Consider the following 115,343-nt stretch of genomic DNA (forward strand, 5'->3'; position numbering starts at 1 on the left):
ATATTTCGGTGGAGAGCATCGCGCAGACCAAACAACTCTACGAAACCACCGACCTGCGCAGCAAGCTCAGCCGCTATCACGCGGACGTCGATTCCGCGTTCTATGGCTGGAACGACATCTGGTTGAATCCGGCTTTCAGGCAGTGGTCCATTGCCCGGGAACTGACGTCTATCCGCAAGCCCTTGCTCGCGGTCCAAGGCCATGACGACAACTACGGCACGATGGCGCAGATCGACACGATCGCCGCACACGTGCCGCATGCGCAACTGGTCAAACTCGACGCTTGCGGCCACTCGCCGCATCGCGATGCGCCAAGGCCGTTGAACGAAGCCATTGCGGCATTCGTTCTGACGCAGCGCTAAGCCACCTTCCCGACGTCGAACAGCGCATATCTATTGGCTGGCCTAGATGTAATCGCCCGCCGCCCAATTCTCAACAAATACCCAAATTTCCACATCTTCACAAAAGTTACACAGGTAAGCGACTATTCTTGCGCATCGCTGACCTGGGCACATGGATGCCCTGGCGCAACTTCCCCGTGCCGGAGACATTGCCATGTCTGTTGTGTCGCAGCCGTCTATTGCCTTCCATCGCAAACGTTTGGCGGGCGCACTGGCCGCCGTGTCGCTCTGCATGCTGCTCGGCGCTTGCGGCAACGACGACGACAAATCCCCGGACACACGCGCCCTTAGTTCGACCGAGAGTTCCGCCGGCGACAGCAGCGCCGCCACGGTTCTGTCGGCGAATCCATCTTCCGCTTCACCCGCGCCCCCAGCACTGACGATTCAAACCCCTGCACTACCCGCATCAAGCGCCGATCCGGCATTGTCCGCCGCCGCGTCGACGCCGCTCGCCACACCTGTGATCCACACCGTCGACTGAGTTTTGCGTGGCACGCGACGCGCGGGCGAGGCTCGCGCGCCACGTGTCTCGTTCCTCCACCGAAGATCAAAAGCCAATACCATGACCTCAAAAAATCGCCGTGATTTTCTGCGCTCCGCCGCGCATGCAGCCGGTTCCGCCACCGCGTTGAGCATGCTGCCGCTGGGCATTCGCAACGCGCTCGCCATTCCTGCCAACAACAAGACCGGCACGATCCGCGACGTCGAGCACATCGTCGTGCTGATGCAGGAAAACCGCTCGTTCGACCATTACTTCGGCACACTCAAGGGCGTGCGCGGTTTCGGCGATACGCGCGCGATCAATCTGCCGAACGGCAAGCCCGTGTGGTATCAGCCGCTCGCGGCGGACGTCGGCTACGTGCTGCCGTTCCGCCCCACCGCGCCCAATCTGGGTCTGCAATTCCTGCAGGATCTCGCGCACGACTGGACCAGCACGCATGCGGCATGGAACGGCGGCCGCTACGATCAATGGGTGCCCGCCAAGAGCGCCACGACAATGGCCTATTTCACGCGCGAGGACATTCCGTTTCACTATCAGCTCGCCGACGCGTTCACGATCTGCGACGCGTACCACTGCTCGCTGATGGGACCGACGGACCCGAACCGCTACTACATGTGGAGCGGCTGGGTGGGCAACGACGGCAGCGGCGGCGGTCCGGTGATCGACAACTCCGAGCTCGGCTACGGCTGGTCCACGTATCCCGAAGTGCTGCAAAACGCGGGCATCTCGTGGAAGATCTATCAGGACATCGGCACCGGTCTCGACGCGAACGGCGCGTGGGGCTGGACGCAGAACCCGTACATCGGCAACTTCGGCGACAACTCGCTGCTCTACTTCAATCAGTACCGCAACGCGCAGCCCGGCAATCCGCTTTACGACAACGCACGCACCGGCACGAACGCCGCGAAGGGCGACGGCTATTTCGATATCCTCAAGCGCGACGTGCAGAATAATGCTTTGCCGCAAGTGTCGTGGATCGTCGCGCCCGAAGCCTATTCCGAGCACCCGAACTGGCCGACGAATTACGGCGCGTGGTACATCGACCAGGTCTTGCAGATTCTCACGTCGAATCCCGAGGTATGGAGCAAGACGGTGTTGCTGATCAATTACGACGAGAACGACGGCTTCTTCGACCACGTGTCGCCGCCGTTCGCACCGTCGTCGAATGCGAACGGTTTGTCCACCGTCGACACCAGCAACGAAATCTATCCCGGCGATGCGAAGATTCCCGCCGCCCCGTACGGACTCGGACCGCGCGTGCCGATGCTCGTGGTGTCGCCTTGGTCGAAAGGCGGCTACGTGTGCTCGGAACTGTTCGACCACACGTCGGTGATCCGTTTCATCGAAAAGCGTTTCGGTCATGAGCGCAATCTTGGCGAATCCAACATCACACCGTGGCGCCGCGCGGTATGCGGCGACCTGCTGTCGGCCTTCAACTTCAGCAATCCGAACGACGCCTTCCCGACGCTGCCGGGCACGAGCGGCTACATGCCGCCCGATCAGAACCGCCATCCGGATTATGTGCCGCTGCCACCGGCCATCCAGGCGGTGCCGAAACAGGAACCCGGCGTGCGCCCCGCTCGCGCGGTGCCGTACGAGTTGTTCGTGCGCGTGCACGGCGAAGGCGCGACGAACCAGCTCACGATGCGTTTCGTCAATACGGGCCGCGCCGGCGCGGTGTTTCTCGTCTACGCCGCTCACGGTCTCGACGCGCCGCGCACGTATACGGTCGAAGCCGGCAAGCGTCTGCAAGATCAGCTTCCGTTGAACGCCGACGGCAGCTATGACTTCACCGTGTACGGCCCGAATGGCTTTCTGCGCCGCTTTGCGGGCAAGCCGGTCTCGCGCAGCTGGTGGAACGGCTCCGACATCGCGCGGCCTGAAGTCGAGGAAGGTTATGACGTCGCGAACGGCAATCTGCAATTGCGCCTGGAGAACGTGGGCAGCGCGCCTTCCCAGTTCAAGATCATCAACGCGTACGGCCCGACCAACGTGATCAGGCGTACGGTGCGCGGCGGCGATACCGACCAGCTCTACCTCGATCTGCGCAACGCCCACGGTTGGTACGACCTGGCCATTACGGTCAATACTGATCCGCTGTTCGCGCGGCGCTTTGCCGGACACGTCGAGACCGGCAAGAGCAGCATGAGCGATCCGGCGCTGGGTAGTTAAGCCTTAGCCGACAGCTTCGGTGAAATACAACGGCCGCTGCGATGTAGAACGCAGCGGCCGTTTTTTTGCTCCATCCTTGGCACTTGCGCCTGGCAACGTCACGCGGCGACGGCGGCCGATAAGGACGCGCGCTCGCGTGCCTTCTCGCGAATCGCGTGCACGATGAACTCCGCATCGCGCGCGACGCCGGAGAAACGCCCCGAGCCCCACGTATGCAGCCACGGCAAGCCGACGAAATACAAGCCGTCGATCGGCGTGATGCCGCGCGTATGCGCTGGATAACCGCGACCGTTGAACACCGGGGCGTCGAGCCAGCTGAAGTCCGGCGTAAAGCCGATACACCAGATGATCGCGGCAATCCCGCTCGCTTCCACATCGAGCCTAGTGCGCTCTTGCGCCGGACGCCAGACCGGTTCGTACGCGCCACCCTGCGGCGCGTCGATACCGTGCTTCTCGATGAAGCCGTCGATGCTCACGTTGATCCGGTTATACGTATCGTCCGCCGCATCGAGATTGGCCGCGAGCGTGGGCGAGAAATGGAATTGCCCGTCGCGCAGATCGTCGAGGCGGCCGTACAACTCCATGCCTTCGGCGGCGAACTTGCGCAGATCGATATCGCGGCCACCGTCGCGGCCCGTCACGTAATGATTGGTGTTGTCGCGCACGCCTTCGCGCAACGGATGCTTTTCGACCGGCATGTCGTAGTACTGCATGTCGGCGAGCCAGTCGACCACGTCGCGGCCTCGATAGAAACGCGCGCAACGCGGCGCCTCGCCGACTGCGAGTACGACCTTGCGGCCGGCCAGATGCAAATCTTCTGCGATCTGCGCGCCGGACTGCCCCGTGCCGACCACCATCACCGCGCCATCAGGCAGAGCCTGCGGATTGCGATACGCCGACGACTGCAGTTGTACGATCCGCGCGGGCAAGCGCTCGGCAAGGCGCGGCACGATCGGCGTGTGATAACCGCCCGAGGCCACCACCACCTGATCTGCGGTGAAATCGCCCTGCGTCGTGATGATCGAATAGACGCCGTCGTCGCGCTGCTTGACGCGCTTGACTTCACTGCGCTCCATCAGCGGCGCATCGACGTGTTCAATGAAACCGTCGAGATACGCAACGATCTCATCCTTTTTCATGAAGCCGTGTGGATCGTCGCCACGATACGGATAACCGGGCAGCGCGCATTGCCAGTTTGGCGTCACCAGGCAGAACGCGTCCCAACGCTGCTCACGCCACGTGTGCGTCACGGTGTTCTTCTCCACGACCAGATGGTCGATGCCGGCCTGCTTGAGGTAATAGCTGACCGACAGACCCGCCTGCCCGCCGCCGATGACGAGCACGCTGTAATGGCCCTCGGCGCGCGCGCGATGTGCTGGATTCGACATGATGCGTCCTCTGAAAGAATAAGCGCCTAGCTGAATTCGATGACCTTGACGGTCGCCTCCGGACGATCGCGAAAGCGCGCCGCGTCGCGCTCGATCTGCGCAAGCTGGTCCATCGCCGCCGAGCAGGCAAAGCCGTATTTCTCGCGCACACGCTCGGACGCGATACCCAGCGCCTGCCGCGATCGCGCGACGAAATCTTCCAACGCGTAGGCCTCGCCCGGTGTGAAAAAGTCGCCGATCACGAGCGAAGGCGAATAACAGTTCGCTTCGTCGCCATCAGGCCATTGAATGCGAAAGTGCATGACAGGCATTGCTAATCCTCGAATCAATGAGTAAGCAGAGCGCGCTTCGCGAGGAAACGGCGGTAGGCGTCTACGTGATGCTGCGCGCTCGCGGCCCAGCTAAAGCGCGCGAGCAACGCAGGCACGGCGTGCTCGAAGTCGAGACAACTCTCGCTCAACGCTCGCGTTAATGCCGCAGCGATCGAGGCCACGTCGAGTGGATCGGCCCAGTAGCAAGTGGTTTCGTCGAGATACTCGGTGAATGGCGCAATCGACGAGGCCACCACCGGCGTCCCGCTCGCGAGCGCCTCCAACACGACGAGACCGAAACCTTCTCGCAACGACACCATTGAGAGAACATCGGCGCATCGAAACAACGCGGGCATGGCAGCGTCTTCGAGCGGACCGGTCACTACGACGCTTTCATGCGGGCCGATGGACAGACCCAACTCGCCTGCGCGTTGCAGCAAGCGGCGGGTATAGGCATCGTGATCAAGCAGACTCGCACCGCCCGCGATAACCAGCTGCGCTTGAGGCACATTGCGGCGCATGGATGCGAACGCTTCGAGCAGCGCCAGTGTGTTCTTGCGTGCTTCGATGCCCCCCACTGCCAGCACGATAGGTCCACCGTCGATGCCGAAACGCTGCCCGATTTGCGCGTCGTGTTGGTCCCGCTGCGAAGAAAAACGCTTCATGTCCACGCCGTTCGGCACAGTGATGGCATTGATGCCATACATGGATTGCATTTCACGCGTCCATGTATCACTCACGCACAACACCTGATCCGCGTCCTGATACGCGCGCCGTTGCCAGGCTGCCAACTTGAGATCGTTGAAATGATCCAGGTGGTGAACCGTACGCATGAAGCCGTGAATGAAACCCTCCGCTTTCAACTCGGCGAGTGCATTGCCGCTGACGCTGTCCTGCGCGTGCAGCACGTCGAACCCGCTTGCGTCCTGTTCGATGAGTGCTCGCCGGAACGCATCGATCCGCGCTTCGACCATCGCAACGGTATCGGCCTGAGCCAATAAGATAGGTGCATACACCACGCGGCACGCCGGCAGACGAAACAGCGTCTCGCCAGGCGCGGCCGGCACGAACACCGTCACGTCGTGCCCAAGCATCGTCAAAGCCGCCGCCAGTTCCAGCGTATGCACGACGCCGCCGCGCGGATTGACCGAGTGCGTCAGCAAGGCGATACGCAACGCGTTCATTTCGTATCACCCTTCCCGACGATGAACGGCTCGAGCTGAAAGTCCCATAGCGTTGCAACATCGTCCCGCCGATGCAGAACAACCTCGCTCGTTGCATCAACGGAACCGATCACCGCACACGCGAGGGCACGCGCGTCGAATTGCCCCTGCACGGCATCGACATGCTCCGGCCGCACGGAAAGCAAATAGCCGAAACTCGGAAAGGCAGTCACCCAGCGCTCCAGCGTCACACCGTCAGGCTTGGGAATGCACGCGAGATCGATCCGCGCTCCCATCTTCGAACATTCGAGCAACATCAGCGCAGTGCCGAGCGTGCCCGCCATGCTGATATCTTTCGCGGCGTCGCACAGACCACTTTCCGCCAGTTGAGGCAACAGTTCGAGATCGCCGTGCAGACGCTCGGGCGGTGCGTTCACGGAAGCATTCCAGAACGGATACGGTTCTTCGAAACGGCCGCGTAGATCGACTGCCATCATCAGACTGTCGCCCGGTTTCGCGTTGAAGCTCGACAGCAACGCCTTGGCGCGGCCGATAATCGACACCGCCAGTTGCGCCGCGTCGCTGCGCGTATTCGTATGGCCGCCGACAATCGGCACGCCATACGCGACAGAGGCCGCCGCCATGCCCGCCAGCACCTGGTCGGCCGCGCCGATGCCCGGACTCCACAGCGCGTCCACCACCGCCAACGGCCGCCCGCCCATTGCATAGATATCGCTGACGTTGACCATCACGCTGCTGTAGCCGGCGAACCACGGCATGGTGCTCACGAAATCGCTGACCATGCCTTCGATCGCAAAGAGCAGATAGCCGTCGCCATCGGCGAGCGCGGCACAGTCGTCGCCGAGCGCCACGGCTTGCGCGAGATCGTGCGTGCCGCGAGGCAAACGCTTCGCCAGAGAGTCGACCACGTCGACGATATCGGTCTTGTGCCGGAACCCGCGGCTTTCGCGCAAGCCGGCGACGAGATCGGCGACGTTCATACCGCACTCCGCGCGGGCTCAGGACGACGTGAATACGCCGGCGCTTGCGTGCGCGTGACAAAGCCGCTATTAGGCGTCACGCACGGCGGATAGCGGTCCAATTGCGCCTGCATCAGATGATGCGGTCTGCCGAGCAGGGTTTCCTCCGCGAGCACGTCCCAATACATCGCGCGAAAGAGCGGCACATTCTGGCTCTGCACATGCGCCAGGAACGTCTCACAGCCGAGCGCATGCGCGCTGCTCACCGCGAGACGAATCAGCGTCGCACCGATCTTTCCATGTCGGCGAAACGCCGCATGCACGGCGAGGCGCGAACCGAACCACACGTTGTCGTGATCGCAATGAATGCGTACGGTGCCGACCACCTGCTCCGGCATGCCGCCGAGGCAACTGACGGCGACCAGTTGCTGTGCGTGCTGATCGATATCGTCGCGATCGTCCCCGACGAAAATGCCCTGCTCGACGCAGAACACAGCGCGCCGCAATTTGAACGCCTCTTCGGCTTCCCAATTCAACGTGGTCCACTTGATACGGAATTCGCCCGGTGCATATGGCGCGAAAACGATGTCACCATCCAGCGCCTCGCCTGCAATCGCTTCACCGAACATGATCACTCCTCGTACGATGACAGCGACGAACACGCGCCGCATTTGCCACAACCGGCCTTGATATCGCTCGAGCGCATGGCAGCGGCATTGAGCATGCCGCCAAGCGGCTGCAACACCGACTTCATGAATTCAGGCGTGGGCGCCGGATGATCTTCGAGCGGCGTGCCGCTGATCGGCACGAACGGCACGACGAACGGATAGACGCCGAGCTCGATTAGCTCGCGCGACATCGTCAGGATGGCTTCCGCGCTATCGCCGAGCCCGGCGAGAATGTAGGTACTGACCTGCCCGCGCCCGAATACGGCCACGGCGGACTCGAACGCTTCCATGTAGCGCGACAGCGGCACGCTCGCCTTGCCCGGCATGATCCGTTCGCGCAAAGCGGGCGTCACGACTTCGAGATGCATGCCGAGCGTGTCGATGCCGCTTGCTTTCATGCGCGCGAACCAGCGATCGTCGTCGGGCGGCTCGCATTGCGCCTGGATCGGCAGATCGACCGCGGCCTTGATCGCGAATGCGCTCTCGCACAGAATCTGCGCGCCACGATCCGGCGTGGGCGGCGTGCCAGTGGTCAACACCATATGCTTCACGCCGTCGAGCAATACGGCCGCGCGCGCCACTTCCGCGAGTTGCTCCGGTGTCTTGCGCGCAATCGTGCGGCCCGCCGCGAGCGACTGCCCAATCGCGCAGAACTTGCAGCTTTTGCGCCGGCTCTCGTATCGAATGCAGGTTTGCAACACGGTGGTCGCGAGCACGTCCGCACTGTGCAGTGCGGCGATATGCGAGTACGGCACGCCGTCTAGCGTCTGCATGGCGTAAAAACGCGGCGCTTTCGGAAAGCTGATGTTGGCGATCGGAATCGTGCCGCGCAGCAGCGCGCTCGAACCACTCGCATCGGGCGTCTGCGCGACGAAGGGCGAGTGCCACGCGGTGCTCGTATGCACGGGCACCATGATCGTCACGCCGTCCACCGTCACCGCCTTGTGGTCAGACGGTCCCGCGCCGCCGCGCCGGCTCGCCGCGCCCGCATCCGGCGACACGAGCCGCAGACCGGTCGACTGCAATTCAGTCATCAATTGCCGGCTCTGCGCCGACAGCGACTCGCTGGCGTTCATCGCATCCTCCTTCGGTTGAATTCAAATCGGCGCTCGCGGCGGCAGGCCACGCCGGCATTGGCGCCACGGTTTCCGCGGGACGCCGGTTGATCGCGAGGCTCAGCAACTCGGGGCGCGCGTAATGGCCGACCGAATCCATCATGCGTTTGCGCTTGGTGATCAGCGCCATATCGAGGTCGGCTATCACCATGCCTTCGCCTTCGCGCAGCGGCTCGGCGAGATGCTGGCCTTCCGGCGACACGATCGCGGTATTGCAGCCGCCGCGCAGCGCCTTCTGCAAATTCGGATCCGGCGTCACGGACGCGATCTGCGCTTCGGTGAGCCACCCCGTCGCATTCACGACAAAGCAACCGGACTCCAACGCGTGATGCCGGATCGTCACCTCGATCTGATCGGCGAAAATCGGCCCCACCAGCGAACCGGGGAATTGACTGCAATGAATCTCTTCGTGTTGCGCCATCAACGCATAACGCGCGAGCGGGTTGTAGTGCTCCCAGCAGGCAAGCGCACCGACTCGCCCCACCGCCGTATTCGCCACCGTCAAACCCGCTGCGTCGCCCTGTCCCCAGATCATCCGTTCATGAAACGTCGGCGTGATCTTGCGGCGCTTGAGGACGATCCGGCCATCCACGTCGAAGATCAACTGCGTGTTGTAAAGGCTGCCGTGATCGCGCTCGTTGACGCCGAGCACCACCACCATCCGACGCAAACGCGCCTGCTCGGCCACCGCCTGCGTCACCGGGCCCGGCACGATCACGGCCTCTTCGTAGAGTTTCATGTGATCGGCGCCGGACGCAACGGGCGGCCGCACGAAAGAGAAGTAGGGGTAATACGGCACGAAGGTTTCGGGAAACACGACTAGTTGCACGCCATCGCGTGCCGCTTTTTCGATTGCCTCGCAGACCTTTTCGAGCGTGCCGCCGCTGCGCTCGAAGTCGGGCGCGATCTGAACCGCTGCGGCGCGCACGACGCGCTTGCCCGTCGATTTTTCGGACATGGTGGTCACTCGCCTTTCGTCAAACCGTCCACGTATGGATGATCAACGCGTTGTCCTTGCGGTGAAGCAACTGGATGTCGAGCACGTCGAGCGGGCTGATCGGCCGGATGCCTTCGATCAGCGAGGCTTCCCCGTGGCCATACAGTGCCTGCAGCGCGAAGCGGCACGCGTAGACTTTGCCGCCCTCTTCCATGAACTTCATCAGTTGCTTGTTGAAGTTCAGATGGCCGGGAAACGCTTCGTCGCCGAGCGTGGGAAAGCCGCGTTGCAGACCGAGCGTGACGCCCGGTCCATACAGCAGCACCGAGGTTTCGAAGCCCTTGCGTTGCAGGCGCGTCGCCTGCAGCAGATTGACGAAACCGATCGAGCCTTCGAACGCGACTGTGTGAAACGTGACGAGCGCCTTCTCGCCCGGCTCGGCTTTCACGTCTTCGAAGACTTTCTCCTCGTAGTCGACAAGGTAATCGCCTTTCTGATGCAGCGGTTTGTTGACGGCTGGCATGACACTCTCCGATCAGGTTTGCTAAGTAAAAGAGGGCGCGCGTTCAAGCTGTGCGCGCTTCTTCCAATGCAACGGCCGTGCCATTGATCGGCCGCGCGAATGCGATCAATCAGCAATCAATTCCGTCTCGATTCGAAGTGCGACTCGAAAAAATTTTTGGCGCGAAGGTTGCATACGACTCAGACATGCCGCGCTAACACCGTTGGCGCAGCCTTACCGCACCACCCATGTGCGATTCGCGCATAACGACGTGTCGGCATGGTGCAGTCATTCACCACGGTCGATCAATCCGATCATTGATCGCATGCGGATGCGATCAACTTCTTTCAACGTGAATAGAGACCCGAAGGCAATGAGCAGCCCGACACATCACTGGATCAAACGCCTCGCCGACATTCGCAAGCCGGCTTATCTGGCGATTCCCGATCTGATCGAAGAAGATCTCGCCACCGGGCGGCTGCGTCCGCGCGACCGCTTGCCGGGATTGCGCGATCTCGCCCTGGAACTCGCGCTGAACTACACGACGGTGGCGCGCGCCTACGCCGAAGCACGCAAACGTGGCCTGCTCGATTCGCGCGCCGGCAGCGGCACGTTCGTGCGCGGCCGTACGGCCACGTTGCCGCTCGCAGGCGGCAGCAGCATCGAAATGTCGATGAACACGCCGCCCGAGCCGCCCGATTACGTGATCCGCCTGCGCGAATCCGCCGCGCGGCAGATGGCCGATAGCGATCCTTATCAGTTGCTCCGTTATCAGGACTTCGGCGGCTCGGCGGCCGACAAGGACGCGGGTGCCGAATGGCTGAGGCGCCGCGTGCCGCATTGCGACGCGCAGAACGTGCTGGTGTGCCCCGGCATCCATAGCGCGCTGGTGGCGCTCGTCTCCCAACTCGCGCGGCCCGGCGGCACCATCTGTCTCGATGCACTTGCCTACCCCGGCATCAAGGCGATCGCCGCGCAACTCGGCGTGCGTCTGCAAGCGTTGCCACGCGACGACGAAGGGCCGCTCGCTCACGCCTTCGAAGCGCTCTGCAAGACGGACAAGCCGAGCGCGTTCTATTGCAATCCGACGCTGCAGAATCCGAGCACGCTGACGCTCACGCACAAACGGCGCGAGGCGCTCGCCGACGTGGCGCTGCGCTACAGCGTGCCGATCATCGAAGACGATGCGTACGCGATGCTGCCGCAGAGCGCGCCCGATGCGCTCGCGAGTTTCGCGCCCGAGCTGACCTATTACGTGACCGGTTTGTCGAAGAGCTTCGGCGCCGGTTTACGCGTCGCGCATCTGCATGCGCCGACGCTGCGGCAAACACAACGGCTAGCCGGCGCATTACGCGCCACCACCGTGATGGCGAGTCCGTTCACAGTCACGCTCGCGACGCAGTGGATCGCGGACGGCACCGCCGCGGACATGCTCAACGCGATCCGCAACGAGTCGCGCGCTCGCCAGGCAATTGCCTCGCGCATGCTCGAAGCGTGGCCTTACGAAGCGCATCAGGATGGCTTTCATTTGTGGTTGCCGGTGCCGATGGAAAGCGGCTGGAGCGCGTCCGAACTCGCCTTGCAATTGCGCAATCAGGGGATCGCCGCCGTGGCGGGCGCCGCATTTTCCACCGATGGCAATCCGCCCAACGCCATGCGCGTCTGTCTCGGCGGATCGAAAACGCGCGATGAATGCGAGGAAGCGCTGCGCATCGTGGCGGAGACACTCGACCATCCGCATCATTTGCATTCTCCAGTCATGTAAGCCGATCGGCGTTATTGTCATACGAATACAGCGCATCACCGGCCGCTTACCAGCGTGCAGCGAAACGCTGCTTCCGCACGCATTGAAAACGCCAACTCGCAAGAAATATTTCGCGGGCAGTCGACACGCCGCCCCGCACGGCTCTCCCGCCATTGGCGAGCAATTGAAAGCATTCGCCGCTCAAGTCCCACTTGTTGAAGCCGTATACAGCGTGTGAGGCCCCCGCCTCACCGACTCCGGTTCACCGCTCACTCCGAAAGACCTCCGCTATGTTCACCTCCATTCGCGCGCGCATCGTCGCCCTGTGCGTCGCTATCGTTGTGGTCGCGCTCGCCGCCAACGCGGTTCTCAACTATGTCGTCGCCAACTCGTACAACGCCGATGCGATCGACAGCAGCCTGACCGCGGTCGAAAGCGGTCACGCGGACGGCATCAGCGACTGGGTCGCCGCCAACAGCCAGATGATCAATTCGTTGCAGGACGCAGTGCTGCAAGCCGATCCGTCCGCCGCGCTGAAGCAGATCGCCGCGGCCGGCAAGTTCACGAACGTGTATGTCGGCTACGCGGACAAGACCGCGAAGTTCTCCGATCCGACCGGCATTCCGCCCGACTACGATCCGACCGGCCGTCCCTGGTACAAGCAGGCCGCCGCGGCAGGCAAGCCGGTGGTGACGCCGCCGTACGTGGACGTGGGCACGGGCAAACTGGTGGTAGCGTTCGCCGCGCCCGTGGTGCGCGACGGCGCGGTGAAAGGCGTGGTCTCCGGCGACGTCGCGATGGACAGCGTGATCGCCAACGTCAAGTCGATTCATCCGACGCCGGCGAGCTTCGGCATGTTGATCGATGCGAGCGGCCATATCGTCGCGCATCCCGACGCGAAACTAACCCTGAAGCCGGTCTCCGACGTGGCGCCGGCCCTGACGAGCGACAAGCTCGCCGCCCTCTTCAGTACCGACCGTCCGCTGGAAATGGACGTGAACGGCAGCACGAAGCTGATGCGTGCCCAAGCGATTCCCAGCACGGATTGGTACGCGGTCGTCGCGCTCGACAAAGCCGAAGCGACGGCCGGCATGCGTTCGCTGCTGACCGCTTCGGTGATCGCGCTGATCGTGATCGCCGGCATCGCCGCCGCGGTCGTGGCGGCGGTCACGGCTGTTTCGTTTCAGCGTCTGTCGAAAGTGCGCGACGCCATGGACGCCATCGGCTCCGGCGAAGGCGACCTCACACAACGCCTGCCGGCCGCCGGCAACGACGAAGTCGCGCAGATCGCGCGTTCGTTCAACACCTTCATCGACAAACTCAGCCACGTGATGCGCCAGATTCGCGACGCCAGCGAATCGGTGCGCGTGGCCGCGAACGAAATCGCGGCGGGCAACGTCGATCTGTCGGGCCGCACGGAATCGGCCGCGGCGAGCTTGCAGCAAACCGCCGCGTCGATGGAGGAAATCACCTCGACCGTCACGCAATCGGCCAGCGCCGCGAAGCAGGCCGACGATACCGCCGTGTCCGCCTCGCAGGTCGCCTCGCGCGGCGGCGTGGTGATCTCCGAAGTGATTGCGACGATGGGCGAGATCCAGCATGCGTCGGTGAAGATCTCCGACATCATCGGCGTGATCGACGGCATTGCGTTCCAGACCAACATCCTCGCGTTGAACGCCGCGGTGGAAGCCGCGCGCGCGGGCGAACAGGGCCGCGGTTTCGCGGTCGTGGCCGGCGAAGTGCGCAGCCTCGCGCAACGCAGCGCGCAGGCGGCGAAGGAAATCAAGGCGCTGATCGAATCGACCGTGGCCAGCGTCACGTCGGGTTCCGGTCAGGTGCGCCACGCCGGCGAGACGATGACGGAGATCGTCAGCAACGTCGCCAACGTGACGACCATCATTTCCGAAATCACTCAGGCCGCCAACGAGCAGACGCGCGGCATTCAGGAAGTGAACCGCGCGGTCAGCCAGCTCGACGAGATGGTTCAACAGAACGCCGCGCTGGTCGAGGAATCCACGGCGGCCGCCGCCGCGCTGCAAAGCCAGGCCGTGAGCCTCGCAAGCGCGGTGACGCAATTCAAGCTCGATTAAACGCCTTACCTGGGACATCGCAGTGACGTTCTATAGAAATCTGAAGATCGCCATTAAATTGGCGTTGCTCGGCGCGGTGTTGTTAGCCGCGACGATGATCGTGGGTCTGGAAGGCTGGCACGCGTTGTTGAAAACGCATGAGCTGCAAATCCAGTCGGCGCAATCGCTCAGTCAATACGCGCAAGCCGCCGACACGGCGCGCGTCGCGCAGGTCGAGTTCAAGAAGCAGGTGCAGGAATGGAAGGACCTGTTGTTGCGCGGCGCCGATCCGGCTGCGTTCGCCAAGTACCGTGATGCCTTCGGCAAGGAAAGCGGCACGACGCACGCCGCCCTGCTGCGCCTGAAGGATCAGTTGAGTGCGTTGGGTGCGAACGTGGACGGTGTCGACAAGGCGCTCGCCACGCATGCTTCGTTGCAGGACAGCTACCTCGATGCGCTCAAGCATTACGATGCCGCCGATCCGAACACGGCGCACGTAGTGGACGGTCTCGTGAAGGGCATCGACCGCGCGCCGACCGCCGCGATCGACGACATCGTCGCCACGGTGATGCAGCAGGCGCAAGACTCCAATGTGCGCACGAGCGAAGCGGCGGAACGCTCCTATACGCTTGCCACGGCGCTGTTGCTGTCGGTCGTGATCGGTTCGCTCGGCGTCGGTGCATTCGCGGTCTGGTTTCTCAGCCGCAGCATCACGCTGCCGGTCAGGCAGGCGGTCGGCGTCGCGCAGGCGGTCGCAGCGGGCGATTTGCGCGCGGACGTGGCGGTGATGAGCCGCGACGAAACCGGCCAGTTGCTCATCGCGCTCAACGACATGAACCAGCGCTTGCGGCATATCGTCAGCGAGATTCGTGAAGGCGCGACGACGATTTCGTCCGCCACGCAGGAGATCGCGGCGGGCAACCTCGACCTGTCCGCGCGCACCGAACAGCAAGCGGCCTCGCTCGAAGAAACCGCTGCGTCGATGCAGCACTTCACCGACTCGGTCCAGCGCAACGCCGCCAATGCGCGCGAGGCCACGACGCTCGCGCAAACCGCCGCGCAAGCCGCGCGCGAAGGCGGCGCCGTCATGAGCGACGCGGTGCGCACGATGGGCCAGATCGACGCGGCGTCCAAGCGCATCGTCGATATCATCGCGGTGGTGGAAGCAATCGCGGCGCAGACGAATATCCTCGCGCTCAACGCCGCGGTCGAAGCGGCTCGCGCCGGCACGCAAGGGCGCGGCTTCGCAGTGGTGGCGAGCGAAGTGCGCAGTCTCGCGCAACGTTCCTCCGATGCCGCGCACGAAATCAAGGCGTTGATTCGCGAGTCGGTCGCCACGATCGACGCCGGCACGCAACTGATCAATCACGCGAGCAATACGGTGGACGGCGTGGTGGAAAGCGCCGGCAGCGTGACGCGTATCGTCGAATCGATCGCGACGGCGAGCGTCGATCAGGCAGCGGGTATCGCCGAAGTGAACGATGCCGTCACGCAGATGGACCAGGTGACGCAAAGCAACGCGGCGCTCGTCGAGCAGGCAGCCGCCGCGGCCGATGCGGTGCAAAGCAAGGCATCGGGGCTGGTGCAAAGCGTGAGTTTCTTCAGGCTGGGCGCCGCGGCTTGAGGGATCGGCACCGCGCGGCGACTGTTGTCGTGTGAGGACGAAGCGGCGCGCAATGCGCCGCTTACGACTCGAAGTCGAGTCCGCCGATCAAAACCAGAGGATCGGCCTGCGTATGCGAGAGAAAATCCAGTTCGCGCGCATGATCCCAGCCTGCAAGCTTGCGCGGCAACGCGGCCAGGTAGCCGGCGAAACGCGACGGCCCTTCCTCGCCCATCAGTCTCTCGATCTCGTCGCTGTCCCAGGTCAGATACAGATTCAACGGATACGGGTAATGTCCCATGTCTTCGATGGGCGCTGCATGAATTCGCACGCGTGTGGGACGTCCATGGCCGCCGTACGGCAGCACTTCGGTATGCACCGTGGTGGCGAAACAGGCGGCAATCGCCTCGGCGATGCGAGGCGCGAATTGTTCATCGAAACGGGCGGCGCTCTCGGGACGCATTTGTGTCTCCGACTTTTGTGCGTGATGAGCTAGACATCGTAGCACGCGCGGAGGCGCGCGCCGGTTGTGGATCCGCCGCGGCGGCATCAGGGCAATCGCACAAGACTCATAAGTCGCTCAGACTGGCGCGATATCGATCGTCCGTGCAAGCCTTGAGACAGCGGCTCTTCAGTCCTACCCATGAGGAGGTATCGCGTTCGAGCGGATTCAGGGCAATACGACGCAGCATCGCGAAGTTCCGAGCCGCGCCCCTTTGAGCAGCAATGCATCGACCAACTCCGGCATCGCCGTGATTGACCGAGCCTATGTCTTCGTCGGCAACCGGACTTCACTATGCCGCATTTCCATTGCATCGCCGGATATTTCAAGTTTTCCATCCGACGCCAGCATCTCGATCCTTCGCGCATAAAAGACATCGGGGACCCCTTTAAGGTGGCCCTTGTTTTGAATCATCGCCATTCCCGCGACCATCGCCACCTTCCGCCAGTCGTGCGTAACATTTTGCAGAATCGCCTCGTCAATCTGAAATAACTGCTTCGAATCCAGGTTGTCCACTAATTGCGCTTGAATCGAAGTTATCGAAGGCGTCTTTTCTTGTTTTCGGTCTTTCATTCCAGAAGTCTGCCTTAAAACGGAATAGAGCGTGTTTTTCAAATAGGCGGCCCGGATGATGCAAGAGCCCGCCTGCTCCTAAGTGAACGTTTGCTGTGTCGGTGCGCGGTTGTATTGCCTCAATTACCCCCGCATCGAGCGGGGATGCAACCCATCATACATCTGCGCATTGAGCCGCCCCAGATGTTGCGCATGTCGGGATCATAACGCGCTGTAGAACATAAAGTCCTGCACGCTGCCTTCTCCGCCGCACAGCCGTCAGTGCACTTAGCCGCAGCAAGGATTTTCTTCGGCGTACTGGGCAGATTTGGTCCCGTGTCATGCGGGTTTGCCCACCGATTGGACTCTCCGTAGTAGAGCCGCTGGGCGACTGGATCGGCCGCTCTCAGATAGCATAGTACACACAAGGGTTCAGTCTGGTTCGCTGCCCCGAGCATACTTTTTGCCGCCCCTACATGATTCGGTGGCGGCCCAGCGGGCGTAATGCCCCTCTCGTAATTGCTGAGCCACGTGTCAATCTCATCACTTGTTATCGCAACGTCAGGCCCTCGGTTGGTTGAAACGGTCGCGGTCCGTGATGACACATCCCCGCTCGCTGTGTAGGCGAAATTGACCTTCAATGTGCGCGATACATTTCCGTTGAGCACGCCGGCTTGTTCGCTGTACCAGAAGATAGTCACTCGTCCGCGTGAGTCATAAGCGATACTTGCGGTGAAGCCCGGACCATTGATCTGTGCGGCTCTATGCGCTTGATCCCGAATCGATATTATTTGAGAGGAAAGATTGATACGATTTGTGCTCTGACGGAGGCTACCGTACGCGTCCACCACATATGACCATTCTCCCGTTTTTATTCCGTTCTCGTACATCTGAGCGAACAGCAGTAGATTCGTTGGGTCGTATGCCATCCCATAGGTGCGCGTTTGACCTCCGGCCGTTGACGCATCGAAACCTTTGACACCCGTCGGATCGTCCGTAGACAGTTCGCTAATCCCCGTTGTGTTGCCGTTCGTGTCATAGACGTAAGAACGCATCCATCCAGGGGATGCGATCAACGAGGGCAATAGACTCGTTGCGTCGGCATACCTTATCGAGGTTATGGCAGTGCCAGACGTCGTCGTTCTCACCGATTTTGTCGGACGCCCAGCATCATCGTATGTATAGGTGGCGCTATCTCCATTGCCCGACGTCTGAGTTAGCAAACGCCCGGAACTGTCCCACGTCACTGTGCCATTACCCAACGTCGAATTCACTACGGTTGGTCGCTGCATACCAGCGATCAGCGACGACGCCAGAAACGTATATCCTTTGCCGTCTGTAAGTGTGGTCGAACCACCGCCATAGGATAGTTGCACGTTCTTTGTCGTGTCGGGATGGCTTACAGCAACAACTCGGCCTTGCTCATCGTATGCCCACGTCGCTGCGCGCGAGCCGCCCTCATCAATGATTCCAGTGAGAACCGCAAGAAATCGCTTATCGTCATAGACGTAGCGGCGTACATTGCCGTCCGGCAACGTAGCGGAAACGAGATTGTTGTGCGTGTCATACCCGTACCGTGTAACAGCACCGGTAGGGTCGGTCATTTGAATGATGCGCTGTTGCGAATCGTAGGCGAGTTGAATCCTCAGATCGATGTTCGGATTGGAACCCGCGGCGTGCTGCCTAATGGATATGAGGAGCCCCGATGCCGGTGCAATGCTCGTCGGCGTACTGGAGTCACTATAGGTGAGACTGGTGGTCATGTTCGTCCGGGTACTGACGGACTGTAGGACGCCCTGAGCCGAATACGTTTCCGTTTCGTCGGTAAGCAGGTCTTTCAGCGTCCACGACGACGACTGCTGCGTGAGGCTCAGCGGCGAACCATCCACGACTCGCCATGCGTCGCCGGACTTCGCAAAGACGACTCGACCTCCCTCCGGTCGGTACGCGCTAACTTGCGGTGGATTTCCGCCCACATTTGCCAGCCCGAGCTGTCTTTGCCAATTATGGAACCAGCTGACACCAATACCCGCGTCGGTCCTGATGAACGGTGATGACCGATATGAGCGAATGAACTTTAAAGGTGTATCGTCGCCGCTTGCAAAATCAGTTTCCGTTAAGGTGGTCACCCCATTTGCCGGAAGGACCGGATCGGCGGCCGCACAATTTTTGTCGGGATCGGCCGGAGAGGGGGTCCCGCACCAGCTCTCGATGAGAGGTCGATTGTTTGGGCAGTTATAGCTACCCATCCCGACTGGGGTATTTGACGTAACGGTTAGAACACACGCAGGCGTACCCGGTGAAGCGCCGGATTTGCCGTAGAGGCCGAGACAAAGCGAGTCGCCACCGTCTGCACTCACATGAGCGCTCATGATCAAGCAAGCAAGTGCGGTGGCTGTCCGAGCTAGTATTCTTGTTGCCCCGTTAAAACATTCTTCGTAGTTCATCAAGCTCCCAAACCCCAATGCGTGTTAGAAATTGATATTGCCGCCAACACTTCACTAGGTTGAAGCCACCAAGATAATAGGAGGAATCCTAAATTGCACCTCCGATCAGTTTCCCATTTGCGCACAATCGCATAAGGCGCATAGGCCGAGCAGGCTGGCGTGATATTGACCGACGCCGACTATCCGCTCGCTCTCATGGAAGCCGCGCCTTTGCACCGCTAGCTTGCGCCGGTCCTGCTTCTGAAGAAGGTGGGCGCCGTGGCGCCGATGGGTTCGTACAGCGGCCCGGCCACGGAAATCCTGATGCCGGGACGGCAGTCGGTGGGACCGGTGTAATACACTGCGGACGATGGCAAAAGCGGCGCGCCGATGCTCGCCGGAACCGGCGAGGCGGACTGGAAAATTGTGCCCGCGCGTCAAGGCGGCGCCGATGAAATCCGACAGCTATCAGGCGCGATGCAGAAGAAACCGTAACTGCAGCTTCGCGCTGCCCTCTCGCATCAAACCGTCTTCAGAATCCGCGGCCTCGTTTCGTTCAACACGCTTGCCGGCTCAGGCACCGCATCGGGCGCACTGTCGCCCTTCTCCGTGCGCATCGACAGATAGCGCAAACAGCACACCCGCAAAAACGATGCGAAGTTAGTCGGCATTTCGCCGCGCAGCGCTATCAGTTCGTCGTAGAGCTTCACGGCGAACTGGCTGGTCGTCATGCTCTCGCGCGCGGCGATTTCGTGCAGCACGTCCCAGAACAGATTCTCCAGCCGGACCGTGGTAATCACGCCGTGAATGCGCAATGAGCGCGTGCGCGATTCATACAGGATCGGATCGGCGTTAATGTATATCCCACACATAACGTTCACTCCCGGTTTCCAGGCGCGCGCGCCGTGGCGCTTTTCATGCAGCCACGGCGCGCCGCCCGCCTTCGTCAACATACGCGGGCATCCAGCACTCGACAATCGCATCGAACCCGAACGCCGCTCCTGCCCCGTCGAACCGCTTTACACCGCCCGTTTGTTCATCTGCCCCGCGATGTGATCCGCCTGGCGAATCGCCAGCGTGACGATCGTCAAGGTCGGATTTTCCGCCGCTCCGGTGGTGAACTGGCTGCCATCCGAAATGAACAGGTTCGACACCTCGTGCGTCTGGCCGAAGCGGTTGCACACGCCGTCTTCTGCGCGCGCGCTCATGCGGGCGGTGCCGAGGTTGTGCGTGGACGGATACGGCGGCACGCGATATACCGTCTTCGCGCCCGCCGCTTCGTACACCGCGGTGCCCTGCTTGTATGCGTGCTCGCGCATCGCTTCGTCGTTCGGATGATCGTCGAAGTGCACGTTGGCGACCGGCTGGCCGTATTGGTCCTTCACGTCCGTATTCAAGGTCACGCGATTGCTCTCGCGCGGCATATCCTCACCGACGATCCACATGCCGGCCGTGTACGCGTATTGATCCATCGCCTGGGCAAATGTCGGACCCCACGCGCCCGGATTGAGAAAGGCCGCGTAAAACGGCAGACCGAGCGAAACGGTCTCCATGTGGTACCCGCCCGCGAAGCCGCGCTGCGGATTGAACACCGCTTCGTCCTCGATGATGCCGGCCATCGTGGTGCCCTTGAACATATCCACCTTGTCGTTGAACACCGCATACACCGAGCCCGTGGTGTGACGCATGTAGTTGCGGCCCACCTGCCCCGAGCCGTTCGCTAGCCCCTGCGGGAATTTGCTCGAATGCGAGTTCAACAGAAGCCGCGGGGTCTCGATCGAATTGCCGGCCACCGCGACGATACGCGCCTTCTGCCGCTGCAATTTACCCTTCTCATCGTAGTAGAGCACCTCCTTCGCCTTGCCGCGCGCATCGGTTTCGATGCGCACCACGTGGGCCTGCGTGCGCAACTCGAGATGACCAGTCGCCTGCCCGCGCGGCAACTCGGTATAGAGCGTCGACCACTTCGCGCCCGTGCGGCAGCCCTGAAAACAGAAGCCGCGCTGGAAGCAATGCGCGCGGTCGTCGCGCACCACGCTATTGATCGCCATGTGGCCGGTATTGCATTCCTTGTAGCCGACCTTCATCGCGCCGGCCGACATCACCTTGAAGTTGTTGTTGCCCGGCAGGCCCGGCAGACCGTTGGTGCGCGTCACGCCCATTTTCTGCGACGCGCGGTCGTAGTACGGATCGAGTTCTTCGCGCGTGAGCGGCCAGTCGAGCAGGTTGGCGTCCTTGATATTGCCGTAGGTCGTCTTCACCTTGAACTCGTACGGCTGGATGCGCAGGCTCGCGCCGGCCCAGTGCGCGGTGGTGCCGCCCACAGTCTTGCAGATCCACGCGGGCAGATTCGGAAAGTCCTTGGCGATGCGCCAGGAGCCCGACGTGGTGCGTTTGTCGAGCCATGACAGCATCTGGAACGCGCCCCATTCGTCAGTCGTGAAATCGGCCTGCGTATGCAGCTTGCCCGCTTCCAGCACCACGACGTTGATGCCCTTCTGTGCCAGTTCGTTGGCGAGCGTGCCGCCGCCCGCACCCGAACCGATGATCACGACGACCTTGTCGTCGTTGTGCGAAAAACGCACCTTGTTGTTGTCCTGATTCATGTCTTGTCTCCGCTGTCGACCAGAGTTGGCGCTTTAGCGCCTTACTCTGGTCCCATGCACAATGTTTGCCGTCGTGGCGATTAGCTATCCGTTGGAATCGGGCCGCTGGCGGCTGCCGGCGGATTGGGCAGCCACGAGAGACTGTTGAATCCTTTGTTCAGATAACCGGCGTCGCCTTCCGAAGCGCCGTACCCGAAGTGCGCATACGCCATGGTGTTGGCATACAGCGAGACCACCGCGGTGCTGCGTATCGTGTTGAAGAAGGGCGTGCCCGCGAGCGACGCGACGTCTTTCGCCTGGTCGGAAGGCGTGCGCTTGAGCCAGTCCGAGCCGGCTTGCGCGTCGAGCTGTTTGACGCCGTCCGCGAGTTGCTGGCGCACCGCCGGATCGGCTTTCGCTTTCGCGTCGAGGTCCTTGACCACCAGCGCATAGACCGCGTTGTCGAGCGTGGGGTGCGGATAGAGCTGCCGCGTGAAGGCCAGAATCACTTCGCCCTGGTGCGTGTCCAGCCCTTGCAGCTCGAGCGCCCAGGCGCGGCTCGGTGCGAGCGTCGACAACACCGACGAGAACGCCAGCGTGCCCATCAGCACCCCCGTGCCTCTCAATAGCTCGCGCCGCGTGAGCGGAATCCGCAACGCGGCCGCGGCCGCCTTCGCCGCGCGACGTTCGTCGCCGGTTTCATGGGAATGTTCATGGGGATGCGCATGCTCATGACCAAGCGCATGACGTGCGTGATCGGACGTGACGATCGGGATGATCGTTGTCTTCATGTCTGTCTCCTTTGTCGACCAGAGTTGGCGCTTTAGTGCCTACTCGGGTCCCATGCAAGGTTGCTTGTGGGGTATTGCAACTATGCGCGGCGGCCGCCTGGATTGCTTTTACTATTGATAGTGGCCGTAGCGTTCCAGCACTTCGATCTTGTAACCGTCCGGGTCCTGAATGAAAAAGTAACGCGCCAGCAACTCGCCGTTGTCGTTGTGAAACTCGCGCAGATCGTTGGGCGCCATGCCGAGATCGAGCAGACGCTGCCGTTCGCTTTTCGCATCGTCCACGCAAAACGCGACGTGACCGTAGCCGTCGCCATGCGAATACGGTTCCTCGCGGCCTTTGTTCCAGGTGAGTTCTATTTCGGCGTCCGCTTCTGCGTTGCGCAAATAGACGAGCGCGAAGTCCGGAAAGTCGAGCCGGTGCGATACGTCGAAATTGAAAGCCTTTTGATAGAACTGCAGCGAGCGCGGCAGATCGTGTACACGGATCATCGTGTGAATGAGTTTGGCCATCGGTGTCTCCTCGTGTTTGAATCAAGTTTAGGAGGCCGCCCACGCGAGTGGTAATGCACGGCTAAATCACGCCAGGGACTTGCCCTATGTTGCGAGAGCGTCGTTTGCGGGGTTTTCGTTCGCGCGTCGACGACGCAAACAGCGACGGACAGGGCGCCGCGTCAGGTTGCATTGCAGCACACCTAGCGGTTCAAGCGAGCACGCGCCGAATGGCATTAGGCAAAACCCGACCTCGACGTTGTGCTAACGCGTATCCGGTGAAGCCCATTCGTTTTTGCCTCGTGGCCATGCACACGCGCCTCGAGTTTCCCTAAGATTCGGTTGGTGTCTTCTTGATTGCTGTGGAGCGTAGTGCGTTATGGAATTCGATACGAAAGTCGCGATCATCGTGCTCGACGATCTCGCTGTCTGGCAAAAGCTCAATGTGACCGCGTTTCTCGCGACGGGAATCGCCGGCGCCGCACCGGAGGCGATGGGCGAGCCGTACGAGGACGCGGCGGGCCGCCGGCACGCGCGTCTGCTCGGCCAGCCGATGATGGTGTATCAGGCGGACAACGCGGGTTTGCTGCGCGCGTTTCGCCAGGGCATCGAACGCGAATTGACGCGCGCCGTGTATGTGCGCGCGATGTTTGCGACCGGCCACGATCAGGCGAACCGCGAGGTGTTCCGTGCCGAACCCGCCGATGCGCCCGACCTCGTCGGCATTGCCGTGCGCGGGCCGAAGAAGGCGGTCGATAAAGCCGTAAAAGGTCTCTCACTGCATGCGTGACACGCCGTGCCGCTGTCGCGTTCAGAGTTCAGGACTCGGGCCGCGCTCCAGATAGGTGGTCAGCGCGATGTAGCTGCGCGTGCCGGTAAAGCCTTCGATCGCATGAATGCGCGCGAGCAGTTGTTCGAGCGATTGCGTATCGCGCGTACGGACCTTGAGCAGCATGGCGCTCTCGCCTGTCACGGTGTGAATCTCCTCGACGTCCGATAGCTCCTGCAGTGCCAGCAGTTGCCGCGTCACCGCCCAGCTCGTGGTAACGACATGTACGAACGCGAGCAATGGACGGTTGAGCCTCGCGGCGTCGAGCGCGGCGACGGTGGCCTTGATCACGCCATCCTTCTTCAACCGCCGGGCGCGTTCGTGGACCGCGGGCGCCGACAGAAACAGCAGCTTGCCCAGTTCGGCGTAAGTCCGCGTGGCGTCTTCGGCGAGCAGCGCGAGCAGCTTGCGGTCGGTGTCGTCGAGCGAGGCCGGGCCCGGTTGGGTGCCCGGCGTCCGGAGCGCCTTGCCGCTGCGAGTCGAGGGTGGACGTGGGCCGGTGCTCATCGTTTTGCGGTGGGATTGTCCCCGTCTTCTCCGAGTCCCTCGCGCAACGCTTTGCGGATCACCTTGCCGGTCGCCGTCAACGGCAGGCTGTCGACAAAGCGGATCTCGCGCGGATATTCATGCGCGGCGAGACGCGTTTTGACATGCTGCTGGATCTCGCGCACGAGCGCCTCGTCGCCGACAAAGCCGGCGTTCAGCACCACGAACGCCATCACGATCTCCGTGCGTTCGCGATCCGGCGCGCCGATCACGGCCGCCATCGAAACAGCCGGATGACGCAGCAACGAATCTTCGATCGAAGCCGGCCCGATTCGATAACCGGCGCTCGTGATCACGTCGTCGCCACGACCGACGAAGCGGATGAAGCCGTCCGCGTCGCGCGTGCCGAGGTCGCCGGTCACCAGAAACTTGCCGCGGAATTTCTCGCGCGTCGCCGCCTCGTTGCCCCAGTAGCCGAGGAACATGACCGGATCGGGCGCGGCCACCGCGATATCGCCGATTGCGCCTGGCGGCAGTTCGTTGCCGTCCATATCGACGATCGCGACATGATGCCCCGGCACCGCGCGGCCAATCGCGCCGAAGCACGGCTCGAACAGCGCCGCGCACGACGACAGCACGACGTTGCATTCCGTCTGCCCATAGAACTCGTTGATCGTCACGCCCAGCGCCGTGCGGCCCCAGCCGATCAACTCCTCGCCGAGCGATTCGCCGCCGCTTGCCACCGAGCGCAACGCGAGGTTCCAGCGTTCGGGATGTTCGACGCCGCGCATCATCTTCAGCGCGGTCGGCGGCAAGAACGTGTGCGAGACCGCATGCCGCGCCATCAGATCGAACGCGGACTGACCGTCGAATTTCGCAAAGCGGCGCGCCAACACCGCGACGCCGTGATGCCATGAAGGCAGCAGCACGTCGAACAGGCCGCCGATCCACGCCCAATCAGCCGGCGTCCACATCAGCGTGGCGTGCGCGGGAAAGCCCTGCTGCGACATCTCGACACCCGGCAGATGACCCAGCAACACGCGATGCCCGTGCAGCGCGCCCTTCGGTTTGCCGGTCGTCCCCGATGTATAGATGATGACCGCCGGATCGTCGGCGCCGGTGTCGGCGGGCGTGAAGCTGGCCGATGCGCTGTTCAGCGCCTGCCAGAATGAACGCACGGCTACTTGCGGATCGCCGCTGTCCTGATCGATATCCACGCTGAAGACACTGCGCAATGCCGGCAACGCCGCGCGGATTTCATCGACCTTCTGCACGCCGCCTCGATCAGTAATCAACGCTACAGCACCGCTATCGCCTAGCCGGTGTTCGATCGCGTCGACGCCGAATAGCGCGAAGAGCGGCACGGCCACCATGCCGGCCTTGTAGGCGGCGAGATGCGCGATCGCCGTTTCGATCGATTGCGAGAGGAAGATGCCGACGCGGTCGCCGCGTTGCGCGCCCGCTGCGAGCAACGCATTGGCGAAGCGGTCGGACAGCGCCTTCAACTGGTCGAACGTATAGCGTGTGGCGTTGCCCTCGGCGTCTTCGTAGATCAGCGCGAGGCGGCCCGAACCGTCGGCCCATTTGTCGCATACGTCGACGCCGATGTTGTAGCGCGCCGGGATGTGCCACGCGAAGTTTGCCGCGAGCGTTTCGTAGGTCTGGCCGTCGAGATTCATCGTGTCTGCTCCTGCAAGCCCGTCGGCGGTTGATAGCGCGGGAAGCCGTTATATTCGATCGTACGCTGCGCTTCAGCGAGCGGCCATGAATGGCGCGCGTTCGGCACACCGCCGTCGACACGGATCACCGTGCCGTTGATGAACGCGGACGCCTCCGACAACAGAAAGACCGCCGCGCTGGCGAGTTCGGATTCGGTGCCGAAGCGCTGCAGCGGAACCTTGTGTTTCAGCGTGCGCAGCAACGCCTGATACTCGTCGTTGTAGCTGTCCATGCCCGCGGACGCAATCCAGCCGGGCGCGACCGCGTTGACTCTGACGCCCGCGTGGCCCCATTCGCATGCGGCCGTTTCCGTGAAGTTCCATACGCCGGCGCGCGCCGCGCCTGAATGCCCCATGCCCGGCATGCCGCCCCAGATGTCGGCCAGCATGTTGACGATCGCGCCGCCGTGGTTTTGCATCCATTGGGTATAGCACTCGCGGGACATCAAAAACGTGCCGTGCAGATTGTTGCGCACGACCGCGTCCCAGCCGTTCAAGGAGATCTTTTCGAGCTTGGCGGGGAATTGGCCGCCTGCACAATTGAAGAGACCATCCACGCGGCTTAAATCCTTGATGATCGAAGCGATCGTTTCACGGACCTGTTGCTCGTTGCGGATGTCGCAGGAGTAAAGCTTGTGGCCGTTGGCGGAGGACGGATGATCCTCGGCCAGTTCGGCTTGCACTGCTTTCAGCTTGTCCTCGCTTCGGCCGACCAGCGCCAGGGTCGCCCCTAAGGACGCGAGTTCGTGAGCCGTGCATCGGCCGAGTCCGCTGCCCGCACCGGTGACGATGATCACCTTGCCGGCGAAAAGACCTTCGCGGAAAACTGAACGGTAGCCGTTTGACGGCGGTGAGGTACTCGACGAAGCTGCGGGCATTCGGGTGTCTCCTCCATGTGCTGCGCTTTCGATGTTTTCTGAGTTTAGCTCAAGTTTTATCCGCATGTTGCGCACGTTTGCAATTTTTGTTTCCTCTACCACGCCATTAGCATTGAAACAATCTTTGAGCCAGACTCAATTCGCCCTCAATGGCCCGCCGATCCCTTTCGATGAACGTCTCCTCCGTCTCCCGTCGCGTGCCCGTGGAGGCGCACTCCGAACAACGACTCGAGGCGATTCTGGACGCGCCCCGGCTCGTGTTTTCCGAAGTCGGCTTTGAATCGGCCACATGACGGAGATGGCCGGGCACGTCGGCGTGTCGCAGGCGACGATCTTCACGTACTTCGCCGGCACGCACGATCTCTGCGTTCGCGTGCTCGGCAATTGATACGACGAGATCATCAGTCAGGTTGAAAAACGAATTGCCGCTGATCGCGGGCACGCGCAACAGGTTCGCGCATTTGGTGCGGACGCACCTCTACCGGCTGACCGTCGACGGCACCGGTTTATGCGCGCTCATTCTTTGCGAAGGGCGCGAGAAGCGCAGGAGGCCGCGTTGCGGCAGTTGCGCAACGAAGTCATCGGGGCGGTGAAGCGGTTCGAGGCGGCGGGTTGGAAGTGAGCGGGCGGCGCTTACGGGTCGACATGATGAATGCACGAGCGGCTAGGACTGCAGAAAGGGAAAGACGCGTTCGAGCAGCAACTCGGGGGCTTCCTCGGGAATGTAGTGACCGCACGGCAGCGCTGCGCCGCTCACATGGCCAGCCCATTGCCGCCATTCGGCGAGCGGCTCGAAGCATTGCTCAATCACGCCTTGCGCGCCCCACAACGCCAGGAAATCGCATTCGATCTTCCGCCCTTCAGCGAGCGACGCGCGGTCATGATCGAGGTCGATTGTGATGCTCGCGCGGTAGTCCTCGCAGATGCCATGCGCGGTGCCGGGGTCGCTCAGACAGCGCAGATACTCGGCGTAGGCCGCGTCGGTGAACGGCGCGAGGCCGGCGCTGCGCGCGCCGATGGTCTGCTTCAGATAGAGATCGGGGTCCGCGCGAATCAGCGTCTCGGGAAACGGCGCGGGACGCACGAGAAAGAACCAGTGCCAGTAAGCGCGCGCGAAGTCGAACGAGGTTTGTTCGTACATCGCGAGTGTCGGCGCGACGTCGAGCGTCACGAGTCGCGTTACCGTCTGCGGATGATCGAGCGCCATGCGAGCGGCCACGCGCCCGCCGCGATCGTGCCCGATCACGGCGAAACGGTCGAAACCTTGCGCGCGCATCAGCGCGACCTGATCGGCGGCCATGCGGCGCTTCGAATAGTTGCCGTGGTCGTGCGTGCCCTGCGGTTTGCCGCTGTCGCCGTAGCCGCGCAAATCCGCGGCGATCACCGTGAAGTGCTGCGCCAGCGTCGGCGCGACCTTGTGCCAGATCGCGTGGGTCTGCGGATGACCATGCAACAGCAGCAAAGCCGGCCCGTTGCCGCCGCGAATCGCGTTGATGCGGATGCCGTCGACCTCCGCCGACGCGTCTGTGAAATCTGCAAACATCGTTGCCTCCCATGTTTGGATGAAGTCTAATTGATGCCTGCTGCGATATGGTTTCGCCTAAGGCAATCCGGAATTAACTTTTTGGAACGAATCGATGGACGGCTTTTCCGACCTGAATCTGTTCGCGCTGGTGGCTCGCCACCGCAACCTCGCCGCGGCCGCGCGCGAACTCGGCGTCACGCCGCCGTCCATCAGCAAGCGGCTCGCGCAGATCGAACAGCGCCTCGGCGTGCGGCTCGTGAACCGCACGACGCGGCGCGTGAGTCTGACGGCGGAGGGTGAAATTTATCTGACGAATGGCTCGCGCATCCTCGACGACCTTGCCGAACTCGAACAACTGGTCACGCAAAGCCGCGCCGAGCCGGCCGGTCTATTGCGCGTGAATGCGTCGTTCGGCTTCGGACGCGCGCATATCGCCCCGGCGATTTCGCGTTTCAGCGAGCGTTTCCCGTCGATGAAGGTTCAATTGCATCTGACGGACCGGCCGATCAGCTTGCAGGAAGAAGGCTTCGATCTCGGGATTCGTTTCGGCGAAGTGCCGGATGCGCGCATCAACGCGCGTCTGCTGCTGAAGAATCAGCGTGTCGTGTGCGCGTCGCCGGTTTATGTGAAACGGCACGGCGCACCGCTGATGCCGCACGATCTCACGCGCCATGCCTGCCTCGTCTTACGCGAAAACGAATCGGCGTATGGCACGTGGCATCTTTCGCGCGGCAAGAAATCAGAGACGGTGAAGGTGGACGGTCCGTTGAGCAGCAACGACGGCAGCGCGGTGCTGAAGTGGGCGCTCGACGGCCGCGGCGTCGCCGTGCGTTCGGCGTGGGAGATCGCCGGACATCTACGGCGCGGCGAACTGGTGCCGCTCTTGACCGAGTGGACGCTGCCGAACGCGGATATTCACGCCATCTATCTGGAGCGGCACCGTCTGTCGGCCAAACTGAGAACGTTTATCGACTTTCTCGGTGACGAGTTGCGCGAGAGTGTTCAGGCCATCTAGCGTGACGTGGCTTGAAATGGCACGTTCGACTCACCCTGCCCGTTTGCTCCGCTGTTGCGCCCGGCTGGCCCGCCAGCGCAAGAGAACGCTGACGAGCGCGACAAAGGCGGCGGTCGCCGCATAACCGGCGAGGCGAATCGCGTCTTCACTCGGCAAGCGGGAGATCAACAGAACGACTACGGCGAGTGCCAGCACGGCTAGAAGTCCGATGATCCATTTCATCTCTTGTCTCCGCGACCACGGTTGTGAAGTGAAGCGCCGCTGTTTTGCGTAGCATACCTGCGCGAAACACAAGATGAACGTCGTCGTTTACGTGGGCAAACCTCTGCCTGTGCCGTGCGCCTGCTGCAAAATGAAATCGATGAATGTCGATGCTGCGCGCGTGTGATGCCGGTTCGGCATATACAGCATGTACATATGCGTGCCGAAGATGCTCAAGCGCCATTCATCGAGCGCGGTCACCACGTCGCCACGGCGCAGATCGTCCTGCACCACATAGTCCGGCACGAGGCCCACGCCGAGGCCGGCGAGCACCGCCTGGCGCAAGAACAGAAAGTTCTCGGAGATGAGGCTCGGCTCCAGCAGCACTTCATGCCGTTCGTCGCGCAAATAAGCGGCCACGCGCAACTGCCTGCCGACCACCGCCGCCGTAATCAGCGGCGCCGTGCCGAGGTCGTCAAGGCGCTGCGGCATGCCATGCCGTTCCGCAAAGTCCGGCGACGCGCACGCCACATACCGCACCGGCCCCATGTCGCGCGCGACGAGGTTTTGCGGCGGCTCGGACATCACGCGCACGGCGATATCGACTTCATCGCGCATCAGGTCTTCGACGCGGTTCTCGAACATCACATCCAGCACGATGCCCGGATACAGCCGTTTGAACGCGATCAACCAGTCCGACATGACGAGTTGCCCGTAACCGCTCGGCACGCTCAGCCGCACGCGCCCTTGCAGGCTTTGCCCGAGCGTGGTGACGGATTCACGCGCGGCAAGCAGCGCGTTCTGGATCGTGCGGCCATGCTCGTAGAGCTGCAGGCCGATCTCGGTCGGCTCGACGCGGCGCGTGGTGCGCCTCACCAGTTGCAGCCCGATGGAGCGCTCCAGCTGGTTCAGGTGGTAGCTCACATTCGCGCGGCTCATTTTCAGCCGGCGCGCGGCTTCGCTGAGATTGCCCGCGTCAAGAATGTCCACCAGCAAGGTCAGGGAATTGACGTCCATGGCGGCACCTTTGTCAAAGAAATTTTGACAGTCTGTCAACCGTCCATGTAATTGTCAATAAACCTTGACCGACCCACAATCGGAACATTTGCCAGACCCGGCATGCTTCGCCACGCAGCCGATCACAATCAGGAGACGACACATGACCCCCACCCCTTCGGCCGATGTTGTGACGCGCGAATTGCGAGGCAAGGTGCTGCTCGTAACGATCGACCACGCGCCGGTGAACGCGCTTTCAGCCGACGTGCGGCGCGGCCTGCTCGCCGCCGTCGAAGCCGCGGACGCCGACAAGGCCGTGGAAGCCGTGCTGATCGTCGGCGCGGGACGCAATTTCATCGCCGGCGCGGACATTCGCGAGTTCGGCAAGCCGCCGGTGCCGCCCTCGTTGCCGGACGTGTGCAATCGCATTGAAGCGTGCACGAAGCCGGTGGTCGCCGCGATTCACGGCGCGGCGCTCGGCGGCGGCCTGGAGGTGGCGCTCGCGGCGCATTACCGGATTGCCGTCGACGGCGCGAAGCTCGGCTTGCCCGAAGTGCAACTCGGCCTGTTGCCGGGCGCGGGCGGCACGCAGCGCACGCCGCGTTTGATCGGCGCGCAGGCCGCGCTCGATCTGATCCTGAGCGGCCGTCACGCTGGCGCGAAGGAAGCGCTGTCGATCGGTCTGATCGACCGCGTCGGCAGCAGCGACGACATCCTCGCCGAAGGTCTCGCCTACGTGCACGAGTTGCTGGCCGCCCACGCGCCGGCGCGCCGCACACGCGACGCCGCGGCACTCGGCGATCACGCTGCGAGCCTCGCCGCCGTCGCCACGGCGCGTGCGGAAACCGCGAAGAAATCGCGCGGCCTGTTCTCGCCGCTGAAAATCGTCGACGCCGTCGAGGCCGCCATCGAACAGCCTTTCGACGAAGGTCTGCGGTTCGAACGCAAGCTGTTCCTCGAATGCATCGACAGCCCGCAGCGCGCCGGTCTGATTCACGCGTTTTTTGCCGAGCGCGAAGTGCTCAAGGCGCCGGAAACGCGCGACGCCAAACCGCGCGCGCTGAACACGATCGGCGTGGTGGGCGGCGGCACGATGGGCGCCGGCATCGCCGTGGCGGCGCTCGACGCCGGCCTGCCGGTGACGATGATCGAACGCGACGACGTGTCGCTCGCGCGTGGCCGCGCGCACATCGAGAAAGTCTATGACGGGCTGATCGCCAAAGGCCGCATGAGCGCGGAGAAGAAGGCCGCGCTCATGGCGCGCTGGAGCGGCAGCACATCGTACGATGCGCTCGCCGGCGCCGACCTCGTAATCGAAGCCGTGTTCGAAGACCTCGCGGTCAAACAGGCCGTGTTCGCCGAACTCGATCGCGTCTGTAAAGCGGGCGCGGTGCTCGCGACCAACACGTCGTATCTCGACATCGACGCGATTGCGGCGAGCATTTCGCGTCCCGCCGATGTGATCGGCCTGCACTTCTTCTCGCCCGCCAACATCATGAAGCTGCTGGAAGTGGTGGTGCCGAAACAGGTCAGCGCCGACGTGGTCGCCACCGCGTTCGAGCTGGCCAAGAAGCTGCGCAAGACACCGGTGCGCGCGGGCGTGTGCGACGGCTTCATCGGCAACCGTGTGCTGGCCGTGTATCGCAGCGCCGCGGACGCCATGATGGAAGACGGCGCCTCGCCCTATCAGATCGACGCGGCCGTGCGCGCCTTCGGTTTTCCGATGGGACCGTTCCAGGTGGTGGATCTGGCAGGCGGCGACATCGGCTGGGCGGCACGCAAGCGGCGCGCGGCCACGCGCAATCCCGCGACACGTTATGTGCAAATCTCCGATCGGTTGTGCGAGCGCGGCTGGTTCGGCCAGAAGACCGGGCGCGGGTTCTATCTGTATCCCGAAGGATCGCGCAGCGGCACGCCCGATCCGGAAGTCGAGTCGATCATCGACGCCGAGCGCGCACGCGCCGGAATCACGCCGCGCAGCTTCACCGATGAAGAGATCATGCGCCGCTACATGGCCGCGATGATCAACGAGGGCGCCAACGTCGTGCATGAGCGCATCGCACTGCGGCCGTTGGACGTCGACGTGACGTTCCTGTACGGCTACGGCTTTCCGCGCTATCGCGGCGGTCCGATGAAGTACGCGGACATGGTCGGCCTGCCGAAAATCCTCGCCGACATCCGTGAGTTCGCCAAGGAAGATCCGCTCTTCTGGCAACCTTCGCCGCTGCTCGTCGAACTGGTGGAACGCGGCGCCGATTTCGCGAGCCTGAACCAGAGCGTCTGAAACGGCGCATCATCATCGACGTGCATCATGATGACCGGCGGCCACGCGCGCCGGTCGCTCTACCCTATCCGGACGAACCCGCCATGGATCCGAACTTCACTCCCGAGGAAGAAGCCTTCCGCGCCGACGTGCAGGCCTTTCTGCGCGACAAACTCCCGCAGCGTCTCGCCGACAAGGTGCACGGCGGGCGCCGTCTCACGCGCGACGACATGGCCGAGTGGCACGCGATTCTCAACGCGCGAGGCTGGCTCGCCAATCACTGGCCAAAAGAGTATGGCGGCCCGGGTTGGAACTCGGTGCAGAAATTCATCTTCGAAAACGAATGCGCGCTGGCCGGCGCGCCGCGCGTGGTGCCGTTCGGCGTCAATATGCTCGGCCCGGTGCTGATCAAATACGGCAGCGAAGCGCAAAAGCGCCATTGGCTGCCGCGCATTCTCGATGGCTCTGACTGGTGGTGCCAGGGCTATTCGGAACCGGGCGCCGGCTCGGATCTCGCCTCGGTCAAAACCACCGCCGTGCGCGGCATGGATGCGCAAGGCGAGCACTACATCGTCAATGGACAGAAGACGTGGACCACGCTCGGCCACTTCGCGAACATGATCTTCTGCCTCGTGCGCAGCGCCACGGACGTGCGCAAGCAGGAAGGCATCAGCTTCCTGCTGATCGACATGAATACGCCGGGTGTCGAAGTGCGCCCGATCATCACGCTCGACGGCGAGCACGAAGTCAATGAAGTGTTCTTCACCGACGTGCGCGTGCCGGTCGAGAACCTGGTCGGTGAAGAGAACAAGGGCTGGACCTACGCCAAGTATCTGCTCACGTACGAGCGCACCAATATCGCGGGCGTCGGCTTCTCGGTGGCCGCGTTCAACCGCCTGCGCAAGATCGCCGCGAAACAGCGGCGCAACGGCCGGCCGCTCGCGGAAGATCCCGCGTTCGCGGCGCGCATGGCGCGTGTCGAGATCGATCTGGAGAACATGAAGACCACCAACCTGCGCGTGATCGCGGCGGTGGCGGGCGGCGGCGTGCCCGGCGCCGAGAGTTCGATGCTGAAGATTCGCGGCACCGAGATCCGTCAGGAAATCTCGTCGCTCACGCGTCGCGCGATGGGTCCGTACGCGCAGCCGTTCGTCGAGGAAGCCTTGCACGACGGCTTCGAAGGCACGCCGGTCGGCCCCGACGAAGCGGCGAGCGCCGCCTCGCTGTACTTCAACAATCGCAAGCTGTCGATCTTCGGCGGTTCGAACGAAATCCAGAAGAACATCATTTCCAAAATGATCCTTGGACTGTAAGAGGCGCACGTCATGAATTTCCAGCACACCGAAGACCGCCGCATGCTGGCGGATACGCTCAACCGTTTTGTCAGCGAGCAATACGGCTTCGCGACGCGCGACCGGGTCGCGCAATCGGCGGAAGGTTTCAGCCGCGAGTTGTGGAGCCGCTTTGCGGAGCTCGGCACTATCGGCGCACTGTTCGATGAAGCGGACGGCGGTTACGGTGGTGGCGGCTTCGATATCGCCGTGGTGTTCGAGAGCCTCGGACGCGGGCTCGTGGTCGAACCGTTTCTCGATACGCTGATTGTCGGCCGCGCCGTTACGCGGAGCGGCAGCGAGGCGCAAAAGGCCGCGCTTGGGGAATTGATCGACGGCTCGCGCATCGTCGCACTCGCGCACGGCGAGCCGGACAGTCACTATGAACTGTCCCGCGTGACGACGCGCGCGCAGCGCAGCGGCGATACGTGGCAACTGAATGGCGCGAAAGCGGTGGTTCAGCACGGCGAGCACGCTTCGCTCTTTCTGGTCTCGGCGCGCACGAGTGGTGACGACGATAGCGAAGCAGGCGTGACGCTCTTTCTCGTGCCGCGCGAGGCGGCCGGTGTCAGCGTGCGCGGCTATCGCAAGATCGACGGCGGACGCGCGGCCGAAGTGACATTCGACAACGTCACGCTCGGCGACGACGCGTTGCTCGGCACGGCGGACGCGGGCTTCGCGACGCTCGAATACGCGATTGGCTGCGGCGTATTGGCTCTGTGTTCCGAAGCCGTCGGCGCGATGGATGTCGCCAAGGACTACACGCTCGACTATCTGCGCACGCGCAAGCAGTTCGGCGTGCCGATCGGCAGCTTCCAGGCGTTGCAGCATCGCATGGCTGATCTGCTGCTGGAGATCGAGCAGGCGCGCTCGGCGGTGATCAACGCGGCGGCGGCGCTCGGCGCCGAACGCAAGGTGCGGGAGCGCGCCGTGTCGGCGGCCAAGTACAGCATCGGGCGGATCGGCGCGCTAGTGGCGGAAGAATGCATTCAGCTGCATGGCGGGATCGGCATGACGTGGGAACTGCCGCTCGCCCATTACGCGAAGCGCCTCGTGATGATCGATCATCAGCTCGGCGACGAGGACCATCATCTCGAGCGGTTCGTCGCGCTGGAGCGCGAATGAGCGGGAGGCGCGAGGTAGTGAAACGCCATCAATGAATCGGGTAGATGTTTGCTGGAGTATGTCGATCGCGTCGGCCTGTTTCTGTGCAACCAGGCCCGCGACCGTCCGTGATGATCACGGGTACAGCGCGCGCACGCTCTGTTGCGCGTCGAGTAGGACGGCAGACATCGAACAACCCCTTTTGTATCGAACGTCTTACATACCAAGCATTCGCATCTAAAACTCGATCGGCATCTTCCCGCCACGAAATAAGGCGCATGGAGTGTCTACGGCGTTGACGGCGGCCCGAGAAGGCCGCGTTTGATGATTCTCAGGCGATCGCGGAAGTGGAAGTAAAACAACACGCAAACCTGGCCGATGCCGCCTGGCGCGCAAAAATGGGCGCCTTACGCTCGGACCAGCGCGCCAGCGTTCAGGTCATCCGTAGGCCGCTTGCTAAAGCGACCTCACTCCGGCGAATCCATTCCCGACTGCAGATAGTTCTGGATGCCGACCTTGTCGATCAACTCCAGATTGGTCTCGAGCCAATCGATATGTTCTTCGGTGTCGTCGAGGATATGGGTCAGTATCTCGCGCGAGATGAAGTCGCGAACCGATTCGCAATAAACGATAGCCTCCTTGCAGGTGGCCTGCGACATCTGTTCCAGCTTCAGATCGCACTCCATGATCTCTTTGGTTTCTTCGCCGATCAGCAGTTTGTGGAGGTCTTGCAGATTAGGCAGGCCGTTCAGCATGAAGATGCGCTCGATCAGCAGATCGGCGTGCTTCATCTCGCCGATAGATTCGTCATATTCATGCTTGCCGAGCTTGTCGAGCCCCCAGTGGCCGTACATGCGCGCGTGCAGGAAATACTGATTGATCGCGGTGAGTTCGTTTTTCAGTTGCGAGTTCAGGTATTCCAGGACCTTTGGGTCGCCTTGCATATTACCTCCCTGTTTCGTGTGCGCAGACCCCGGTGCCGCCGAAGGATTGATTGGTCGGGGCAGGTTCTTCGGCGGCGTTGCACCAACACGGAACCGGCCTCACGTCTTATGTTTTCTGCCGTCTATCCCAGCATAGCGCATCGAAACGGCAAGGCAAAAAATGAGAATCGTTATCAACGACCTAGGTAAAGGTTACGTCAGCGCTGAGAACGCGCCGCCGGCTTGCGTGCGCAAGCGGCATGCCACCTGGCGCGCTGGCTTTAGCAACAGCGACTGCAGTTGAGATTCGGGCACTGCGGAACCGACGCGCCGGCATCGTTCTAGTTCGTACCGACGAGCCCAAATGAAAAGGCGGCACGACACTAGATAGCGTGCTTGGCTCCATTCGACAAATGACTAGTATGGTTTGGTGACCAATCGCCTCCGACGCTGTGGCGCACAACATGGATTGCGACTTACCTGTTGCTTAGGCGGCGGATGAAACGATGCCTGTCTGACGAAGGAGCGACAAAATGAACGCGAGTCTTCAGGCGATGCGACCGCGCTCTCCAGACACGGTCGTGATTGCTCGCACGAAAGAACTCGAAGACAGTCGCGTCAAGGCGGTGAACATCGACGGAATCGATTTGATCGTACTCAGGCACGCCAACGCCATTTCGATTTTTCAGGGCCGCTGTCCGCATGAAGGCACCCTCCTTTCCGAAGGAACGATAAAAGACGGCCTTTTAACTTGCCGGGCGCACGATTGGCAGTTCAATTGCTCGTCAGGCTGCAAACAAGGACTGGGTGTATCGAATCTGAAGAGATTCGAAGCGATCGTCGAAGACGGCGACGTGAAAGTCGATCGCAATGAGGTGCGCGCATGGAATGCAAAGCGCTCTGCCCCAGACCATAAGACGCCGCTCCGCGCTTCTCCCGTCAGATCGCTTTCCCAGCTTCCTGGCCCAAAGCGAATTCCGTTTCGTGGCACTGCATTGCATCTACAACCCGAGAGGCTGCATCTCGTACTCGAACAGTGGTCCCGGGAATTCGGCCCTGTGTACACGTTCAGGTTGATCGGCCGCCCCTTCGTCGCGATCGCCGATCCGATTCTCATCCATCAGGTCTTGCGCGATCGACCCGGTGCTTATCGCCGCTGGAACACGATCGAAACGGTCGCGCGGGAACTGGGTATCAACGGCGTCTTCTCCACGGAAGGCGACGCCTGGCGAAGGCAGCGACAACTCGTCGCAAAGGCGCTGGATCCCCTGCATCTGCGTGCTCTCTTCCCGTCGCTGTGCGAGATGACAAGGCGATTGCTGCAGCGATGGGAGAGCGCGACTCTCGCTCAGCAAGCCATCGATATTCAGAAGGACTTGATGCGTTATACGCTGGACGTCACGACGAATCTTGCCCTTGGATATGACATGGGCACCATCGACGGCCAAGGCAAAGGCGACGTGATCCAGCGGCATCTCGAAGTCATGTTCCCGGCGATCAACCAGCGAATCAATGCGCCCTTCCCCGCTTGGCGTGACACGAGGCGACCGGCCGACAAAGCGCTGGATCGCGCCTTGATCGCCGTTCAGGCGCTCACGAAGGAACTCATCGCCGCCAACCGTGCGCGGCTCGCGCAACGCTCGGCAGCAGACACGATTCCCGCGAACCTGCTCGAGGCACTGCTCATGGCCCAACAGGAGGGAGAGGCGCCGCTGACAGACGACGAAGTGCTGGCCAACGTGTTCACCATCCTGCTAGCCGGGCAGGACACAACGGCGAGCACCATCGCCTGGGTTGCGTATTTCATGGCCTCTCACCCAGAGGTTCAGCGCAAAATGCAGGAAGAAGTCGACGCCGTTATCGCGCCTGCAGCCATGCTCGAAGATTTCGACGCGGGCGATGCACTCCTCTATCTGAACGCCGTAATCAACGAAGCCATGCGGCTCAAATCCGTTACGCCAGTTCTCGCAGTCGAGCCGAATTACGACGTCCAGGTCGGCGACATCGCGATTCCAAAGGGGGCAGTACTGTCGTTATTGACGCGCGAGGCAGGACTGCAGCAAGGCGGCAACTCGGCGGTCGACGTATTCGATCCGGACCGCTGGCTCACTGGCGCGAGCGCCGCCAGTCATCATCGAGCGGGCTTCATGCCGTTCGGCTCAGGACCGCGCCTGTGCCCGGGACGCAGCCTCGCTTTGATGGAAGTGAGATCGGCAGTGGCCATGCTGTGCCGCAACTTCGACCTGTTGCAGGTCAAAGATGCGCCCGAGGTAGAGGAAGTGTTCGCGTTTTCGATGGTGCCGCGGAACCTGCGCGTCGAACTGCGTCGGCGGGGCTAGTCGATCCATCGACACAAGTCAGGCTCCCTTCTGTGCGCGACAATCGTGCCGACGCGAAGCTGCACAGCGCACTCACGACAGCGCGTCGAGCAACGCATACCATGCCACTCCCGCGCTGATATAAAACCGCTGCAACGCATGCAACGGTATCGGTTCGATCGAAGTCGGCGGAAACGGCAGGCCTCTCGTCGTCCCGGCGATAAACGCGGCCAGATGCTTTCCCAATGTAGTCGCCATTGCGATGCCACGTCCGTTGTAGCCGAGCGCGATCGTCACGCCTTCCGCCGGCACATGCACGTGCGGCAAGAAGTTGCGCGTAATGGCGATGCGGCCCGCCCAGCGGAATTCGTACTCGGTGCCCTTCAGCTGTGGAAACATCAACTGCGCGGCACGCTCGAGATGCGCCCAATCCCCTGCGTTGCGAGGTTCGCGAAATGGTCCTCGACCGCCCATCAGCAAGCGTCCATCCGCGTCCTTGCGAAAGTACAGCAGCAGGCGCCGCGAATCGGAAGCCACTTCGCCGCCCGGCAGAATCGTTGCGCCGACTTCGCCCCGCAGCGGCTTCGTCGCGACAATGAAGCTGTTTGCCGCGATTACCGATTGCGCAAGACGTGGCCAAAGCCCGTCGGTATAGCCGTTGGTGGCGAGCAGCACCTGTTTCGCTTCGATGACCGGACCATGCGCCGTGCGAATCCGCCATCCGTTCACGCCACGCTCGACACTCGCGGCTCGGGTTCCGCCGTGAATCGCCGCGCCCGCCGCTTGCGCCGCGCGCGCTAGGCCGCGCGCGTAGCTCAGCGGTTGCACGCTGCCCGCGCGCCGATCGACCCAGCCGCCGACGAACGCATCCGTGCCGAGCCGCTCCGATACTTGCGCGCGGTCGAGCAGTTCGACCGGCGCGCCGCGCGATTCCCATTGCCGCGCCCGCGCGTGCAGCGTGTCCAGCAGCTTGTGCGAATGGGTCGGCTGAATCCAGCCCGCGCGTGTGGCATTGCAGCGAATACCGTGGCGCGCGATCAGATCGAAGACCGTATCCGCGGCGCCGCCCGCCATTTGCACGAGCGCGTCGCCGTCGCGCGGACCGTAACGCCGGATGAGTTCATCGGGATCGTATTTCAGGCCGGGAATGACCTGCCCTCCATTGCGGCCGGACGCTCCCCAACCGGGTTCGTTGGCGTCGATCACGCAGACGCGCACGCCCTGCTCCGCCAGATGCAACGCCGCCGACAAACCAGTATAGCCGGCGCCGACGATCGCCACGTCGACCGTAATCGAATCGTCGAGCGGAGGCGTCTCGATTGCGGGTTCCGCCGTCGCTGCCCAGAGAGACGGGGGCAACGGTTTTGCAACTTCAACCTGACTCATGATGGTATTCAAATCCGATGGGCTTCGGTCAGCGCCGGCATCTTGCCGAGAAACTCGCGCGTGCGCGCATGGCGCGGATGGTCGAACAACTCCCGCGCGCTGCCTTCTTCATGGATCGCACCGTCATGAAGAAAACACACACGGTCGGCCACTTCGCGCGCAAAGGCCATTTCGTGCGTGACGACGATCATCGTCATGCCGTCGTCGGCAAGCTGGCGCATCACACCGAGCACTTCGCCGACCAGTTCCGGATCGAGCGCCGAGGTGGGTTCGTCGAAGAGAATCGCTTTCGGCTCCATGGCCAGCGCGCGTGCAATCGCCACACGCTGCTGCTGACCGCCCGACATTTCCGCGGGATAAGCATTCATCCGATGCGCGAGACCAACCTTGTCGAGCAGATGCCGCGCCCGCTCGCGTGCCTGAGCGCGCACTTCTTTCTTGACGAACACCGGCCCCTCGGCCACGTTTTCCAGCGCCGTGCGATGGGGAAACAGATTGAAGCGCTGGAACACCATGCCGACCTGCGCACGCAGTTCGTGAATCTGCTTCGATTTCGCATCGACGGCACAACCTTCGACAGTAATCGCGCCGGCGTCATGCCGCTCCAGTCCGTTGATGCAGCGTAACAGCGTGGATTTGCCCGAGCCCGACGGACCGATCAGACACACGACCTGGCCGCGTTCGACACTCAGACTGACGCCCTTCAGCACGTGCTGATCGTGAAAGCGCTTGTGAATCGAGTCGACCTTGATCATCGTTTTCCCTTCAGTCCGAGGCGGCGTTCGAGCCGCCGCAGTCCATAGACGAGCGGCAGGCTGAGTCCGAGATAAAGCAGCGCGACCAGCGTGAACACCGTCATGTTCTGAAACGTCGACGATGCAATGAGCTGCCCGGCACGCGTCATTTCGGCGACCGTGATCGTCGAGGCGAGCGACGAATCCTTGAGCATCATCACGAGCGTATTGCCGTACGGCGGCAGTGCGATCCTGAACGCCTGCGGCAGCACCACGCGCCGCATGATCATCGCGCCGCGCATGCCGATGGACTGCGCCGCTTCGATCTGCCCGTGATCGATCGCCTGAATGCCCGCGCGGAAGTTCTCCGCCTGATACACCGAGTACGCGATACCGAGCCCGATGAAGCCGGCCTGGAAGGCCGACAACTGCACGCCGAGATCGGGCAGCACGAAGTAGATATAAAAGAGCTGAACGATGATCGGCAGTCCGCGAATCACGTTGATAAACGTGGCGGCCGCGTTCGACACGATGCGGTTGTCGGACACGCGCATCAGCGCGAGCACCAGACCGAGCACGGTGCTCAGAATGAACGAGCAGAAGGTGATCTCGATCGTGACGACCGCGCCTTTCAGCAGGATCGGCAGGAATTCGACGGCGTTCTGGAAGAACATGGCGGGCAGTCCTTATTCTGAAGACGGCGTCATTCCACCTGCCACTTCTTGACGATCTGCGTCAGCGTGCCGTCGGCCTTGATCTTCTTGATGCCGGCGTTCAACTGCTCCAGCGTGGCCGTGTCGCCCTTGCGCACGACGAAACACAATTGACCTTTTACCGACGGCTGATATCCGCTGACGAGGCGCAGTTGCGGATTCGGATTGTGCTGAAGCTGATACGCAATGATCGGATGGTCGCCGAAGCCCGCCTTGATGCGGCCCAACGCGACGTCGCGCATGATGTCGGCGACCGAATCGTAGGTGCGCACTTCCTTGAAGATGCCCTTCTTGTTCAAGGCGTCGACGAAAGCGGTGCCGACCTGCGCGCCGACGATCTCGCCCTTGAGATCGTCCATTGACGTGTACTGGCCTTTGTCATCAGCGCGTACGATCAGGCCTTCGCCATACGAATAGACCGTGTCGGAGAAATCGACGACCTGCTCGCGCGCCGGCGTCTTCAGCATGGCCGCCGAAATGATGTCGATCTTTTTGGTGGTCAGCGACGGAATCAGCGACGAAAACGTGGTCTGCTCGATCTTCACATCGAAGCCTGCCGCCTTGCCGGTCGCGGTGATCGCATCGACGAGCAGCCCCTGGATCGAATTGCTCTTCACGTCGAGAAAGGTAAAGGGCACCCCGGTGGCCGTCGAGCCGACCTCGTAGGTGGTGGCGGCCGCCGCCCAGGCCGGGGCACCGGCGAGCAGCAATCCTGTTGCAAAGACACTAGCGAAGCGTTTGGCAAACTGGAACATGAGTCTCTCCACGGGGTTGTTGAGGGCCGACGGAAATATCGGCAACCATCGGTTAGGACATGATATTCGAATCAAAAATATCGTTTATCGTAAATTGCGTATCGATATTCGATATGCTAGTCTCGATCACGCACCTAAACAATTGGGTAATTCCATGACACGCAAGACGCCCGACGCGCAGCGGCAAGCGCCTCAGGAGCCGGATGAGACGCCGGACGCACTGTTCAATCAGTCGCTGGAGAAGGGAATCGCGGTGCTGCGCGCGTTCAGTGCGCAGCGCAGATCGATGACGCTGCCGGAAGTCGCGGAGGCGACGTCCATCACCAAGAGTTCTGCGCAGCGCATGATCTACACGCTGGAGAAGCTCGGCTATGTGAGAAAGCATCCGCGTACGAAGCGGTATCAGCTCGCGCCGCGCGTGATGCAAATCGGTTTCAACTATCTTGCGGCCGACACGCTGATCGACGTCGCCAACCCGTTTCTCTCCGAGCTCACCAACGTCACTGGGGAGACGACCAATCTGACCGAGCCGGACGGTGTCGACATGGTCTACGTCGCGCGCTTCGTCTGCATGAAGTTCGTGCCGATTCATATGCCGATCGGCAGCCGTATTCCGATGTACTGCACGGCGTCGGGGCGGGCGTATCTCGCTGCGCTGCCGGAAGACGAGTCACGCGCGCTGCTGGTGGCCAGCGATCGTGTAACGCACACGCAGTACACCGTCACGGATCTCGAGGAGATCGGGACGCGTCTCGCGCTTGGGCGGCGCAATGGCTACGCGTCGAACCGCGAGGAGTTGTTCATCGGCGATATGACGATTGCGGCGGCCGTGCTCGACGGAGAGCGCCGGCCTGTCGGTGCGGTTCATGTCGTCGCGCCGACGAGCCGCTGGACGCTCGCGGAAGCGGAAGCGCGGCTGGCGCCGGCGGTGATCGATTGCGCGCGTGGTATCAGCAGTTCGATCAGGACGCTGGTCTGAAATGGCGTTTCGTGCGGGCTCGTGGAACCGCGCAACAGACTGCTTACCGTCGTGTGACGGTCTTCGTCTCCGGGCTCGAAGTAGAAGAGGACGGAAACGCCATCCCGCCTTCGGCTTCGCTCCAGCGCGCGACCCATTCGGGCAGCGCCGGCGATGGTTGCGTCACGCCGGACAGTTGCAGTAACTCGGCCGTCGTGACGACACCGCCGCTTCGCTTCAGGAAGCGCGCTCGCACGACGGCCAACGCGACTTGCGCATCGTCGCGCATGAACCCTTGCTCGATGAAGATGTGCTTGTCATCCCAGCCGATCACACGGGTCCGGACGTCATAACGGTTACCGAGTTCGAGCGAGCGGTGAAAACGCATCGTTTCCAGCGTGACGACCGGATACCAGCGTTGCGCCTTCAATTGGCGCCACAAGCCGCTGCGCATCATCAGATCGACTCGCGCCAGATCGAGGATCGTGAAATAACGGCCGTTGTTCATGTGGAGCAAGACGTCGAGGTCATTCAACCAGACGCGAAAAGGCGTGACGCACGTATCGAGCACATGCAGCCGGCTGCGGCGCCGGCTGGTGAGTATCAGAAGCAACAAACGAAGTAGCAGACTCATGCGTAAACCTGGTGGTAGCGACGCGCCGGACGCGGCGGCGAAACTTGCATGGTAGTCGCGTGGAGATGATCCGGATCGAGGTGACGGGCAAATCCGTAGAGCGCTTGCTCGAAAACGAGTGACGTGGTCGATATTGGCAGGACTGTGCCGTCGAGGTTTAAATATTATTATGGATTCTTAAGCGCTTTTTTTCGAGGCGCATACATGTCCGGAAAAACGGGCGGAGAATCACGCCGCCGTTTGCTTCGCATTCGTTCTTGCACTGTCCGCCGCTGTCGAAAACAGTACGCGATCTTCGAGAATTGATAGGCGCTCGAGGTATTGATCGGGTTGTGTAACCCGCCTTGCCGCCGAAGTTGGGTTGCCTTGAGCACGTGCCCAGCGCGGGGAGCGTCGGCGAATAGTTGAACGGACTGACCAAATAGCCACCCGTTATCGGCGACAGATTGAGGCGGACGATCCAGTAACCAGATGGTAATCAACGCCGGAATAGAAAAAGGCCTTACAAGCATTGCTTGTAAGGCCTTGATTTCTTTGGTCGGGGCGAGAGGATTTGAACCTCCGACCACCTGCACCCCATGCAGGTACGCTACCAGGCTGCGCTACGCCCCGAACAGCACAAAATTATAACAGACACTTCATTCGATTAGAACCGCCTTCTGCTAACAAAGGCGACTAGTGCCCCAACAAATCGATCACGTGCAGCAATTCCTTGCGCAACTGCTCGACGTCCACCGTGGCAGCGGCCGTGGTTGCCGCCGGCATTGCTGCGCCCTCGCCTTCCTCGACCATATCGCCCGGCGCACCGTGCTCCCCGCCGCCATGTGAATCGAGCCGGTTGCGCGCGCCGTTGATCGTGAAGCCCTGCTCATACAATAGTTCGCGAATCCGCCGGATCAACAGCACCTCGTGATGCTGGTAATACCGGCGATTGCCACGTCGCTTGACCGGCCTCAACTGCGTGAACTCCTGTTCCCAGTAGCGCAAGACATGCGGTTTCACGCCGCATAGTTCGCTGACCTCACCAATCGTGAAGTAGCGCTTCGCCGGAATCGGAGGCAAGACGACTTTTTCGATCGTCGCTGTCATCGTCAGTTAGCCGTCGTGGTGGGTTGCGCAGGAACGCGCCAGTCGATCAGCGCGTGAAGCTTGCTTCAGCGCCGTTCTCGACCAGCGCCTTCAGCTTTTGACTCGCATGGAACGTCACAACGCGGCGCGCGGCGATCGGAATCGCCTCGCCCGTCTTTGGGTTTCTACCGGGACGCTGGGGTTTGTCGCGCAACTGGAAGTTGCCGAACCCCGACAGCTTCACGCTGTCGCCACTCTCCAGCGCGTCGCGGATCACCTCGAAAAACGCTTCGACCATGTCTTTCGCTTCCCGCTTGTTGAGCCCGACATTGTCGAACAGCAACTCAGCAAGTTCCGCCTTGGTAAGCGTCGGCGTTTCAGTGGAAACGACGGCGGGTGATGTCGGAATTTCGCGAATCATGGCGCTGCGTTGCGCCGTAAGAAGGGCTTCGAAATCACTCGAGTTCATTTCATTCATATCTATCAAATGGCGCGCCAAGCAGAAAACAATGGATGCGGAAACAGCCGTGCAATTGTTAAATGCGGGTTATCCGCGCAACCGTGCGCCATATACTCGAGCCAGACGTTCCACCAGAGTTTGAATGGCCAGATCGACCGTTTCATCCTGAAGGGTTCCGCCAGTATCTTGCAAGGTCACACGGAACGCAAGGCTTTTCTCGTGAGCGGCCAGACCACCGGAAGTGTTTGATTTTGGACGGAATTCGTCGAAAAGCGCAACCTTCTGAACAGTCTTGCAGGCGGGTTCGGACTGGGCCTTCTGAAGCTCGTCCAGCAGTGCCTGAACCTCGATTTTTTGATCGACGACCACGGCAATATCACGACGCACCGGCTGGAATTTAGACACTTCCGACGGAGTGGGCAATACGCGCTGCATTAATGCTTCCGCTTCGATTTCAAACAGAATCGGCGCATGCGGTAAATCATATTTTTGCATCCAGCGCGGATGCAATTCGCCAATCCAGCCGACTGCGCGGCCATTCAGTTCGATACGCGCGCTGCGTCCCGGATGCAGCGCCGGATGTTCCGCTTTCACGAAGCGCGCGACCGCCGGTGCCAGCACGGCTTCCAGATCGCCCTTCACGTCGAAGAAGTCGACCGTGCGCGTCGCCGCGCCCCACTGCTCTTCGAGCGCGGGACCGTACGCGAGGCCGCCGATCATCTTCGGCTGCGCGAAACCTTCGACCGTCAGCTCACCGGCCTTGATCGACGGATCGTGCAGGAACACGCGGCCGGCTTCGAACACGCGTACGCGATCCGCCGCGCGGCGGTTCAGGTTCGTACGCAGCACGTGGATCAGGCTGCCGAACAGCGTCGTACGCATCACCGACAACTGACTTGCAATCGGATTCAGCAGACGTACCGGCTTGTCGTTGCCGGCGAAGTCCTGCTCCCACTCGGCATCGACGAAACTGAAGTTCACCGTTTCCGCGAAGTCGCGCGCCGCGAGCGCGTGACGGATCACGTGGATCGAACGCTGCGTTTCGTTGGTCGCGCGCATCTCGCTGGTCGCGACCGGCGGACGTGCGGGAATTTTCTCGAAGCCGTAAATACGCGCGACTTCTTCGATCAGGTCTTCTTCGATTTCGATATCGAAGCGATACGACGGCGGTATCACCGAGAACGTATCTTCATCACGCTCGAACGACAGGCCGAGGCGCGTGAAAATCTGCGCGATTTCCTCCGCGTCGATCTTGATGCCGATGATGCGATTCGCACGGGAGACACGCATCTTCACGGGCTCGCGCTTCGGCACGTTGACGACCTGATCGTCGACCGGGCCGGCTTCGCCGCCGCAGATGTCGAGGATCAGTTGCGTGATGCGTTCGATATGATCGACGGTGGTCGCGTAGTCGACGCCGCGCTCGAAGCGATGGCCGGCGTCGGTCGAGAAGTTGTATTTGCGCGAGCGGCCGCGAATGCTGTCGGGCCACCAGAACGCGGCTTCGAGATAGATGTTGGTCGTGTCGAGCGTGACCGCCGTGCTGTCGCCGCCCATGATGCCCGCGAGGCTTTCGATGTGCTGCTCGTCGGCGATCACGCCAACGGTTTCATCGAGCTCGACCGTGTTGCCGTTCAGCAGCTTGAGCGTCTCGCCCTTGCGGCCCCAGCGCACGTCCATGCCGCCGTGGATCTTGTCGAGATCGAACACGTGCGACGGACGACCCAATTCGAGCATCACATAGTTCGAGATATCGACGAGCGCGGAGATGCTGCGCTGGCCCGAACGCTCCAGACGCTCGACCATCCAGTGCGGCGACTTGGCGCGCGCATTCACGCCGCGAATCACACGGCCCGAGAAACGGCCGCACAGATCGGGCGCCGAGATTTTGACGGGCAGCGTCTCGTTGAGCTTCACTTCGACCGGCTTGATCTCGAGCGGGCGCAGCGGCGCGCCGGTGATCGCCGAAGTCTCGCGCGCTACGCCGAACACCGACAGGCAGTCCGCCTTGTTCGGCGTCAGCTTGATCTCGAAAACGGTGTCGTCGAGATTGAGCGTTTCGCGGATGTCCTGGCCGATCGGTGTATCCTCCGGCAGGATCATCAGGCCGCTATGATCTTCGGAGAGCTTCAGTTCGCGTGCCGAGCACAGCATGCCCTGGCTTTCCACGCCGCGCAGCTTGGAGAGCTTGATCGCGAACGGCGTACCGCCTTCTTCGGCCGGCGGCAGTTGCGCGCCAACCAGCGCGACCGGCACCTTGATGCCGGGCGCCACGTTCGGCGCACCGCACACGATGTTCAGCGTCGCGCCCGTGCCGGCGTCGACCTGACACACGTTGAGCTTGTCCGCGTCCGGGTGCTTGACGACTTCCAGCACCTGGCCGACGACGATCTTCGAAGTCGGCGGCGCGGCCGGCCGCAGGTCTTCGACTTCGAGACCCGCCATCGTCAACGCGTGCGACAGTTCATCGGTCGTCAGTTGCGGATCGACAAAAGTTCTCAGCCAGGATTCCGGGAATTGCATGGTTCTGTGTACGTTCTGATCAGGTTAGGTCCACGTCCGGCAGTGCCTGGCGTGACTCGGTGTTCGTGAGAATCGCCGGTCACTGCCGGGGACGCTGTGGCGGCATGCACTGCGTGCCTTGCCGCGCTCAATGCTTGACGCGTTCGTACGCGCCGGTTCAGGCGAATTGACGCAGGAACCGCAGGTCGTTTTCGAAGAACAGACGCAGGTCTTGCACGCCGTAACGCAACATGGTGAGCCGCTCGAGGCCGCTGCCGAAAGCAAAACCGATGTAACGCTCCGGGTCGAGGCCCATGTTGCGGATCACCGTGGGGTGAACCTGGCCCGAGCCGGAAATTTCGAGCCACTTGCCGGCGTTCTTGCCCGTTTCGAACAGCATGTCGATCTCGGCCGACGGTTCGGTGAACGGAAAATACGACGGACGGAAGCGCACGAGAATGTCGTCGCGCTCGAAGAATTTCTTGAGGAAGTCGGTGTAGACGCCCTTCAGATCCGCGAAGCTGATGTTCTCGTCGATCCACAGGCCTTCGACCTGGTTGAACATCGGCGAATGCGTCGCGTCGCTGTCCACACGGTAGGTGCGGCCCGGCACGATCACCTTGATAGGCGGCGTATTGGTGCGCGCGTAGCGAACCTGCATCGGGCTGGTATGCGTGCGCAGCAGCAGTTGGCGGCCGTCGGCATCTTTGCCGTCGACGTAGAAGGTGTCCTGCATGGAACGCGCCGGATGATTTTCCGGGCTGTTCAGCGAGGTGAAGTTGTACCAGTCGGTTTCGATTTCGGGGCCGTCGGCCACGTCGAATCCGATCGTGCGGAAAATCTGTTCGACGCGCTCCCACGTGCGCATCACCGGGTGCAGACTGCCTGCGCCGGTGCCGCGGCCCGGCAGCGTGACGTCGATGGCTTCAGCGGCGAGGCGTTGATTCAGCAGCGCGTCGGCGAGCGCCTGACGGCGGGCCGTCAACGCGGCTTCCACTTGTTGCTTGACGAGGTTGATCCGTGCGCCTTCGGTCTTGCGCGTTTCGGGATCGAGTTTGCCAAGGCCCTTCAATAGCTCGGTCAGCGCACCCGATTTGCCGAGAAAGCGTGCTTTCTCGTTCTCGAGGGTGGTGACGTCGGAGGCTTCTGCGAAGGCTTTTTGCGCGTCGGCGACAATCTGGTCCAGATCCATTGATCCCATCATTTCAACGTCAGTGTTCAATCGAAGCAAACTGGTTCTACCAACAAAAACGGGGCTCGGTGAGGAGCCCCGTTTTTGCTGCAACGTCACCGAGACTACCGGATCTTCGCTGCAACGAACCACGCAGTGTTAATTGCCAAAAGCGCAATCAGGCTGCAACGGCGGCTTTCACCTGCTGAACGATCGCAGCAAAAGCAGCCTTGTCGAACACAGCCATGTCGGCCAGCACCTTGCGGTCGAGTTCGATCGAAGCCTTCTTCAGGCCGTTGATGAACACGCTGTACGTCATGTCGTGCTGACGCACCGCCGCGTTGATACGCGTGATCCACAATGCACGGAACACACGCTTCTTGTTGCGGCGATCGCGGTAGGCGTATTGGCCTGCGCGCATGACCGCCTGCTTGGCGATGCGATAGACGTTATTGCGACGGCCGCGGTAACCCTTGGCCAGCTTGATGATCTTCTTGTGACGGGCCCGTGCGGTAACCCCACGTTTTACTCGAGGCATGTTTCGCTCCTATGAGTTTCGGTTAAGGGTTAAGCGAACGGCAGCATTGCGCGCACGGAGTTCATATCTGCTTCATGAACTGCCGTCGAACCGCGCAAATGGCGTTTGTTCTTGGTGGTCTTCTTGGTAAGAATGTGGCGCTTGAAGGCTTGACCGCGCTTGACGGTACCGCCCGGACGCACCACGAAGCGCTTTGCAGCACTCTTCTTGGTCTTCATCTTCGGCATGACAACTCCATTATTTGATGGATATGGGTGTGCGGTCGGCCAGTTGGCCATTTACCCGCCCTTCGAAACCCACTCCACTTGGTATGCAGACCGCCTGAACCGCCGGCAGCCGCTTTTCGGGAAACGACGCGCATTGTACACACGTCGTTCCGAAACCTGCTGACACCGCACCGGACACCCGGCGCCGCATCATTTTCAATCTTTCACAACCGGAGCGCGCACCACATGGCGCGCCACCGCTCCAGCCGGTTACTTCTTTTTCTTCGGAGCGAGCACCATGATCATCTGGCGCCCTTCCATTTTCGGCATCTGCTCGACCTGACCGACTTCGTCGAGATCCGTGCGCAGGCGCTCGAGCATGCGCATACCGATTTCCTGGTGAGCCATTTCGCGGCCGCGGAAACGCAACGTGATTTTCGTCTTGTCGCCGTCGTCGAGGAAGCGGATGAGGTTGCGCAGCTTGACGTTGTAGTCGCCGTCGTCCGTGCCCGGGCGGAATTTGACTTCCTTGACCTGGACGATCTTCTGCTTCAGCTTGGCCTCGTGTTGCTTCTTCGCTTCCGAGTACTTGAACTTGCCGTAATCCATCAAGCGGCAAACCGGCGGAACCGCTTGCGGAGCGATTTCGACCAGATCCACGTCTTGCTGTTCCGACATGCGGAACGCATCAGCGAGTTTCACGATGCCGAGTGGTTCGTTCTCGACGCCGACCAGACGCACCTCGGGTGCCGTAATTTCACCGTTGATGCGGTGCGCAGACTTATCAGTAGCGATGTTACGTTTCCTCTAAAAATTAAAAAACGAGCCGGGCTGCCAAGTGGCTCAATTGAACGACTGCACGTCCTGGCGCAGACGCTCAATGAAAGTGTCGGGAGGCATTACACCCAGATCGACACCACCACGGGCACGCACGGCTACCGTTTGGGCTTCACGCTCTTTGTCGCCGACCACAAGCAGGTACGGCACCTTTTCCAGCGTGTGCTCGCGTATTTTATAGCTAATCTTCTCGTTGCGCAAATCGGCCTCTACTCTAACCCCTTGTTTTTGCAACGATTGGGCTAAAGATTTCGCATATTCGGCCTGATTTTCCGCGATATTCATCACGACGACCTGCATCGGCGCAAGCCATGCGGGCATTGCACCGGCGTGGTGCTCGATCAGAATACCGAGGAATCGCTCCATTGATCCGACGATTGCCCGATGCAGCATGATGGGGCGGCGGCGGCTGTTGTCTTCGGCGACGTATTCGGCGCCCAGACGCTCCGGGAGCACCATATCAAGCTGCAACGTGCCGCATTGCCACGAGCGGCCAAGCGCGTCCTTGATGTGGTATTCGACCTTCGGGCCATAGAACGCCCCCTCGCCCGCCAACTCTTCCCACGTCACGCCGCAGGCCGTCAGCGCCTCGCGCAGACCCTGCTCCGCGCGATCCCACGTCTCGTCCGTACCGGCGCGCGCGTCCGGGCGCAGCGACAGTTTGATCTCCACATTGTCGAAGCCGAAGTCCTTATAGACGCTCATCGCCAGCGTATTGAATGCGATCGATTCGCTGATGAACTGGTCTTCGGTACAGAAAATGTGCGCGTCGTCCTGCACGAAACCGCGCACGCGCATCAGTCCATGCAACGCACCCGACGATTCATTGCGGTGGCACGAGCCGAATTCAGCGTAGCGCAGCGGCAAATCGCGATACGAGCGCAGACCGTGATTGAACACCTGCACGTGACCCGGGCAGTTCATCGGCTTGATCGCGTAGTCGCGCTTTTCCGATTCCGTCGTGAACATGTTTTCACGATAGTTCTGCCAGTGGCCCGACGCTTCCCAGAGCGAACGGTCCATGATCATCGGCGTCTTGATTTCGAGGTAGCCCGCGTCGTTCACGCGACGGCGCATATATTGCTCGACCTGCTGCCACAGCGTCCAGCCGCGCGGATGCCAGAACACCATGCCCGGCGACTCGTCCTGCATGTGGAACAGATCGAGTTGCTTGCCGAGCTTGCGGTGGTCGCGCTTCTCCGCCTCTTCGAGCATGTGCAGATACGCTTCCTGGTCTTCCTTCTTCGTCCAGGCCGTACCGTAGATGCGCTGCAATTGTTCGTTCTTCGAATCGCCGCGCCAGTACGCGCCCGCGACCTTCATCAGCTTGAAGACCTTCAGCTTGCCGGTGGACGGCACGTGCGGGCCGCGGCACAGATCCGTGAAGCCGCCGTGCGAGTACAGCTTGATTTCGTCGGTGGCGGGAATCGATTCGATGATCTCGGCCTTGTACTTTTCGCCGATGCTCTTGAAGTAGTCCACCGCTTCGTCGCGCGACACCACGCGGCGCGAAACCGGCTCGTCTTTCTTCGCGAGTTCCTGCATGCGCTTTTCGATCTTCTCGAGATCTTCCGGCGTGAAGGGACGGTTATACGCGAAGTCGTAGTAAAAACCGTTGTCGATGACCGGGCCGATCGTGACCTGCGCTTCCGGGTACAGATCCTTCACCGCGTACGCGAGCAAGTGAGCCGTGGAGTGGCGGATGATATCGAGACCGTCTGCGTCTTTCTCGGTGACGATGGCGAGCGCCACGTCGCGGTCGATCAGCGCGGACGTATCGACCAGCTCACCATCGATCTTGCCGCCGAGGGCGGCTTTCGCGAGGCCGGGGCCGATCGAGGCGGCCACTTCGGCGACCGTCACCGGATGCTCGTACTGTCGAACAGAACCGTCAGGCAGACGTATCGAAACCATTGCGTTCTCCGTGGTGCCGACCGGCGGCGGCACATACAACCATCAAATAAGCCAAAAAAAATGCGGCCCCACTTTCGAGGGGCCGCATTCACATTTCCTGCAAACTACATTGGCGAAAGTGGTCCTCGACTAGCGTCGCTCCGAAATGGTTTCGGTCAACGTTCGCGGTGTCATAACCGTATTCGCCTTTTGCGCCAAAGGCGCTTGCTGCAGCTTGCGAAACCCCGGTAAAACCGGAATTTCTCTTTCGTTGGTAGGCTCGATTGGACTCGAACCAACGACCCCCACCATGTCAAGGTGGTGCTCTAACCAGCTGAGCTACGAGCCTGAAGAAACGAGATTATATGGAGCCCCACACTGCTTGGCAAGTACTTTTATGCACCGACTTTAAATTTCTACTCACGTCCAGCAGATACGTCGACGGGCCATGCGCGCGCCGCACACGCATCAACTCTTGCGTGAAGCGCGCACCACCCCTGTGACCTCGCCGAGCAACGTGCACGCGCGCTGAATCTGCGCCGCGCTCGACACCTCGACGGTAAATTGCATGAACGCAGCGTTACGGCGCGTCTGCGTCTTCACGCCGATCACATTCATCTTTTCGCGCGCAAACACTTCGGAAATATCGCGCAACAAACCCTGCCGATCCGTTGCGTCGATCGAAAGATCGACGGGATAAACCGACTGGCCGCGGCCGCTCATCACTTCCGCCGACCAAGCCGTTTGCAACACGCGCTCCGGCGCCCGGTCGGCCATGCGCTGGAACGTCGGACAATCGCTGCGGTGAATCGACATGCCCTTGCCGCGCGTGACAAAGCCGCAGATATCGTCGGGCGGCGCAGGCCGGCAACAGCGCGCGAGTTGCGTGAGCAACGCATCGACACCGACCACCAGCACGCCCGTGGACGCGCCGCGCGCCACGCTCGCGCCGCTGCTGCGCTTCTCGAATTGCTCCGGCGCTTCGACCACGGGTTCCGGCGGCGGCGCATCGTGCAGCGCCTGCTCGACGAGCCGCAAACTGAATTCTTCCTTGCCCACTACCGAGAAAAGATCGTCGGTAGTCTTGAAGCCGAGCTTGGCCGCAAGCTGATCGAGATTGACCGAGGTCTTGCCTTCGCGCTGCAAGGTCTTTTCGACCATCGCGCGGCCGCTCGCGATATGTTCCTGCACTTCGACCGCGTTGAACCACGCGCGCACCTTCTGCCGCGCGCGCGGACTTTGCAGATAGCCGAGTTGCGGGTTGAGCCAGTCGCGCGACGGCCCACCCTCCTTCACCGCGACGATCTCGACTGTCTGACCGTTTTGCAAAGGCGTGTTGAGCGGCACCATCGCGCCGTCGACGCGCGCGCCACGGCAACGGTGTCCCAACTCGCTGTGCAGGTGATAAGCAAAATCCACGGGCGTCGCGCCATGCGGCAACGGAATCACCCGTGCCTGCGGCGTCAACACATAGATGTGGTCGTCGTCGAGTGTGGCCTGGCGCAGTTGCTCCCACGGCTGCGCCGCGCGCTTCTCGCCATGCTCGCCCTCGGAGACTTCGTCTTTCCACGCGAGCAGTTGACGCAGCCACGCGATTTTCTCGTCGTACTTCTCGTTGGCGGCGAACTGGCCGCCGTAACCACGCGTGCCGGCTTCCTTGTAGCGCCAATGCGCAGCCACGCCGTATTCGGCGAACTGATGCATTTCCTGCGTACGGATCTGCACTTCGAACGCGCGGCCGTCGTCGCCGATCACCACCGTGTGCAGCGACTTGTAGCCATTCGGCTTCGGCCGCGAGATGTAATCGTCGAACTCTTTCGGCACCGGCTGCCACAGGTTGTGCACGATGCCGAGCACCGTGTAGCAATCCTTGATGTCCGGCACGATCACCCGAAATGCACGCACGTCGTAGAGCTCGGCGAAGTCCAGCTCCTTGCCGCGCATCTTGCGCCAGATGCTGTAGATGTGTTTCGGCCGGCCACTCACTTCCGCGCGAATATGCGCCGCGGCCAATTCCTTTTGCAAGCGTTCGATAGCCTGCGCGACATAGCTCTCGCGCTCGACGCGTTTCTCGTCGAGCAGCTTGGCAATGCGCTTATAAGTAACCGGCTCTTCGAAGCGCAGCGCGAGGTCCTCGAGCTCCCACTTCAACTGCCAGATGCCCAGACGGTTGGCGAGCGGCGCATAGATATCGAGCGTCTCGCGCGCCACGTCCGGTGAAGGCGTGATTTTCGCCGCCGCATAGTAACGCAGCGATTGCAGACGCGACGCAAGCCGGATCAGCACCACCCGAATATCCTGCGCGAAGGCGAGCAGCATCTTGCGCAGCGCCTCGACCTGCGCGCGGCGCGCGGCTTGCGCATCGCGGCCGGCCTCGGGCATGGCGTTCTGCGCGGCACGCAAGCTCACGGTGCCGAGACGCAGCAACTTGCGCACGTCGCCGACCAGTTGCGCGACTTCTTCGCCGAAGTTGTCGGCGATCACGCGCTCCGGGTCCTGCAGATGCGGCGTCAACGCAAACAACGCCGCCGCCAGTACCGCCGGCGGATCGACGTTGAGCGTGCGCATGATCGACGCCGTACCCGCCGCGTGATCCGCCAGCATTTCGCCCGACGACAGCCGCACCTCGCCCGCATGTTCGCGCACGAACGCCATCGCTTCATCGAAAGAAGGAAGGGGGTTCGGCGTGCTCGTAACAGTTTCGGTATTCATGGTGCGACGGCCCACCGGGCCAGACGATTCAACGGAATTTCAACAACACGTGCCCGCTTAGCTGCGCTGTGCAGCGACCACGCAGATTTCGACCAGGCACTTCGGATTGGCGAGCTTCGCTTCGACGGTAGCGCGCGGCGGCGTGGCGCCTTGCGCGACCCACTCGTCCCACACGGCGTTCATGTCGGCGAAATGCACCATGTCCGCGATGTAGATCTGCACCGACAGCAAATGCGACTTGTCGCTGTTCACTTCGCCCAGCAGACGGTCGATGTGGCCGAGCACTTCGCGCGTCTGACCCGTGATGTCCTGATCCGCGTCTTCGGCGATCTGGCCCGCGAGGTACACGGTGCCGTTGTGCACGGCGATTTCCGAGAGGCGCTTGCCGACGTGGTGACGAATGACTGCCATGACGAATCCTGAGTTGGTTTGAAAATTGATCGGAGATGCGTTCCGCATCGGGCCCCGTCAAGGACGCGGCGCGGAACTGTATATTATGACGCGTCGGCGGCCGGTCCGATAAAGAACTGCCTGGCGATGTCGATCTGATCGGCCGACAAAAACGCCGGCGCATGCCCAACGCCTGGGATTTCCGCACTCGACACGGCGCGCCCGGTCTCGACCATCTTCGCGACGGTTTCACGCGAGAGCAGATCGGATAGCTCGCCGCGCACCACCAGCACCGGCCCCTGGAACGACGCCAGCGAATGCCACAGCGCGGCCTCGCCGAGTTTGGACGCTTCCTCGGTGGCCGCGGTAAAGGGCTGCGCGATACGCGGGTCGTAACGGAACAGCCACTTGCCGCCCTGCTCGTGCAGAAGCGGCGTGTTGATCTCGCGCCACTCGTCCGGCGTGAGCGGGCCGAAAGTCTGTGCGAGCAAGGCCGCGTAGTCGATGCCTTGCTGCAGTGTTTCAAACTGCACCGGCTTGCCGAGATAGTCGCCGATGCGCTGCACCGCGGCCGGCTCCAGATGCGGACCGACATCGTTCAACAACATCTTGCGGATCGGCGTTTCCGGCAGACCGGCGAGCCCAAGCCCAATCAGGCCGCCCATCGACGTGCCGAACCAGTCGACTGTTTCGACATTCAGCCGCGCAATCAGCGTGACCATGTCGGCGACGTATTGCGGCACCATATACAAGTTGGGGTTGGCCAGCCACGATGACAAGCCCCGCCCCGCGACATCCGGACACACCACGCGGTAAGTGCCGGCAAATTCCTCCGCGAGGCGGTCGAAATCGCGCCCTGAGCGAGTCAAGCCGTGCACGCACAGCAGCACGCGCGGATTGGCCGGGTCGCCCCACTCGGTGTAGGCGATGCGGTGCAAGCCACCGGCGCTCGCGCACTGCACGTAGCGTTGACGCGGCGCGAGCCGCCCGGCGGTGGAAGCCGACGTGATTTCGGTCATCTGGGTTCCTTGCAAAAGCGCTGCGGATTTGGCTTGGACACAGCAGGGATCGATATGCGTCCAATCTTCAAACGATTGTAAACCGCTTTGCCGCGCGGCAAGAGTCGGCCGAAAGGCATAGGACGCATCTGAACGAAGTGCTCCGCAGAAAACAAAACGGGCGAGACTCACGCCTCGCCCGCCTCGGAACCGCCTTGCGGCCGCCTTCCGCTCACACCAGCCGGATCGGCCACACACCGGCCTCAACCAGCCTCAAACCGCTTCAGACGGCCTCATTGCACGCCATTTAACTCACCGCGCTCACATCGAGCGGCGCGCCCGTCTTCGCCTTGATTTCGTCGACGCTCACGCCAGGCGCCAATTCGGTCACCTTCAGCCCGTCGTCCGTGACGTCGATCACGCCGAGATCCGTAATGATCTGATCGACCACGCCCACGCCCGTAAGCGGCAGCGTGCATTCTTCGAGGATCTTGTGCTGGTCGCCCTTCGCGACGTGCTCCATCAGCACGACCACGCGTTTGACGCCCGCGACCAGATCCATCGCGCCGCCCATGCCCTTGATCATCTTGCCCGGGATCATCCAGTTGGCCAGATCGCCCTTCTTGCTGATCTGCATCGCGCCGAGAATCGCCAGGTTGATGTGGCCGCCGCGAATCATCGCGAACGAATCCGCCGACGAAAAAATCGACGAGCCCGGCAGCGTGGTCACCGTCTGCTTGCCGGCGTTGATGAGGTCGGCGTCCACTTCCTCTTCGGTCGGTGACGGGCCGATGCCGAGCAGGCCGTTTTCCGACTGCAGCCACACTTCGACGCCCGGCGGCACGTGATTGGCCACCAGCGTCGGCAGGCCGATGCCGAGGTTCACATAAAAGCCGTCCTGCAATTCCTTCGCCGCGCGCGCGGCCATTTCGTCACGAGTCCATGCCATGATCAGTCTCCTTTCGCGCGGACGACGCGTTGTTCGATGCGTTTTTCCGGATGCGCATTCAACACGATGCGCTGCACGAAGATGCCAGGCGTATGGATCGCGTCCGGATCGAGTTCGCCCACTTCGACAATTTCCTCGACCTCGGCCACGGTGATCTTGCCGGCCATCGCGCACATCGGGTTGAAGTTGCGCGCGGTGCGGCGATAGATCAGGTTGCCCGATTTGTCGGCCTTCCACGCCTTCACCAAAGCGACGTCGGCCGTCAGCGAGTGTTCGAGCACGTAGTGGTTTTCGCCGAACTGGCGGGTTTCCTTACCTTCGGCAATCAGCGTGCCGTAGCCGGTATTGGTGAAAAACGCCGGAATGCCCGAACCGCCCGCGCGCAGCTTCTCGGCGAGCGTGCCTTGCGGCGTGAATTCGAGTTCGAGTTCACCGGCCAGATACTGGCGCTCGAACTCCTTGTTCTCGCCGACATACGACGAGATCATCTTCTTGACCTGGCGCGTTTCGAGCAGCAGACCAAGGCCGAAGCCGTCGACGCCCGCATTGTTGCTGATGCAGGTGATGCCCTGCACCTTCGAATCGCGCAGTGCGCCGATCAGCGCCTCCGGAATGCCGCACAGCCCGAAGCCGCCGACGGCAAACGTCTGCCCGTCCTTGACGATGTCTTTCAGCGCCTCGGCGGCGCCTGGATAGACCTTGTTCATCAGTATGTCCCTTCCTTTATGGAAACCCGAATTCGGATCGTTGCGGCTGGTACGACGTTGCGCGAGCCTGAGCCCGACACGTCATTCTAGTCATCCCCGGCGGGCTGTGCGCCCAGGTTTCCCTGCGCATCGTGCAAATGCCCGCCGCGGACAGCTTCGCCGCGTTGTCATGTGCTCGAAAGAGTACGCTGGGCGCGCCATGCGGCACAATACGCAAAAATACATAAGTACTTGCCGCCAGCCCATGCCCGCACTGGATTACCAAACCGCGTTCCACCTCGCTCCGATCGGACTCGTGCTGTCGCGCGAACGGATTATCGAAGACTGCAATGACGAGCTCGCGTCGATTTTCGGCTGCACGCGCGAATCGCTGCTCGGCCAGTCGTTCCAGGTGCTGTATCCGTCGACGGACGAATTCGAGCGGATCGGCGCGCGGATTCCGCCGATCATGACGGCGCAAGGCAGCTACGCGGACGACCGCATCATGAAGCGGGCCAACGGGGAATTGTTCTGGTGCCACGTGACGGGCCGCGCGCAGGAACGCGCCGACCCGCACGCCGCGGGCGTCTGGACCTTCGAGGACTTGAGCGCGACGCGCCGCGTGGCGGTCGAACTGACGCCTCGCGAACGCGAAATCGCCGCGCAACTGGTAACGGGGAAAACCAGCAAGCAGATTGGCCGCGTGCTGGATATCAGCCCGCGCACGGTCGATGTCTACCGGGCGCGGCTGATGCGCAAATACGATACGGGGAACGCGACGGAGCTATTGCAGCGCCTGCTCGGGCATTGAAGGCGCCGCCAGGCAAGCGCGCGGGACTCGTCTATCTATCGCCGCTCAGGCCGCCTTGACCAGCGCGGCACGCTCGATGGTTTCGCGCAGCATGTCCGGCACGGGGACCGACTTGCCGGCCGCGTAATCGATCCATACGCAGCGCGCGGCGCCGCGAGCATAGACGGTGTTGGGATCGTCGGCGCGCACCAGCTCGAAACCCGTGTCGAAGCTGCTGCGGCCGGGCGTGGCCACCGTCATCCGGCCGATCACGTCGCCGGGATAATGCAGTTGCTTGAGAAACTCCATCGACGCATTGACGATCACCGGCCCTTGGCCGTCGGCGTTGCTGCCGGCCAGCCCCAGCTGTTCGAACCAGGAAATCCGCACCTGCTCCATGTAGCGGAAATAGACCGTGTTGTTCACATGGCCGAAGGCGTCCATGTCGCCCCAGCGGATCGGCATCGACATCTCGAAAACTGCGTGAAAATCGCTCATCGTACTTCTTTATCGGATTGAAACCAGGTTGAAGCCGGCGCGTGACCCGGCGTAGAGACAAACATCAACATAGCGCGCGCCTTCAGGCGCAGGAAAGGCCGGAGCGCGTAAAACAGTTTCTTCGAACAGACGCTAATCCGGCGGGCAAGACCTGAAACGCGTGCGCCGGCTGCGCCGTCTTGCGCTCAGGAGAGCCCGAATCCGTCGTCGGCGGCAATCACCGAGCCGTTGATGAACTGCGATTCGTCGGCGGCCAGCAGCAGCAGGAGTCCGTCCAGATCTTCCGGTTTGCCGACTCGGTGACGCGGCAGCATCGACACGAGCTTCTGCCCTTGCTCCGTCGACCAATGGTGGTGGTTGATCTCCGTGTCGATATAGCCCGGGCAGATCGCGTTCACGTTGATGCCGTGTTTGCCCCACTCCAGCGCCATGGCTTTCGTCATATGCACGACAGCCGCCTTGCTGATCGAATACAGGCCGATCTGCGGCAGCACGCGCAAGCCGGCCATCGACGCGATATTGATGATCCGGTACGACGGTTTCTGCGCGTTGTTGCCGCGCATGATCATGCGTTTGGCGACTTCCTGGGCGACGAAGAACGCGCCGCGCGTGTTGGTATCGAACACGTATTCGAAGTCGGCGGGGGTGACCTCCGAGAGCTTCTGCGTGGTCGACACGCCCGAATTGTTCACAAGGATGTCGATCGTGCCGGCCTCGGTTTCCGCATGGGCGACGGCCGACTTGATGCTCTGGTAGTCGGTCACGTCGAGCGAAACGACGTGCGCCGCGCCGCCGGACGCCTCGATCTCGGCGCGCAATTCCTTCAGACGCTCGGTCCGTCGGCTCGCCAGCACGACCTTGGCGCCCGCCTGCGACAACACTTGAGCAAAGCGCTTTCCCAACCCGCTCGAGGCGCCGGTGATCAGCGCGACCTTGCCTTCCAGATTGATCGAACGGCCCATTGTCGTTCCTTGTTCGGTTGTTGTTACAGATGCGGTTGACGGGTGCGGTAAGACCGTCACTACGGGTCATACCGTATCATAAAAATAGAACGATCGTGCTAATCTGTGCTCATCTGGTTGCAGTGTGGGTGTGCATCGCCCACAATACGAACCCGAAAAAAGCATTCTAACGGTAAGAGGAGCATCAATGACCCCCGCAAGTCTCATTGAGCAATACGGTCCACGCGAGTCGATGGAATACGACGTCGTGATCGTCGGCGGCGGCCCGGCTGGCCTGTCCGCGGCGATCCGCCTGAAGCAGCTGGCGGCGGAAAAAGGCGTCGAGCTTGGCGTGTGCGTACTGGAAAAAGGCTCGGAGATCGGGGCGCATATCCTGTCGGGTGCGGTGATGGATCCGCGCGCTTTGAACGAGCTGGTCCCTGACTGGAAGGAAAAAGGCGCGCCGCTGACGGTGGACGTGACCGAGGACAAATTCCTGTTCCTGACGGAAACCGGTTCGAAGAGCGTGCCGACCTGGGCGCTGCCGGACAATTTCAAGAATCACGGCAACTATGTGATCAGTCTCGCGAACGTCACGCGCTGGCTGGGTCAGCAGGCTGAAGCGCTGGGTGTCGAGATTTTCCCGGGCTTTCCTGCTGCTGAGATCCTCTACAACGATGACGGTTCGGTTAAGGGCGTCGCGACTGGCAATCTCGGTATCGGCAAGGACGGCAAGCCGACCGAGAACTTCCAGCTCGGCATGGAACTGCACGCGAAGTACACGCTGTTCTGCGAAGGCGCGCGTGGGCACCTCGGCCGCCAGCTGAACGACAAATTCAAGCTGCGCGAAGGCGCCGATCCGCAGGTCTACGGGATCGGCATCAAGGAACTGTGGGAAATCGATCCTTCGAAGCACAAGCCGGGTCTGGTGATGCACACCGCCGGCTGGCCGCTGGAAAACGACACGTACGGTGGCTCGTTCCTCTATCACATGGACAACAACCAGGTGGTGGTGGGTTTCGTGGTGGGCCTCGGCTACACGAACCCGTACCTGTCACCGTTCGAGGAATTCCAGCGCTACAAGACGCATCCGGCGATTCGTGCGGTGCTCGAAGGTGGCAAGCGTGTGTCATATGGCGCGCGGGCGATTACCGCCGGCGGCCTGATGTCGCTGCCGAAACTGGTGTTTCCGGGTGGCGCGCTGGTCGGCGACGATGCGGGCTTCCTGAACGCATCGCGGATCAAGGGTTCGCATGCGGCGATCAAGACCGGCATGCTGGCCGCTGAAGCGGCGTTCGACGCTGTGCAGGCTGGACGTCAGAACGATGAACTGACGGCGTATCCGGAGAGTTTCAAGACCTCGTGGCTGCACACCGAACTGCATCGCGCGCGCAACTTCAAGCAGTGGATGAGCAAGGGCCTGTACCTCGGCACGCTGATGGTCGGCATCGAGCAGAAGCTGCTGGGCGGCAATGTGCCGTGGACGCTGCATCACCAGCATTCAGATCACGAAATGCTGAAGCCCGCATCGCAGTGCAAGCCAATCACGTATCCGAAGCCGGATGGCAAGCTCACGTTCGACCGGTTGTCCTCGGTGTTCATCTCGAACACGAATCACGAGGAAAACCAGCCCGCTCACCTGACGCTGAAAGATCCGTCGGTGCCGGTGAATGTGAACTGGCAGACCTATGCCGGTCCGGAATCGCGTTATTGCCCGGCGGCCGTGTACGAGTTCGTCAAGAACGACGACGGCAGCGAGCGCCTCGTGATCAACGCGCAGAACTGCGTGCACTGCAAGACCTGCGATATCAAGGACCCGACGCAGAACATCGTGTGGGTCACGCCTGAAGGTGGCGGCGGTCCGAACTATCCGAACATGTGATCGATGCTTCACTTGCCTTCGCAGCGCCTGCTTCTGAATGCTCGCGCTGTGAAGGCAAAAAACTCAACGCCGCCCCACCGCTTCAATCCGCTCGCGCACCTTCGCCACGACGGGCGCCCAGTCGCCGACGCGCGGCTGTCGAACCAGTTCAACCGAGTCGTACCACGCCGTCTCCGGCGAGCCATCGCCCCAGAACCAGGCGGACACGTGATCGATCATCAAGCAGGTCGGCACGCCGAGCGCTCCCGCCAGATGCACGGGCCCGCTGTCGATCGTGACCACCATATCCAGATTCGTCAGCAACGCCGCGACATCGTCGAAGCCGAACTGAAAATGATGCGTCAGATCCACGACGTCGAGCCCCTTGGCGCGCCACTGCGCAACCGTCTCCCCGCGCCCCGGCGACAACGCAAAATAGCTCACGCCAGGTACGTTCAACAGCGGTTCGATTTGCTCGACGGGCACCGAACGCCGCATGTCGCGAACATGGTCCGGATTGCCGTTCCACACCAGCCCGACCTTGCGATTGCCTCGCTTGCCGGCCGTGTGCGCTTCGACTCGTTCGCGCCATGTCTGCTCAAGCGCTGGATCAGCGCTTAAGTACGGCGCGCCCCATCCCGTTGCGCCGAAAATCCCGAGCCGCAGCGGCAGGCTCATCAGCCCGCAGTGAAAATCCGGCTGTGTCTCCAGGCTCGTTTCGAGAGGCAAATCGGCGGGCAGCATCCGTTCGAATAAATGCCGCAAGGGTCCGTCATGGCCGAAAATCACCCGGCCGCCCTCGCGCCGCGCCCGCTCGGCCAGCAGCGACAGAAAGCGCACCGCCCAGAGGCAATCGCCATTGCCTTGCTCGCCGTAGACCACCAACGTTTTGCCCGCAAGCGATTCGCCCTGCCAATGCGCGCTGATCGCCGCGAGCGCCTGCTGCGCGTTATTCAATTCGCCCGCTGCAAACGCGATACGCGACTCGTAATGCGCCCAGCCATCGGCAAAACGTCCGCTGCGAATCTCGAGTTCCGACAGATCGAACAATGCATGGGCGTTATCCGGCGAGAGCGTCAGGACTTGCCGCAGCAACGCCTCGGCCTCGCCGAACCGCGCCTGCTCCTTGATGCACAACGCCAGCTTGTGAAGCGCCACCGGATTGCCGGGAACGACACGCACCGCTTCACGCAACAGCGCCTCGGCCGCGGCGAAGTCGTCGCGTTGCTGAACGGCCGCCGCGCGCCAGATCAGCGCGTTGGCGTCTTCGGCATCGCGCGAGAGCAGCAGGCCGGTGGCCGAGTCGACCAGCGCCCAGTCGCGCAGCACGAAGGCCGTTTGCGCAATCGTATGCAGCAGCGTGGGTTCGCAGGAAGGATCGAGTTGATAGGCGCGCACCAGTGCAGCAAGTGCCTCGCGCTGGTTCGCCTTGTCACGGCCGGCGTGTTGCAACAGCGCCTGACCGAACGCCAGGCAATCGCCGGCGGCGTCATCGGGCGCGGCGGCACGCGCACGCAGGCCCGCGAGGTGGCTCGCCGACGGCCCGGAATTGAGATCGGTCATAGAGACGGCACTGCTCACCAGAACGGGTACAGAGGCGCCTGAAACAGGCCCGTTAAGGCGCGCTCGCTGCGATCTTCGGCGTGCTGACGGCGACGTCGCCGCATTGCGCGCGATGGCGCAGCGCATGGTCGATCAGCACCAGCGCGAGCATGGATTCGGCGATCGGCGTGGCGCGAATGCCGACGCACGGGTCATGCCGTCCGAACGTTTCGACGATGACCGGTTGCCCCGCCTTATCGATCGAGCGACGCGGCGTGCGAATGCTCGACGTAGGTTTGATCGCGATCGACACCGTCACGTCCTGTCCCGTCGAAATACCGCCGAGCACACCGCCTGCGTGATTGCCGACGAAGCCCTCCGGCGTCAATTCGTCGCCATGCACCGAACCGCGCTGCGCGACGCTGGCGAAGCCCGCGCCAATCTCGACGCCCTTCACCGCGTTGATGCCCATCATGGCGTGCGCAATGTCCGCGTCGAGACGATCGAACAGCGGCTCGCCGAGGCCGACCGGCACGCCGGACGCCACAACGTTGATGCGCGCGCCGATCGAGTCGCCTTCCTTGCGCAGCGCGTCCATATACGCTTCGAGTTGCGGCACGATCTGCGCGTTGGGCGCAAAAAACGGGTTCTCGCGCACGTGCACCCAGTCGACGAACGGCACGTCGATCTCGCCGAGCGCAGCCATATAACCGCGAATCTCGGTGCCGAACTTCTCGCGCAGCCACTTCTTGGCGACCGCGCCCGCGGCCACCGTCGGCGCCGTGAGACGTGCCGATGAACGGCCGCCGCCACGATAGTCGCGGATGCCGTATTTCTGCCAGTAGGTGTAGTCGGCATGGCCCGGGCGGAACGTGTCGGCGATATTGCCGTAGTCTTTGCTGCGCTGGTCCGTGTTGCGGATCATGAGCGCGATCGGCGCGCCGGTGGTCTGACCTTCGAACACGCCCGACAGGATCTCGACCTTGTCTTCTTCCTGGCGCTGCGTGACGTGGCGCGACGTGCCGGGCTTGCGGCGGTCGAGTTCGAACTGGATGTCGGCTTCGTTGAGCGCCATGCCCGGCGGGCAGCCGTCGATCACGCAGCCGATAGCGGGGCCGTGCGATTCGCCGAAGGTCGTGACTGTGAAAAGCGTACCGAGCGTGTTGCCGGACATGGGCGTCGTCCAAAGAAATGCGGGGAAAGCAGTATTATGCCAGCCTCGTGGCGGCTGGACCGCGCCGCGCGGTCGTTTTGGCCGATCGGCCAGGGTGTGCATGCGCGGCCGCTTCCTGACGGATCACCCGGCTTGTCAGGACATACGCTGTGTCGGGTAGGAATAGTCGCCCAAGACGCTTGCGTCGCCTGTTGCCTGGTCAGTCACGCAGCTGGCGGGGGCGCAAAACATCGCAAGGCGGGAACTTCCGCGCCGATATTGCGCACCGCCTGCCCTAGCCGCGCGGTCATGCCGCCACCTTTCGCAAGCTCTCTCTGCCCGTGCGGTCACGTTTTCGGTTCCCGTGGTGCCGCTACCGAGCTTCAGCACCCCGCCCGCGCTACTTCCGCGCCCCGCGCAACTCGGTGACGATCTCCTGCAGCTTTTCAGGCGTCGCCAACGCCGGCTCGATCGGCTCCCCTACCGCGAGCGTCAGACGGCTCATGACGCCCTTATGAATCGGCCGCGGCCAGCGCGCGTCGTTGGCGCGCGAAAATACGCTGCCCCACAGGCCGCGCAGCGCCATCGGAATGACCGGCGCCGGCGTGCGCCGGATGATCTCGGTCACGCCGTGACGGAACGGATTCATGTCGCCGGTTCGGGTGAGCTTGCCTTCCGGAAAGATGCAGACCAGTTCGCCCTCGGCAAGCGCCTGCGCGCAGCGCTCATAGGCGCGCGTCAGCATCTGCGCATCCTGATGCGCCGGCGCGATCGGAATCGCCTTCGCGTGACGGAACACCCAGCCGGCGAACGGCGTCTTGAAGATCTGGTGGTCCATCACGAAACGGATCGGCCGCGGGCTCTCGGCCATGATGACGATCGCGTCCACGAAACTCACGTGGTTGCACACGAGCACGGCCGCGCCCTCTTCCGGAATCCGCTCGGCATGCACGAGGCGAATCCGGTAGAACGTGTGCACCAGCACCCAGGCGATAAAGCGCAGCAGAAATTCCGGCACGAGCGAGTAGATGTAGGTCGCCACGACGATATTGAGCAGCGCGGTGACGAGGAAAATCGCCGGAATGCTGAAGCCCGCCGAGGTCAGGGCGACGGCCATCAGCGACGAAACGATCATGAACAGCGAGTTCAGAATATTGTTCGCCGCGATGATCCGCGCACGGTGGCTCGGCTGGCTGCGGCTCTGGATCAGCGCATACAACGGCACGCTGTAGAGGCCGCCGAACATGGCGAGCAGGAACAGATCGGCCAGCACGCGCCAGTGGGCTGGCCGCACGATGAACTCGCCGACGCTCAGCAGATGCCCCGGCAGCGGCAGCGCGTGGCTCGCGAAAAACAGATCGATCGCGAACACGCTCATGCCGATCGAGCCGAGCGGCACGAGGCCGATTTCGATGCGCCGCTTCGAGAGCTTTTCGCACATCAGCGAGCCAAGGCCGATGCCGATCGAGAAGGTGCCGAGCAGGACGGTCACGACGTCCGGATCGGCGGACAGCACATTTTTCGCGAAGCTGAAAAACGACGACAGGAAGATCGCGCCGACGAACCACAGCCAGGAAATGCCGAGCAGACTCAGAAACACGGTGCGGTTTTCGTGCGCCAGCTTGAGGTTGCGCCACGTTTCGCTGACCGGATTCCAGTTGATCCGCAGATCGGCCTGCGGCGCCGGCGTGAGCGGCACGAAGCTCGACACCGCGCGCCCTACAACCGCGATCGCGACGCACGCGCAGGCGAGCACCACTGCGCCGTGTTCGACGAAACCAGCGCCCACGCCGCCGACAATCGTGCCGATCAGGATCGCCACGAAGGTGCCCATTTCGACCATGCCGTTACCGCCGACCAGTTCCGCCTTCGACAGATGCTGCGGCAGGTACGAGTATTTGACCGGTCCGAACACGGTGGAATGGACGCCCATCAGAAACGTGCACAGGTACAAAAGCGGTGCGCTATGCAGCCAGAAACCCGCGCCGCCGATCAGCATCACCACGATTTCGAAGCTCTTGACGAAGCGCGTGAGCATCGCCTTGTCGTACTTGTCGGCGATCTGGCCTGAGGTAGCCGACAGCAGCACGAACGGCAGAATGAAGATGGCCGAGATCAGGAACGCTGCCGTTTTCGGATCGACTCCGGAAAAGCGCGCCGCCTGATACGTGACGAGCGACGTGAAGCCGATCTTGAACACGTTGTCGTTCATCGCGCCGAGGAACTGGGTCCAGAAAAACGGCGCGAAGCGACGCTGGCCGAGCAGCCGGAACTGGGATTCGTGCGCTTCTTGTTGACGGGCGGCGCGGCGGGCGGCAGGTAACGGACGATCGCTCATGAAGTTCCGTGAACAGGCTAGAAGAACGACAAAGAAGTAAGCTCCATGCGCGGTGTCGCGCGCGGGCGTGTCAGCGGGCGGCACGCGGCGCCGGACTGCAAAGCGATCACGCGAGTTCGCACCGGCCTTGGCATCAAGCCAGCCCAAGGACCGGATACAAAGCAGGACATGAGGCCAAACCCAGCGCCGGACACAAAAAAAGCGCACGCTTTCGCGCGCGCCTTGACTGCCTCTTCGCGCTCACAGCAACGGCTAGCGCGTCGCAGTGAATCGCCGCGCATTAACGCGCCGGCTGCTGGTCCTGCTGTTCTTCCGGCCAGTCGCGGATATATGCCTTGAGCATGCGGTTTTCGAAACCCTGCTCTTCGACCACCGCCTTGGCGACGTCGTAGAACGAGATCACACCCATCAGCGTGCGGCTTTCCATCACCGGGAGATAACGCACGTGATGTTCGAGCATCATGCGGCGGACTTCGTTGACATCCGTTTCCGGCGTGCAGGTGAGCGGATGGTCGTCCATGACCTTGCGGATCGTGGAGGTGCCGACGCTGCCGCCGTTCTCGCTCAGCGTCAGAATGATTTCGCGGAACGTCAGCATACCGACGAGGTCGCCATATTCCATCACCACCAGCGAGCCGATGTCGTGCTCGGCCATGGCATTGACTGCGTCGTGCAGCGTGGTATCCGGCGTGACCGTGAATAGGGTGTTGCCTTTGACTTTGAGGATGTCGCTGACTCGCATGATTTGTCTCCCGTAATGCCCGCTAAGCTGGTAATGCATCGATGTTTTTCGATCCTAGCGGAAAGACCCATAAAAGGAAAGCGGCCCGCCCACCAAGGCGCAGCGGGCGTTCGCAGGTTCGAACCCGTAATTCCGAGCGTACGCGCATCGGGAAAACCGCGCTTGAAGCGCCGCATGCCGGTGATAGGATGGCCGCCACTTTCACCTTTCGCGAGGCCGTCCGTGGCCCCGCCGCCCAGCATGTCCGCGAACCGTTTCGACACGCTTGCGCTGCACGCCGGCGCTGCTCCCGACCCGACAACCGGCGCGCGCGCCACGCCGATTTACCAGACTACCTCGTTTTCGTTCCGCGACTCGGACCACGCCGCGGCGCTCTTCAATATGGAGCGCGCCGGTCACGTCTATTCACGCATCTCGAACCCGACCGTGGCCGTGTTCGAGGAACGCGTCGCCGCGCTGGAAAACGGCGCGGGCGCGATCGGCACGGCGAGCGGCCAGGCGGCCTTGCATCTGGCCATCGCCACGCTAATGGGCGCGGGCTCGCATATCGTTGCCTCCAGCGCACTGTACGGCGGCTCGCACAATCTGCTGCACTACACCTTGCGGCGCTTCGGTATCGAGACGACCTTCGTCAAGCCCGGCGACCTCGACGCGTGGCGCGCCGCGCTGCGCCCGAACACGCGGCTGCTGTTCGGCGAGACGCTCGGCAATCCGGGCCTCGACGTGCTCGATATCGCCGCCGTGGCGCAGATCGCGCATGAGTACCGTGTGCCTCTGCTAGTCGACTCGACCTTCACCACGCCTTATCTGCTCAAACCGTTCGAACACGGCGCGGACTTCGTCTATCACTCGGCCACCAAATTTCTCGGCGGCCACGGCACGACGATCGGCGGCGTGCTGGTGGACGGCGGCACCTTCGACTTCGAAGCCTCCGGGCGCTTCCCCGAATTCACCGAGCCCTACGACGGCTTTCACGGCATGGTGTTCAGCGAGGAAAGCACCGTCGCGCCGTTCCTCCTGCGAGCGCGCCGCGAAGGCCTGCGCGACTTCGGCGCATGCCTGCATCCGCAGGCCGCGTGGCAACTGCTGCAAGGCATCGAGACGCTGCCTTTGCGGATGGAGCGGCACGTCGCCAATACGCGCCGCGTGGTCGAATTTCTCGCCGGTCACGCGGCGGTCGAATCCGTCGCCTACCCGGAGTTGCCGACGCACCCGGACCACGCGCTCGCGAAACGCTTGCTGCCGCGCGGCGCCGGCGCGGTGTTCAGCTTCGATCTGCGCGGCGACCGCGCCGCCGGACGCAGCTTCATCGAAGCGCTCGCGCTGTTCTCGCATCTCGCGAACGTGGGCGACGCGCGCTCGCTGGTGATTCATCCCGCATCGACCACGCACTTTCGCATGGACGCCGCCGCACTCGCCGCGGCCGGCATTGCGGAAGGCACGATCCGCCTCTCGATCGGCCTCGAAGATCCCGACGATCTGATCGACGACCTCAAGCGCGCGCTGAAGGCCGCGCAGAAAGCGAGCGGTTCGGGCGCGCCGCGCGGCGGCGCACCCGGTGTATCCGGTGCATCCGGCACGGCTGCCCAACCTCGCCCGGAGTCCGCATGATCCTCACTGTTCAAGGCAAACCCGCCTACGCCTACACCGGCGGCAAACTGTTCGATGCGAGCCTGCCGACCGCTGTCTTCATCCACGGCGCCGAGCACGATCACAGCGTGTGGGCGCTGCAAACCCGCTACTTCGCGCATCACGGCTTTAGCGTGCTGGCCGTGGATCTGCCCGGCCACTGCCGCAGCGCGGGCCCCGCTCTGACCACGGTGCCCGCCATGGCCGACTGGCTCGCCGCGCTGCTCGACGCCGCCGGCGTGCAACGCGCTTTCGTGGCCGGCCACAGCATGGGCTCGCTGATCGCGCTTGACTTCGCCGGCCGCTATCCGGAGCGGGCAACCCACCTCGCCCTGCTCGCCACGGCGATTCCGATGGCCGTCTCCGACGCCTTGCTCGACGCCGCCTTGCACCGTGAGCCCGAAGCGATCGGCATGGTCAACGAGTGGTCGCATTCGACCTTCGCAGCCAAACCCTCCTGCCCCGGCCCCGGCTTCTGGCTGCACGGCATGAACCAGCGCTTGATGGAGCGTGTGTCGGCAAGCGGCGAGCCGAACCTGTTCCACACCGACTTCGCCGCCTGCAACAGCTACGCGGACGGCCTCACCCGCGCTGCGCAGGTGCGCTGTGCGGCACGCCTGATCGTCGGCCGGCGCGATGCGATGACACCGCCGCGCGCGGCCAAAGCGCTTGCTGGCGCCTTGGCGCAAGCCGGTGTGCCGGTCGACACGGTCACGCTCGAAGCAGGCCACGCGCTCATGACCGAGCAACCGGACGCCACGCTCGACGCCCTCTTCAGCTTCGCTTCCGGTGCGCCTCGCGAGATCCGATAAACGTTGCGAGTCGTCACGATAGCCGCGTGAGAAGCGGCGCGCCATCGGCCGAACGGCCAGGTTGCGCGCGTCGCCCGATAGCCGCACAATGGATCAAGCCTGTCCTGCTTCGAGCGCGTGTGTCTGGCCTGTTGGCGCGCACGCTGAAGCATCGAGAAGCGTCGCAATCGGAGGCCGTGATGGCTCAAACCGCGCACACCGATCACTTCGCGAGTTTCGCGGAGTTCTATCCGTACTACCTGAGCGAGCATCGCAACACGGTCTCGCGGCGGCTGCATTTCGTGGGATCGCTCGGCGTGATCGGCTGTCTCGCCATGGCGCTCGCCACCGGCGACTGGCTATGGCTGCCCGCTGCCGTGATCTGCGGATACGGCTTTGCCTGGGTCGGGCATTTCTTCTTCGAGAAGAACCGGCCGGCTACCTTCCGGCATCCGCTTTATAGCCTGATGGGCGACTGGGTGATGTTCAAAGACATCTGCGTCGGGAAGATTTCGTTGTAGCGATGCGGTAGCTTCAGCGCCGACCAGTGCGCACTCCGCGCGGCTCAAGCCGCCTGATGCGGCATGGAAGGCGTACCGGATTCGCTCTGCTCGGCACGCGCCCCACGAGCGGCCGCGCGCGCCGTCAGCAACGCGGCGAGTGTGACTTTCAGCTTGTCGTTTTCCAGCGCCGCCAGCAACATCTGCCCATCCACGCGGGTGGACGCCAGTTGGAGCTGATACTCGAGTTCCGCGCGGTCGATCACGAACAGCGCGAACAGGCGCTCCACCGTGATTTGCGCCGGATTCGCCAGCAGGAGGAAATGCGGACGCATGCCATCCTCCTGCAAGCGCGCGATCCACTCGATCTCTTCGAGCTTTTGCAGCAGGTTGATCGTGGTGTCCATATCGCGACGAAGCATCCGCGAAAGTTCGGGTACGGTATAGCCGCGCTTGCCTGCTTCACGCGCTTCCGAGAGCCGTGCGAGCAGTTCGAGCGAGTCGAACAGATTGCTGCCCTCGAAAGTGGGCCGGTGAAACTGGCCGATACGAATGGCCGGCAACGCGGACGCGATCATCGCGCCCGCGAGCGTAATGAACCAGCACAGGTACATCCACACCAGGAACAGCGGCACGGCCGCGAATGCGCCGTACACCGCGGTGTAGGTCGGAATGCGCCGTACGTAGTACCCGAAGCCGCGCTTCGCCAGTTCGAAGGCGATCGCCGCGGTCACGCCGCCAATCACCGCGTCGCGCCACTCCACCCGGCAATTCGGCAGGTAGACGTAGAGAATCGTGAAGGCGAGCGCCGTGAGCGGCAGCGCGGCGCCGGTGAGCGCCCACTCGATGACCGGCGTCATGCGTTGCGCCGCCGTGAAGGTCATGGATTGCGTGAACAGGTACGATGAAATCGACAAACTCACGCCGATCAGAATCGGCCCGAGCGTGATGATCGCCCAATACACCAGAATGCGCTGCGCGATCGGCCGCGCCTTGCGCACGCGCCAGATCACGTTAAAGGCGGACTCGACCGTCATCATCGTCATCACGGCGGTGACGAACAGAAAAATCATACCGATGGTCGTGAGGCCCTTCGCCTTCGAAGCAAACTGGTTCAGATAGTTGAAGATCTGACTGTTGAGCTGCGCGGGCATCAGATGGTCGGCAAGAAAAATCTGCAGCGACATCTGGAACGAAGCAAAGATCGGAAACGCGGTGAACAGCGCGAACGCGACTGTGGCGAGCGGCACGAGCGAGAGCATGGTGGTGAACGTGAGGCTGCCGGCCACCTGCGGAATGCGGTCTTCGCTGCTGCGCTGCGCGGCAAATTGCGCGAGCCGTTTGAGCGTGTCGAGATCGAAACGCACCCTGGACAACAAACCCCACCTCCTTGCTTCGTGTACCGGTGTTTCAGGACCGCGCGCGAGACCTGGCCGAACGGCTATGGGTGGCCTGTGGAGCGGACCCAGCCCCTATAATACCCGTTCACCGATGAGGCCTATGAAAGACATTCTCGTGCTCTATTACAGCCGTCACGGCGCCACGCGCGAGCTCGCGCTGGCGATCGCGCACGGCGTCGACAGCGTCCCCGGCATGCAGGCGCGCGTGCGTACCGTGCCGGCGGTGTCCACCGTCTGCGAAGCGACCCAGCCCGATATTCCCGCCGAGGGCCCGCCCTACGTCGAACTGCGCGACCTCGAGGAATGCGCCGGTCTGGCGCTCGGTTCGCCTACCCGCTTCGGCAACATGGCCGCGTCGCTCAAATACTTTCTCGACGGCACCACGCCGCAGTGGCTTTCCGGCGCGCTCTCCGGCAAACCCGCTTGCGTGTTCACGTCCACCGGCAGTTTGCACGGCGGCCAGGAATCGACGCTGCTTTCCATGATGCTGCCGCTTCTGCATCACGGCATGCTGATCGTCGGCATTCCGTACACGGAGAGCGCGCTGAGCACCACGCAAACCGGTGGCACTCCGTACGGCGCGTCGCATTTCGCGCGCGCGGGCAGCGCCGAACAAGGCATTTCGGCGGACGAGAAGACGCTCGCCATCGCGCTCGGTGCACGCGTCGCGCGCACGGCGGCATCCATGAGCGATAGGCCGTGAGCGAGCCGCACGCCCAACCGGCCGCCGCGTCTGACGCCGATACCACAACGCAGGCGCCCGTGACCACCACCGCCATGCCCGTGCCGCGAAATCGCGCTGCCGCGTTCGGCGCCACCACTGCCCTGGTGACGCTGATCGCCCTGTCCGTCGCGTGGGAATGGTGGCTCGCGCCGCTGCGTCCCGGCGGTTCGTCGCTCGTGCTCAAGGCTGTGCCGCTGCTGCTCGCGCTGCCCGGCGTCTGGCGGCGCCAGCTTTATACGCTGCAATGGGCGTCGATGCTGATCCTGCTGTATTTTGCCGAAGGCATTGTGCGCGGCTGGAGCGACCGCGGGCTGAGCGCCGGTCTCGGCTGGCTGGAAGCCGCACTCTCCGTGGTCTTTTTCGTCTGCACGCTGGCCTACGTCGCGCCGTTCAAACGCGCGGCGAAGCGGTCTGCAAAACAGGCCGCCAACCAGCCCGCAAAGCGGCCCAACACCACCGGCTGACGAAAACGCCGCGCCTCACCTGACATTTCCGCCCGAATACGCTGACCGACCAACATGACCCAAACCGCTTTCCTCACCGCCTGCCGCGTCGCCATCGGCGCCGCGCAGGTGCTGACCGCTCCGCACGACACCGCCCCGTACCTGACCGACTGGCGCCGCCGCTACACCGGCGCGGCGTGCGCGGTGCTCTGCCCGGCCACGCCTGACGAAGTCGCGGCGCTCGTGAAGCTCGCCGTCGAACATCGCATCGCGCTGGTTCCGCAAGGCGGCAACACGGGACTCGCCGGCGGCGCCACGCCGGACGCAAGCGGCGCGCAGGCGGTCATCAGCTTGCGGCGTCTGAACCGGGTGCGCGACATCGATCCGCACAACAATACGATCACGGTCGAAGCCGGCGTCATGCTCGCCGAAGTGCAGAAGCACGCCGACGAGGCCGGCCGCCTCTTTCCCTTGAGCCTCGCCGCCGAAGGCAGCTGCACGATCGGCGGCAATCTCGCCACCAACGCGGGCGGCACCGGCGTGCTCCGCTACGGCAATGCGCGCGAGTTGTGCCTCGGCCTCGAAGTGGTCACGCCGCAAGGCGAACTGTGGGACGGCCTGCGCGGACTGCGCAAGGACAATACCGGCTACGATCTGCGCGACCTGTTCATCGGCGCGGAAGGCACGCTCGGCATCATTACCGCGGCCGTGCTCAAGTTGCATCCGCAACCGGCTGCGCGCGTCACGGCGCTCGCCGCGCTCGCTTCGCCGTACGCCGCGCTCGACTTTTTGTCGCTCACACAGCGCATCGCCGGGCCGCTCCTGACCGGCTTCGAATTGATGTCGGACTTCTGCCTGCGCCTCGTCGGCCGACATTTCGAGCAGATGCGCTATCCGTTCGCCGAGCCGCACGCGCAAGTCGTGCTGCTCGAACTGTCGGACAGCGAAAGCGAGGAGCACGCACGCGGCCTGTTCGAGCGTCTGATGGAAACGGCGCTCGAAGACGGTCTGGTGCAAGACGCGGTGGTCGCGGAAAATCTCAGCCAGTCGCGCGCGTTCTGGAATCTGCGCGAACACATTCCGCTCGCCCAGGCCGAGGAAGGCCTGAACATCAAGCACGATATCGCGGTGCCGATCTCGCGCATCGGCCACTTCATCGAGGAAACCGACGCGGCGATCGCGCAGGCCGTGCCCGGCGCGCGCATGGTGACGTTCGGCCATCTCGGCGACGGCAATCTGCATTACAACGTGCAGGCGCCCGAGGGCGGCGACGCTAAAACGTTCCTCGAGCAATACCAGAGCCCGATCAACCAGATCGTCTACGACAGCGTGCACCGGCATCGCGGCAGCATCAGCGCGGAACACGGGCTCGGCCAGTTGAAGATCGACGAGGCGATGCACTACAAGCAGGACGTCGAAGTGCAATTGATGCGCGCCGTCAAACGCGCGCTCGATCCGCTGAATCTGATGAATCCTGGCAAGGTGCTACGCTAGAGTCTGATGCTCCGCGCTCCCTTGCGGAGCCACTTGCAGGAGTCGTGGTCGTGAAGATTCGAGTGCTGTCCGATCTGCATCTGGAGAACGACGAGCCCGAGCTGATCCCGCATGCGCAGGCGGATCTGATCGTGCTGGCCGGCGACATCCACAATCACGCGGCCGGACCGCGCTGGGCCGCGCAGACTTTCGACGGCGCCGTGCCGGTGGTCTACGTGCCCGGCAATCACGAGTACTACGACGGCGAGTTCAGCGCGCTTGACGCCGCGCTCTACGACGCGGCCGCGCAGGTCGATAACGTGCACGTGCTGAACAACGCCGCGCTGGTCGACCCGCAAGGCCGGTGGCGCGTGCTCGGCACGACCTTGTGGACCGACTTCGCGTTGTACGGGAACGACCCGGACACGCTCGCCGAATCGATCGAGGCGTCGCGCAAGGTCATGCTCGATTTCCGCGGGCTGATCCAGATGAACTGGCCGCACGACACCCATGACGCCACGCGCGACTTCACGCCCGACGACTCGCTCGCGCTGCACCGGCAAGCACGCGCCTGGCTGGAAGGCGAACTCGCCAGGCCGTTCGGCGGCAAGACGATCGTCGTCACGCACCACGCGCCGCATCGGCTGAGTCTCGCCGAGCGTTACGCGGAAGACCTCGTGTCGGCGGGCTTCGTCAATCACTTGCCGGACCTCGTGGGCCCGCCTGTCGCGCTGTGGATTCATGGGCACACGCATACGCCGTTCGACTACAACGTGAATGGCACGCGCGTGGTCTGCAATCCGCGCGGCTATCTCGACCGGCGCACCGGCTTGCTGGAAAATCCGCTTTTCGCGTGGGATAAGGTTGTCGAGATCTAGCGGGCACTGAGGTGGGTTGGGTCGGCTTCGGCTTGGATCGGCTTCGGCTTGAGTCGGCTTCGGTTCGGGTCGCTCAGCCGGGTCGGTCGGGTCGGTCGGCTAGGGGCCGATCTGGGTAGCGGGCCGGCACGGCAGGCACTACGCTGTCGAGGTTGTCGAACCGCGGTCATCCAACCGCGGTTGTCGAACCCCAGGCCGGTCGCCTCCGGAGGTCGCTCATGTGTGGTCGAATCAGCCAGTATCGCGATCCGCATCTCTACGCCGAGCACCTCGGCCTCGCCGATCCACTCATGCTCTTCGATGCCGTCGACCGCCGTCCCGGCTACAACCTCGCGCCCGGCACCCACCCGCTCGCCATCTATCCGGATCAGACGGTACACGCGGTCCACTGGGGCTATTGCCCGGACTGGGCACGCGAACAACATCTGCCGCAGACGATCAACGCGCGCGCGGACGCCGCGCCGAACGGGCGCTACTTCAAGGAACTGTGGAAAACCGGACGGGTAGTGGTGCCGGCGGACGGCTGGTTCGAGTGGCGCACGGAAACCGCGTCCGTGACCACCATCGCGGACAGCAAAGACAGACTAGACGAGCCGCCGATTCGCCAGCCCTACTTCGTGCATCTGAAGAGCGACTCGCCCATGTATCTCGCGGCGCTCTCGAGCGTGCGCGGCACCGAGCCGCAAATGGAAGGCATGGGAATGGTGATCGTGACGGCCATCGCCGACGCGGGCCTCGTCGACGTGCACGACCGTCGTCCGCTGGCATTCGCGCCGGACGCGGCGCGGCGCTGGCTGGACCCGAAACTCCCGCTCGACGAACTCGAGCGCTTGACGCGCAGCGCGGGCTTGGCCGCCGGGCGCTTTCGCTGGCATCGGGTGAGCCACGACGTGGACCGCACGCTCAATGACGAGCCGGGTCTGATCGCAGCAGTGAACTGAATTTGAGCGACAAACGTGAGCGCGGAACGTGAGTCACCCGCTACGCCCCAAGAACGGAAAACAGGCCGGCCGCCAAAGCGGCGCCACGCCAATCCTCAGCGATCGCGCCGCTGCCCCTGCAAATCCGGACGCTCGACCTTGACCGGCACCAATTGCGGCTGCTGTTCGCGCAGGCGGCGGAGCAGATCGCGCGATGCGGCGATCCCGATCAAGCCCAACATGACGGCCACGCCGATCATCAGATGCGTATCCATGAATCCCTCGTCCTTCTGTCGTTGCGATGTGTAGCGATTTGCCGAACGGCGGCGAACTGCGCGCGTCCGGTGCAATACCGCAGCGCATGAACGACACGTTAGCAAATCGACCGCGCGGGAGAAGTAAGGAAATGTTGCGACGCGGCACTTATGTAACAGTGGCCCGTGCCGCGTGGCGGCAGCCCGTTGGCCATCGCCGGAACGCCCGCACGGCGCGGTGTCAGGTTCGCGCGAACTCGCGCAGTTCCTCCTGATCCGCGGCCAGCGTGACAGGTAGTTCCTCACGCAGGAACTCGACCCACGTGCGGATCTTGGCGTCCAGATACTGCCGGGACGGATACAACGCGTACAGATTCATTTCCTGCGACGTGTATTCCGGCAGCAGCCACACCAGTTCGCCGCTTCGCAAACCGCTAATTGCCGAGTAGATCGGAATCAGCCCGACGCCCATGCCGCTCGACACCGCCACCGCCATGGCTTCGGCCACGTTCACCTGGAACGTGGTCGCGCCGAGCGCGATGGTTTCCTCGCCGTTTGGGCCGTCGAAGGTCCATTTGTCGGTCGGGAACACCGGCGTGACCATTTGCAGACACGCATGGCGCGAGAGGTCGGCCGGCGTTTGCGGCACGCCGTGCCGCTCCAGATACGCAGGCGACGCGCACGCAATGCTGAACGCGCTGCCCAACCGCTGCGACACCAGCCCCGAATCCGGCAGACCGGTGGCGAGCGTGAGCGACACGTCGAAACCTTCGTCGAGCAGATCGGGCATGCGCTGCGCGAGCGTCAGTTCGATATGCACGTCCGGGTAGCGGTCCTGATAGCGGCCGACGGCCGGCACCACATAGTGCTGGCCAAAGCTCGTCATGGCGTGGACCTTCAGCTTGCCGGACGGGCGGGCGTGGGCGTCGCTCGCCTCGGCCTCCGCCTGATCCACGTACGCGAGAATCTGCTCACAGCGCTGCAAATAACGCTCGCCGGCCTCGGTCAGCGCGATGCGGCGCGTCGTGCGGTTCAGGAGGCGCGTGCGCAGATGCGCTTCCAGATCAGATACCGCGCGCGACGCGTAGGCCGTGGTCGTGTTCAGATGCTGCGCGGCGCCCGTGAAGCTGCCCGCTTCGACGACGCGGACAAATACGCGCATGTTTTGAAGCGTATCCATAACTTTTCCTTGTGATCGGAAGCGATTGTTACACGATTCGCAAAGGCGATTGTCTCATATCCCGTAAAAATGCCTTGCATCTTTACCGGTTATTCCCCAATCAATCAAAAAATATAATGGCGCACATGCTTCTATAATCATTTTTGGAGGAAATCGTGCAGTCTCCGGTACAGAAAGGGGTCGCCGCAGCCGCGGTTCTTACGATCCTATTAACAATCGCCGGCTGCGCCAGTACCGGAGGCGTCGCGCCGCAAGCAAGCGGAATCGAGCCCGCTTCGCTCGACGCGGGCAACGCGATCCGCGCCGCCAATGCGGACGCCCAATGGCCGGCCGTCGACTGGTGGCGCGCCTATAACGATCCGCAACTGAACCAGTGGATCGAAGAGGCGCAGGCGGGCAATCCAAGCCTCGCGGCAGCCCAGGCGCGCGTGCGCGAAGCCATGTCGATGGCGGGTGTCGCCCGTTCGGCGTTGTCGCCGCAAGTCAACGGCAGCCTGTCGATCCAGCGCCAGAAGTGGGCCGACAACCTCTACTACGGCCCGGGGCCGCTGGCCGGCGAGCAATCGTGGAACAACACCGGCACGCTCGGCCTGTCGTATCACCTCGACATCTGGGGCAAGGACAAGAACGCCGCCGAGCGCGCGCTCGACGCCGCCCACGCGAGCGCGGCGGATGCGCGCGCCGCCCAGCTCGAACTGGAAGGCAACGTGGTGCGCACGTACATCGAGATGTCGATGAACTATGCGCTGCTCGACATCGCCAAAGCCACCTTGCAGCAACAGCAGCAGATCGTGGATCTGGCCAACCGGCGTCTGAAAGGCGGCATTGGCACGCAACTCGAAGTGAGCCAGGCCGAAACGCCGCTGCCGGAATACGAACGCCAGATCGACGAAATCGAAGAAAAGATCGCGCTCGGGCGCAATCAGCTGGCCGCACTGGCCGGCAAGGGTCCGGGCGCGGGCGATTCGATCCAGCGTCCGACGCTTTCGCTGAACGCGCCGGCCGGCCTGCCGAGCGCCTTGCCCGCAGACCTGATCGGCCATCGGCCGGACGTGGTCGCGGCGCGCTGGACGGTCGCGGCGCAAGCGCGCGGCATCGACGTGGCCAAGGCGGACTTTTATCCGGACATCAACCTGCTGGCGTCGATCGGCGGTTATGCGGCGATGGGGCCGCTGTTCCAGTTTCTGAAGAACCCGTCGCATAGCTGGAGCGCGGGGCCGGCGCTGTCGCTGCCGATCCTCGACGGCGGACGGCTGCGTTCGCAACTCGGTGCGGCGTCGGCGGGCTATGACGAAGCCGTCGATGGTTATAACCAGTCGATTGTCGGCGCGCTCAAGGATATTTCCGATCAGGTGATCCGCATCCGCTCGCTCGCCACTCAGGCCGACGACGCCGACCGTTCGGTCGCGGCGGCCCGCAAGAACTACGACCTGTCGCGCGAAGGTTACCGGCGCGGGCTGACCGATTACCTGAACGTGCTGATCGCGCAAAACCAGTTGCTGCGCGCGCAGGAAGGCGTCGCGAAGATTCAGGCCGAGCGGCTGGGCGCGCATGCGTCGCTGGTCACGGCGTTGGGCGGTGGTCTCGACGATCCGGCTAACGGTCCGCAGGCGAATGAGACGCTGCCGGCGCATGGGAAGGGCAAAGCTGCAGCGGCGGGTTCGAACGCTGGAGCCGCGCCCGCGAACGCGACGGCAAAAGCCGAGTCGGCTAGCCGCCTGGAGAAAGCCGCACCGGCCACCGCTGACACAGACCGCGCACGGAATGCCAGGCCGAGCGTCGTGAAACCGTCGCCCGCTGCTGCCAACGGTGCGAACGCTAGCGGAATGAGTGCGGCAGCGGCCACTTCTGTTCCGTCCACCGCTGCCCCGTCGGCCAAGTCGGGAAGCTGACCATGTCCGCCTCTTCTTCCGCCTCGCGCCCGGCGTCGTTCGCCGCGTTATACGCGGCCGCCGCCGACTGGGCGCGCAACGACGGCCTCACCTGGATCTACCTCTTCAAAGCGCTCGCCGCCTGCTTCCTCGCGCTCGGCGTCGCGATGAAGCTCGACCTGCCGCAGCCGCGCACCGCGATGACCACCGTGTTCATCGTGATGCAGCCGCAAAGCGGCATGGTGTTCGCGAAGAGCTTCTACCGGATCTGCGGCACGCTGGTCGGTCTCGTCGTGATGCTCGCGTTGATCGGGCTGTTCGCGCAGCAGCCGGAACTGTTTATCGTCACGACCGCGATCTGGGTCGGCATCTGCACCGCGGGCGCCGCGCGCAACCGCAATTTCCGGTCGTACGGCTTCGTGCTGGCCGGCTATACCGCCGCGCTGATCGGCATCCCCGCTTCGCAACATCCGGACGGCGCGTTTCTGAGCGCGCTCACGCGGGTGGCCGAAGTGGTGGTCGGCATCGTCTGCGCGGGCGCGGTGAGCGGCCTCGTGTTTCCGCAGTTCGCCGGCTTGCAGATGCGCAGCACCGTGCGCGCGCGTTTCTCGGCGTTCGTCGAGTATGTGTCGGCGTCGCTCGCCGGCCGCAACGACCGCGCGCAGATCGAAGCGACCAACGCGCGCTTTGTCGCCGACATCGTCGGTTTCGAAGCGGCCCGCAGCGTGGCCGTGTTCGAAGGCCCCGATTCGCGCATGCGCGGCGGCCGTCTCGCGCGTCTGAACAGCGAGTTCATGACCGCGTCGACGCGCTTTCACGCGTTGCATCAGTTGATGAACCGCTTGCGCAACACACACACGAGCGGCGCGGCCACCGCGATCGACGCACTCGAGCCGTACTTCAAGGAAATCGCCCCGCTGCTCGCGAAATCCGGCGAACCCGTGCTGAGTGCCGCCGACGCCGCGCACGCCGCCGCGCAGCTCGAAGCCTACAAAGCCGAGTTGCCCAAACGCGTGCGCGCGACACGCGCGCAGCTGGAAGCGTACCCCGAGACGCCGCTGCTCGACTTCGACACCGGCGCCGAACTGCTGTACCGCTTCATCGACGATTTGCATGCTTATGCCGCCACGTACGCGTCGCTCGCCGTCGATACGCACGAGCGCGAGCGCTGGATCGAACGTTACGAACCGAAGACGAACGCGCTTGCCGCGGGCGTCGCGGGCGTGCGCGCCGCCATCGTGATGATGGCGCTCGGCGCCTTCTGGATCGCGACCGCGTGGCCGAGCGGTTCGACCTTGACGCTGAATGCCGCGGCCATTTGCGCGCTGGCGTCGTCGTCGCCGAATCCGAAGCGCACCGCGTTCCAGATGGCGGCCGGCACGCTGGCCGCCACGGTGATGGGCATGATCGCGGTGTACGGCGTGTTTCCGCACATCGACGGCTTCCCGCTACTGTGCGCCGCGCTCACGCCGTTCCTGCTGCTCGGCGTGTTCATGACGACGCGGCCCGCGCTGGCCGGCTACGGTGTCGGCTACTGCATCTTCTTCTGTTTCCTGGCCGGCCCGGACAACGTGATTCACTACGACCCGAGCGCCTTCATGAACGATGCGCTGGCGCTCGTGCTGTCGATCCTGGTGTCGTCGATCGCGTTCGCGGTGTTGCTGCCGCCTTCGACGCCGTGGCTGCGTAACCGCCTGCTGGTGGATCTGCGGCGCCAGGTCGTGCTGGCGAGCCGCGCGGGCATGCACCGGGTGCGTTCGCGCTTTGAAAGCGGCGCGCGCGATCTGATGTTCCAGATCAACGCGCTCGCGCAGAACGAACCCGAGCTCAAACGCGACACGTTGCGCTGGCTCTTCTCGGTGCTCGAAGTGGGCAACGCGATGATCGACTTGCGCCGCGAAGTTGCGGCGCTGCCCGCCGACGCGCGCTACGCGAAGTCGATGCCGTGGCGCGTCGCGTTACGTGCGATGCGCGACGCGCTGGCCGCGCTATTCGAGCGGCCGCGTGAAGACCGCTTCGACCGCGCGCTTGTCGCGACTACCGACGCCATCGCCGCCGTTCAGCAGATGCTCGCCACCTTCACGCCGCCGCGTGAAGAGCGGCATCGACTGCAACGCATATTGAGTCAACTGCATTTCATTCGTACCGCGCTGCTCGATCCGCAATCGCCGCTTGAACCGCTGATGAGCGGACGTGCCGACGCGTCAGAAGGAGTTCGTCATGCCACGTGATATCGCCGTTTTCGACGCCTACGTGCCGGCCATCGTGCTGCTGTTCATCGCGGGCGCCGCGCTTACCTGGGTGTTGGACCGCGTGATCGCCTATACGGGCGTGTATCGCGTGGTGTGGCATCCGTCCTTGTTCCGGGCCAGCTTGCTCGTGTGTGTGTGCGGCGTGCTGGGTCTCGCCGTTTATCGTTGATCAGAGTCGAAACATGACCATCCGAAATATTGTGGGCTTCGTCGCGACAGCCGTTATTTTTATCGTCGCGATTTTGATTGGACGCGTGTTGTGGGTTCATTACATGGACGAACCGTGGACGCGCGATGGGCGCGTGCGCGCCGAAATCGTGAATGTCGCGCCCGATGTTTCTGGCGCGGTTGTCGATCTGCCTGTGAAGGACAATCAACTGGTGAAGAAAGGCGATCTGTTGATGCAGATCGATCCCTCGCACTATGAGATTGCGGTCGAGCAGGCGCAGGCTGCGGTGGCTGCGCGAAAGGCCGAGTTGCAGATGAAGCGCGATGATGCGCAGCGGCGGGCGGATATGGATGCTTTGGTTGTGTCCAAAGAGAGCCGTGAGAATGCAACGCATACGGCTTCGGCCGCGGAGGCTTCTTATCAGCAGGCTGTGGCCGCTCTGGATGCGGCTAAATTGAATCTTTCGAGGACGCGGGTTGTGTCGCCGGTTGATGGGTATGTCACTAACCTCAGCGTGTTTCGCGGGGATTATGCGACTGCCGGGGCGGCTAAGCTGGCTATCGTCGATAGTCACTCGTTCTGGGTTTATGGGTATTTTGAGGAGACCAAGCTTCCTCATGTGCGTATTGGTGATAAGGCCGAGGTTCGGCTGATGAGCGGTGGCACATTGCAAGGGCACGTCGAAAGTATTTCTCGCGGTATATATGATCGGGATAATCCCGAAAGTCGTGAACTGCTCGCAGATGTGAATCCGACTTTCAACTGGGTGCGTCTCGCGCAGCGCGTTCCCGTGCGGGTGAGGATTGATTCCGTGCCGGATGACGTGGTGTTGGCCGCGGGGATTACTTGTACGGTTGTGGTGACGCCATCGGCTGGTAAGTCGAGCTGAGCGGTTTTGTCGTTGCGCGCATGACCGGCGGGATTTGCGGCATGGTGGCACGTCCTTGCCGACACGCGTATTACGGCTGAAATGAAGACACTCGACCGGTGCGCGAGAAAATGTGGCTCGCCGGTCGCAGTGGCGCTAAGATGTGCGCGCCCTCATTGCCGGCCCTTCAATCGCGGGCCAGGCAAGTCGTTGAAGGCTTGATAAAAATGAAAACTCAGTCTCGTCGGCGACTTGCCTTAGGCCACTGCCGCGAAGCGTACGAAAGCGCGTGCATAAGCCCTGATGCCTTCGTGTGTTCGTGCTGTTACCGGCTGGGCTACTGAGCTCCTCACGGTTCGACTGTCGCCAATGCCGCTCCTCGACGGCCCGCGACGATTTGAAAGGGCAATATAAAAATGCAGAAAGTGTCACGCGGGGTTTTCGTACTAGGTCTGTCCGTCGTGTTAAGTGCTTGCGGGGGCAGCGCCGGAACAACTTCTTCAGGCAATACCGAGAGCAGCGCCAATGCAGCCCCGACCACGCTGGCGGCAGGCGCCAGCCGAACCATGACAGCAAACATGTCGGTGCAGGTTCCCGCCGGCACGATTGTATCGTCGCCAAACGGCGACATCGTCACGATCGGCGGAACGTCGAATACCATCTACACACAGACTGGCGCGCAGGTCACTGTGCCCGCGAATGCAACGGGTCCGGCAAACAATCTCGTGACAACCGCGCAGGCAACGGGTAACGGCATTACCACCTCCGCCTTGACGGCTGTCAGCATGGCCGGCTCCCCCATAACAAACCTGTCCCCCGTCGATGGAACCGGCGAAGCCGCGGTTCTCTGGGGAGGCGGCCATCTCACCGTGAACGCTTCCGGCGACATCGTCCTCTCCGACCGGCTAGCCCTGCGGCGAGTCACGCAGTCCGGCGTGGTCACCACACTATCGTCCGCTGCCGAGTGGGACGGCGTCGCAATCGATGCCGCCGGCAACATCTACGGTTCGGGCAACACCACGCTTACTTCCACATCGCCGTTCACATTGGGCGGATCGCTCAGTGAACTCACGGCGTCGGGCGTCTACCAGCAACTATTCGCAAACTGGGCCACCGCCAGTTCCGGCCTCGTTGGCGGAGGCGGCCTCGTCGCGGACAACAAAGGAAACCTGTTTCTTGCCGATGCCGCAAACAACCGCATCGTGAAGTTCAATCTGGCCGGCAACACATGGACGGTTCTAGCCGGCAGCGGTACGAGTGGCAATGTTGACGGAGTGGGTAGCGCGGCGACATTCTCATTCAACGGAACGCCCGATCTTGCGATCGACAGCAGCGGTGACCTTTATGTAAAAAGTCTCGACGCGGTCCGCAAGATTGCGCCGGATGGCACCGTGACGACCGTGGCGAGCAAGCTGTCGAATGCCAGTAGTGCAATTGCGGTGGACAGCCAGGGCAACGTCTACGCCGCGGGCGTGCAAATCATCTACCGGATTGCGGCCAACGGCAGCATGGTGTCCTACCCATTCAGCAACTCGACCGACTTCATTACGTCCATGACCACCGACAGCGCCGGCAATCTGTATGTGGGCACGCGTGGCGTAGGTGCGCAGGTTTTCAAGATCACGTTCTGATTGTCTAAAAGGGTGGGCCGCGCGACGAAGGGCCGCGCGCGACCTTCCCTTACAACCTGAACTTCCCAACCATCGTCTTCAAACCCCGCGCCTGATCGTCCAACGACCTCGCAGCGGCCGTAGCCTCCTCCACCAATGCCGCATTCTGCTGCGTCCCGGAATCCATTTGCGTCACGGCGAGATTGATCTCCTCGATCCCGGCGCTCTGCTCGGAAGAAGCCGCCGAAATCTCGCCCATGATGTCGGTCACCCGCTTCACCGCTTTGACGACCTCATCCATAGTCTGTCCGGCGTCCTGAGCCAGGGTCGAGCCATTGCTCACGCGCTCCACCGACGTGCTGATCAACCCCTTGATCTCCTTCGCCGCCGCAGCACTGCGCTGAGCGAGATTGCGCACCTCAGCGGCCACGACTGAAAAACCACGCCCTTCCTCACCAGCCCGCGCCGCCTCAACCGCCGCATTCAAAGCAAGAATATTGGTCTGAAACGCGATCCCTTCGATCACGCCAATGATGTCGCCGATACTGCGCGCGCTATCGTTGATATCGTTCATCGTCGCGACCACGCGGCTCACCACGGCGCCGCCCTTCTCCGCGATCTCCGACGCGTTGTTGGCCAGCGTGCTCGCCTGCTTCGCGTTATCGGCGTTCTGGCGAACCGTCGAGGTCAACTGCTCCATGCTGCTAGCCGTGCGTTCGAGCGCCATCGCCTGCTGCTCGGTGCGCTGCGACAGGTCCAGATTGCCCATCGAAATCTCACCCGACGCCGTCGCAATCGCGTCCGCGCTGGACGCGATATCGGCCACCGTCGTCGCGAGCCCGCTTTGCATGTCGTGCAGCGCGAACAGCATGCTCGACTTGTCCTTGCGACCCAGCGCGATCTCGACCGACAGATCGCCCGCCGCGATCCGGCTGGCAATTTCCTTCGCATACGCCGGCTCGCCGCCGAGCTGGCCGGCAAGCCGCCGCACCACCCACTCGCTGATGCCGAACGCGAGCACGATCAGCCCGAGCGTCGCCACCGCGATCATCACGAACGACGAGTGGTAAATGAAGCCCGACGCCTCGATGGTCGCCTTCGCCGCCGTGCCGCGCTGCGCGACGAGTTCGTCGACCATTTTTTCCAGCTTGCCGGTTTCGACCAGCATCGACACGTCCTGCGTGCCGACCTGCCAGTTCATTTGCGATAAATCGAGCGGCTGCGCTTTCACGAGCGTCACGAAGTCGCGCAGATGTCCGCTCCACACCGTCACGGCAGCGGCGAATTTCTTCTGCTGATCGACGGCCTTCGCGTCGGACGTGTCGACGTACTGTTGCAGCGTGCCGAGTTGCGCGGCGAGACCGCTCAGGCCCGCCTCGATGTCGGTGCCGAGTTCGTCGCGCTCTTTCGCGGTGGTTGCGGTGAGCAGCATTTTTTGCGCGCGGCTCGCGCGCAGCATGTGGCCGCGCGCTTCTTCCGCGGCGCGGCTGGCGACGTGCCCCTGATCGTAGATGGATTGGGTGGACGCGTTCAGACGGCTGATCTGGGTCAGCGAAAACACGCCGATCAATAGCGTGCCGATCAGCAGCACGGCAAACGCGAGGCGCAACATCGCCTTCACCGACAAACCCTTGAGCCTCACCGCCCGCGAGCGGCTGCTCTGGCCACGCGGCGGCTTGCCCGCCGCTTCTCCCTCCGGTACGAATCCCGCGCCCGTCTGGCTGCCCAGCGAAACTGCTTTCATATTCCCCGTCCCCACGTTTAGAACTGCCGGAAAGGTCGGTTCCGGCATTGCTTCTTATCTCTCCGGGTCTACGGCAAGAACGTCCGCGATCTTTAACGTCGCTCGCGAAATGCCGGCCGCTTTCGCCACATGTGTCGCCCGGTCCTCGACGCGCTGCTTTGTAAGCCGCGCGCCCGCGACCGTTTTATACACGGCCAAAAATCGCCGGTCGGGATATATCAGATGACTTGCCAGCCGCGCGTGGCCGTGGCAGCACGCATGCTCCCGGCACCGTCGAGGTGCGCGCGGTTCCCGGTTTCGGCGCAGCGTCTCTGGCCCTTATCAGCAGTACATGTCCGATTCGCGACAAAACTTGTCCTTACAATTCGGTCAGGCCACATTAAACTTCGACAAATAGTTGACGACGCAAAAATGCCGCGTCGAAATGCCGCAGCGCTGAAAACGTTGCTCGAATAGCGCCCGGCGGCTTCAGATCCCTCTTTCTTCTCTCTCATCTAGCGTATGGAAACGAGCCTCGATAAAAGCGCCCTCGCCGGCGCGCCAGCCGGAACGGGAACCGGCGCGGCCACTGCCGCGCAACCCGCCGCCAAAGTGCAGCGCACGGTGTACTCCGTGCTCGGCGCGATCAGCTTCTCGCACCTGCTCAACGACATGATCCAGTCGTTGATCCTAGCGATCTATCCGATGCTGAAAGACAACTTCTCGTTGTCGTTCGGCCAGATCGGCCTGATCACGCTGACTTACCAGATCACCGCGTCGCTGCTGCAGCCGCTCGTCGGCACTTATACGGACAAGCATCCGAAGCCCTATTCGCTGCCCGTCGGCATGGGCTTCACGCTCGCGGGTCTGCTGCTGATGTCGGTCGCGCCCAACTTCGGCGTGCTGCTGGTGGCGGCGGCGCTGGTCGGCTGCGGTTCGTCGGTGTTCCATCCGGAATCGTCACGGGTTGCGCGCATGGCGTCGGGCGGCCGTCACGGGCTGGCGCAGTCGCTGTTCCAGGTGGGCGGCAATGCGGGTTCGTCGCTCGGGCCGCTGCTCGCCGCATTGATCGTGATTCCGCACGGCCAGCGCAGCATCGCGTGGTTCTCGGTGGCGGCGCTCGTCGCGATCGTCGTGCTGACGCAGATCGGCCGCTGGTACAAGCAGCATCCGTCGGTGAAGAAGGCGCGCAGCGTCGCCGGTCACGCCACGCTGTCGCGCAACAAGGTCATGTTCGCGATGGGCGTGCTGATCCTGCTGGTGTTCTCGAAGTATTTCTATCTGGCCAGCATCAACAGCTACTTCACGTTCTATCTGATCGACAAGTTCCATCTGCCGGTCCAGGCGGCGCAGGTCCATCTGTTCGTGTTCCTCGCGGCCGTCGCGGCGGGCACGATGATCGGCGGCCCGATCGGCGACAAGATCGGCCGCAAGTACGTGATTTGGGTGTCGATTCTCGGCGTGGCGCCGTTCACGCTGCTGCTGCCGTACGCCAACCTGTTCTGGACCGGCGTGCTGACGGTGATCATTGGCGTGGTGCTGGCTTCGGCGTTCTCGGCGATCCTCGTGTACGCGCAGGAGTTGATCCCCGGCAAGGTGGGCATGGTCGCGGGCCTCTTCTTCGGCTTTGCGTTCGGCTTGGGCGGGATCGGCGCGGCGGTCCTCGGGCAATTGGCCGACGCCACCAGCATCACGTACGTGTACAAGGTCTGCTCGTTCCTGCCGCTGATCGGCGTGTTGACGGTGTTCCTGCCGGATGTGGAAGGCAAGCGCGCAAAGGCGTGATGGCCGTGCGATCGCGGGTCTGATGAGAGAAAGGCGCTTCGGCGCCTTTTTCTTTGTCTTTGCGCGAACCTGGCGAGCGCGGCGTGTGCGGCTCATCGCCGCGCCGGACGGCGCCCCGCATCGCTCATGGTGAACCCGCGTTGTCCGCCGAGCCACGCCTGCTCTATGCTTGTGCGGACACACGCCCTGCTCTCGCGCCGCGTCACGCGGCCGCACGACCCGACATCCGTTCACTCACGCAGCAGAAGGATCGCCGCAGATGACAAGCTATCGCGACTTCCACCGCCGTTCGATCGAAGACCCCGAGGCATTCTGGCGCGACGAGGCGCGGCGCATCCATTGGCAAACGCCGTTCGACACCGTGCTCGACCGGTCGAATCCGCCGTTCGCGCGCTGGTTCGTCGGCGGCCGCACGAACCTGTGCCATAACGCGGTGGATCGTCATCTGGCTGAGCGCGCGCAGCAGAACGCGCTGGTGTATGTCTCGACGGAAACCGGCATCGAGCGCCGCTACACCTACGCCGAGCTTTACGGCGAGATCAATCGGATGGCCGCGGTCATGCGCTCGCTCGGCGTGAAGCGCGGCGACGTGGTGCTGCTCTATCTGCCGATGATCCCCGAGGCCCTGTTCGCGATGCTCGCCTGCGCGCGCCTCGGCGCGATTCACTCGGTGGTGTTCGGCGGCTTCGCGGCGCCGAATCTCGCGGCCCGCATCGACGACGCGAAGCCCGTGCTGATCGTCACCGCCGACGCCGGCGCGCGCGGCGGCAAGGTGATCGACTACACGCCGCTGATGGACGAAGCGCTCGCCCGCGCGAAGCACAAAACGCCGCACGTCTTGCTGATCGACCGGCAACTCGCGCCCGAGCGGCTCAACGCCAGTTATCTCGTCGCCTACGAACCACTGCGTGAACAGTTCTTCAACGCCCACGTGCCGTGCGAATGGCTCGAATCGAACGAGCCGTCCTACGTGCTGTACACGTCGGGCACGACCGGCAAGCCGAAGGGCGTGCAACGCGACGTCGGCGGCTACGCGGTCGCGCTGGCGGCATCGATGGAACACATCTTTCAGGGCAAGGCGGGCGACGTGATGTTCACCGCGTCGGACGTGGGTTGGGTGGTCGGCCACAGCTATATCGTCTACGCGCCGCTGATCGCGGGTCTCACCACCGTCATGTACGAAGGCACGCCGATCCGTCCGGACGGCGGCATCTGGTGGCGCCTCGTCGCCCATCACCGGATCAATCTGATGTTCACCGCGCCGACCGCCTTACGCGTGCTGAAAAAGCAGGATCCGGCGCTGCTGAAGAAAGCCGATCTGTCGAGCCTGCGCGCGCTGTTCCTCGCCGGCGAACCGCTCGACGAGCCGACCGCCGCGTGGATCGCCGGCGCGCTCGGCAAGCCGGTGATCGACAACTACTGGCAGACCGAGACCGGCTGGCCGATGCTGGCGATCCCGCGCGGCGTCGAGGCGCTGCCCACCAAGCTCGGCTCGCCGGGCGTGCCGTCGGCCGGGTTCAATCTGACCTTGCGCAACGAACTGAGCGGCGAGCCCTGCCCGCCCGGCGAAAAGGGCGTGCTCACGCTGGACTATCCGCTGCCGCCGGGCTGCATGTCGACGGTATGGGGCGACGACAAGCGTTTCGTCAGCACGTACTGGTCGAGCATTCCGAACCAGCAGGTCTATTCGACCTTCGACTGGGGCGTGCAGGACGAGGACGGTTACGTGACGATCCTCGGCCGTACGGATGACGTGATCAATGTCGCCGGACACCGGCTCGGCACGCGCGAGATCGAGGAAGCGTTGTCGAGCCACACAGCCGTCGCGGAAGTGGCGGTGGTCGGCGTGACGGATCCGTTGAAGGGTCAGGCTGCGATGGCCTTCGTGGTGCTGCGCGACGCGCAGGCCTACGCGGACAAGAAGAAGCGCAGCAAGCTGGAAGCCGAACTCACGGCGACGGTGGATCGCCAGCTTGGTGCGATTGCGCGGCCGTCACGGGTTGTGGTGGTGTCGATGCTGCCGAAGACGCGCTCCGGCAAGCTGCTGCGCCGCGCGATCGCGGCGCTCGCGGAAGGACGCGAGCCAGGCGATCTGCCGACCATTGAAGATCCGGCGGCGTTGCAGCAGGTGCGCGAGGCGTTGAGTGACGGTGGGGAGAAGTAGTTTGCAAAGTGGCGGCGTGGCTAAAGCGCGTGTCGTAGTGAATGCGTCGACACGCGCCCCTCGACGCCGGCAGTCAGGCCGTCGAACTGCGCGCTTCTAAAAACCGCGTCAAAATCGCGTTCGAATACGTCCCGGCGATGTCCGTGAGAAACGACACGAAAGACTCGGGCGCGTGATCGTCGGCGGTATCCGAGACGGTACGCACGACCGCGCACGGCACGCCGTACTCGTAGCAGACCTGCGCGATCGCCGCGCCTTCCATCTCCACGGCGAGCGCATCCGGCAGCGCGTCGCGCAACGCCTGCACGCCCGCCGCGCTAGCCACGAACTGATCGCCGCTGATGATCAAACCGCGATGCACACGCGGCTCGCGCGTGCCGAAACGCGCCGCCGAAGCCGCGCCCTCCTCCGTGACGAAGCGCTCACAGGCTGCGGCGAGCTGATCGGCGAGCGTCGCATCGGCGTCGAATCGCGAGATGCCCAGCAATGGCACCTCGAAACGCGGAAACAGCGGCGACGCGTCGAGATCGTGCTGCAGCAGCGCGTCGGCGACGACGATGTCACCCACCCGCACCTCGCTCCCCACACCGCCGGCCACACCGGTGAAGACGATCGCTTCCACGTCGAATGCATGGATCAGCGCGCTGACCGTGGCCGCCGCCGCGACCTTGCCGACGCGCGCCAGCGTCACGACGCACGGCGCGCCGTGGACGGTGCCGAGGTGATAGTCCCGCTGACCATGCGTGATGGTGCGCACGCCCGACTCGGCGCGCATCGCTTCGATCAGATCGCCGAGTTCTTGCGGCAATGCCGCCAGAATCCCGAGCGGCCGATGTGACACCGGCACGGCAGCATTCGCCCCGCTCATTCCACCGCCTGCAATTTAGCAACCGCCAACGCCAGCCACTTCTCGCCGTGCCGCTTGAATTTGACCTGCGCCTTCGCATCGGTGCCGCCGCCTTCGAGCGCGGTGATCGTGCCCTCGCCGAACTTGGTGTGGAACACTTGCTGGCCGACGCGGAAACCCGTTTCCGCCGCACGCTGTTCGTTCGCGAACGCGGGCAACGGCGCCGGCGTCGACGACGCGGCCCCCGTATAACCCGGCCGCGCGAACCAGTCGCGCCCATAACCCGCGTTGTCCGAACGGCCGCCCCAGCGCGCGCCCGCCTCGACCTTCGGCGTAAGCCACTTGAGCGTTTCCTGCGGCAGTTCGTCGAAGAAACGCGAGCGGATGTTGTAACGCGTCTGGCCGTGCAGCATGCGGCTTTGCGCGAACGACAGATACAGCCGCTCCTTGGCCCGTGTGATCGCCACGTACATCAGGCGGCGTTCCTCTTCCAGACCGTCCGACTCCATCGCGCTGTTTTCGTGCGGGAACAGCCCCTCTTCCAGACCGGTGATGAACACCGCCGTGAACTCGAGGCCCTTGGCGGCGTGCACCGTCATTAGTTGCACGGCTTCCTGGCCGGCTTGCGCCTGGTTGTCGCCCGCTTCGAGCGATGCGTGCGACAGGAAACCGGCGAGCGGCGTCATCGTGTCCGGGTTTTGCGCCGGATCGGCGATGCCGGGCGCGTCGAGCACGACGGTGTTCGGATCGTCGGTGGCGACGGCCAGTTCGGGCGCGGCGGTCGCGCCCGGCCGCAGTGGAATGGAACGCGCCGGCGTGTCCATGCCGTAGCCCTCTTCGCTGACGAACGCGGCGGCCGCGTTGACCAGTTCCTGCAAGTTTTCCAGCCGGTCCTGGCCTTCGCGCTCGTTCTGATAGAACTCCGCGAGACCGCTCGTGCGAACCACGTATTCGACGGTTTCCGGCAGGCTCATCTGCTGCGTTTCCGCGCGCATCTTGCCGATCAGGTTCGCGAAGCCCGCAAGGCTCGAACCCGCCTTGCCCGCCACATACGGAATCGCCGCGGCCATTGAACAGTTGTACAGACGCGCCGCGTCCGCGAGTTGCTCGATGGAGCGCGCGCCGATGCCGCGCGTCGGGAAATTGACGACGCGGGCGAACGCGGTGTCGTCGTTCGGATTGTCGATCAGGCGCAGATAGGCGAGCGCGTGCTTGACTTCCTGGCGCTCGAAAAAGCGCAAGCCGCCGTACACGCGGTACGCGATGCCCGCGTTGACCAGCGTGTGTTCGATCGTGCGCGACTGCGCGTTGCTGCGGTAAAGAATCGCCACTTCGCTGCGCGACGTGCCAGTGCTGATCAGCGCCTTGATTTCCTCGACGATCCAGCCGGCTTCCTGCGAATCGGTCGCGGATTCATACACGCGAACCGGTTCACCGTGACCCGCGTCGGTCCGCAGATTCTTGCCCAGACGGCGCGAGTTGTTGGCGATGAGCTGATTGGCGGCGTCGAGAATATGGCCGTGCGAGCGGTAATTCTGCTCGAGTTTGATCAGATGGCGGACGCTGAACTCGTGCTCGAAGTCGCGCATATTGCCGACGTTCGCGCCGCGGAACGCGTAGATCGACTGGTCGTCGTCGCCGACGGCGAAAATCGAGTTGGTCTGCCCCGCCAGCAGCTTGAGCCATGCGTACTGCAGCTTGTTGGTGTCCTGGAACTCGTCGACCAGAATGTGCTTGAAGCGCGCCTGGTAGTGGGCGCGCAGCGGCGGATTGTGCGCGAGCAGTTCGTAGCAGCGCAGCAGCAGTTCCGGAAAGTCGACCACGCCTTCGCGCTGGCATTGCTGGTCGTAGGCTTCGTAGAGTTCGACGAATTTGCGGTTGAAGTTGTCGGTGGCGTCGACGTCTTTCGGCCGCAGGCCTTGTTCCTTCGCGTTGTTGATGAAGTACTGGAGATTTTTCGCCGGGTACTTTTCGTCGTCGATGTTGAGGCCCTTCATCAGACGCTTGATCGCGGACAGCTGGTCGGCGGTATCGAGAATCTGGAAGGTGGCCGGCAAGCCCGCGTCGCGATGATGCGCGCGCAGCATGCGGTTACACAGACCGTGGAAGGTGCCGATCCACATGCCGCGCGTGTCGATCGGCAGGAGCGCCGACAAACGCGACATCATTTCGCGGGCCGCTTTGTTGGTGAAGGTCACCGCCAGAATCGTGGCGGGCGACGCCAGTCCATGCTGGATGAGCCACGCAATGCGCGTGATCAGAACGCGGGTCTTGCCGCTGCCCGCGCCGGCGAGAATGAGCGCGGGCTCGTTGGGGAGCGTGACGGCGGCGTGTTGTTCGGGGTTTAGATTGGCTAGCAGATCGGGCATTTTTTGGGAGGGGCGGCAGTTCGTTCGACATTATATGCCCCGGAGAGGGTAGGGTTTTTGGGGGCCGATAGACCATCATCGACTCAAGGAAAGGCCGACACCCCAAGAAAACCGCCGCCCGGGCAACCACGCTAAGCCTGCGGTAGAATTTGACTCTTCGGCGTCAAAACAGACGCCCAGTCCCCGAAGGTCGTCGTCGATGCAAATTCAGATTCACAAGGAAGTCGATGCACGCGGGCTCATGTGCCCGCTGCCCATTTTGCGCGCCAAGAAGGCGCTCGCCGACATGGAAAGCGGCCAGATTCTCAAGGTGCTCGCCACCGATCCAGGCTCACAGCGCGATTTCGCCGCGTTTGCCAGGCAAACCGGCAATGAAATCGTCGAAAGCTCCGCGCACGACAAGGTCTTCACCTTCCTGATGAGGCGTCGCTGAAGCCCGTGTCCTGATTCACGCTCCAACAAAAAAGGCGCTGTGCCCCGCGTTCGCGGGCACAGCGCCTCTTACTTCGGTTCAACGCTTCCGGAATGCTGGCGGCAGAAGCCCGCTCAACCTTCCAGCACCGGCGAACGAGTACGCAGATACTCTTCGAAATCGGCGGCCACTTCCGGGTGACGCAAGGCGAACTCGACCGTCGCCTTCAGATAACCCAGCTTGCTGCCGCAGTCGAAACGCGTGCCGTGATACTTGTACGCCAGCACCTGCTCGTCGGCCAGAAGCGACTGGATCGCGTCGGTCAGCTGCAATTCGCCGCCCGCGCCCGGCTTCAGCGCGCGCAGATGTTCGAAGATGCGCGGCTTCAGCACATACCGGCCGACCACGCCGAGATTCGACGGCGCCAAGCTCGGCTCCGGCTTTTCGACGATGCCCGACATCTTGATGATCGAGTCTTCCCACTCCTTGCCGTCGACAATGCCGTACGACTTGGTTTCCTGAGCCGGAATCTCTTCGACGCCGATCACCGAGCTGTGATAGTGGTCGAACACCTCGATCATCTGCGTCATGACGGGCGGCGTGCCGTACAGCAAGTCGTCCGCGAGGATGACGGCGAACGGATTGTCGCCCACCAGCTTTTCGGCGCACATCACCGCGTGGCCCAAACCCAGCGCTTCCGGCTGACGCACGTAGAAGCAGTCCACATGGCTCGGCTTGATGCTGCGCACCAGTTCGAGCAGCTTGTCCTTGCCGCGCGCCTCGAGTTCCGCCTCGATTTCATATGACTTATCGAAGTGGTCCTCGATCGCGCGCTTGCTGCGGCCCGTGACGAAGATCATTTCGGTGATGCCGGCTGCCATCGCCTCTTCGACCGCGTACTGGATCAGTGGCTTGTCGACAATCGGGAGCATCTCTTTCGGGCTAGCCTTCGTGGCAGGGAGGAACCGGGTGCCAAGACCTGCTACCGGAAAAACCGCCTTTGTAACTTTTAGCATGTGATTACCCTGAATCCTCTGGATTAGCTATCGGTCCTTGCCCGCCTCTTGGGGCGGACACGGAGCATGATCAGACCGGCAAGCGCGCCAGCTGGGCTTTCAGCTTGCCCACCGTCGCTTCGAATTCTGCCAGTCTTTTCTGCTCCTGCTCAACGACTGCCGGCGGTGCCTTTGCAACAAAACTTTCATTCTGCAATTTGCCGTTGCACTTGATGATTTCCGTGCTCAACCGTGCAATCTCCTTCGACAACCGCTCCCGCTCCACTGCCACGTCGATTTCGACCTTCAGCACGAGCTTGTCGTTCCCTACGATAGCAATTGGCGCGCCATCTGCCTGCGCGTCCAGGCTTGCCTCGTCGGCAATGATCTGAACTTCGGACAAACGGGCCAACGCCTGGGCGTACGGAGCAAACGTGCGCAGGCGCTCCGCATTGCCGGTAGCGAGCAACGGCACCTTGACCGCCGGCGACAGATTCATTTCGCCACGCAGATTCCGGCACGCATCGATCACCGCTTTCAGGTCGGCTGCCCACTGCTCCGCGTCTTCATCGATTTTCGACGGTTCGGCAACGGGGTAAGGCTGCACCATGATGGACGCTTCGCCCTCGGCTTTGCCCTCGGGATAACGCCCGGCCAGCGGCGCCACCTTTTGCCACAGCGCCTCGGTGATGAACGGAATCACCGGATGCGCCAGTCGCAGCACCGTCTCGAGCACGCGCAGCAGCGTGCGGCGTGTTGCGCGCTGCTGGTTCGGCTGACCCGTCTGGATCTGAACTTTGGCGAGTTCGAGATACCAGTCACAGTATTCGTCCCATACGAACTTGTATAGGGCGTTGGCCACATTGTCAAAACGATAATCGGCGAAACCCTTGGCGATTTCCGCTTCCACGCGCTGCAGACGTGAAACGATCCAGAAGTCGGCCTGCGAGAAATGCAGATGTCCGTCCGGACCGCATTCGCCACATTGTTCCGGCTTGCCGAAGCCGCAATCGTGGCCTTCGCAGTTCATCAGCACGAAACGGGTGGCATTCCACAGCTTGTTGCAGAAGTTGCGGTAGCCTTCGCAGCGCGCCAGATCGAAGTTGACGTTGCGTCCGAGCGTGGCCATCGAGGCCATCGTGAAGCGCAATGCGTCGGTGCCGAACGCGGGGATGCCGTCGGGGAATTCCTTACGGGTTTTCTTTTCGATCGACACGGCCTGTTTCGGATTCATCAGGCCGGTGGTGCGCTTGGCGACCAGCGCGTCGAGGCCGATGCCGTCGACGATATCGATCGGATCGAGCGTATTGCCCTTGCTCTTCGACATCTTCTGGCCTTCGGCGTCGCGTACGAGTCCGTGCACGTACACCGTGTCGAACGGCACCTGGCCGGTGAAGTGCGTGGTCATCATGACCATGCGCGCGACCCAGAAGAAGATGATGTCGAAGCCGGTGACCAGCACCGACGACGGCAGGAAGTGCTTCAGTTCCTGCGTTTCATTCGGCCAGCCGAGCGACGAGAACGGCACCAGAGCAGACGAGAACCACGTGTCGAGCACGTCTTCGTCGCGCTTGAGCGCGCCCGTGTAGCCGGCCGCCGCGGCCTTGGCGCGCGCGTCCTCTTCGGTCTTCGCCACGAAGATTTCGCCGTTTTCGCCATACCACGCCGGGATCTGATGGCCCCACCAGAGCTGGCGCGAGATGCACCAGTCCTGAATGTTCTCGAGCCACTGGTAGTAGGTGGTGGTCCAGTTTTCCGGCACGAACTTGATTTCGCCGCCGCGAACCACGTCGAGCGCCGTTTCGGCGATCGATTTGCCCGGATTGAAGGTGCCTTCCGGCGCCGGCTTGCTCATCGCGACGAACCATTGGTCCGTCAGCATCGGCTCGATGACGACGCCGGTACGGTCGCCGCGCGGCACCATCAGCTTGTGCGGCTTGACCGATTCGAGCACGCCGAGCGCTTCGAGGTCGGCCACCACCTGCTTGCGGGCTTCGAAGCGGTCGAGACCGCGGTATTTTTCCGGCGCGTTCTCGTTGATTTTGGCGTCGAGCGTGAGGATTTCGATTTGCGGCAGCTTGTGGCGCAGACCTACCTGATAGTCGTTGAAATCGTGCGCGGGCGTGACTTTGACGACGCCGGTGCCGAATTCGCGGTCGACGTAGTCGTCAGCGATGATCGGCACTTCGCGGCCCGACAGCGGCAGCGTGACCGTCTTGCCGATCAGGTGCGCGTAGCGCTCGTCCTCCGGGTGGACCATTACGGCGGTGTCGCCGAGCATGGTTTCCGGGCGCGTGGTGGCGACCGTCAGATGGCCCGAGCCGTCGGTGAGCGGGTACTGGATGTGCCAGAGCGAGCCGTTTTCTTCTTCGCTGACCACTTCGAGGTCGGAGACGGCGGTGAGCAGCACCGGGTCCCAGTTCACGAGGCGCTTGCCGCGATAGATCAGGCCCTGTTCATACAGGCGTACGAAGACATCGCGCACGGCGGCCGACATTTTGTCGTCCATCGTGAAGTATTCGCGCGACCAGTCGATCGAGGCGCCCAAACGCCGCACCTGGTTCGTGATGGTCGAGCCGGATTCCTGCTTCCATTCCCAGACGCGTTCGACGAACTTTTCACGGCCGAGGTCATGGCGCGAGACGCCTTGCGCGTCCAGTTGGCGCTCGACGACGATCTGCGTGGCGATGCCCGCGTGGTCCGTGCCCGGCACCCACAGGGTGTTTTCACCGAGCATGCGGTGATAGCGGGTGAGGCCGTCCATGATCGTCTGGTTGAAGGCATGGCCCATGTGGAGGGTGCCCGTGACGTTCGGCGGCGGCAGCTGGATCGAGAAATCTTTCCGGTTTTCCTCGATGGAGGGCGTCGCGTAGGCGCGCTTTTCCCATTCGGGGCCCCAGTGGGCTTCGATGGTGTGGGGCTCGAAGCTTTTGGCAAGCGTGGAGGTGGTGTCGCTCGGGGTCTCGCTCATTGTGTCGGTTCGGCTGGTGAATGCTGGGAATGGTCGATTATAAGCGGCGCCTGGCAGTGGGGGATTTTTGGGGATTTGACCGGGTGGCTTTTTTACCTGCGGCGCTTTGGTGGATGGGGCTTTCGGGGGTGGCCTTTCCTTGAGTTCCTGGTGGTCTATTAGCGTTGCCCTGTACGGGGCGGCACTCCCTTTCTTTGCCGCCGCAAAGAAAGGAAGCAAAGAAAGCGGCTTCACACCGCCAGCCTGTAAGCGGGTCCCCCGGCTTGGAGGGTCCAATGGTGCATCTGGAATCGGTCACCTCGCACATTCAGCGCTTGCGACAAGGCAGTCATACCTCCCGCTTCGCGCTTCGCGCTCGCCGGAACGGTCGGTCTGAAAACAAGTGGGTGCGTGTGCGTGGTGGGAGCCGTCGGCTTCGCCTCGGCGATGCCGCGAAACGGCCGGTGGGTTTAAGGCGCCACGGGAATGTCTTCCAGCGCGGGAAATGGCTCGGACGAAAAAAGGCCGCGAGCCGCGCCAGGTGGGGAAAAAAACGCCAACGTCTCGATGAAGGCTCGTCGAGCACGGAACGCAGACGGTCTGCTGAACGACGTCGAGCTCAAAACACAGTCGACTTGCTGAACGACCTCGACGGCGCGCGCAGCGCCGCCGGAAGTATGACGCCCTTGTCACAGCGCGGAATGTGCGAAAAGACCGATTCCAGATGCACCACTACCGTGGCTGCGCGAGGGCCCCGCTTACAAGCTGGCGGTGTGAAGCCGCTTTCTTCTTCCTTTCTTTGCGGCGGCAAAGAAAGGGAGTGCCGCCCCGCACAGGGGCTACGCCAATAGACCACAAAGAATTCAAGGAAAGGCCAAAACCCAAAGAACAACAGCCCAAACCTACAACGCAACCGCCTCCCCCTTCAACAAAGACTCCCGCAACGCAACCCCAATCCGCGTAGCCTCCAACGCATCAGCAAGCGAAGCCCCAGCCCGCACAGCAGAAGAAGAACCAGTCCCCCCCTGCACCGCCGCAACAAACGCCCTAGCCTCAAACAAAAACGCCTCCTCGAAACGATCAAAAAAATTCGCCGTACATTCATTCCGAATCCCGGTGGCATCATAAATCTCAACCCGATTGGCCCGCGGATTACGCCCAATAGCAAGCGCTCCAGCCGTGCCGATCACTTCGCTATGCGTGTCATTACCATGCGCCTGCGTCCGCGACGCATAAAACATGGCCAGCTTGCCGTCTTCGAACTCGCAGATCGCGACACCGTTATCGACATCGCCGAACTCACGCAAGCCTTCATGCATCGCGGCAACGCCCGCGGCAAACACGCGTTTTGCACGCGGCTTACCCAGCAGCCAGCGCGCCACATCGATATCGTGCACGGTGCAATCGAGAAAAATTCCGCCAGACGTCGCCGCGAAACGCACAAAAAAACCATCGCTATCGTTCTGATCCGCCGTCTGCGAGCGCACAAGAAACGGCCGGCCGATCTTGCCGGCTTTGATCTTGTCGAACGCGTCCTTGTAACTCGGATCGAAGCGCCGCATGAAACCGATGGTCGCCTGCAAATGCGGATAGCGCGCGGCCTCGGCCAGCACCCTCTCGCACTCGGCGAGATCCAGCGACAAAGGCTTCTCGCAGAACACATGCTTGCCGGCCCGCAACGCGTCGACGATCTGCTGCGCGTGCAACGAAGACGGCGTGACGAGCCAGACCGCATCCACCTCACGATCAGCCAGCAACTCCGCGTAATCCTCGTACAGTCGCGGCGCAGGCAACACTTCCCGCGCCCACGCCCGCTCCTCCTCCACCGGACTGCAAGCCGCCACGAGCGACGCACCCGGCACGCGATACGCGAGATTCTCCGCGTGCCGCTTGCCGAGCCGCCCGAGGCCGACTACGCCCACACGAACCCGCGCCGCGGCGGGCGCCATCACGATGCCTCGCCGAGTTTGATCGCGCGGCCCTCGCGCCACGAGCGCGTCGCCGCTTCGGCGAGTTCAAGCGCTTTCAAGCCGTCGGCGACGGTCGTGCGCACCGGTTTGCCATGTGTCACCGCATCGAAGAAATGCGCAATTTCATGCGCGTAAGCCGCGCGGTAACGTTCGAGGAAAAACGCTTCCGGCACGTCGCTCGACACTTCGGTTTTCGAATACGCCGTGACTTCCGTGGGCCGCACATTGCCCGCCTGCAACATGCCGGTGCTGCCCAGCACTTCGAAGCGTTGGTCGTAACCGTATGCGGCGCGCCGTGCGGTATTGATCTGGCACAGGCGGCCGCGCTTCGTGCGGATCGTCACCGCGGTCGAATCGATATCGCCCGCGTCGGCGATCGCCGGGTCGCTCAGACAACTGCCGGTGGCGTGCAGCGTGTCGGCCTCGTCGTCGAGAATCCAGCGGAAGATGTCGAAATCGTGAATCAGCATGTCCTTGAAAATGCCGCCGGAATGCTTGATGTACTCGACCGGCGGCGCCCCCGGATCGCGGCTCGTCACCACCAGCATTTCCGGCGTGCCGATCTCGCCGGCGTCGAGCCGCGCTTTCAACGCCGAGAACGTGGGATCGAAGCGCCGCTGAAAACCAATCATGCACACCACGCCCGCGCGCTCCACCGCTGCCGCGCAAGCGCGCGCGCGCTCCAGCGTCAGATCGACCGGCTTCTCGCAGAATACATGCTTCTTCTGTGCGGCGGATTGCATGATCAGATCGGCATGCGTGTCGGTGCTCGAACAGATCACCGTTGCGCCGATCGACGCATCGCCCATCGCGCCGTCGATATCCGCGACCTGCGCGCCGTGCTCGGCCGCAAGCGCCGCGGCGGCCTCACGATTCACGTCGACCACGTACTTGAGCCGCACGCCCGGTTGCCGCGCAAGATTCGCCGCATGAATCTTGCCGATGCGCCCCGCGCCGAACACCGCCACGTCGATCGTCTTTGCCGCCTGATTTGCCCCATCAGTCATCGTATCCTCCAGTGTCTTTGGATTCTTCAACATTCAATTCGAGCTTGTACGCGAGCGCGATGAACAACGCCTGGCACAAACAGATCGTGCTGGTCAGCGAGCGGAACGCGAACGCGCTGCCCTCTTTCACATACAGTTGCGTGGTTGCATAACGCGCGAGCGGAGATAGTTGGCTATCCGTAATAACCAGCGTTCTGGCCTGGTGATGATGCGCAACCCGCAAGCAATACTGCGTCTCTTTACCATAGGGTGCGAAGCTGATCGCGATCACCACGTCGCCCTTTTTCACACTGCGAATCTGTTCGCGATACATGCCGCCGAAACCGGACACCAGGTGCACGCGCTTAGGCGTGTGCTGCAGCGCGTAGACGATATAGCTCGCCACCGGAAACGAGCGCCGCACGCCGATCACGTAGATGTTGTCGGCCTGCTGCAGCATCTTCACGGCGGCGTCGAACTCCTTGTCGTCGAGCCCCGCCTCCAGTTCTTCGAGACCGCCGCGCGAGGCCGCGATGAACTCGCGCGCCACCGAACCGCCGGACAGCGCGCCCGGCTTCTCGTCAATCAGCTTGCGAATGCGCTGCTGATAGCTCGGCGACGAACTGCCCTGACCCGTGTAAGCCTGCCGAAACACCGCCTGCAGATCGGAGAAACCGGAAAAACCGAAGCGCTGCGCAAAACGCACCACGGCGGACGGATGCACGCCGCAACTCGCGGCGATGTCGCTGGTGCGATCCACCATCACACTGGAGCGATGCTGCTCGATATAGGTCGCGACATTCTTCAACTGACGCGGCAACGCGTCGTAGTTTTCCGCGATGCGCTGCATCAATTCTTCGACGCTAGGCAATTCCTCGGTGCTCTCTTCCGCCATGGCTCTCTCTCGGGTGCTTTATTGCAGTGCCGCAGACGCTCCGAACGCCCGCCGCACGGCCTCCTGACGCTGCCGATTATAGGCAGGCGCCCTGTCAAATGGAACGTATTTTCTATTTTTATTTGTAATGAAATTTTCATTGCAACGACTTGGAAGATCGCCTAATCTTGGTCGTGAGCGATGGTGCTTTGGTGGCAACACCCGGGTTGGCCAGACGCTCCCTTCAAAAACGACATACCGAGAAAGGTGGAGACAATGAGACTTTGCAAGGGCAAGGCTACGCTCAGGATTCTGGTGACGGCACTGACGTTGGCGACGGGATTCGGCGCGGCCTCGGCCGCCCGCGCGGCTGACGCTCACTTCGTGCTGATTAGCCACGCGCCGGATTCGGATTCGTGGTGGAACACCATCAAGAACGCCATCAAACAGGCCGACGAGGACTTCAACGTCGAGACCGACTACCGCAATCCGCCGAACGGCGACATCGCCGACATGTCGCGTCTGATCGAGCAGGCGGCCGCGCGCAACTACGACGGCGTGATCGTCACCATCGCCGATTTCGACGTGCTGAAAAGCTCGATCAACAAGGTGACCGCGAAGAAGATTCCGCTCGTCACGATCAATTCGGGCACGGAGGAACAGAGCGCGCAGCTCGGCGCGATCATGCATGTGGGTCAACCCGAATACGTCGCGGGCAGAGCGGCCGGCGAGAAGGCCAAGGCCGCGGGCGTGAAGTCGTTCCTGTGCGTGAACCACATCGCCACCAACACGGTGTCGTTCGATCGTTGCCGTGGTTTCGCCGAAGCGCTCGGCGTCGACTACAAGGCTTCCACTATCGACTCCGGCCAGGATCCGACCGAGATTCAATCGAAGGTCAGCGCGTATTTGCGCAACCACCCGAACACCGGTGCGATCCTGACGCTCGGACCGACCCCGGCTTCGGCCACGCTGAAAGCGGTCACGCAAATGGGTCTGGCGGGCAAGATCTACTTCTGCACGTTCGACTTCTCCGACGACATCGCCAAGGCGATCCAGAACGGCACGATCCAGTTCGCCATCGACCAGCAGCCGTACCTGCAGGGCTACATCCCCGTGGCGGTGCTGGCGATCGTGAAGAAAGAGCACACCACCGACCCCGCGAAGATCCGCCAGATTCTCGAAGCCAATCCGAAGTTCAAGGAACGGCTCGCAACCTATGGCCTCGCACCGTCCTATGGGCCGAAGAACATTCGCTCGGGCCCGGGTTTCATCACCAAGGAAAACCTCGACAAGGTTATCAAGTACGCAGGTCAGTACCGCTGATTCTTTACGCTAGTTAGTCACGCGCACGGCGGGCACCGCTTCGATACAGGCGGGCCGCCCGCCGCCACCGCGCATTTCACCGGCTGTTGTTCTCGCCACGCATCCTCGCGTGCGAGTCGCACACGGCCGGGCTCCAAGGAGACATCATGGGTGTAGCCGGCAAACACTTCCCACCGCACGTCAAGACGAATTCCGGCGAGGCAGCGCCCTCGGTGCCCGATTCGGATGAACGGCTGCGCAAGGAATCCAGGTTCGGCCATGTGCTGAACCGCCCCGAGTTCGCCGCGATTTCCGGCGCGGTACTGGTGTTTCTCGTTTTCGCGCTGACGGCCGGCAACTCCGGCATGTTCAATCTCGACGGCGTGATGAACTGGTCGCAGGTCTCGGCGTATCTCGGCATTCTCGCCGTGGGCGCCTGCCTGCTGATGATCGCCGGCGAGTTCGATCTGTCCATCGGTTCGATGATCGGTTTCGCGGGCATGATGGTCGCGATCCCCTCGGTGTATTTTCACTGGCCGATTTCGCTCGCGATCCTCTTCGCGTTCGCCGGCTCCATGCTGCTAGGCGCGCTGAACGGCTATCTGGTGATGCGAACGCGCCTGCCTTCGTTCATCGTCACGCTCGCGTTTCTGTTCATCTTGCGCGGCCTCACGCTCGCGCTCTCGATCATGTTCGCGGACCGCACGATCGTCTCCGGCGTCGGCGACCTTGCGCAGCAGGACTGGCTCGCGGATACGCTGTTTCACGGCGTCGCGCTGAACGGTCTGTTCACGATGCTCGCCCGCCATGGCATCGGCACCATGCTCGATAACGGGCACGCGCTCGTGCCAGGCATTCCCAAAGTGATTGTGTGGTGGCTCGGACTCGCCGCAGTCTGCGCGTTCGTGCTGGCAAAGACGCGGGCGGGCAACTGGATTCTCGCCGTCGGTGGCGACGCCAACGCGGCCAAGAACGTCGGCGTGCCGGTGCGTCGCGTGAAGATTTCGCTGTTCGTGCTGACTGCGTTCTGCTCGTGCCTCTTCGCGGTGCTGCAAGTGTGCGACATCGGCTCAGCCGCGGCCGACCGCGGTCTGCAGAAGGAATTCGAAGCGATCATCGCCGCGGTGATCGGCGGCACCTTGCTGACGGGTGGCTACGGCTCGGTGGTCGGCGCGTGCTTCGGCGCGTTGATCTTCGGTGTCGTGCAGATCGGCATTACCTACACCAACGTCAGTTCCGACTGGTTCCGCGTGTTCCTCGGCGTGATGCTGCTGATCGCCGTGCTGTTCAATCACTATGTGCGCCGCCGCGTCGCGCAATCGTAACGAGGAGACGACCATGTCCGATACGAATACCGCAGCGAATGGCGTCGACGGCTCGAACACCAACGCGAGCGCCCCGCAGGAAGACGTGATCCTCGCTCTCGAGAACGTCAACAAATATTTCGGCAAAGTGATCGCGCTAAGCGGCGTGACCTTACGTCTGAAACGCGGCGAAGTGCACTGCCTGCTCGGCGACAACGGCGCAGGCAAGTCGACGTTGATCAAGACCCTCGCAGGCGTGCATCAGCCCTCTTCCGGCCAGTATCTGGTGGATGGCAAACCGGTGCTGTTCGAATCGCCGAAAGACGCGCTCGATCTCGGCATCGCCACTGTGTATCAGGATCTCGCGCTGGTGCCGCTGCTCTCGGTGGCGCGCAATTTCTTCATGGGACGCGAGCCGCAAAAGAAACTGTTCGGCTTCCTGAGCGTGATGGACCTCGAAACCAGCGCCACCACCGCGCGCGACAAGCTTGCCGAAATGGGCATCAACGTGCGCGACGCGCATCAGCCGATCGGCACCATGTCCGGCGGCGAGAAACAGTGTCTGGCGATCGCGCGGGCGATTCACTTCGGCGCGCGCGTGCTGATTCTCGACGAGCCGACCGCCGCGCTCGGCGTAAAGCAAAGCTTCAATGTACTGAAGCTGATTCACAAGGCGCGCGCCAAGGGCATCTCGGTGATCTTCATCACGCACAACGTGCACCACGCGTATCCGATCGGCGATTCGTTCACGGTACTCAATCGCGGCAAATCGCTCGGCACGTTCACCAAGGAAACCATCAGCAAGGACGAGGTGCTCGACATGATGGCCGGCGGCGCCGAGATGCAGAAGATGATCGGCGAACTCGAAGGCGCGACGATCTGATTCATTCGCGCGACGGTTCGGCGCAGCCGCGCCGGCCGACGCGCCCAGCTATTCAGGAAACTTCATGAATCACTCCAGCACATCCAGCGGGACCCCGACCGCTTCGGCGCCGGCGAGCGGCAGCCGTTTTGCGCCGGGCCGCAGCCGCGACATCGTCTGCCTCGGCCGCCTCGCCGTCGATCTGTACGCGCAGCAAGTCGGCGCGCGGCTCGAAGACGTGTCGAGCTTCGCGAAGTATCTCGGCGGGTCGTCGGCGAATATCGCGTTCGGCTGTGCGCGGCTCGGCCTCGCGTCGTCGATGCTGGCGCGCGTCGGCAACGATCATATGGGCCGCTTTCTCACCGAGACGCTCACCAGAGAAGGCTGCGACGTCAGCCACGTGCGCATCGATCAGGAACGTCTGACCGCGCTCGTGCTGCTCGGCCTGAAAGACCGCGATACTTTCCCGCTGATCTTCTATCGCGAGAACTGCGCCGACATGGCGGTCGATGAAGCGGATTTCGACGAGGCCTTCATTGCGTCGTCGAAAGCGCTGCTGATCACCGGCACGCACTTTTCCACCGAACAGGTGAACCGTACGAGCCGCCGTGCGCTGGATTACGCGCGCCGCAACCAGGTGCGCACGGTGCTCGATATCGACTATCGCCCGGTGTTGTGGGGTCTTACCGGCAAAGCGGACGGCGAAACGCGCTTCGTCGCGAGCGAAGGCGTCACCGCGCATTTGCAGCGCATTCTGCCGCTGATCGATCTGGTGATCGGCACCGAAGAGGAATTCCGCATTGCCGGCGGCAAGACCGAACTGGTCGACGCGCTCGCGATGGTACGCGCCGTCACACCGGCCACGCTGGTGCTCAAACGCGGACCGCTCGGCTGCCAGATCATCGACGGCCAGGTGCCAGCCTCGCTCGACGACGTGCCGATTCACGGCGGCGTGGAAGTCGAAGTGCTGAACGTGCTCGGCGCAGGCGACGCGTTCGCCTCGGGCTTTCTCTCCGGCTGGCTGCGCGATCAGCCGCTCGAAGCGTGCGCGCGCGCCGCGAACGCGAGCGGCGCGCTGGTTGTCTCACGGCACGGCTGCGCGCCGGCCATGCCGACGCCCGCCGAACTCGACTACTTCCTGCGCGAAGCGAAAGCCGATCCGCAGCGCATGCGCCGCCCCGATCGCGACGCGACGCTCGCACGGCTGCATCGTGTCTCGCCGGCCCGCAAACAATGGGACGAAGTACTCGGCTTCGCGTTCGACCACCGCAACCAGTTCTTCGAACTCGCGCAGCAAACCGGCGCCGACGAAGCGCGCATTGCGCGCCTGAAGGGCTTGTTCGTCGAAGCCGTCGCGCAGACTGAAAGCGCGTTGGGTTTGCACAACCGCATCGGCGTGCTGATCGACGACCGTTACGGACAGGACGCGCTGAACGCGGCCACCGGGCGCGGCTGGTGGATCGGCCGGCCAGTGGAACTGCCGGGCTCGGTGCCGCTCGTGTTCGATCATGGCCGTTCGATCGGGACCACGCTGATCCCGTGGCCGCAGGAGCATATCGTCAAGTGCCTCGTACAGTTCCATCCCGACGAACCCATCGAGCAGCGTCTCGAACAGGAAGCGCAGCTGCGCGCGCTCTATGACGCGACGCAAGCAAGCGGCCACGAATTGCTGCTCGAAGTGATTCCGCCGAAACACGCGCATCTGCCGCAGGCGCCGGACACGGTGTATCGCGCGTTGAAGCGCCTGTACAACATCGGCATCTATCCCGAGTGGTGGAAGCTCGAACCGATGGACGCCGCGCAATGGCGCAACGTCGACGCGCTGATCGCCGAGCGCGATCCGTATTGCCGGGGCGTGGTGCTGCTCGGTTTGTCGGCGGCCGTCGAGCAACTGGACGAAGGCTTCCGCGCGGCGGCGCAATCGGCGACGTGCCGCGGCTTCACGGTCGGGCGCACGATCTTCCACGAGCCGAGCCATGCGTGGCTCGCCGGAGAAATCGGCGACGACGAACTGATCGCGCGCGTGCGCCGCACCTTCGAAACGCTGATCGCTTCGTGGCGCGCAACACGTGGCGCAAGTGCCGCGCAGGCCAGCGCGCCGAACCATGTCCATCAGGAGCAAGCCGCATGAATCAGCGCGTATTGCATCACGACGCGGCGTCCGCCAACGACGCCAGCCACGCTCGCGCCGGCTCGGGCGGCACGGTGCGCCTGACGACCGCACAGGCGCTGGTCCGCTATCTCGCCGCGCAACGCGTCGCGACCGAGGACGGCCAGGGCACCGAGCCGCTATTCGGCGGCGTGTTCGCCATCTTCGGTCACGGCAACGTGGCGGGGATCGGCGAGGCGCTGTATCAGCACCGCGACGAACTGCCGACGCTGCGCGCCCACAACGAACAGGCGATGGCGCATAGCGCGATCGCCTATGCGAAGGCGCATTTCCGCCGCCGCATGATGGCCGTCACGACGTCGATCGGACCGGGCGCCACCAACCTCCTAACCGCGGCGGCGCTCGCCCACGTGAACCGTTTGCCGGTGCTGCTGCTGCCCGGCGACATCTTCGTCTCGCGCGCACCGGACCCGGTGTTGCAGCAGGTCGAAGACTTCCACGACGGCGGCGTGTCCGCCAACGACGCGTTCAAGCCGGTGTCGCGCTACTTCGACCGCATCGTGCATCCGGCGCAGTTGCTGAACGCACTGCCGCGCGCCGTGCGGGTGCTGACCGACGCCGCCTTGTGCGGACCCGTCACGCTCGCGTTGCCGCAAGACGTGCAGGCGCAGGCGTGGGATTTCCCCGTCGATTTCTTCAAGCCGCGCGTCGTCACGTTTTATTCGCCCGCGCCGCGCGTCGATGAAATCGAGGCCGCGGTTGCGCGTCTGCGGCATGCGAAGCGGCCGTTGATCGTCGCGGGCGGCGGTGTGCTATACGGCCGCGCCACCGATGCGCTGCACCGTTTCTCGACCACGCACGGCATTCCGGTCGCGGAAACGCAGGCCGGCAAAGGCGCGCTTGCCTGGAACGATCCGCTGAACGCGGGTGCGCTCGGCGTGACCGGCTCGCCCGCCGCGAACGCGCTCGCGCACGACGCCGATTGCGTGCTCGCCATCGGCACCCGCTTGCAGGACTTCACCACTGGCTCGAACACCTTGTTCACGCAGGCCGATGTGATCGCGATCAACGCCAATGCGTTCGACGGCCTCAAGCATCGCGCGCAGGTAGTCGAAGCCGACGCGCGTCTTGCGCTCGACGCGCTCGCCGAACCGCTGCAAGGCTGGCATGCGGACCGCACATGGACCGCGCGCGCGCACAAACTCGCGGCGAGCTGGCGCGATACGGTGAGCACGCTCACGCATGCGCCGCAGCGCGACACCGTGCTGCCCTACGAGGGCGATGTGATCGGCGCCGTGCAACGTTCGAGCGCCAGTTCGCCTGCGAACGATATCGTCGTCTGCGCGGCCGGCACGCTGCCCGCCGAATTGCACAAGCTGTGGCGCGCCGGCAAGCCGGGTGCGTATCACGTCGAGTACGGCTATTCGTGCATGGGCTACGAGATTGCCGGCGGACTCGGCGTGAAGCTCGCCCGCCCCGCGCGTGAAGTGATCGTGATGGTCGGCGACGGCAGTTACCTGATGATGAACAGCGAGATCGCCACCTCGGTGATGATCGGCGCGAAGCTGATCGTCGTGGTGCTCGACAATCACGGCTATGGCTGCATCAACCGCTTACAGCAGGCCTGTGGCGGCGCGCCATTCAACAACCTGCTCGAAAATTGCGTGCAAGGACCGCTCGGCGCACCGAAGATCGATTTCGCCGCGCATGCGCGTGCCCTCGGCGCGCAAGCCGAACACGCGGCGAATATCGCCGAATTCGAAGCCGCAATGGAACGCGCCCGCGCGGCGGATCGTACCTATGTCATCAGCATCGACACCGATCCGGCCCGCACCACTGACGACGGCGGCTGGTGGTGGGAAGTGGCGGTGCCGGAAGTGTCGGCGCGCCCCGCTGTGCGCGACGCGCGTGCGAAATACGAAACACAACTCGCGGCCCGCGCGGAGCCGGCGAGTTCCGCGCAAAACACCGGCCCCACCGACAACGAATGAGGACGCCCGCATGACTGCTTTCGACGTACGTATCGGCATCAATCCGCTCTCGTGGATGAACGACGATCTGCCTTCGCTCGGCGGCGAGACGCCACTCGAGGTGGCGCTGACGGAAGGCCGCGCGATCGGCTATCAAGGCTTCGAACTCGGCAACAAGTTTCCGCGCGAACCCCAGGCATTGAAGACGCTGCTCGCGCAATACGATCTCGCGCTGGTCTCCGGCTGGTATTCCGGACGCCTCGCGCGACGCAGCGTGGAAGAGGAAATCGCCTCCGTCGGTCCGCATCTCGAGCTGCTCGCGCAAAACGGCGCGACGGCGATGGTGTATGGCGAGGTCGCCGATTCGATTCAGGGCGCGTCGCAACCGCTTTACCAACGTCCACGTTTTTTCAGCGATGCACAATGGGCCGAGTACGCGGCGCGCGTCGACGAATTCGCGCGTTATACGTTAAGCCGTGGCGTGCGGCTCGCCTATCATCATCACATGGGCGCTTATGTCGAGACGCCAGCCGATGTCGATCAACTGATGGCACGCACCAGCGACGCCGTCGGCCTGCTGTTCGACGCGGGACATATCACGTTTGCCGGCGGCGATCCATTGGCCGTGCTCGACAAACATATCGGGCGCGTTTGCCACGTGCATTGCAAGGACGTGCGCCCCGCCGTGATGAGGCTCGCGCGCAACCGAAACTGGAGTTTTCTCGACGCGGTCATCGCCGGCGCCTTCACGGTGCCGGGCGACGGCGCGGTGAATTTCCCCGCGATCATCGAGCGCTTGAAGCGGCACGGTTATTGCGGCTGGCTGGTGGTGGAAGCGGAACAGGATCCGGTCGTGGCGCCGTCGTTCGAATATGCGCAGAAAGGCTTCAGGACATTACGCACGCTGGTCGATGCGCCGCTGGGCGCCGCCGGCGGCTCTGAGCAGGAGGCAGCATGAGTTTATTGGTAAAGGCGCAGCGCGAAGGCCAGACGATCGCGCGAGTGACACCCGCGTCGGCGTGCTGGCGGTACGTCGGTTTTGCCGCTTACCGGCTGGGTGAGAACGAGGTCGTGCACGTGTTCGAACCGTCGCGTGAAGTGTGCATCGTCGTGCTCACGGGTACGGTGGATATCGAAACCGCGGACACTAAATGGAGTTCGCTGGGTTCGCGCGACAGCGTGTTCGAGGACGCCGCACCGTACGCGGTGTATTTGCCGCCGAACGTGCGGGTGACGGTTCGCGCTTGCCGCGACGCCGAAATCGGCGTGGCGAGTGCACCGGCCAAAGGCGAATTCCCGGCGAGGTTGATCGAGCCTGGTTCAATGAAGCGCTCGACCCGCGGCAAAGGACTGAATACGCGGTACGTCTGCGATATTCTTCCTCAGACCGAGCCTGCGGAGTCACTGTTGGTGGTGGAAGTCAGGACGCCTGGTGGACACGCTTCGAGCTACCCGCCGCACAAGCACGACACCGACAATGTCCCGCACGAGAGTTCGCTTGAAGAGACTTACTATCACCGGCTCGATCCGCCGCAAGGGTTTGCGTTTCAGCGCGTGTACACCGATATGCGCGACATCGACGAATCGATGGCCGTCGAGAATCACGACGTGGTCATGGTGCCGCGCGGCTATCATCCCGTGATCGTGCCGTACGGGTATGACTCGTATTATCTGAACGTGATGGCGGGTGGGCAACGAGTCTGGCATTTCCGCAATGATCCGGCGCACGAGTGGATCATCAATAAGGACGCTTGATCTTGCAGCCTGCGCGGCGCTTTCCAAATGCACCGCGCAGGCTACTGTCTAACGGCCAGATCGAGGCCGCCGTCCTCGCCCATCTTCACCGTTCCCTTCGCCACGTCCTTGCGATAGCCGTACAGATCGAACTTCATCACGCCGGGGTTCGAACTGTCCCTGATGAACGTGCGCGTATTCGTCGCCAGCGAGTTGAACATCTTCACGTCGCCGGGCTCGATCCAGACGAAGCTCTTCGCTGCGGCAAGTGAGTGGAAAGCCGCGTGCGCGGGGCGTGAGCGGCGTGTCGACAAATGAGATTCAAACGCCATGATTGGCGCGATCTGGGCACAGAGCGCGGGGCACGCGACTCTGCCGACGCGTGAGGGATTTACCTCGACAGCAAATCGATCACCAGGCCGCCACGTCGCACCTCAATAGAGCACCGCGCGTAGGCTCAACCGACGCCGAGCCATTCACACATCACGTCGGTCCGCTGCAAGAACGACGCGAGCGCACCGTCGAACACGATTTCGCCGTGCCCCATCACCGCGACGCGGCTGGCGATGTCCTGCGCGATCACCAGACGCTGCTCGATCAGCAGCATCGCCACGCCGCGATCGCGCAGCGTCCGCAAGCATCGGGCGACCTGCTCCATCACCAGACTCGCGAGACCCTCGCCGGGTTCGTCGATGACGAGCAGATCGGGGTCGCCGAGCAGCGCGCGGGCAAGCGTCAACATCTGCTGCTCGCCGCCCGACAGCGCACCCGCGCGCGTGGGCTTCCGTTCGCTCAGCACGGGGAAAAGCGCGTACGCATCGTCGATGGTGAAGCGCGGCGCGCGGCCGCGATCCTGTGGCGCGACACCGAGTTGCAGATTCTCGTGCACGCTCAGCGTCGGAAAAACGTCGCGATGCTCGGGCACATAGCCGAGGCCGAGGCGCGCGATCTCGAAGGTGCGCAGGCCACCGAGCGCGCGGCCCGCGAAACGCAACTCGCCTTCGCTCCGTACGAGACCCATGATCGCGCGCGCGAGCGTGGAGCGGCCCGAACCGTTACGGCCGACCAGTGCCAGCACTTCGCCCGCGTGGATGCTCAGCGTGACGCCGTGCAGCGCCTGGCTCGCGCCGTACCACGCGTTCAGCGCGCGAATCTCGAGCAAGGCGCTCATGAGCCGAACCCCTCGCCGAGATACGCGGCGCGCACCGCCGCGTCCGCACGAATCGCCGCCGGCGTGCCGCTCGCGATGATGCGTCCTTGCACGAGCACTGAAATGCGATCGGCGATCGCGAAGACCGCGTCCATGTCGTGCTCGACCATTAGCAGCGTGCGGCCCGCCGTGGTCTCGCGAATCAGTTCGATGGCGCGCGCCGCTTCCGCGCGATTCATGCCGGCCGTCGGCTCGTCGAGCAGCAAGGTATGCGCGCCGCCCGCGAGCGCGATGCCGAGGTCGAGCGCGCGCTGCTCGGTATAGCTGAGCGTGCCGGCCTGAACGTGGCGACGCGCGCTCAAGCCCACCGCGTCGAGCACTTGTGAGGCGCGCGCGTCGACCGTACGCGAGCCGCTGAAACGCTGCCACCAGCGCGTGCGGTCACGCTCGGCCAGCATCGCCGCACAGCGGAGGTTGTCGAACACGGAGAGCCGCGTGAACACGCTGGTGCTCTGGAAGCTGCGCGCGAGGCCGCGACGCGTGATCGCGGCCGGCGCGAGGCGCGTGATCTCCGCGCCGAACAGATCGATGCGCCCCGCGTTCGGCCGCGCGCCGCCAGCGATCAGATTGAAGAGCGTCGATTTGCCCGCGCCGTTCGGACCGATCAGTGCGTGACGCTCGCCGGGTTGAATCGCAAGATCGACGCCGCGCAGAATCTGCGTGGCGCCGAAGCGTTTTTCGATGCCGTAGAGCGCGAGCGCGGGGATCATCGCGAGGCTCCGGTGGCATGCGTGGCGTTCGAGCGCATGGCTGCAAGAAGCGTTTGCGCGCGAATCGCGTAATGCGCGGAGAGTCCTCCCAACGCGGCCAACACAAAGATTGTGGAGCCGAAGTAAAGCGGAGACGCGTTGATCCATAAGGGCACGCCGGGCACGTTGAAGACCGCGCCGTCGTCCGCACCGAATTGCGCCGCGTAGGCCCATTGCACGGCGAGCACAGCGGCCACAGTCCACAACAATGCGGCAGCCATGCCCCACACGTACGCCGCGCGGCACCGGCGCCAGCCGTGCGCGGCCACACGCGCCGTAAAACGCCCCATGAAGCCCGCCAATCCATCTGGCGAAATCACCACGACCACGATGAAGAACAGCCCCAGATAGAACAGCCAGGCCCGCGTCGCGCTCGCCACCGCGACGCTGAAAAACGTCAGAACGACCGCGCCCGCGACCGGCCCGAAGAACGCCGCCGTCCCGCCAATCACCGTGGCGATCAACACCGCACCCGAGCGCATCATGCCAACGCTCTCCGTCGACACCAGTTCCACATTGATCAGCGCCAACGTCCCCGCGATACCCGCGAAAAACGCCGACATCACCACTACGCCATAGCGAATGCGACGCGGATAGCAGCCGATCGCCGCAGCCCGCACCGGGTTGTCGCGTACGGCGTTGGCAAGGCGCATGAATGGCGTACGCGAAAGCGCGAACATCGCCGCGCACGCGAGCAGGCACCACACGGCGATCAGCGCATAAGCCTCGCGCGCCGGGCCGAAGTTCCAGCTTCCCAGCAACGGTCCGCTCGCGCGATCGATCGCCACGCCTGCCTCGCCGCCGAACCAGTCCGGCAGCGTCCACGCGGCGGCCGCCACGAGTTCGCCGAGACCGAGCGTAATCATCGCGAAGGCCGTGCCGGCGCGCCGCGTCGAGATGAAACCGAACAGCACGCCGCACAGCGCGCCGCCGATCCCGCCGACCAGCGGCAGCGGCACGAGCGGTACGCCGATCCGGTTGAACACCTGCGCGGCCAGCAGCGCGCCGAGGCCGGAGTAAGCGGCATGGCCGAACGACAGCAGTCCCGTCTCGCCGAGCAGCAGGTTGTATGAAAGGGCGAACACGATCATCGTCGCGGTCTGCGCGAGGTAGGCGAGCAACCAGCTTTGCGGCCAGATGAAAGGCGGCACCGCGAGCAACAGAATGAGCGCAAGCCACGGCGCAAGCATGCGCCACAGCGCGCGCGGCGCGGTCACGGACGGCGCTGGCGATTCGTCGGCCTCACGCATGGTCGTCGCGCCGCCCGAAAAGCCCGCGCGGGCGCAGCGCCAGCATCGCCACCAGCAGCAGATACGGAATCAGCGGCGCGAGTTGCGCGAGCGTCAACGCGTCCCATTCGACGGGGAGCGTGGCGTCGAATATCGACAGCACGTCGCCCAACGACACGCTGCTCGCCACGGCCAGCGTCTGCACGCAACCGACCAGCAACGACGCCACCAGCGCTCCGCTCAGCGAACCCAGTCCGCCGATCACGACCACCACGAACACGATCGAGCCGAGCGACTCCGCCATCCCCGGTTCGATCACGAAGAGCGGCGCGCCGATCACGCCGGCCAGCGCGGCGAGCGCCGTGCCCGCCGCGAATACGCCGGTGAACACGCGCGGCACGTTGTGGCCGAGCGCTTCGACGGCGCTCGCGTGCGTCAGCGCGGCGCGCACGATCAGGCCCGCCTTCGACACGCGCAACACCGCGAACAGCACGCCCAGCATGGCGAGCGACACCGCCATCATGAACGCGCGGTAGCGTGCGAACGCCGCGCCGTAGACGGTGAAGAGCGGCGCGTCGAGCACGGCGGGCACGGTCGCGGACAGCGGGTTCAAGCCCCACCCGAGCTTGACCAGTTCGCCGAGCAGATACGCGGCGCCGAACGTCAGCAGCAACTCGGCAAGATGGCCGTGCCCACGCACGCGCCGCAACAGCCACCGTTCCAGGGCCGCACCGATCAGTCCGACGACAAGCGGCGCCACGACCAGCGCGCTCCAGAACCCCGCGCGCGCCGCCACCGAAAACCCGACGTAAGCGCCGAGCATGTAGAAGCTCGCGTGCGCGAAATTCAGCACCCCGAGCATGCTGAAAATCAGCGTCAAGCCCGCCGACAGCA

99 protein-coding genes, 2 tRNA genes and 1 pseudogene (2 of these 102 only partly in view) are annotated in these 115,343 nt (G+C 63.0%); 38 read left to right on the forward strand and 64 right to left on the reverse strand.

Annotated elements, in window-relative coordinates; translation table 11 throughout:
• The 3 genes from ACQKRQ_RS18305 to ACQKRQ_RS18315 all read left to right on the forward strand — a co-directional run.
• A protein-coding gene (locus ACQKRQ_RS18305; protein ID WP_427478613.1) for an alpha/beta fold hydrolase crosses the window boundary here: on the forward strand, positions 1–362 show its end. The gene continues 481 nt to the left of window position 1, outside the view; only the last 362 of its 843 coding nucleotides appear in the window; the start codon falls outside the window, past its left edge; the stop codon is at positions 360–362.
• 193 nt (positions 363–555) lie between these two features.
• Entirely contained in the window at positions 556–882 is a 327-nt protein-coding gene (locus tag ACQKRQ_RS18310) for a hypothetical protein (protein WP_408180124.1), read from the forward strand.
• An 81-nt stretch (positions 883–963) separates the two neighbouring features.
• Positions 964–3,075, forward strand: coding sequence for a phosphocholine-specific phospholipase C (locus ACQKRQ_RS18315; protein WP_427478615.1), 2,112 nt, complete (start codon positions 964–966; stop codon positions 3,073–3,075).
• A gap of 98 nt (positions 3,076–3,173) precedes the next feature.
• Here the strand turns inward: ACQKRQ_RS18315 and ACQKRQ_RS18320 are convergent, their stop codons facing one another.
• Genes ACQKRQ_RS18320 through ACQKRQ_RS18355 form a run of 8 tightly spaced genes read right to left on the reverse strand, consistent with a single transcriptional unit; the run spans position 3,174 to position 10,160 of the window.
• Positions 3,174–4,463 (reverse strand): MSMEG_0569 family flavin-dependent oxidoreductase, encoded by a 1,290-nt coding sequence (locus tag ACQKRQ_RS18320; protein WP_427478617.1) that lies wholly within the window; start codon positions 4,461–4,463, stop codon positions 3,174–3,176.
• Between the two features lie 26 nt (positions 4,464–4,489).
• Positions 4,490–4,774 (reverse strand): MSMEG_0570 family nitrogen starvation response protein, encoded by a 285-nt coding sequence (locus ACQKRQ_RS18325; protein ID WP_408218291.1) that lies wholly within the window; start codon positions 4,772–4,774, stop codon positions 4,490–4,492.
• Between the two features lie 14 nt (positions 4,775–4,788).
• A complete protein-coding gene (locus tag ACQKRQ_RS18330; RefSeq protein WP_427478619.1) occupies positions 4,789–5,958 on the reverse strand; it encodes an MSMEG_0565 family glycosyltransferase in 1,170 nt (389 codons plus the stop codon).
• Positions 5,955–6,938, reverse strand: a complete 984-nt coding sequence (locus tag ACQKRQ_RS18335; protein WP_427478621.1) for a sll0787 family AIR synthase-like protein — start codon at positions 6,936–6,938, stop codon at positions 5,955–5,957. Before ACQKRQ_RS18335 ends, ACQKRQ_RS18330 begins: the two co-directional genes overlap by 4 nt.
• On the reverse strand, positions 6,935–7,546 hold the full coding sequence (locus ACQKRQ_RS18340; RefSeq protein ID WP_427478623.1) for an MSMEG_0567/Sll0786 family nitrogen starvation N-acetyltransferase: 612 nt from the start codon (positions 7,544–7,546) through the stop codon (positions 6,935–6,937). Before ACQKRQ_RS18340 ends, ACQKRQ_RS18335 begins: the two co-directional genes overlap by 4 nt.
• Positions 7,547–7,548: 2 nt before the next feature.
• On the reverse strand, positions 7,549–8,619 hold the full coding sequence (locus ACQKRQ_RS18345; RefSeq protein ID WP_342960380.1) for an MSMEG_0568 family radical SAM protein: 1,071 nt from the start codon (positions 8,617–8,619) through the stop codon (positions 7,549–7,551).
• Entirely contained in the window at positions 8,612–9,658 is a 1,047-nt protein-coding gene (locus tag ACQKRQ_RS18350; protein WP_427478625.1) for a Nit6803 family nitrilase, read from the reverse strand. Before ACQKRQ_RS18350 ends, ACQKRQ_RS18345 begins: the two co-directional genes overlap by 8 nt.
• Positions 9,659–9,677: 19 nt before the next feature.
• A complete protein-coding gene (locus ACQKRQ_RS18355) occupies positions 9,678–10,160 on the reverse strand; it encodes an MSMEG_0572/Sll0783 family nitrogen starvation response protein (protein ID WP_054040483.1) in 483 nt (160 codons plus the stop codon).
• Between the two features lie 352 nt (positions 10,161–10,512).
• On the opposite strand from ACQKRQ_RS18355, the gene ACQKRQ_RS18360 reads away from it, so the two are divergent.
• The 3 genes from ACQKRQ_RS18360 (at position 10,513) to ACQKRQ_RS18370 (ending at position 15,576) form a co-directional block, all read left to right on the forward strand.
• Positions 10,513–11,904: a PLP-dependent aminotransferase family protein gene (locus ACQKRQ_RS18360; RefSeq protein WP_427478628.1), complete on the forward strand. Its 1,392-nt coding sequence runs from the start codon at positions 10,513–10,515 to the stop codon at positions 11,902–11,904.
• Between the two features lie 269 nt (positions 11,905–12,173).
• On the forward strand, positions 12,174–13,973 hold the full coding sequence (locus ACQKRQ_RS18365; protein ID WP_427478630.1) for a methyl-accepting chemotaxis protein: 1,800 nt from the start codon (positions 12,174–12,176) through the stop codon (positions 13,971–13,973).
• Between the two features lie 22 nt (positions 13,974–13,995).
• On the forward strand, positions 13,996–15,576 hold the full coding sequence (locus ACQKRQ_RS18370; protein WP_427478632.1) for a methyl-accepting chemotaxis protein: 1,581 nt from the start codon (positions 13,996–13,998) through the stop codon (positions 15,574–15,576).
• A 61-nt stretch (positions 15,577–15,637) separates the two neighbouring features.
• Here ACQKRQ_RS18370 and ACQKRQ_RS18375 read toward each other — a convergent pair whose 3' ends face one another.
• From ACQKRQ_RS18375 to ACQKRQ_RS18405, 7 genes are all read right to left on the reverse strand, one after another.
• Positions 15,638–16,018, reverse strand: a complete 381-nt coding sequence (locus ACQKRQ_RS18375; protein WP_427478634.1) for a DUF5594 family protein — start codon at positions 16,016–16,018, stop codon at positions 15,638–15,640.
• Between the two features lie 303 nt (positions 16,019–16,321).
• Positions 16,322–16,630 (reverse strand): DUF3658 domain-containing protein, encoded by a 309-nt coding sequence (locus tag ACQKRQ_RS18380; protein ID WP_427478636.1) that lies wholly within the window; start codon positions 16,628–16,630, stop codon positions 16,322–16,324.
• 119 nt (positions 16,631–16,749) lie between these two features.
• A complete protein-coding gene (locus ACQKRQ_RS18385; protein WP_427478638.1) occupies positions 16,750–19,056 on the reverse strand; it encodes a DUF6531 domain-containing protein in 2,307 nt (768 codons plus the stop codon).
• A 500-nt stretch (positions 19,057–19,556) separates the two neighbouring features.
• A complete protein-coding gene (locus ACQKRQ_RS18390; protein WP_132376834.1) occupies positions 19,557–19,907 on the reverse strand; it encodes a ribbon-helix-helix domain-containing protein in 351 nt (116 codons plus the stop codon).
• A 147-nt stretch (positions 19,908–20,054) separates the two neighbouring features.
• Positions 20,055–21,641 carry a GMC family oxidoreductase gene (locus tag ACQKRQ_RS18395; RefSeq protein WP_132373721.1) on the reverse strand — a complete coding sequence of 529 codons (1,587 nt, stop codon included), beginning with the start codon at positions 21,639–21,641 and terminating at the stop codon, positions 20,055–20,057.
• 80 nt (positions 21,642–21,721) lie between these two features.
• The gene (locus tag ACQKRQ_RS18400; protein ID WP_427478640.1) at positions 21,722–22,411 is read right to left on the reverse strand and encodes a tat (twin-arginine translocation) pathway signal sequence; all 690 of its coding nucleotides are present in this window, start codon (positions 22,409–22,411) and stop codon (positions 21,722–21,724) included.
• 111 nt (positions 22,412–22,522) lie between these two features.
• Positions 22,523–22,921, reverse strand: a complete 399-nt coding sequence (locus ACQKRQ_RS18405) for a VOC family protein (protein WP_408180070.1) — start codon at positions 22,919–22,921, stop codon at positions 22,523–22,525.
• A gap of 358 nt (positions 22,922–23,279) precedes the next feature.
• Between ACQKRQ_RS18405 and ACQKRQ_RS18410 the strand changes: the two genes are divergently transcribed.
• Positions 23,280–23,690 (forward strand): DUF2000 domain-containing protein, encoded by a 411-nt coding sequence (locus ACQKRQ_RS18410; protein WP_132373718.1) that lies wholly within the window; start codon positions 23,280–23,282, stop codon positions 23,688–23,690.
• A gap of 21 nt (positions 23,691–23,711) precedes the next feature.
• Here ACQKRQ_RS18410 and ACQKRQ_RS18415 read toward each other — a convergent pair whose 3' ends face one another.
• The 4 genes from ACQKRQ_RS18415 to ACQKRQ_RS18430 form a co-directional block, all read right to left on the reverse strand.
• Positions 23,712–24,236 carry an Lrp/AsnC family transcriptional regulator gene (locus tag ACQKRQ_RS18415; protein ID WP_427478642.1) on the reverse strand — a complete coding sequence of 175 codons (525 nt, stop codon included), beginning with the start codon at positions 24,234–24,236 and terminating at the stop codon, positions 23,712–23,714.
• The gene (locus ACQKRQ_RS18420) at positions 24,233–25,894 is read right to left on the reverse strand and encodes an acyl-CoA synthetase (RefSeq protein WP_427478644.1); all 1,662 of its coding nucleotides are present in this window, start codon (positions 25,892–25,894) and stop codon (positions 24,233–24,235) included. The genes ACQKRQ_RS18415 and ACQKRQ_RS18420 overlap by 4 nt, the downstream gene beginning before the upstream one ends.
• Positions 25,891–26,811 (reverse strand): SDR family oxidoreductase, encoded by a 921-nt coding sequence (locus ACQKRQ_RS18425; protein WP_427478646.1) that lies wholly within the window; start codon positions 26,809–26,811, stop codon positions 25,891–25,893. Before ACQKRQ_RS18425 ends, ACQKRQ_RS18420 begins: the two co-directional genes overlap by 4 nt.
• A gap of 664 nt (positions 26,812–27,475) precedes the next feature.
• The gene (locus ACQKRQ_RS18430) at positions 27,476–28,354 is read right to left on the reverse strand and encodes an alpha/beta fold hydrolase (RefSeq protein WP_427478647.1); all 879 of its coding nucleotides are present in this window, start codon (positions 28,352–28,354) and stop codon (positions 27,476–27,478) included.
• A 94-nt stretch (positions 28,355–28,448) separates the two neighbouring features.
• Between ACQKRQ_RS18430 and ACQKRQ_RS18435 the strand changes: the two genes are divergently transcribed.
• On the forward strand, positions 28,449–29,351 hold the full coding sequence (locus tag ACQKRQ_RS18435; protein ID WP_427478649.1) for a LysR family transcriptional regulator: 903 nt from the start codon (positions 28,449–28,451) through the stop codon (positions 29,349–29,351).
• A 30-nt stretch (positions 29,352–29,381) separates the two neighbouring features.
• On the opposite strand, the gene ACQKRQ_RS18440 is transcribed toward ACQKRQ_RS18435, so the two are convergent.
• The gene (locus ACQKRQ_RS18440) at positions 29,382–29,573 is read right to left on the reverse strand and encodes a hypothetical protein (RefSeq protein ID WP_427478651.1); all 192 of its coding nucleotides are present in this window, start codon (positions 29,571–29,573) and stop codon (positions 29,382–29,384) included.
• An 87-nt stretch (positions 29,574–29,660) separates the two neighbouring features.
• Entirely contained in the window at positions 29,661–30,569 is a 909-nt protein-coding gene (locus ACQKRQ_RS18445) for a LysR family transcriptional regulator (RefSeq protein ID WP_427478653.1), read from the reverse strand.
• A gap of 142 nt (positions 30,570–30,711) precedes the next feature.
• On the opposite strand from ACQKRQ_RS18445, the gene ACQKRQ_RS18450 reads away from it, so the two are divergent.
• From ACQKRQ_RS18450 to ACQKRQ_RS18460, 3 genes are all read left to right on the forward strand, one after another.
• On the forward strand, positions 30,712–32,832 hold the full coding sequence (locus ACQKRQ_RS18450) for a 3-hydroxyacyl-CoA dehydrogenase NAD-binding domain-containing protein (protein ID WP_427478655.1): 2,121 nt from the start codon (positions 30,712–30,714) through the stop codon (positions 32,830–32,832).
• An 83-nt stretch (positions 32,833–32,915) separates the two neighbouring features.
• Complete coding sequence (locus ACQKRQ_RS18455; RefSeq protein WP_427478657.1) at positions 32,916–34,124, forward strand: acyl-CoA dehydrogenase family protein; 1,209 nt, start codon at positions 32,916–32,918, stop codon at positions 34,122–34,124.
• Between the two features lie 12 nt (positions 34,125–34,136).
• Positions 34,137–35,267 carry an acyl-CoA dehydrogenase family protein gene (locus tag ACQKRQ_RS18460; RefSeq protein WP_427478658.1) on the forward strand — a complete coding sequence of 377 codons (1,131 nt, stop codon included), beginning with the start codon at positions 34,137–34,139 and terminating at the stop codon, positions 35,265–35,267.
• Positions 35,268–35,713: 446 nt separating this feature from the next.
• Here ACQKRQ_RS18460 and bfr read toward each other — a convergent pair whose 3' ends face one another.
• Positions 35,714–36,190, reverse strand: coding sequence for a bacterioferritin (bfr, locus tag ACQKRQ_RS18465; RefSeq protein WP_132373708.1), 477 nt, complete (start codon positions 36,188–36,190; stop codon positions 35,714–35,716).
• A gap of 533 nt (positions 36,191–36,723) precedes the next feature.
• Here bfr and ACQKRQ_RS18470 point away from each other — a divergent pair.
• Entirely contained in the window at positions 36,724–38,508 is a 1,785-nt protein-coding gene (locus ACQKRQ_RS18470; RefSeq protein WP_427479254.1) for a cytochrome P450, read from the forward strand.
• 72 nt (positions 38,509–38,580) lie between these two features.
• Here the strand turns inward: ACQKRQ_RS18470 and ACQKRQ_RS18475 are convergent, their stop codons facing one another.
• The 4 genes from ACQKRQ_RS18475 to ACQKRQ_RS18490 are packed head-to-tail and all read right to left on the reverse strand — an operon-like array spanning position 38,581 to position 42,075.
• Complete coding sequence (locus ACQKRQ_RS18475) at positions 38,581–39,873, reverse strand: NAD(P)/FAD-dependent oxidoreductase (protein ID WP_427478660.1); 1,293 nt, start codon at positions 39,871–39,873, stop codon at positions 38,581–38,583.
• A gap of 8 nt (positions 39,874–39,881) precedes the next feature.
• Complete coding sequence (locus ACQKRQ_RS18480; protein ID WP_408180056.1) at positions 39,882–40,628, reverse strand: amino acid ABC transporter ATP-binding protein; 747 nt, start codon at positions 40,626–40,628, stop codon at positions 39,882–39,884.
• On the reverse strand, positions 40,625–41,281 hold the full coding sequence (locus ACQKRQ_RS18485) for an amino acid ABC transporter permease (RefSeq protein WP_132373704.1): 657 nt from the start codon (positions 41,279–41,281) through the stop codon (positions 40,625–40,627). The genes ACQKRQ_RS18480 and ACQKRQ_RS18485 overlap by 4 nt, the downstream gene beginning before the upstream one ends.
• 29 nt (positions 41,282–41,310) lie before the next feature.
• Positions 41,311–42,075, reverse strand: coding sequence for a substrate-binding periplasmic protein (locus tag ACQKRQ_RS18490; protein ID WP_132373703.1), 765 nt, complete (start codon positions 42,073–42,075; stop codon positions 41,311–41,313).
• Between the two features lie 154 nt (positions 42,076–42,229).
• On the opposite strand from ACQKRQ_RS18490, the gene ACQKRQ_RS18495 reads away from it, so the two are divergent.
• Entirely contained in the window at positions 42,230–43,054 is an 825-nt protein-coding gene (locus tag ACQKRQ_RS18495) for an IclR family transcriptional regulator (RefSeq protein ID WP_427478663.1), read from the forward strand.
• A gap of 43 nt (positions 43,055–43,097) precedes the next feature.
• Here ACQKRQ_RS18495 and ACQKRQ_RS18500 read toward each other — a convergent pair whose 3' ends face one another.
• The 16 genes from ACQKRQ_RS18500 to ACQKRQ_RS18575 form a co-directional block, all read right to left on the reverse strand.
• Positions 43,098–43,667: a thioesterase family protein gene (locus ACQKRQ_RS18500; RefSeq protein WP_408180053.1), complete on the reverse strand. Its 570-nt coding sequence runs from the start codon at positions 43,665–43,667 to the stop codon at positions 43,098–43,100.
• 535 nt (positions 43,668–44,202) lie between these two features.
• Positions 44,203–44,279, reverse strand: a tRNA-Pro gene (locus tag ACQKRQ_RS18505).
• A 63-nt stretch (positions 44,280–44,342) separates the two neighbouring features.
• Positions 44,343–44,756: a MerR family transcriptional regulator gene (locus ACQKRQ_RS18510; RefSeq protein WP_427478666.1), complete on the reverse strand. Its 414-nt coding sequence runs from the start codon at positions 44,754–44,756 to the stop codon at positions 44,343–44,345.
• 46 nt (positions 44,757–44,802) lie between these two features.
• Complete coding sequence (locus tag ACQKRQ_RS18515; protein ID WP_012433735.1) at positions 44,803–45,213, reverse strand: integration host factor subunit alpha; 411 nt, start codon at positions 45,211–45,213, stop codon at positions 44,803–44,805.
• Between the two features lie 69 nt (positions 45,214–45,282).
• Complete coding sequence (gene pheT, locus ACQKRQ_RS18520) at positions 45,283–47,718, reverse strand: phenylalanine--tRNA ligase subunit beta (RefSeq protein ID WP_132373699.1); 2,436 nt, start codon at positions 47,716–47,718, stop codon at positions 45,283–45,285.
• 157 nt (positions 47,719–47,875) lie between these two features.
• Positions 47,876–48,889 (reverse strand): phenylalanine--tRNA ligase subunit alpha, encoded by a 1,014-nt coding sequence (pheS, locus tag ACQKRQ_RS18525; protein WP_007181117.1) that lies wholly within the window; start codon positions 48,887–48,889, stop codon positions 47,876–47,878.
• A gap of 157 nt (positions 48,890–49,046) precedes the next feature.
• Entirely contained in the window at positions 49,047–49,406 is a 360-nt protein-coding gene (rplT, locus tag ACQKRQ_RS18530; protein WP_006052502.1) for a 50S ribosomal protein L20, read from the reverse strand.
• 29 nt (positions 49,407–49,435) lie between these two features.
• Positions 49,436–49,633, reverse strand: a complete 198-nt coding sequence (rpmI, locus tag ACQKRQ_RS18535) for a 50S ribosomal protein L35 (protein ID WP_028200199.1) — start codon at positions 49,631–49,633, stop codon at positions 49,436–49,438.
• Positions 49,634–49,882: 249 nt separating this feature from the next.
• Positions 49,883–50,407 carry a translation initiation factor IF-3 gene (infC, locus tag ACQKRQ_RS18540; RefSeq protein ID WP_074263967.1) on the reverse strand — a complete coding sequence of 175 codons (525 nt, stop codon included), beginning with the start codon at positions 50,405–50,407 and terminating at the stop codon, positions 49,883–49,885.
• Positions 50,408–50,455: 48 nt separating this feature from the next.
• Entirely contained in the window at positions 50,456–52,363 is a 1,908-nt protein-coding gene (gene thrS / locus ACQKRQ_RS18545) for a threonine--tRNA ligase (protein WP_132373698.1), read from the reverse strand.
• A 251-nt stretch (positions 52,364–52,614) separates the two neighbouring features.
• Positions 52,615–52,691 (reverse strand) — tRNA-Val (locus ACQKRQ_RS18550).
• A gap of 119 nt (positions 52,692–52,810) precedes the next feature.
• The gene (locus ACQKRQ_RS18555) at positions 52,811–55,054 is read right to left on the reverse strand and encodes a RelA/SpoT family protein (RefSeq protein WP_132373697.1); all 2,244 of its coding nucleotides are present in this window, start codon (positions 55,052–55,054) and stop codon (positions 52,811–52,813) included.
• Between the two features lie 57 nt (positions 55,055–55,111).
• Positions 55,112–55,465: a RidA family protein gene (locus ACQKRQ_RS18560; RefSeq protein WP_132373696.1), complete on the reverse strand. Its 354-nt coding sequence runs from the start codon at positions 55,463–55,465 to the stop codon at positions 55,112–55,114.
• 83 nt (positions 55,466–55,548) lie between these two features.
• Positions 55,549–56,463 carry an alpha/beta fold hydrolase gene (locus tag ACQKRQ_RS18565; RefSeq protein ID WP_132373695.1) on the reverse strand — a complete coding sequence of 305 codons (915 nt, stop codon included), beginning with the start codon at positions 56,461–56,463 and terminating at the stop codon, positions 55,549–55,551.
• 286 nt (positions 56,464–56,749) lie between these two features.
• Positions 56,750–57,391 carry a CoA transferase subunit B gene (locus ACQKRQ_RS18570; protein ID WP_132373694.1) on the reverse strand — a complete coding sequence of 214 codons (642 nt, stop codon included), beginning with the start codon at positions 57,389–57,391 and terminating at the stop codon, positions 56,750–56,752.
• 2 nt (positions 57,392–57,393) lie between these two features.
• Entirely contained in the window at positions 57,394–58,098 is a 705-nt protein-coding gene (locus tag ACQKRQ_RS18575; protein ID WP_028200192.1) for a CoA transferase subunit A, read from the reverse strand.
• Between the two features lie 244 nt (positions 58,099–58,342).
• On the opposite strand from ACQKRQ_RS18575, the gene ACQKRQ_RS18580 reads away from it, so the two are divergent.
• The gene (locus ACQKRQ_RS18580; protein ID WP_132373693.1) at positions 58,343–58,888 is read left to right on the forward strand and encodes a LuxR C-terminal-related transcriptional regulator; all 546 of its coding nucleotides are present in this window, start codon (positions 58,343–58,345) and stop codon (positions 58,886–58,888) included.
• A gap of 45 nt (positions 58,889–58,933) precedes the next feature.
• On the opposite strand, the gene ACQKRQ_RS18585 is transcribed toward ACQKRQ_RS18580, so the two are convergent.
• Complete coding sequence (locus ACQKRQ_RS18585) at positions 58,934–59,365, reverse strand: acyl-CoA thioesterase (RefSeq protein WP_132373692.1); 432 nt, start codon at positions 59,363–59,365, stop codon at positions 58,934–58,936.
• 185 nt (positions 59,366–59,550) lie between these two features.
• On the reverse strand, positions 59,551–60,327 hold the full coding sequence (locus tag ACQKRQ_RS18590) for an SDR family oxidoreductase (RefSeq protein ID WP_132373691.1): 777 nt from the start codon (positions 60,325–60,327) through the stop codon (positions 59,551–59,553).
• 187 nt (positions 60,328–60,514) lie between these two features.
• Here ACQKRQ_RS18590 and ACQKRQ_RS18595 point away from each other — a divergent pair, with 187 nt between their 5' ends.
• Positions 60,515–62,188 carry an electron transfer flavoprotein-ubiquinone oxidoreductase gene (locus ACQKRQ_RS18595; RefSeq protein ID WP_427478673.1) on the forward strand — a complete coding sequence of 558 codons (1,674 nt, stop codon included), beginning with the start codon at positions 60,515–60,517 and terminating at the stop codon, positions 62,186–62,188.
• Positions 62,189–62,251: 63 nt separating this feature from the next.
• Here the strand turns inward: ACQKRQ_RS18595 and ACQKRQ_RS18600 are convergent, their stop codons facing one another.
• The 4 genes from ACQKRQ_RS18600 to ACQKRQ_RS18615 form a co-directional block, all read right to left on the reverse strand.
• Entirely contained in the window at positions 62,252–63,730 is a 1,479-nt protein-coding gene (locus ACQKRQ_RS18600; RefSeq protein WP_427478674.1) for a tetratricopeptide repeat protein, read from the reverse strand.
• A 52-nt stretch (positions 63,731–63,782) separates the two neighbouring features.
• Positions 63,783–64,883, reverse strand: a complete 1,101-nt coding sequence (gene aroC, locus ACQKRQ_RS18605; RefSeq protein WP_427478675.1) for a chorismate synthase — start codon at positions 64,881–64,883, stop codon at positions 63,783–63,785.
• 379 nt (positions 64,884–65,262) lie between these two features.
• Entirely contained in the window at positions 65,263–67,200 is a 1,938-nt protein-coding gene (locus ACQKRQ_RS18610) for an MFS transporter (RefSeq protein WP_427478676.1), read from the reverse strand.
• Between the two features lie 280 nt (positions 67,201–67,480).
• Positions 67,481–67,942, reverse strand: coding sequence for a CBS domain-containing protein (locus tag ACQKRQ_RS18615; RefSeq protein WP_132373686.1), 462 nt, complete (start codon positions 67,940–67,942; stop codon positions 67,481–67,483).
• A 240-nt stretch (positions 67,943–68,182) separates the two neighbouring features.
• On the opposite strand from ACQKRQ_RS18615, the gene ACQKRQ_RS18620 reads away from it, so the two are divergent.
• The 3 genes from ACQKRQ_RS18620 (at position 68,183) to ACQKRQ_RS18630 (ending at position 70,883) form a co-directional block, all read left to right on the forward strand.
• Positions 68,183–69,553: an O-acetylhomoserine aminocarboxypropyltransferase gene (locus tag ACQKRQ_RS18620; protein WP_427478677.1), complete on the forward strand. Its 1,371-nt coding sequence runs from the start codon at positions 68,183–68,185 to the stop codon at positions 69,551–69,553.
• Complete coding sequence (locus ACQKRQ_RS18625) at positions 69,550–70,383, forward strand: alpha/beta fold hydrolase (protein ID WP_427478678.1); 834 nt, start codon at positions 69,550–69,552, stop codon at positions 70,381–70,383. The genes ACQKRQ_RS18620 and ACQKRQ_RS18625 overlap by 4 nt, the downstream gene beginning before the upstream one ends.
• Positions 70,384–70,562: 179 nt before the next feature.
• Positions 70,563–70,883 carry an Mpo1-like protein gene (locus ACQKRQ_RS18630; protein ID WP_012433756.1) on the forward strand — a complete coding sequence of 107 codons (321 nt, stop codon included), beginning with the start codon at positions 70,563–70,565 and terminating at the stop codon, positions 70,881–70,883.
• 44 nt (positions 70,884–70,927) lie between these two features.
• Here the strand turns inward: ACQKRQ_RS18630 and ACQKRQ_RS18635 are convergent, their stop codons facing one another.
• Entirely contained in the window at positions 70,928–72,241 is a 1,314-nt protein-coding gene (locus ACQKRQ_RS18635) for a YihY family inner membrane protein (RefSeq protein WP_207915612.1), read from the reverse strand.
• A 121-nt stretch (positions 72,242–72,362) separates the two neighbouring features.
• Here ACQKRQ_RS18635 and wrbA point away from each other — a divergent pair, with 121 nt between their 5' ends.
• The 5 genes from wrbA to ACQKRQ_RS18660 all read left to right on the forward strand — a co-directional run bounded on the left by wrbA (position 72,363) and on the right by ACQKRQ_RS18660 (position 76,721).
• Positions 72,363–72,965: an NAD(P)H:quinone oxidoreductase gene (gene wrbA / locus ACQKRQ_RS18640; RefSeq protein ID WP_427478679.1), complete on the forward strand. Its 603-nt coding sequence runs from the start codon at positions 72,363–72,365 to the stop codon at positions 72,963–72,965.
• Positions 72,966–73,039: 74 nt separating this feature from the next.
• The gene (locus ACQKRQ_RS18645; RefSeq protein ID WP_427479256.1) at positions 73,040–73,450 is read left to right on the forward strand and encodes a DUF2069 domain-containing protein; all 411 of its coding nucleotides are present in this window, start codon (positions 73,040–73,042) and stop codon (positions 73,448–73,450) included.
• 54 nt (positions 73,451–73,504) lie between these two features.
• Positions 73,505–74,923, forward strand: a complete 1,419-nt coding sequence (locus ACQKRQ_RS18650; protein WP_427478680.1) for an FAD-binding oxidoreductase — start codon at positions 73,505–73,507, stop codon at positions 74,921–74,923.
• A 50-nt stretch (positions 74,924–74,973) separates the two neighbouring features.
• Positions 74,974–75,780 carry a metallophosphoesterase gene (locus ACQKRQ_RS18655; protein WP_132373681.1) on the forward strand — a complete coding sequence of 269 codons (807 nt, stop codon included), beginning with the start codon at positions 74,974–74,976 and terminating at the stop codon, positions 75,778–75,780.
• Positions 75,781–75,998: 218 nt separating this feature from the next.
• Complete coding sequence (locus ACQKRQ_RS18660; protein ID WP_427478681.1) at positions 75,999–76,721, forward strand: SOS response-associated peptidase; 723 nt, start codon at positions 75,999–76,001, stop codon at positions 76,719–76,721.
• A 95-nt stretch (positions 76,722–76,816) separates the two neighbouring features.
• Here the strand turns inward: ACQKRQ_RS18660 and ACQKRQ_RS18665 are convergent, their stop codons facing one another.
• Positions 76,817–76,975, reverse strand: coding sequence for a hypothetical protein (locus ACQKRQ_RS18665; RefSeq protein WP_165923807.1), 159 nt, complete (start codon positions 76,973–76,975; stop codon positions 76,817–76,819).
• Positions 76,976–77,195: 220 nt separating this feature from the next.
• Positions 77,196–78,134, reverse strand: a complete 939-nt coding sequence (locus ACQKRQ_RS18670) for a LysR family transcriptional regulator (protein WP_132373679.1) — start codon at positions 78,132–78,134, stop codon at positions 77,196–77,198.
• Positions 78,135–78,289: 155 nt separating this feature from the next.
• Here ACQKRQ_RS18670 and ACQKRQ_RS18675 point away from each other — a divergent pair, with 155 nt between their 5' ends.
• From ACQKRQ_RS18675 to ACQKRQ_RS18695, 5 genes are all read left to right on the forward strand, one after another.
• A complete protein-coding gene (locus ACQKRQ_RS18675) occupies positions 78,290–80,026 on the forward strand; it encodes an efflux transporter outer membrane subunit (RefSeq protein WP_427478683.1) in 1,737 nt (578 codons plus the stop codon).
• Between the two features lie 2 nt (positions 80,027–80,028).
• Entirely contained in the window at positions 80,029–82,236 is a 2,208-nt protein-coding gene (locus tag ACQKRQ_RS18680) for an FUSC family protein (RefSeq protein ID WP_427478685.1), read from the forward strand.
• Positions 82,226–82,426, forward strand: a complete 201-nt coding sequence (locus ACQKRQ_RS18685) for a DUF1656 domain-containing protein (RefSeq protein WP_012433767.1) — start codon at positions 82,226–82,228, stop codon at positions 82,424–82,426. The genes ACQKRQ_RS18680 and ACQKRQ_RS18685 overlap by 11 nt, the downstream gene beginning before the upstream one ends.
• A 13-nt stretch (positions 82,427–82,439) precedes the next feature.
• Positions 82,440–83,315: an efflux RND transporter periplasmic adaptor subunit gene (locus ACQKRQ_RS18690; RefSeq protein ID WP_132373676.1), complete on the forward strand. Its 876-nt coding sequence runs from the start codon at positions 82,440–82,442 to the stop codon at positions 83,313–83,315.
• A 545-nt stretch (positions 83,316–83,860) separates the two neighbouring features.
• Positions 83,861–84,925 carry a hypothetical protein gene (locus ACQKRQ_RS18695; RefSeq protein WP_427478687.1) on the forward strand — a complete coding sequence of 355 codons (1,065 nt, stop codon included), beginning with the start codon at positions 83,861–83,863 and terminating at the stop codon, positions 84,923–84,925.
• Positions 84,926–84,974: 49 nt separating this feature from the next.
• On the opposite strand, the gene ACQKRQ_RS18700 is transcribed toward ACQKRQ_RS18695, so the two are convergent.
• A complete protein-coding gene (locus ACQKRQ_RS18700; RefSeq protein WP_427478689.1) occupies positions 84,975–86,648 on the reverse strand; it encodes a methyl-accepting chemotaxis protein in 1,674 nt (557 codons plus the stop codon).
• Positions 86,649–87,149: 501 nt separating this feature from the next.
• On the opposite strand from ACQKRQ_RS18700, the gene ACQKRQ_RS18705 reads away from it, so the two are divergent.
• Positions 87,150–88,412, forward strand: a complete 1,263-nt coding sequence (locus ACQKRQ_RS18705; RefSeq protein ID WP_132373673.1) for an MFS transporter — start codon at positions 87,150–87,152, stop codon at positions 88,410–88,412.
• Between the two features lie 259 nt (positions 88,413–88,671).
• Complete coding sequence (locus ACQKRQ_RS18710) at positions 88,672–90,576, forward strand: propionate--CoA ligase (RefSeq protein WP_427478691.1); 1,905 nt, start codon at positions 88,672–88,674, stop codon at positions 90,574–90,576.
• Positions 90,577–90,649: 73 nt separating this feature from the next.
• Here ACQKRQ_RS18710 and ACQKRQ_RS18715 read toward each other — a convergent pair whose 3' ends face one another.
• On the reverse strand, positions 90,650–91,444 hold the full coding sequence (locus ACQKRQ_RS18715) for a 5'-methylthioadenosine/adenosylhomocysteine nucleosidase (protein WP_427478695.1): 795 nt from the start codon (positions 91,442–91,444) through the stop codon (positions 90,650–90,652).
• The gene (locus ACQKRQ_RS18720; protein ID WP_132373670.1) at positions 91,441–93,792 is read right to left on the reverse strand and encodes a UvrD-helicase domain-containing protein; all 2,352 of its coding nucleotides are present in this window, start codon (positions 93,790–93,792) and stop codon (positions 91,441–91,443) included. Before ACQKRQ_RS18720 ends, ACQKRQ_RS18715 begins: the two co-directional genes overlap by 4 nt.
• A 205-nt stretch (positions 93,793–93,997) precedes the next feature.
• On the opposite strand from ACQKRQ_RS18720, the gene ACQKRQ_RS18725 reads away from it, so the two are divergent.
• Positions 93,998–94,225 (forward strand): sulfurtransferase TusA family protein, encoded by a 228-nt coding sequence (locus tag ACQKRQ_RS18725; RefSeq protein WP_427479258.1) that lies wholly within the window; start codon positions 93,998–94,000, stop codon positions 94,223–94,225.
• A gap of 113 nt (positions 94,226–94,338) precedes the next feature.
• Here the strand turns inward: ACQKRQ_RS18725 and galU are convergent, their stop codons facing one another.
• The 5 genes from galU to ACQKRQ_RS18750 form a co-directional block, all read right to left on the reverse strand.
• On the reverse strand, positions 94,339–95,220 hold the full coding sequence (galU, locus tag ACQKRQ_RS18730; RefSeq protein ID WP_342960359.1) for a UTP--glucose-1-phosphate uridylyltransferase GalU: 882 nt from the start codon (positions 95,218–95,220) through the stop codon (positions 94,339–94,341).
• 70 nt (positions 95,221–95,290) lie between these two features.
• Entirely contained in the window at positions 95,291–98,170 is a 2,880-nt protein-coding gene (locus tag ACQKRQ_RS18735) for a valine--tRNA ligase (protein ID WP_427478698.1), read from the reverse strand.
• An 881-nt stretch (positions 98,171–99,051) separates the two neighbouring features.
• Positions 99,052–100,098 (reverse strand): Gfo/Idh/MocA family oxidoreductase, encoded by a 1,047-nt coding sequence (locus ACQKRQ_RS18740; protein WP_427479260.1) that lies wholly within the window; start codon positions 100,096–100,098, stop codon positions 99,052–99,054.
• Positions 100,098–101,126 (reverse strand): inositol 2-dehydrogenase, encoded by a 1,029-nt coding sequence (gene iolG / locus ACQKRQ_RS18745; protein WP_132373668.1) that lies wholly within the window; start codon positions 101,124–101,126, stop codon positions 100,098–100,100. The genes ACQKRQ_RS18740 and iolG overlap by 1 nt, the downstream gene beginning before the upstream one ends.
• Complete coding sequence (locus ACQKRQ_RS18750) at positions 101,119–102,000, reverse strand: MurR/RpiR family transcriptional regulator (RefSeq protein ID WP_132373667.1); 882 nt, start codon at positions 101,998–102,000, stop codon at positions 101,119–101,121. Before ACQKRQ_RS18750 ends, iolG begins: the two co-directional genes overlap by 8 nt.
• Before the next feature lie 255 nt (positions 102,001–102,255).
• Here ACQKRQ_RS18750 and ACQKRQ_RS18755 point away from each other — a divergent pair, with 255 nt between their 5' ends.
• The 7 genes from ACQKRQ_RS18755 (at position 102,256) to iolB (ending at position 111,282) form a co-directional block, all read left to right on the forward strand.
• A complete protein-coding gene (locus ACQKRQ_RS18755; RefSeq protein ID WP_116117844.1) occupies positions 102,256–103,302 on the forward strand; it encodes a sugar ABC transporter substrate-binding protein in 1,047 nt (348 codons plus the stop codon).
• Positions 103,303–103,448: 146 nt separating this feature from the next.
• Complete coding sequence (locus tag ACQKRQ_RS18760; RefSeq protein WP_427478700.1) at positions 103,449–104,606, forward strand: ABC transporter permease; 1,158 nt, start codon at positions 103,449–103,451, stop codon at positions 104,604–104,606.
• Positions 104,607–104,619: 13 nt separating this feature from the next.
• Positions 104,620–105,468, forward strand: a complete 849-nt coding sequence (locus tag ACQKRQ_RS18765) for an ATP-binding cassette domain-containing protein (RefSeq protein ID WP_243658100.1) — start codon at positions 104,620–104,622, stop codon at positions 105,466–105,468.
• 64 nt (positions 105,469–105,532) lie between these two features.
• Positions 105,533–107,578: a bifunctional 5-dehydro-2-deoxygluconokinase/5-dehydro-2-deoxyphosphogluconate aldolase gene (locus ACQKRQ_RS18770; RefSeq protein ID WP_427478702.1), complete on the forward strand. Its 2,046-nt coding sequence runs from the start codon at positions 105,533–105,535 to the stop codon at positions 107,576–107,578.
• The gene (iolD, locus tag ACQKRQ_RS18775) at positions 107,575–109,548 is read left to right on the forward strand and encodes a 3D-(3,5/4)-trihydroxycyclohexane-1,2-dione acylhydrolase (decyclizing) (protein ID WP_427478704.1); all 1,974 of its coding nucleotides are present in this window, start codon (positions 107,575–107,577) and stop codon (positions 109,546–109,548) included. Before ACQKRQ_RS18770 ends, iolD begins: the two co-directional genes overlap by 4 nt.
• Positions 109,549–109,558: 10 nt before the next feature.
• On the forward strand, positions 109,559–110,485 hold the full coding sequence (iolE, locus tag ACQKRQ_RS18780) for a myo-inosose-2 dehydratase (RefSeq protein ID WP_427478705.1): 927 nt from the start codon (positions 109,559–109,561) through the stop codon (positions 110,483–110,485).
• Positions 110,482–111,282 (forward strand): 5-deoxy-glucuronate isomerase, encoded by an 801-nt coding sequence (gene iolB / locus ACQKRQ_RS18785; protein WP_427478707.1) that lies wholly within the window; start codon positions 110,482–110,484, stop codon positions 111,280–111,282. Before iolE ends, iolB begins: the two co-directional genes overlap by 4 nt.
• A 41-nt stretch (positions 111,283–111,323) precedes the next feature.
• Here the strand turns inward: iolB and ACQKRQ_RS18790 are convergent.
• From ACQKRQ_RS18790 to ACQKRQ_RS18810, 5 genes and pseudogenes are all read right to left on the reverse strand, one after another.
• Positions 111,324–111,527, reverse strand: a pseudogene (locus ACQKRQ_RS18790) (hypothetical protein); the annotation flags it as partial.
• A gap of 191 nt (positions 111,528–111,718) precedes the next feature.
• Positions 111,719–112,432: an ABC transporter ATP-binding protein gene (locus ACQKRQ_RS18795; protein ID WP_427478708.1), complete on the reverse strand. Its 714-nt coding sequence runs from the start codon at positions 112,430–112,432 to the stop codon at positions 111,719–111,721.
• Positions 112,429–113,181, reverse strand: a complete 753-nt coding sequence (locus ACQKRQ_RS18800) for an ABC transporter ATP-binding protein (protein WP_427478710.1) — start codon at positions 113,179–113,181, stop codon at positions 112,429–112,431. Before ACQKRQ_RS18800 ends, ACQKRQ_RS18795 begins: the two co-directional genes overlap by 4 nt.
• Positions 113,178–114,470 (reverse strand): branched-chain amino acid ABC transporter permease, encoded by a 1,293-nt coding sequence (locus ACQKRQ_RS18805; RefSeq protein WP_427478712.1) that lies wholly within the window; start codon positions 114,468–114,470, stop codon positions 113,178–113,180. The genes ACQKRQ_RS18800 and ACQKRQ_RS18805 overlap by 4 nt, the downstream gene beginning before the upstream one ends.
• Positions 114,463–115,343, reverse strand: partial view of a branched-chain amino acid ABC transporter permease gene (locus ACQKRQ_RS18810; protein WP_427478714.1) — the 3' portion only. 58 nt of this gene lie beyond the right edge of the window; the window shows 881 of its 939 coding nt (coding positions 59–939); the start codon falls outside the window, past its right edge; its stop codon occupies positions 114,463–114,465. The genes ACQKRQ_RS18805 and ACQKRQ_RS18810 overlap by 8 nt, the downstream gene beginning before the upstream one ends.

The sequence above is a fragment of the Paraburkholderia sp. NPDC080076 genome (assembly GCF_050281145.1).
Taxonomy (GTDB): Bacteria; Pseudomonadota; Gammaproteobacteria; order Burkholderiales; family Burkholderiaceae; genus Paraburkholderia.

Bases quoted from the DNA above. Each gene is read 5' to 3' on its own strand.
- ACQKRQ_RS18350 (WP_427478625.1), bottom strand. From the start codon at position 9,658: ATGTCCGAAAAATCGACGGGCAAGCGCGTCGTGCGCGCCGCAGCGGTT.
- ACQKRQ_RS18320 (WP_427478617.1), bottom strand. From the start codon at position 4,463: ATGTCGAATCCAGCACATCGCGCGCGCGCCGAGGGCCATTACAGCGTG.
- ACQKRQ_RS18705 (WP_132373673.1), top strand. From the start codon at position 87,150: ATGGAAACGAGCCTCGATAAAAGCGCCCTCGCCGGCGCGCCAGCCGGA.
- ACQKRQ_RS18440 (WP_427478651.1), bottom strand. From the start codon at position 29,573: ATGAAATGGATCATCGGACTTCTAGCCGTGCTGGCACTCGCCGTAGTC.
- pheS (WP_007181117.1), bottom strand. From the start codon at position 48,889: ATGGATCTGGACCAGATTGTCGCCGACGCGCAAAAAGCCTTCGCAGAA.
- ACQKRQ_RS18690 (WP_132373676.1), top strand. From the start codon at position 82,440: ATGACCATCCGAAATATTGTGGGCTTCGTCGCGACAGCCGTTATTTTT.
- ACQKRQ_RS18420 (WP_427478644.1), bottom strand. From the start codon at position 25,894: ATGAATCTCGACGGCCAGACCTACGAAACGCTCGCGGCAAACTTCGCG.
- rpmI (WP_028200199.1), bottom strand. From the start codon at position 49,633: ATGCCGAAGATGAAGACCAAGAAGAGTGCTGCAAAGCGCTTCGTGGTG.
- ACQKRQ_RS18755 (WP_116117844.1), top strand. From the start codon at position 102,256: ATGAGACTTTGCAAGGGCAAGGCTACGCTCAGGATTCTGGTGACGGCA.
- ACQKRQ_RS18450 (WP_427478655.1), top strand. From the start codon at position 30,712: ATGACCCCCACCCCTTCGGCCGATGTTGTGACGCGCGAATTGCGAGGC.
- ACQKRQ_RS18555 (WP_132373697.1), bottom strand. From the start codon at position 55,054: ATGAATACCGAAACTGTTACGAGCACGCCGAACCCCCTTCCTTCTTTC.
- iolE (WP_427478705.1), top strand. From the start codon at position 109,559: ATGACTGCTTTCGACGTACGTATCGGCATCAATCCGCTCTCGTGGATG.
- ACQKRQ_RS18610 (WP_427478676.1), bottom strand. From the start codon at position 67,200: ATGAGCGATCGTCCGTTACCTGCCGCCCGCCGCGCCGCCCGTCAACAA.
- ACQKRQ_RS18415 (WP_427478642.1), bottom strand. From the start codon at position 24,236: ATGAGCACCGGCCCACGTCCACCCTCGACTCGCAGCGGCAAGGCGCTC.
- aroC (WP_427478675.1), bottom strand. From the start codon at position 64,883: ATGTCCGGCAACACGCTCGGTACGCTTTTCACAGTCACGACCTTCGGC.
- ACQKRQ_RS18425 (WP_427478646.1), bottom strand. From the start codon at position 26,811: ATGCCCGCAGCTTCGTCGAGTACCTCACCGCCGTCAAACGGCTACCGT.
- ACQKRQ_RS18590 (WP_132373691.1), bottom strand. From the start codon at position 60,327: ATGGGCCGTTCGATCAATCTGGAAGGCAAGGTCGCGCTGATCACCGGC.
- ACQKRQ_RS18700 (WP_427478689.1), bottom strand. From the start codon at position 86,648: ATGAAAGCAGTTTCGCTGGGCAGCCAGACGGGCGCGGGATTCGTACCG.
- ACQKRQ_RS18375 (WP_427478634.1), bottom strand. From the start codon at position 16,018: ATGCGTCCCGAGAGCGCCGCCCGTTTCGATGAACAATTCGCGCCTCGC.
- iolD (WP_427478704.1), top strand. From the start codon at position 107,575: ATGAATCAGCGCGTATTGCATCACGACGCGGCGTCCGCCAACGACGCC.
- ACQKRQ_RS18365 (WP_427478630.1), top strand. From the start codon at position 12,174: ATGTTCACCTCCATTCGCGCGCGCATCGTCGCCCTGTGCGTCGCTATC.
- ACQKRQ_RS18595 (WP_427478673.1), top strand. From the start codon at position 60,515: ATGACCCCCGCAAGTCTCATTGAGCAATACGGTCCACGCGAGTCGATG.
- ACQKRQ_RS18455 (WP_427478657.1), top strand. From the start codon at position 32,916: ATGGATCCGAACTTCACTCCCGAGGAAGAAGCCTTCCGCGCCGACGTG.
- ACQKRQ_RS18360 (WP_427478628.1), top strand. From the start codon at position 10,513: ATGAGCAGCCCGACACATCACTGGATCAAACGCCTCGCCGACATTCGC.
- ACQKRQ_RS18665 (WP_165923807.1), bottom strand. From the start codon at position 76,975: ATGGATACGCATCTGATGATCGGCGTGGCCGTCATGTTGGGCTTGATC.
- ACQKRQ_RS18480 (WP_408180056.1), bottom strand. From the start codon at position 40,628: ATGATCAAGGTCGACTCGATTCACAAGCGCTTTCACGATCAGCACGTG.
- ACQKRQ_RS18795 (WP_427478708.1), bottom strand. From the start codon at position 112,432: ATGAGCGCCTTGCTCGAGATTCGCGCGCTGAACGCGTGGTACGGCGCG.
- ACQKRQ_RS18405 (WP_408180070.1), bottom strand. From the start codon at position 22,921: ATGGCCAAACTCATTCACACGATGATCCGTGTACACGATCTGCCGCGC.
- ACQKRQ_RS18750 (WP_132373667.1), bottom strand. From the start codon at position 102,000: ATGGCGGAAGAGAGCACCGAGGAATTGCCTAGCGTCGAAGAATTGATG.
- bfr (WP_132373708.1), bottom strand. From the start codon at position 36,190: ATGCAAGGCGACCCAAAGGTCCTGGAATACCTGAACTCGCAACTGAAA.
- ACQKRQ_RS18575 (WP_028200192.1), bottom strand. From the start codon at position 58,098: ATGAACAAGGTCTATCCAGGCGCCGCCGAGGCGCTGAAAGACATCGTC.
- ACQKRQ_RS18765 (WP_243658100.1), top strand. From the start codon at position 104,620: ATGTCCGATACGAATACCGCAGCGAATGGCGTCGACGGCTCGAACACC.
- ACQKRQ_RS18580 (WP_132373693.1), top strand. From the start codon at position 58,343: ATGCCCGCACTGGATTACCAAACCGCGTTCCACCTCGCTCCGATCGGA.
- ACQKRQ_RS18630 (WP_012433756.1), top strand. From the start codon at position 70,563: ATGGCTCAAACCGCGCACACCGATCACTTCGCGAGTTTCGCGGAGTTC.
- ACQKRQ_RS18560 (WP_132373696.1), bottom strand. From the start codon at position 55,465: ATGGCAGTCATTCGTCACCACGTCGGCAAGCGCCTCTCGGAAATCGCC.
- ACQKRQ_RS18400 (WP_427478640.1), bottom strand. From the start codon at position 22,411: ATGAAGACAACGATCATCCCGATCGTCACGTCCGATCACGCACGTCAT.
- ACQKRQ_RS18670 (WP_132373679.1), bottom strand. From the start codon at position 78,134: ATGGATACGCTTCAAAACATGCGCGTATTTGTCCGCGTCGTCGAAGCG.
- ACQKRQ_RS18395 (WP_132373721.1), bottom strand. From the start codon at position 21,641: ATGAATCAGGACAACAACAAGGTGCGTTTTTCGCACAACGACGACAAG.
- ACQKRQ_RS18490 (WP_132373703.1), bottom strand. From the start codon at position 42,075: ATGTTCCAGTTTGCCAAACGCTTCGCTAGTGTCTTTGCAACAGGATTG.
- ACQKRQ_RS18660 (WP_427478681.1), top strand. From the start codon at position 75,999: ATGTGTGGTCGAATCAGCCAGTATCGCGATCCGCATCTCTACGCCGAG.
- ACQKRQ_RS18645 (WP_427479256.1), top strand. From the start codon at position 73,040: ATGCCCGTGCCGCGAAATCGCGCTGCCGCGTTCGGCGCCACCACTGCC.
- ACQKRQ_RS18390 (WP_132376834.1), bottom strand. From the start codon at position 19,907: ATGTGTGGGATATACATTAACGCCGATCCGATCCTGTATGAATCGCGC.
- thrS (WP_132373698.1), bottom strand. From the start codon at position 52,363: ATGGTTTCGATACGTCTGCCTGACGGTTCTGTTCGACAGTACGAGCAT.
- ACQKRQ_RS18310 (WP_408180124.1), top strand. From the start codon at position 556: ATGTCTGTTGTGTCGCAGCCGTCTATTGCCTTCCATCGCAAACGTTTG.
- ACQKRQ_RS18495 (WP_427478663.1), top strand. From the start codon at position 42,230: ATGACACGCAAGACGCCCGACGCGCAGCGGCAAGCGCCTCAGGAGCCG.
- ACQKRQ_RS18720 (WP_132373670.1), bottom strand. From the start codon at position 93,792: ATGCCCGATCTGCTAGCCAATCTAAACCCCGAACAACACGCCGCCGTC.
- ACQKRQ_RS18330 (WP_427478619.1), bottom strand. From the start codon at position 5,958: ATGAACGCGTTGCGTATCGCCTTGCTGACGCACTCGGTCAATCCGCGC.
- ACQKRQ_RS18600 (WP_427478674.1), bottom strand. From the start codon at position 63,730: ATGACCGATCTCAATTCCGGGCCGTCGGCGAGCCACCTCGCGGGCCTG.
- ACQKRQ_RS18380 (WP_427478636.1), bottom strand. From the start codon at position 16,630: ATGAAAGACCGAAAACAAGAAAAGACGCCTTCGATAACTTCGATTCAA.
- ACQKRQ_RS18565 (WP_132373695.1), bottom strand. From the start codon at position 56,463: ATGACCGAAATCACGTCGGCTTCCACCGCCGGGCGGCTCGCGCCGCGT.
- ACQKRQ_RS18770 (WP_427478702.1), top strand. From the start codon at position 105,533: ATGAATCACTCCAGCACATCCAGCGGGACCCCGACCGCTTCGGCGCCG.
- ACQKRQ_RS18430 (WP_427478647.1), bottom strand. From the start codon at position 28,354: ATGTTTGCAGATTTCACAGACGCGTCGGCGGAGGTCGACGGCATCCGC.
- ACQKRQ_RS18695 (WP_427478687.1), top strand. From the start codon at position 83,861: ATGACAGCAAACATGTCGGTGCAGGTTCCCGCCGGCACGATTGTATCG.
- ACQKRQ_RS18325 (WP_408218291.1), bottom strand. From the start codon at position 4,774: ATGCCTGTCATGCACTTTCGCATTCAATGGCCTGATGGCGACGAAGCG.
- rplT (WP_006052502.1), bottom strand. From the start codon at position 49,406: ATGCCTCGAGTAAAACGTGGGGTTACCGCACGGGCCCGTCACAAGAAG.
- ACQKRQ_RS18500 (WP_408180053.1), bottom strand. From the start codon at position 43,667: ATGAGTCTGCTACTTCGTTTGTTGCTTCTGATACTCACCAGCCGGCGC.
- ACQKRQ_RS18570 (WP_132373694.1), bottom strand. From the start codon at position 57,391: ATGGCATGGACTCGTGACGAAATGGCCGCGCGCGCGGCGAAGGAATTG.
- ACQKRQ_RS18680 (WP_427478685.1), top strand. From the start codon at position 80,029: ATGTCCGCCTCTTCTTCCGCCTCGCGCCCGGCGTCGTTCGCCGCGTTA.
- ACQKRQ_RS18435 (WP_427478649.1), top strand. From the start codon at position 28,449: ATGGACGGCTTTTCCGACCTGAATCTGTTCGCGCTGGTGGCTCGCCAC.
- iolG (WP_132373668.1), bottom strand. From the start codon at position 101,126: ATGACTGATGGGGCAAATCAGGCGGCAAAGACGATCGACGTGGCGGTG.
- ACQKRQ_RS18445 (WP_427478653.1), bottom strand. From the start codon at position 30,569: ATGGACGTCAATTCCCTGACCTTGCTGGTGGACATTCTTGACGCGGGC.
- ACQKRQ_RS18460 (WP_427478658.1), top strand. From the start codon at position 34,137: ATGAATTTCCAGCACACCGAAGACCGCCGCATGCTGGCGGATACGCTC.
- ACQKRQ_RS18335 (WP_427478621.1), bottom strand. From the start codon at position 6,938: ATGAACGTCGCCGATCTCGTCGCCGGCTTGCGCGAAAGCCGCGGGTTC.
- galU (WP_342960359.1), bottom strand. From the start codon at position 95,220: ATGCTAAAAGTTACAAAGGCGGTTTTTCCGGTAGCAGGTCTTGGCACC.
- ACQKRQ_RS18410 (WP_132373718.1), top strand. From the start codon at position 23,280: ATGGAATTCGATACGAAAGTCGCGATCATCGTGCTCGACGATCTCGCT.
- ACQKRQ_RS18800 (WP_427478710.1), bottom strand. From the start codon at position 113,181: ATGATCCCCGCGCTCGCGCTCTACGGCATCGAAAAACGCTTCGGCGCC.
- ACQKRQ_RS18740 (WP_427479260.1), bottom strand. From the start codon at position 100,098: ATGGCGCCCGCCGCGGCGCGGGTTCGTGTGGGCGTAGTCGGCCTCGGG.
- ACQKRQ_RS18805 (WP_427478712.1), bottom strand. From the start codon at position 114,470: ATGCGTGAGGCCGACGAATCGCCAGCGCCGTCCGTGACCGCGCCGCGC.
- ACQKRQ_RS18650 (WP_427478680.1), top strand. From the start codon at position 73,505: ATGACCCAAACCGCTTTCCTCACCGCCTGCCGCGTCGCCATCGGCGCC.
- ACQKRQ_RS18315 (WP_427478615.1), top strand. From the start codon at position 964: ATGACCTCAAAAAATCGCCGTGATTTTCTGCGCTCCGCCGCGCATGCA.
- iolB (WP_427478707.1), top strand. From the start codon at position 110,482: ATGAGTTTATTGGTAAAGGCGCAGCGCGAAGGCCAGACGATCGCGCGA.
- ACQKRQ_RS18485 (WP_132373704.1), bottom strand. From the start codon at position 41,281: ATGTTCTTCCAGAACGCCGTCGAATTCCTGCCGATCCTGCTGAAAGGC.
- ACQKRQ_RS18625 (WP_427478678.1), top strand. From the start codon at position 69,550: ATGATCCTCACTGTTCAAGGCAAACCCGCCTACGCCTACACCGGCGGC.
- ACQKRQ_RS18735 (WP_427478698.1), bottom strand. From the start codon at position 98,170: ATGAGCGAGACCCCGAGCGACACCACCTCCACGCTTGCCAAAAGCTTC.
- ACQKRQ_RS18340 (WP_427478623.1), bottom strand. From the start codon at position 7,546: ATGTTCGGTGAAGCGATTGCAGGCGAGGCGCTGGATGGTGACATCGTT.
- ACQKRQ_RS18510 (WP_427478666.1), bottom strand. From the start codon at position 44,756: ATGACAGCGACGATCGAAAAAGTCGTCTTGCCTCCGATTCCGGCGAAG.
- ACQKRQ_RS18615 (WP_132373686.1), bottom strand. From the start codon at position 67,942: ATGCGAGTCAGCGACATCCTCAAAGTCAAAGGCAACACCCTATTCACG.
- ACQKRQ_RS18685 (WP_012433767.1), top strand. From the start codon at position 82,226: ATGCCACGTGATATCGCCGTTTTCGACGCCTACGTGCCGGCCATCGTG.
- pheT (WP_132373699.1), bottom strand. From the start codon at position 47,718: ATGCAATTCCCGGAATCCTGGCTGAGAACTTTTGTCGATCCGCAACTG.
- ACQKRQ_RS18475 (WP_427478660.1), bottom strand. From the start codon at position 39,873: ATGAGTCAGGTTGAAGTTGCAAAACCGTTGCCCCCGTCTCTCTGGGCA.
- ACQKRQ_RS18385 (WP_427478638.1), bottom strand. From the start codon at position 19,056: ATGAACTACGAAGAATGTTTTAACGGGGCAACAAGAATACTAGCTCGG.
- ACQKRQ_RS18345 (WP_342960380.1), bottom strand. From the start codon at position 8,619: ATGACTGAATTGCAGTCGACCGGTCTGCGGCTCGTGTCGCCGGATGCG.
- ACQKRQ_RS18710 (WP_427478691.1), top strand. From the start codon at position 88,672: ATGACAAGCTATCGCGACTTCCACCGCCGTTCGATCGAAGACCCCGAG.
- wrbA (WP_427478679.1), top strand. From the start codon at position 72,363: ATGAAAGACATTCTCGTGCTCTATTACAGCCGTCACGGCGCCACGCGC.
- ACQKRQ_RS18515 (WP_012433735.1), bottom strand. From the start codon at position 45,213: ATGAATGAAATGAACTCGAGTGATTTCGAAGCCCTTCTTACGGCGCAA.
- ACQKRQ_RS18715 (WP_427478695.1), bottom strand. From the start codon at position 91,444: ATGAGCGGGGCGAATGCTGCCGTGCCGGTGTCACATCGGCCGCTCGGG.
- ACQKRQ_RS18585 (WP_132373692.1), bottom strand. From the start codon at position 59,365: ATGAGCGATTTTCACGCAGTTTTCGAGATGTCGATGCCGATCCGCTGG.
- ACQKRQ_RS18355 (WP_054040483.1), bottom strand. From the start codon at position 10,160: ATGCCAGCCGTCAACAAACCGCTGCATCAGAAAGGCGATTACCTTGTC.
- ACQKRQ_RS18620 (WP_427478677.1), top strand. From the start codon at position 68,183: ATGTCCGCGAACCGTTTCGACACGCTTGCGCTGCACGCCGGCGCTGCT.
- ACQKRQ_RS18470 (WP_427479254.1), top strand. From the start codon at position 36,724: ATGCGACCGCGCTCTCCAGACACGGTCGTGATTGCTCGCACGAAAGAA.
- ACQKRQ_RS18760 (WP_427478700.1), top strand. From the start codon at position 103,449: ATGGGTGTAGCCGGCAAACACTTCCCACCGCACGTCAAGACGAATTCC.